This window comes from Streptomyces albipurpureus (assembly GCF_023701525.1).
Classification (GTDB): Bacteria; Actinomycetota; Actinomycetes; order Streptomycetales; family Streptomycetaceae; genus Streptomyces; species Streptomyces albipurpureus.
On sequence record NZ_JAMQAW010000017.1, the window covers coordinates 1 to 93,947 of the forward strand.

General features: G+C 68.4%; 77 protein-coding genes, 1 tRNA gene and 2 pseudogenes. 37 read left to right on the forward strand and 43 right to left on the reverse strand.

Annotated features, from left to right (window positions below; all coding sequences use genetic code 11):
* The first annotated feature begins 86 nt into the window (after positions 1-86).
* The 5 genes from glmU (at position 87) to NBG84_RS16970 (ending at position 4,888) form a co-directional block, all read left to right on the forward strand.
* Positions 87-1,535, forward strand: a complete 1,449-nt coding sequence (glmU, locus tag NBG84_RS16950) for a bifunctional UDP-N-acetylglucosamine diphosphorylase/glucosamine-1-phosphate N-acetyltransferase GlmU (RefSeq protein ID WP_250920305.1) — start codon at positions 87-89, stop codon at positions 1,533-1,535.
* Positions 1,536-1,648: 113 nt separating this feature from the next.
* Positions 1,649-2,626: a ribose-phosphate diphosphokinase gene (locus NBG84_RS16955; RefSeq protein ID WP_250920306.1), complete on the forward strand. Its 978-nt coding sequence runs from the start codon at positions 1,649-1,651 to the stop codon at positions 2,624-2,626.
* Between the two features lie 460 nt (positions 2,627-3,086).
* Complete coding sequence (locus NBG84_RS16960) at positions 3,087-3,680, forward strand: 50S ribosomal protein L25/general stress protein Ctc (RefSeq protein ID WP_250920307.1); 594 nt, start codon at positions 3,087-3,089, stop codon at positions 3,678-3,680.
* Positions 3,681-3,760: 80 nt separating this feature from the next.
* A complete protein-coding gene (gene pth, locus NBG84_RS16965; RefSeq protein ID WP_250920308.1) occupies positions 3,761-4,351 on the forward strand; it encodes an aminoacyl-tRNA hydrolase in 591 nt (196 codons plus the stop codon).
* A gap of 66 nt (positions 4,352-4,417) precedes the next feature.
* Positions 4,418-4,888, forward strand: a complete 471-nt coding sequence (locus NBG84_RS16970; protein ID WP_250920309.1) for a hypothetical protein — start codon at positions 4,418-4,420, stop codon at positions 4,886-4,888.
* A 138-nt stretch (positions 4,889-5,026) separates the two neighbouring features.
* Here NBG84_RS16970 and ppc read toward each other — a convergent pair whose 3' ends face one another.
* On the reverse strand, positions 5,027-7,756 hold the full coding sequence (gene ppc / locus NBG84_RS16975) for a phosphoenolpyruvate carboxylase (protein WP_250920310.1): 2,730 nt from the start codon (positions 7,754-7,756) through the stop codon (positions 5,027-5,029).
* A gap of 217 nt (positions 7,757-7,973) precedes the next feature.
* Between ppc and NBG84_RS16980 the strand changes: the two genes are divergently transcribed.
* Together NBG84_RS16980 and NBG84_RS16985 are read left to right on the forward strand one after the other, a co-directional pair.
* Positions 7,974-8,963 (forward strand): acyl-CoA desaturase, encoded by a 990-nt coding sequence (locus NBG84_RS16980; RefSeq protein WP_250920311.1) that lies wholly within the window; start codon positions 7,974-7,976, stop codon positions 8,961-8,963.
* The gene (locus NBG84_RS16985; RefSeq protein WP_250920376.1) at positions 8,963-9,646 is read left to right on the forward strand and encodes a TetR family transcriptional regulator; all 684 of its coding nucleotides are present in this window, start codon (positions 8,963-8,965) and stop codon (positions 9,644-9,646) included. The genes NBG84_RS16980 and NBG84_RS16985 overlap by 1 nt, the downstream gene beginning before the upstream one ends.
* A 76-nt stretch (positions 9,647-9,722) precedes the next feature.
* Here the strand turns inward: NBG84_RS16985 and NBG84_RS16990 are convergent, their stop codons facing one another.
* Both NBG84_RS16990 and NBG84_RS16995 read right to left on the reverse strand, forming a co-directional pair.
* On the reverse strand, positions 9,723-10,106 hold the full coding sequence (locus NBG84_RS16990) for a VOC family protein (RefSeq protein WP_250920312.1): 384 nt from the start codon (positions 10,104-10,106) through the stop codon (positions 9,723-9,725).
* Positions 10,103-10,981 (reverse strand): trans-aconitate 2-methyltransferase, encoded by an 879-nt coding sequence (locus NBG84_RS16995; RefSeq protein ID WP_250920313.1) that lies wholly within the window; start codon positions 10,979-10,981, stop codon positions 10,103-10,105. The genes NBG84_RS16990 and NBG84_RS16995 overlap by 4 nt, the downstream gene beginning before the upstream one ends.
* A gap of 136 nt (positions 10,982-11,117) precedes the next feature.
* Between NBG84_RS16995 and NBG84_RS17000 the strand changes: the two genes are divergently transcribed.
* Entirely contained in the window at positions 11,118-11,615 is a 498-nt protein-coding gene (locus NBG84_RS17000) for a MarR family winged helix-turn-helix transcriptional regulator (RefSeq protein WP_250920314.1), read from the forward strand.
* Here NBG84_RS17000 and NBG84_RS17005 read toward each other — a convergent pair.
* The 15 genes from NBG84_RS17005 to rsmI form a co-directional block, all read right to left on the reverse strand.
* Entirely contained in the window at positions 11,574-12,350 is a 777-nt protein-coding gene (locus NBG84_RS17005; protein ID WP_250920315.1) for a LuxR C-terminal-related transcriptional regulator, read from the reverse strand. The two genes, NBG84_RS17000 and NBG84_RS17005, sit on opposite strands and share 42 nt — an antisense overlap.
* A 499-nt stretch (positions 12,351-12,849) precedes the next feature.
* Positions 12,850-13,956, reverse strand: coding sequence for a galactokinase (gene galK / locus NBG84_RS17010; protein WP_250920316.1), 1,107 nt, complete (start codon positions 13,954-13,956; stop codon positions 12,850-12,852).
* Positions 13,953-14,912 (reverse strand): UDP-glucose 4-epimerase GalE, encoded by a 960-nt coding sequence (galE, locus tag NBG84_RS17015; RefSeq protein ID WP_250920317.1) that lies wholly within the window; start codon positions 14,910-14,912, stop codon positions 13,953-13,955. Before galE ends, galK begins: the two co-directional genes overlap by 4 nt.
* Entirely contained in the window at positions 14,909-15,952 is a 1,044-nt protein-coding gene (galT, locus tag NBG84_RS17020; protein WP_250920318.1) for a galactose-1-phosphate uridylyltransferase, read from the reverse strand. Before galT ends, galE begins: the two co-directional genes overlap by 4 nt.
* Positions 15,953-16,228: 276 nt before the next feature.
* The gene (locus NBG84_RS17025) at positions 16,229-16,963 is read right to left on the reverse strand and encodes a helix-turn-helix transcriptional regulator (protein WP_250920319.1); all 735 of its coding nucleotides are present in this window, start codon (positions 16,961-16,963) and stop codon (positions 16,229-16,231) included.
* Positions 16,964-17,210: 247 nt separating this feature from the next.
* A complete protein-coding gene (locus NBG84_RS17030; RefSeq protein ID WP_250920320.1) occupies positions 17,211-19,001 on the reverse strand; it encodes an outer membrane protein assembly factor BamB family protein in 1,791 nt (596 codons plus the stop codon).
* 208 nt (positions 19,002-19,209) lie between these two features.
* On the reverse strand, positions 19,210-21,240 hold the full coding sequence (locus tag NBG84_RS17035; RefSeq protein ID WP_250920321.1) for an outer membrane protein assembly factor BamB family protein: 2,031 nt from the start codon (positions 21,238-21,240) through the stop codon (positions 19,210-19,212).
* Positions 21,241-21,518: 278 nt separating this feature from the next.
* Positions 21,519-23,318, reverse strand: coding sequence for an ABC-F family ATP-binding cassette domain-containing protein (locus NBG84_RS17040; protein WP_250920322.1), 1,800 nt, complete (start codon positions 23,316-23,318; stop codon positions 21,519-21,521).
* A 129-nt stretch (positions 23,319-23,447) separates the two neighbouring features.
* Positions 23,448-24,764, reverse strand: a complete 1,317-nt coding sequence (locus NBG84_RS17045; RefSeq protein WP_250920323.1) for an acyltransferase family protein — start codon at positions 24,762-24,764, stop codon at positions 23,448-23,450.
* Between the two features lie 145 nt (positions 24,765-24,909).
* A complete protein-coding gene (locus NBG84_RS17050; RefSeq protein WP_250920377.1) occupies positions 24,910-25,869 on the reverse strand; it encodes a 4-(cytidine 5'-diphospho)-2-C-methyl-D-erythritol kinase in 960 nt (319 codons plus the stop codon).
* Between the two features lie 14 nt (positions 25,870-25,883).
* Positions 25,884-26,741, reverse strand: coding sequence for a 16S rRNA (adenine(1518)-N(6)/adenine(1519)-N(6))-dimethyltransferase RsmA (gene rsmA, locus NBG84_RS17055; protein ID WP_250920324.1), 858 nt, complete (start codon positions 26,739-26,741; stop codon positions 25,884-25,886).
* Positions 26,738-28,045 (reverse strand): resuscitation-promoting factor, encoded by a 1,308-nt coding sequence (locus NBG84_RS41560; protein WP_425608653.1) that lies wholly within the window; start codon positions 28,043-28,045, stop codon positions 26,738-26,740. Before NBG84_RS41560 ends, rsmA begins: the two co-directional genes overlap by 4 nt.
* A gap of 1,321 nt (positions 28,046-29,366) precedes the next feature.
* Positions 29,367-30,239, reverse strand: a complete 873-nt coding sequence (locus tag NBG84_RS17065) for a TatD family hydrolase (protein WP_250920326.1) — start codon at positions 30,237-30,239, stop codon at positions 29,367-29,369.
* Positions 30,240-30,272: 33 nt separating this feature from the next.
* A complete protein-coding gene (locus NBG84_RS17070; RefSeq protein WP_250920327.1) occupies positions 30,273-30,743 on the reverse strand; it encodes a hypothetical protein in 471 nt (156 codons plus the stop codon).
* A 129-nt stretch (positions 30,744-30,872) separates the two neighbouring features.
* Complete coding sequence (gene rsmI, locus NBG84_RS17075) at positions 30,873-31,805, reverse strand: 16S rRNA (cytidine(1402)-2'-O)-methyltransferase (protein WP_425608652.1); 933 nt, start codon at positions 31,803-31,805, stop codon at positions 30,873-30,875.
* A 346-nt stretch (positions 31,806-32,151) separates the two neighbouring features.
* Here rsmI and NBG84_RS17080 point away from each other — a divergent pair, with 346 nt between their 5' ends.
* Positions 32,152-33,876, forward strand: a complete 1,725-nt coding sequence (locus tag NBG84_RS17080) for a dolichyl-phosphate-mannose--protein mannosyltransferase (RefSeq protein ID WP_250920328.1) — start codon at positions 32,152-32,154, stop codon at positions 33,874-33,876.
* Between the two features lie 259 nt (positions 33,877-34,135).
* Positions 34,136-34,492: a DUF805 domain-containing protein gene (locus tag NBG84_RS17085; protein ID WP_250920329.1), complete on the forward strand. Its 357-nt coding sequence runs from the start codon at positions 34,136-34,138 to the stop codon at positions 34,490-34,492.
* A 101-nt stretch (positions 34,493-34,593) separates the two neighbouring features.
* Here the strand turns inward: NBG84_RS17085 and NBG84_RS17090 are convergent, their stop codons facing one another.
* Positions 34,594-35,022, reverse strand: coding sequence for a PPOX class F420-dependent oxidoreductase (locus tag NBG84_RS17090; protein WP_250920330.1), 429 nt, complete (start codon positions 35,020-35,022; stop codon positions 34,594-34,596).
* A 209-nt stretch (positions 35,023-35,231) separates the two neighbouring features.
* Between NBG84_RS17090 and NBG84_RS17095 the strand changes: the two genes are divergently transcribed.
* The 3 genes from NBG84_RS17095 to NBG84_RS17105 all read left to right on the forward strand — a co-directional run bounded on the left by NBG84_RS17095 (position 35,232) and on the right by NBG84_RS17105 (position 38,295).
* The gene (locus NBG84_RS17095; RefSeq protein ID WP_250920331.1) at positions 35,232-36,866 is read left to right on the forward strand and encodes a penicillin-binding transpeptidase domain-containing protein; all 1,635 of its coding nucleotides are present in this window, start codon (positions 35,232-35,234) and stop codon (positions 36,864-36,866) included.
* 92 nt (positions 36,867-36,958) lie between these two features.
* A complete protein-coding gene (locus NBG84_RS17100; protein ID WP_250920332.1) occupies positions 36,959-37,447 on the forward strand; it encodes a YbaK/EbsC family protein in 489 nt (162 codons plus the stop codon).
* Positions 37,444-38,295: an EamA family transporter gene (locus NBG84_RS17105; RefSeq protein WP_250920333.1), complete on the forward strand. Its 852-nt coding sequence runs from the start codon at positions 37,444-37,446 to the stop codon at positions 38,293-38,295. The genes NBG84_RS17100 and NBG84_RS17105 overlap by 4 nt, the downstream gene beginning before the upstream one ends.
* Positions 38,296-38,839: 544 nt before the next feature.
* Here NBG84_RS17105 and NBG84_RS17110 read toward each other — a convergent pair.
* Positions 38,840-39,167, reverse strand: a pseudogene (locus NBG84_RS17110) (hypothetical protein).
* Between the two features lie 183 nt (positions 39,168-39,350).
* On the opposite strand from NBG84_RS17110, the gene NBG84_RS17115 reads away from it, so the two are divergent.
* Complete coding sequence (locus NBG84_RS17115) at positions 39,351-39,761, forward strand: nuclear transport factor 2 family protein (RefSeq protein ID WP_250920334.1); 411 nt, start codon at positions 39,351-39,353, stop codon at positions 39,759-39,761.
* A 131-nt stretch (positions 39,762-39,892) separates the two neighbouring features.
* On the opposite strand, the gene NBG84_RS17120 is transcribed toward NBG84_RS17115, so the two are convergent.
* Entirely contained in the window at positions 39,893-40,693 is an 801-nt protein-coding gene (locus NBG84_RS17120) for an SDR family NAD(P)-dependent oxidoreductase (RefSeq protein ID WP_250920335.1), read from the reverse strand.
* Entirely contained in the window at positions 40,690-41,853 is a 1,164-nt protein-coding gene (locus NBG84_RS17125; protein WP_250920336.1) for a serine hydrolase domain-containing protein, read from the reverse strand. The genes NBG84_RS17120 and NBG84_RS17125 overlap by 4 nt, the downstream gene beginning before the upstream one ends.
* A gap of 231 nt (positions 41,854-42,084) precedes the next feature.
* Here NBG84_RS17125 and NBG84_RS17130 point away from each other — a divergent pair, with 231 nt between their 5' ends.
* The 4 genes from NBG84_RS17130 to NBG84_RS17145 all read left to right on the forward strand — a co-directional run bounded on the left by NBG84_RS17130 (position 42,085) and on the right by NBG84_RS17145 (position 45,487).
* A complete protein-coding gene (locus NBG84_RS17130) occupies positions 42,085-42,696 on the forward strand; it encodes a DinB family protein (protein ID WP_250920337.1) in 612 nt (203 codons plus the stop codon).
* Positions 42,697-42,885: 189 nt separating this feature from the next.
* On the forward strand, positions 42,886-43,179 hold the full coding sequence (locus NBG84_RS17135) for a hypothetical protein (RefSeq protein WP_250920338.1): 294 nt from the start codon (positions 42,886-42,888) through the stop codon (positions 43,177-43,179).
* 377 nt (positions 43,180-43,556) lie between these two features.
* Positions 43,557-44,327 carry a methyltransferase domain-containing protein gene (locus NBG84_RS17140; RefSeq protein WP_250920339.1) on the forward strand — a complete coding sequence of 257 codons (771 nt, stop codon included), beginning with the start codon at positions 43,557-43,559 and terminating at the stop codon, positions 44,325-44,327.
* Positions 44,328-44,677: 350 nt separating this feature from the next.
* Complete coding sequence (locus NBG84_RS17145) at positions 44,678-45,487, forward strand: DUF4241 domain-containing protein (RefSeq protein ID WP_250920340.1); 810 nt, start codon at positions 44,678-44,680, stop codon at positions 45,485-45,487.
* 180 nt (positions 45,488-45,667) lie between these two features.
* On the opposite strand, the gene NBG84_RS17150 is transcribed toward NBG84_RS17145, so the two are convergent.
* From NBG84_RS17150 to NBG84_RS17165, 4 genes and pseudogenes are all read right to left on the reverse strand, one after another.
* On the reverse strand, positions 45,668-46,099 hold the full coding sequence (locus NBG84_RS17150; protein WP_250920341.1) for a nuclear transport factor 2 family protein: 432 nt from the start codon (positions 46,097-46,099) through the stop codon (positions 45,668-45,670).
* 90 nt (positions 46,100-46,189) lie between these two features.
* Positions 46,190-46,981 carry an energy-coupling factor ABC transporter ATP-binding protein gene (locus NBG84_RS17155; RefSeq protein ID WP_250920342.1) on the reverse strand — a complete coding sequence of 264 codons (792 nt, stop codon included), beginning with the start codon at positions 46,979-46,981 and terminating at the stop codon, positions 46,190-46,192.
* Positions 46,969-47,730, reverse strand: coding sequence for a cobalt ECF transporter T component CbiQ (cbiQ, locus tag NBG84_RS17160; RefSeq protein WP_250920343.1), 762 nt, complete (start codon positions 47,728-47,730; stop codon positions 46,969-46,971). The genes NBG84_RS17155 and cbiQ overlap by 13 nt, the downstream gene beginning before the upstream one ends.
* A gap of 313 nt (positions 47,731-48,043) precedes the next feature.
* Positions 48,044-49,117, reverse strand: a pseudogene (locus NBG84_RS17165) (energy-coupling factor ABC transporter permease); the annotation flags it as partial.
* A gap of 174 nt (positions 49,118-49,291) precedes the next feature.
* Between NBG84_RS17165 and NBG84_RS17170 the strand changes: the two are divergent.
* On the forward strand, positions 49,292-49,639 hold the full coding sequence (locus NBG84_RS17170; RefSeq protein WP_250920344.1) for an SsgA family sporulation/cell division regulator: 348 nt from the start codon (positions 49,292-49,294) through the stop codon (positions 49,637-49,639).
* Between the two features lie 370 nt (positions 49,640-50,009).
* Here NBG84_RS17170 and NBG84_RS17175 read toward each other — a convergent pair whose 3' ends face one another.
* Both NBG84_RS17175 and NBG84_RS17180 read right to left on the reverse strand, forming a co-directional pair.
* Positions 50,010-52,253, reverse strand: coding sequence for an MMPL family transporter (locus NBG84_RS17175; protein WP_250920345.1), 2,244 nt, complete (start codon positions 52,251-52,253; stop codon positions 50,010-50,012).
* A 514-nt stretch (positions 52,254-52,767) separates the two neighbouring features.
* The gene (locus NBG84_RS17180; protein WP_250920346.1) at positions 52,768-53,340 is read right to left on the reverse strand and encodes a TetR/AcrR family transcriptional regulator; all 573 of its coding nucleotides are present in this window, start codon (positions 53,338-53,340) and stop codon (positions 52,768-52,770) included.
* A gap of 479 nt (positions 53,341-53,819) precedes the next feature.
* Between NBG84_RS17180 and NBG84_RS17185 the strand changes: the two genes are divergently transcribed.
* Positions 53,820-57,257: a S41 family peptidase gene (locus NBG84_RS17185; RefSeq protein ID WP_250920347.1), complete on the forward strand. Its 3,438-nt coding sequence runs from the start codon at positions 53,820-53,822 to the stop codon at positions 57,255-57,257.
* 356 nt (positions 57,258-57,613) lie between these two features.
* On the opposite strand, the gene NBG84_RS17190 is transcribed toward NBG84_RS17185, so the two are convergent.
* From NBG84_RS17190 to NBG84_RS17200, 3 genes are all read right to left on the reverse strand, one after another.
* Entirely contained in the window at positions 57,614-57,820 is a 207-nt protein-coding gene (locus NBG84_RS17190; RefSeq protein WP_250920348.1) for a hypothetical protein, read from the reverse strand.
* A 108-nt stretch (positions 57,821-57,928) separates the two neighbouring features.
* Entirely contained in the window at positions 57,929-58,810 is an 882-nt protein-coding gene (locus tag NBG84_RS17195; protein ID WP_250920379.1) for an SDR family oxidoreductase, read from the reverse strand.
* On the reverse strand, positions 58,810-60,450 hold the full coding sequence (locus NBG84_RS17200) for a flavin-containing monooxygenase (protein ID WP_250920349.1): 1,641 nt from the start codon (positions 60,448-60,450) through the stop codon (positions 58,810-58,812). The genes NBG84_RS17195 and NBG84_RS17200 overlap by 1 nt, the downstream gene beginning before the upstream one ends.
* Before the next feature lie 173 nt (positions 60,451-60,623).
* Here NBG84_RS17200 and NBG84_RS17205 point away from each other — a divergent pair, with 173 nt between their 5' ends.
* Positions 60,624-61,295: a MerR family transcriptional regulator gene (locus NBG84_RS17205; protein ID WP_250920380.1), complete on the forward strand. Its 672-nt coding sequence runs from the start codon at positions 60,624-60,626 to the stop codon at positions 61,293-61,295.
* A gap of 32 nt (positions 61,296-61,327) precedes the next feature.
* Here the strand turns inward: NBG84_RS17205 and NBG84_RS17210 are convergent, their stop codons facing one another.
* Together NBG84_RS17210 and NBG84_RS17215 are read right to left on the reverse strand one after the other, a co-directional pair.
* Positions 61,328-62,515, reverse strand: a complete 1,188-nt coding sequence (locus NBG84_RS17210; protein WP_250920350.1) for a barstar family protein — start codon at positions 62,513-62,515, stop codon at positions 61,328-61,330.
* A gap of 84 nt (positions 62,516-62,599) precedes the next feature.
* Positions 62,600-63,400 carry an exodeoxyribonuclease III gene (locus NBG84_RS17215; protein WP_250920351.1) on the reverse strand — a complete coding sequence of 267 codons (801 nt, stop codon included), beginning with the start codon at positions 63,398-63,400 and terminating at the stop codon, positions 62,600-62,602.
* A 131-nt stretch (positions 63,401-63,531) separates the two neighbouring features.
* On the opposite strand from NBG84_RS17215, the gene NBG84_RS17220 reads away from it, so the two are divergent.
* The 5 genes from NBG84_RS17220 (at position 63,532) to NBG84_RS17240 (ending at position 70,099) form a co-directional block, all read left to right on the forward strand.
* On the forward strand, positions 63,532-64,017 hold the full coding sequence (locus NBG84_RS17220) for a GNAT family N-acetyltransferase (RefSeq protein ID WP_250920352.1): 486 nt from the start codon (positions 63,532-63,534) through the stop codon (positions 64,015-64,017).
* Positions 64,018-64,371: 354 nt separating this feature from the next.
* Positions 64,372-65,940: an RNase A-like domain-containing protein gene (locus NBG84_RS17225; RefSeq protein ID WP_250920353.1), complete on the forward strand. Its 1,569-nt coding sequence runs from the start codon at positions 64,372-64,374 to the stop codon at positions 65,938-65,940.
* Positions 65,885-66,538 carry a hypothetical protein gene (locus NBG84_RS17230; protein ID WP_250920354.1) on the forward strand — a complete coding sequence of 218 codons (654 nt, stop codon included), beginning with the start codon at positions 65,885-65,887 and terminating at the stop codon, positions 66,536-66,538. The genes NBG84_RS17225 and NBG84_RS17230 overlap by 56 nt, the downstream gene beginning before the upstream one ends.
* A gap of 194 nt (positions 66,539-66,732) precedes the next feature.
* Positions 66,733-67,428: a hypothetical protein gene (locus NBG84_RS17235; protein ID WP_250920355.1), complete on the forward strand. Its 696-nt coding sequence runs from the start codon at positions 66,733-66,735 to the stop codon at positions 67,426-67,428.
* Between the two features lie 259 nt (positions 67,429-67,687).
* Positions 67,688-70,099, forward strand: a complete 2,412-nt coding sequence (locus NBG84_RS17240; protein ID WP_250920356.1) for a penicillin acylase family protein — start codon at positions 67,688-67,690, stop codon at positions 70,097-70,099.
* Between the two features lie 159 nt (positions 70,100-70,258).
* Here the strand turns inward: NBG84_RS17240 and NBG84_RS17245 are convergent.
* From NBG84_RS17245 to galU, 7 genes are all read right to left on the reverse strand, one after another.
* A tRNA-Ala gene (locus NBG84_RS17245) sits at positions 70,259-70,332 on the reverse strand.
* 80 nt (positions 70,333-70,412) lie between these two features.
* Positions 70,413-71,459, reverse strand: a complete 1,047-nt coding sequence (gene sepX, locus NBG84_RS17250; protein ID WP_250920357.1) for a divisome protein SepX/GlpR — start codon at positions 71,457-71,459, stop codon at positions 70,413-70,415.
* A gap of 143 nt (positions 71,460-71,602) precedes the next feature.
* Positions 71,603-72,205 (reverse strand): GNAT family N-acetyltransferase, encoded by a 603-nt coding sequence (locus NBG84_RS17255; RefSeq protein WP_250920358.1) that lies wholly within the window; start codon positions 72,203-72,205, stop codon positions 71,603-71,605.
* Positions 72,206-72,219: 14 nt separating this feature from the next.
* A complete protein-coding gene (locus NBG84_RS17260; protein WP_250920359.1) occupies positions 72,220-72,801 on the reverse strand; it encodes a MogA/MoaB family molybdenum cofactor biosynthesis protein in 582 nt (193 codons plus the stop codon).
* Positions 72,798-73,277, reverse strand: coding sequence for a cyclic pyranopterin monophosphate synthase MoaC (gene moaC / locus NBG84_RS17265; protein ID WP_250920360.1), 480 nt, complete (start codon positions 73,275-73,277; stop codon positions 72,798-72,800). The genes NBG84_RS17260 and moaC overlap by 4 nt, the downstream gene beginning before the upstream one ends.
* Positions 73,278-73,369: 92 nt before the next feature.
* Positions 73,370-74,671 (reverse strand): molybdotransferase-like divisome protein Glp, encoded by a 1,302-nt coding sequence (gene glp, locus NBG84_RS17270; RefSeq protein WP_250920361.1) that lies wholly within the window; start codon positions 74,669-74,671, stop codon positions 73,370-73,372.
* A gap of 5 nt (positions 74,672-74,676) precedes the next feature.
* Positions 74,677-75,579 carry a UTP--glucose-1-phosphate uridylyltransferase GalU gene (gene galU, locus NBG84_RS17275; RefSeq protein ID WP_250920362.1) on the reverse strand — a complete coding sequence of 301 codons (903 nt, stop codon included), beginning with the start codon at positions 75,577-75,579 and terminating at the stop codon, positions 74,677-74,679.
* A gap of 106 nt (positions 75,580-75,685) precedes the next feature.
* Here galU and NBG84_RS17280 point away from each other — a divergent pair, with 106 nt between their 5' ends.
* On the forward strand, positions 75,686-76,363 hold the full coding sequence (locus NBG84_RS17280; protein WP_250920363.1) for a 5-formyltetrahydrofolate cyclo-ligase: 678 nt from the start codon (positions 75,686-75,688) through the stop codon (positions 76,361-76,363).
* On the opposite strand, the gene NBG84_RS17285 is transcribed toward NBG84_RS17280, so the two are convergent.
* On the reverse strand, positions 76,341-79,337 hold the full coding sequence (locus NBG84_RS17285) for a penicillin acylase family protein (protein ID WP_250920364.1): 2,997 nt from the start codon (positions 79,335-79,337) through the stop codon (positions 76,341-76,343). The genes NBG84_RS17280 and NBG84_RS17285 overlap by 23 nt on opposite strands.
* Before the next feature lie 289 nt (positions 79,338-79,626).
* Between NBG84_RS17285 and NBG84_RS17290 the strand changes: the two genes are divergently transcribed.
* From NBG84_RS17290 to mscL, 6 genes are all read left to right on the forward strand, one after another.
* On the forward strand, positions 79,627-81,066 hold the full coding sequence (locus NBG84_RS17290) for a potassium/proton antiporter (RefSeq protein WP_250920365.1): 1,440 nt from the start codon (positions 79,627-79,629) through the stop codon (positions 81,064-81,066).
* Positions 81,067-81,688: 622 nt separating this feature from the next.
* Complete coding sequence (locus NBG84_RS17295; protein WP_250920366.1) at positions 81,689-82,987, forward strand: MFS transporter; 1,299 nt, start codon at positions 81,689-81,691, stop codon at positions 82,985-82,987.
* Positions 82,988-83,056: 69 nt separating this feature from the next.
* Positions 83,057-83,410, forward strand: coding sequence for an FmdB family zinc ribbon protein (locus tag NBG84_RS17300; protein WP_250920367.1), 354 nt, complete (start codon positions 83,057-83,059; stop codon positions 83,408-83,410).
* Between the two features lie 197 nt (positions 83,411-83,607).
* Complete coding sequence (locus NBG84_RS17305; RefSeq protein ID WP_250920368.1) at positions 83,608-84,447, forward strand: S-methyl-5'-thioadenosine phosphorylase; 840 nt, start codon at positions 83,608-83,610, stop codon at positions 84,445-84,447.
* Between the two features lie 850 nt (positions 84,448-85,297).
* Positions 85,298-85,579 carry a hypothetical protein gene (locus NBG84_RS17310; RefSeq protein WP_250920369.1) on the forward strand — a complete coding sequence of 94 codons (282 nt, stop codon included), beginning with the start codon at positions 85,298-85,300 and terminating at the stop codon, positions 85,577-85,579.
* A 180-nt stretch (positions 85,580-85,759) separates the two neighbouring features.
* Positions 85,760-86,278, forward strand: a complete 519-nt coding sequence (gene mscL / locus NBG84_RS17315) for a large conductance mechanosensitive channel protein MscL (RefSeq protein WP_250920370.1) — start codon at positions 85,760-85,762, stop codon at positions 86,276-86,278.
* A 22-nt stretch (positions 86,279-86,300) separates the two neighbouring features.
* On the opposite strand, the gene NBG84_RS17320 is transcribed toward mscL, so the two are convergent.
* Entirely contained in the window at positions 86,301-86,507 is a 207-nt protein-coding gene (locus NBG84_RS17320) for a hypothetical protein (protein WP_250920371.1), read from the reverse strand.
* Between the two features lie 951 nt (positions 86,508-87,458).
* Between NBG84_RS17320 and NBG84_RS17325 the strand changes: the two genes are divergently transcribed.
* The 3 genes from NBG84_RS17325 (at position 87,459) to NBG84_RS17335 (ending at position 90,734) form a co-directional block, all read left to right on the forward strand.
* Positions 87,459-88,610, forward strand: coding sequence for a low temperature requirement protein A (locus tag NBG84_RS17325; RefSeq protein ID WP_250920381.1), 1,152 nt, complete (start codon positions 87,459-87,461; stop codon positions 88,608-88,610).
* Positions 88,611-88,615: 5 nt separating this feature from the next.
* On the forward strand, positions 88,616-89,689 hold the full coding sequence (locus tag NBG84_RS17330; RefSeq protein WP_250920372.1) for a P1 family peptidase: 1,074 nt from the start codon (positions 88,616-88,618) through the stop codon (positions 89,687-89,689).
* 142 nt (positions 89,690-89,831) lie between these two features.
* Positions 89,832-90,734 carry a DUF6227 family protein gene (locus NBG84_RS17335; protein ID WP_250920373.1) on the forward strand — a complete coding sequence of 301 codons (903 nt, stop codon included), beginning with the start codon at positions 89,832-89,834 and terminating at the stop codon, positions 90,732-90,734.
* 352 nt (positions 90,735-91,086) lie between these two features.
* Here the strand turns inward: NBG84_RS17335 and NBG84_RS17340 are convergent, their stop codons facing one another.
* A complete protein-coding gene (locus NBG84_RS17340; RefSeq protein ID WP_250920374.1) occupies positions 91,087-92,676 on the reverse strand; it encodes an MFS transporter in 1,590 nt (529 codons plus the stop codon).
* A 62-nt stretch (positions 92,677-92,738) separates the two neighbouring features.
* Between NBG84_RS17340 and NBG84_RS17345 the strand changes: the two genes are divergently transcribed.
* Entirely contained in the window at positions 92,739-93,695 is a 957-nt protein-coding gene (locus NBG84_RS17345) for a helix-turn-helix transcriptional regulator (protein ID WP_250920375.1), read from the forward strand.
* The last annotated feature ends 252 nt before the right edge of the window (positions 93,696-93,947 follow it).

Consider the following 93,947-nt stretch of genomic DNA (forward strand, 5'->3'; position numbering starts at 1 on the left):
TGAGGCCAGGACCCGCCGCTTATTTTCTTACCGAAACCCCCCGGTATCCTGCGGATGTCCACCACCCGAAGCCGAAGGGCATTTCCGTGAGCGTCAACCGCCCGGCAGCCGTCGTCGTCCTCGCAGCGGGTGAAGGCACCCGCATGAAGTCGAAGACACCCAAGGTCCTGCACGAAATCTGCGGGCGATCACTCGTCGGCCATGTTGTCTGTGCCGCCCGCGAGCTGGCGCCCGAGCACCTCGTTGTGGTCGTCGGCCATGCGAGCGAGCAGGTCACCGGGCATCTCACCGAGCGGTACGCCGGTACTCGTACCGCGTTCCAGGCCGAACAGAACGGCACCGGACACGCCGTCCGGATGGCCCTCGAAGAGTTGGGTCCGGAGCTGACCGGCACCGTCGTGGTCGTCTGCGGCGACACCCCCCTGCTCTCCGGAGCGACGCTCACGGCCCTGACCGCCACCCACCAGGCCGACGGAAACGCCGTGACGGTCCTCACCGCCGAGGTCCCGGACTCGACCGGCTACGGCCGTATCGTGCGCGACGCCGCGAGTGGCGCGGTCACCACGATCGTCGAACACAAGGACGCCACCGCGGCACAGCGGGCGATCCTGGAGATCAATTCCGGGGTCTTCGCCTTCGACGGGCAGCTCCTCACGGATGCCCTCGGCAAGGTGCGCACGGACAACAGCCAGGGCGAGGAGTACCTCACCGATGTGCTCGGCATCCTGCGCGCCGATGGGCACCGGGTCGGTGCCTCGGTGGCCACGGATCACCGCGAGATCCTCGGCATCAACAACCGGGTCCAGCTCTCCGAGGCCCGCAGGCTGCTCAACGAGCGGCTGTTGGAGCAGGCGATGCTGGCCGGGGTCACGATGATGGACCCGGCTTCCGTACTGCTGGATGTCAGCGTCACTTTCGAGCCAGACGCCATCGTGCACCCCGGGACGCAGTTGCTGGGCGCCACCCACCTCGGCGAAGGCTCCGAGGTCGGCCCCAACACCCGGCTCAAGGACACCAGGGTCGGCAGCCGCGCCCGGGTGGACAACACCGTCGCCGACTCGGCGGACGTGGGCGACGGCGCCACGGTGGGCCCGTTCGCCTATCTGCGCCCGGGGACTCGGCTGGGTGTGAATTCCAAGGCCGGCACTTACGTGGAAATGAAGAGTGCCGTCATCGGCGAGGGCACCAAAGTCCCCCATCTCTCCTACGTGGGCGATGCGACCATCGGTGATTTCACCAACATCGGCGCCGCAAGCGTTTTCGTTAACTACGACGGCGAGGCCAAACACCACACCACTATCGGCTCACACTGCAAGACGGGGTCAGACAACATGTTTGTGGCTCCCGTCACTGTCGGGGATGGCGCCTACACCGCCGCCGGCTCGGTCATCACCAAGGACGTACCGGCCGGTTCGCTGGCCGTCGCCCGCGGCCAGCAGCGGAATATCGAGGGTTGGGTGGCCCGCAAGCGCCCTGGCAGTGCGGCTGCGCAGGCCGCCGCGGCGGCCTCAGATCGAGCCACTGACGAGAACTGACCGGAAACAGCTGCGCCGAACTCGGCGTACCGTGATACGTGCACACAAATTCGGCTGGCTCGCGACTGGCGAAATCACCGCGGCCAGAGAACACCCTCTGAGGAGACAGTGCTGTGACCGGGATCAAGACGACCGGCGAGAAGAAACTGATGCTCTTCTCCGGCCGCGCCCACCCCGAGCTGGCCGAGGAAGTCGCACATCAACTGGGTGTCAGCCTGGTGCCGACCAAGGCCTTCGATTTCGCGAACGGTGAGATCTACGTTCGCTTCCAGGAGTCGGCCCGTGGGGCCGACTGCTTTTTGATGCAGAGCCACACGGCCCCCATCAACAAGTGGATCATGGAACAGCTGATCATGATCGATGCGCTCAAGCGGGCCTCTGCCCGGAGCATCACCGTGATCGTGCCGTTCTACGGGTACGCCCGGCAGGACAAGAAGCACCGTGGCCGCGAGCCCATCTCCGCCCGTCTGGTCGCCGATCTGATGAAGACGGCCGGCGCTGACCGCATTCTCACCGTGGACCTCCACACCGACCAGATCCAGGGCTTCTTCGACGGCCCGGTCGACCACCTCTTCGCGCTGCCGCTCCTCGCGGACTACGTGGCCGCCAAGGTGGACCCGACCAAGCTCACCGTCGTCTCCCCGGACGCCGGCCGGGTCCGGGTCGCCGACCGCTGGTGTGACCGTCTCGGCGCACCGCTGGCGATCGTCCACAAGCGCCGTGACAAGGATGTCGCCAACCAGGTGACCGTCCACGAGGTCGTCGGCAACGTCAAGGGCCGGGTCTGCATCCTGGTCGACGACATGATCGACACCGGTGGCACGATCTGCGCCGCCGCCGACGCCCTCTTCGCCAATGGCGCGGAGGACGTGATCGTGACGGCGACCCACGGTGTGCTCTCCGGCCCGGCCGCGGACCGGCTGAAGAACTCCAAGGTCAGCGAGTTCGTCTTCACCAACACCCTGCCCGACCCGCTGGATCTGGAGCTGGACAAGATCACCGTCCTCTCCATGGCCCCGACCATCGCTCGCGCGGTGCGTGAGGTCTTCGAGGACGGCTCGGTGACCAGCCTCTTCGACGAGCAGGCCTAGTCGATACGGCGAAGGGCCCGTACCCCACCGGCGGTTTCCACCACTCGCCAGGGGTACGGGCCCTTCGCCATGCCCGCCCCCCACGACCACGCGCCCGAGCTCACGGCCACTTCCCCAACCCTGCACCCACCAGCCCGACCCCGTGGCCACCGGCGGGTTCCAGCGCCCTCAGGAGACCCGGCCCGTCGTCCTGCCCGACCCCACGACCAGCACCGAGGAAGCTCACCGGCCCCGGCCCGCCGAAGACCCCCGACCCGCCGGGATTCACGCGCCCAACAGCCGCCAGCGGATCGATGCCGGGTGATCGATTGGGTGCAGGGGGCGGCTTTGCGTAGACTGTCGAAGTTGCTCGGCGAGGGAGGCCGCATCCTTGATGCGGCGGTCCGTTATCGACGCGCTCTTCGTAGCAGGCCAGTCGTGGCCGGGTGACCGCCAGTTCTCTCACCTACGAGGAGTGCATATGTCTGAGGTAAAGCTCGCCGCTGAGATCCGCACCGAGTTCGGCAAGGGCGCCGCCCGCCGTACCCGCCGCGCCAGCAAGGTGCCCGGCGTTCTCTACGGTCGCGGTTCCAACCCGGTCCACATCTCGCTGCCGGGCCACGAGCTGCTGCTCGCCCTGCGCACCCCGAACGTTCTGCTCGCCCTGGACATCGAGGGCCGCACTGAGCTGGCCATCCCGAAGGCCATCCAGCGCGACCCGCTGAAGGGCTTCCTGGAGCACGTCGACCTCCAGCTCGTCCAGCGCGGCGAGAAGGTCACCGTCGAGATCCCCGTCAACGCCACCGGTGAGCTGGCCCCCGGCAACTTCCTGCTGGAGCACGTGCTCAACACGCTGCCGGTCGAGGCCGAGGCCACCCACATCCCCGAGTCGGTCACCGTCTCGGTCGAGGGCCTTGAGGCCGGTGCCTCCATCCTCGCCAAGGACATCACCCTGCCCAAGGGCAGCACGCTGGCCGTCGACGGCGACACCGTCGTCCTCCAGATCCTGTCCGCGCAGGCCGAGGAGCCCGCCGCCGAGTCCGACTCCGCAGAGGGCGACTCCGCCCAGGCGTGATCCTGCGCCGCTCTTTCTTCAGCCGCCGCCCGGGCCTCTTGGCTCGGGCGGCGGCTGGTTGTCCAGATGGAGACAGACAGATGACGACGGACGCACCCTGGCTGATCGTGGGTCTCGGCAACCCCGGCCCCGGCTACGCGGCCAACCGGCACAACATCGGCTTCATGGTCGCCGACCTCCTCGCGGACCGCATCGGAGGGAACTTCAAGCGCGCCCAGAAGGCCCAGGCTCAGGTGATCGAAGGCCGTATCGGCCCGCCCGGACCCACGGGACGCCGCGTCGTGCTCGCGAAGCCCCTGTCGTACATGAACCTCTCCGGGGGCCCGGTCACCGTGCTGCGCGACTTCTACAAGGTGCCGACCGAGCAGATCATCGCCATCCACGATGAGTTGGACATCGACTACGGCACCTTGCGACTCAAGCTCGGTGGCGGGGACAACGGCCACAACGGTCTGAAGTCCATGACCAAGGCCATGGGCCCCGACTACCACCGCGTACGGTTCGGGATCGGTCGGCCGCCCGGCCGGATGCAGGTCGCCGACTTCGTGTTGAAGGACTTCTCCACCGCCGAGCGCAAGGAGTTGGACTACTTCGCGGACCGCGCGGCGGACTCGGTGGAGTCTTTGGTCACCGAGGGCCTGGAGCGGGCGCAGAGTACGTACAACTCCTGAAAAGTCACCCACCAGTTCAGGCCAAAGGTTGACCGAGCGCGGTCATATGGCCAAGGATCGCGCCCCATGAAGCGGAGTTCCTCGCGCCGCGCGCTGACCCATGGCCGTCATCTCCTGATGGCCCTGGTCGCGCTCGTGCTGCTGGTGGCTGGAGTCTGGTCGTCCTGGGGGACGGCACAGCACGTCATCCTCTCCAAGGGGCGGGAGCACGGCACGATCACCATCGCCGGCTGCGGCGAGGAGATGTGCACCGGACCGTACGACCCCGATGGCACCGCGACGCCTCGTACGGGCATGACGATCGAGAAGTCCGTCGCCGTGGAGAAGGGCAAGACCCTGTCGGTGGTGGTGAAGCCCGGTACGGCCGAGGTGGTACGCGCCGGGACGGGCGGCCTCTTCCACGCCTGGCTGCCGCTCGGCGGAGCGCTGGTGCTCGCCGCCCTGGTCATCGGCGGGGGCCTTGGCCTGACCCGGTGCGCCTGGGCCGCCGCGGCCGTCGGCAGTGCGGTGCTGGCCGGTACCTTCTTCACGATGTGAGCCCCGGCTGACGCCCGATGCGGAAGCGGCAGGCCAGCCCGCGAGTACCGATCGAACCAGCCCGCGACACCCGACCCGCGGACACCGCTGCCCGGTGCGCCGACAGCGCACCGGGCAGCGGCGTTACCGCCGAAAGCGTCAGCCGGTGTTCCGCAGCCCCGCCGCGACTCCGTTCACCGTCAGCAGGAGCGCACGAGCCAGCAGCGGGTCCGGCTCCTCGCCCCGCTCCACGGCACCCCGCTGGCGGGCCAGCAGCGAGACCTGGAGGTAGGAGATCGGGTCCAGATAGGCGTCCCGGATCGCGAACGTCTGCTGGAGCACCGGGTTGGAGTCGAGCAGGCGCTCCCCGCCCGTCACCTTCAGCACCTCGCTGAGGGTCAACTCATGCTCCGCCACGATGGTGTCGAAGACATGCTTCAGCTCATCCGGCACCAGGGTGTCCACATAGTGCCGGGCGATCCGCAGATCGGTCTTGGTGAGCGTCATCTCCACATTGGAGATGAAGTTGCGGAAGAAGTGCCAGCGCTCGTGCATCTCGGACAGGACCGTGTCGAGCCCGGCCTCCCGTACCGCCTTGAGGCCCGATCCGACGCCGAACCAGCCCGGCACGATCTGCCGGGACTGGGTCCAGCCGAAGACCCAGGGAATCGCCCGCAGCCCGTCGAGGCCGGCGCCCGAGTCGGGCCGACGGGACGGCCGGGAGCCCAGATGCAGATCCGCGAGCTGGTCCACGGGGGTGGCGGCGAAGAAGTACGCGGGCAGATCCGGGTCGTCCACCAGGCGCCGGTAGGCGGTGTGCGCGGCCTCCGAGACGGTGTCCATCGCCGCGTCCCAGCGCGCCAGTGCCTCATCGGACTGGCGCGGTGCGGTGTGCAGTGCGGATGCCTGGAGCGTGGCGGCCACCGTCAGTTCCAGGTTCTCCCTGGCCAGCGATGGGATCAGATACTTGTCGGAGATGACCTCACCCTGCTCGGTCACCTTGATCTCGCCCTCCAGCGTGCCCCACGGCTGGGAGAGGATCGCCTCGTGCGAGGGGCCGCCACCGCGGCCGACGGTGCCACCGCGGCCGTGGAAGAGCCGCAGCCGCACCCCATGGCGGTGCGCGACGTCGCGCAGTCGTCGCTGCGCCCGGTGGATCTCCCACTGCGAGGTGGTGATGCCGCCGAACTTCGACGAGTCGGAGTATCCGAGCATGACCTCCTGCACATCGCCGCGCAGCGAGACCAGCCGCCGGTACGAGGGGTCGGCGAGCATCCCGTCGAGGATGACATCGGCCGCCCGCAGCTCGTCCGTGGTCTCAAGGAGCGGCACGATGCCGATCTTCGCCCAGCCGCCGTGCAGATCGATCAGTCCGGCCTCACGGGCGAGTACGGCCGCCGCGAAGACATCGTCCGCGCCCTGGCACATCGAGATGATGTAGGACTCGATGACCTCGGGTCCGAACCGCTCGAAGGCCTCCTTGACGGTGAGGAAGACCCCGAGGGTCTTCTCCCCCGCCGCGTCCAGCGGTGCGGGCGACGGCGCCAGCGGTCGGCGCGAGCGCAGCTCCTTGGCCAGCAGCTTCTCGCGGTACTCGCGGGGCATGTCCGCGTACCGCCAGGACTCCTCGCCGAGTCGGTCGAAGAGCTGTCCCAGCGCGTGGTGGTGGGCGTCCGCGTGTTCCCGCACGTCCATGGTGGCGAGCTGGAGCCCGAAGGCCGAGAGCGTACGGATCGTACGGTCCAGATGGCCTTCGGCGAACAGTCCGCCGCGGTGTTCGCGCAGGGAGGTCTGGATCAGCTTGAGGTCGCCGATGAGCTCGGCGGTGCCCAGGTAGTCACGGCCGGGCTCGTGCGGGATGCCCTTGGCCAGGCGCTCACGGGTGTTGACCAGCTTCTGCTGGATGCAGGTGGCCTTGAGGCGGTACGGCTCCTCGGCGTTGAGGCGCTTGTAGCGGGGGCTGATCTCGGGCAGCCGCTCCAGATCGCTCTGGAGCGAGGTGAGCAGTTCCTCGGTGGCGCCGGTGTAGCGGATGGAGTTGGAGAGCAGTCCGCGCAGGGAGTCGATCAGTTCCAGGGCGTCGGTGATGCCGTGTTCGTGCTGGAGGATCAGCACCTCGCGGGTGACGGCCGGGGTGACGTTGGGGTTGCCGTCGCGGTCGCCGCCGATCCAGGTGCCGAAGGTCAGCGGACGGGTGTCGGCGGGCAGCTCGACGCCGATGCGCTCCAGTTCGGCGGCGAGGTCCTCAAGGACGTCACCGACGGCGTTGGCGTGCAGTTCGTCGAGGTAGTAGATGGCGTTGCGGGCCTCGTCGGCGGGCTCGGGCCGCACCACCCGCAGCTCATCGGTCTGCCAGATGAGGTCGATGTTCTCGGCGAGACGCAGATCGGAGCGGCGCCGGTCGGTCGAGCCGGCCCGGCTCTCCAGCAGCTCGGCGATGCGGCGCAGCTTGTTGAGCACCGAGCGGCGCGCGGCCTCGGTGGGGTGTGCGGTGAAGACTGGCCGCACATTGAGGTTCTTGACCGCCTCGCGGAGATGGTCGGGGTCGGCGTCCTTGAGCCGGTCCGCGGTACGGGCCAGCAGCCCGCCCTCGGCGGCGCGCCGCTCGCGCATCTCATGGCCTCGGTGCACCTGCTCGGTGACGTTGGCCAGGTGGAAGTACGTGGAGAACGCGCGCACCAGCTTGGCCGCGGTCTCTAGATCGGTCTCGCCCAGCAGCTGCGCCGCCGCCTCGCCGTCGCTTCGGGTCAGGGCGCGCACTTGCTCGACGAGGTCGAGAAGCTCACGACCCTCTTGGCGGACGATGGTCTCGCCGAGGAGGTCGCCCAGTCGGCGGATATCGGCACGGAGTTCGGCACTGGCCGTTGGTGTCTGGTCGGCACTGCTCACAGGTGCGGCTCCTTGCAGTGTTTAAGCACGTCTGGAGGGGTACTGGAGGCTGCGGACCGCGCTGTCCGACGAGACCCAGGATAGGTGTCCACCCTCCGACGTTATCCACAGGGGCTCTTGCCGCGGAGCTACGCACTGACATACTTACGTTGCCGTAGGTTACGGACCCGTAGCCACGACCCCCGTCTCCACCTCTCTCACCCCCCAGGGGACCTTCATGTCGACAAGCCCCGATCTGCTCGGTGACGCCAAAAAACAGGACGTCGAGGGCCTTCCGTCCGCCACCCTCGGTGGCGACAGCAAGCGCTCTATCGAGCAGATCACCTTGGTGCTGTTCATTACGGTGCCTTTCCTCGCCCTGCTCGCAGCGGTGCCGCTGGCCTGGGGCTGGGGAGTGAGCCTGCTGGATCTGGGCCTGATGACGGGGATGTACTTCCTCGGCTGCCACGGCATCACGATCGGGTTCCACCGGTATTTCACCCATGGCTCCTTCAAGGCGAAGCGCCCGCTGCGGATCGCGCTCGCCATCGCGGGGTCCATGGCGGTCGAGGGCCCGCTGGTGCGCTGGGTGGCCGACCACCGCAAGCACCACAAGTTCTCGGACGCCGAGGGTGACCCGCACTCCCCCTGGCGCTTCGGGGAAACGGTTCCGGCCCTCCTCAAGGGCCTGTGGTGGGCGCACATTGGCTGGATGTTCGACGAGGAACAGACCCCTCAGCACAAGTACGCGCCGGACCTGATCAAGGACCCGGCGATCCGTCGTATCTCGCGGGACTTCATCTGGTGGACCATCCTCTCGCTGGCGATTCCGCCGATCGTGGGCGGTCTGGTGACGATGTCCTGGTGGGGCGCGTTCACGGCGTTCTTCTGGGGCTCCTTGGTTCGGGTGGCGCTGCTCCACCATGTGACCTGGTCGATCAACTCGATCTGCCACGCGGTCGGCAAGCGCCCGTTCAAGTCGCGGGACCGATCGGGCAATGTGTGGTGGCTCGCGGTGCTGTCGTGCGGTGAGTCCTGGCACAACCTGCACCATGCGGACCCCACGAGCGCTCGGCACGGTGTGCTGAAGGGCCAGGTGGACTCCAGCGCCCGGCTGATCCGCTGGTTCGAGAAGTTCGGTTGGGCCTATGCCGTTCGCTGGCCCAGTGCGTCCCGCATCGATGCCCGACGCAACAGCGATCCCGTTCAGAGCACTGACACGGCATGATGGAGGACGTGGCGACCGACGGCAGCAGCAGTAGTGGTACGGACAAGGCTCGCGCTGGGCGACGGGTGCGCCGGGTACGGATGACCGGCGCCGAGCGGCGTGAGCAGCTGCTGGACATCGGGCGCACCCTGTTCGCCGACAAGGGCTTCGAAGGCACTTCGGTGGAGGAGATCGCCGCGAAGGCGGGCGTCTCCAAGCCGGTGGTGTACGAGCACTTCGGCGGCAAGGAGGGGCTGTACGCGGTGGTGGTGGACCGTGAGATGCGCCAGTTGCTGGAGGGGGTGACGGGCGCGCTGACGGCCGGCCATCCGCGCGAGCTGCTGGAACAGGCCGCGTTCGCCCTCCTTGACTACATCGAGCGCTATACGGACGGCTTCCGGATTCTGGTCCGGGACTCACCGGTGGCCCAGTCGACGGGCACCTTCGCCTCGCTGATCAGCGATATCGCGACCCAGGTCGAGGACATCCTCGGAATGGAGTTCAAGAACCGCGGCTTCGATCCCAAGCTGGCCCCGCTGTACGCGCAGGCGCTGGTGGGGATGGTGGCGCTGACCGGCCAGTGGTGGTTGGACGCCCGCCGTCCGAAGAAGGCCGAGGTCGCGGCGCATCTGGTCAATCTGGCGTGGCACGGTCTCGACGGTCTGGAGCAGAAGCCCCGGCTGATAGGGCATCGCAAGAACTGACGGACGCCTGACACGCACTGCCCCGGTTGCTCGCCGTATGTGAGCGACCGGGGCGGTGTCGCGTGGTGTGGGGGCGCTACGGCGCCCCTACAGCGGACCCCTCGACGGCTTCCAGGAACTCCAGTCGATTGCCGACCGGGTCATCGCTGTGGAAGCGGCGGTGGCCCGGGAGGTCGCCGTCCCGGACAACGGTGGCACCGCGGCTCTCCAGCCGCGCCGCACAGGCCTCGATGCCTCCTACGCGAAGCCCGGGGTGGGCCTTGCGGGCCGGGCGGAAGCCGGACTCGATGGCCAGATGGAGCTGGACGGCACCGGCCTGGAACCAGCAGCCGCCACGGACCGCCAGTGCGGGCGGCCCGGGCAGCTCCACCATCCCGAGGACATCGGTGTAGTACGTCCGCAGGGCATCCTCACACCTGGGCGGTGCGGCCAGGAGCACATGGTCGAAGGCGCCGATCACGGGTGGCTCCTCCCGGCCGGCCAGGGCGTCTTGTGAGCGATGGCGAAGAGGCGACGGAAGGGGTAGACGGTCCCGTGCGATCCCCTCGGGTAGGCGGCGCGCAGCAGTTCGCGGTACTCGTCGAGGAACTCCTCCAGCGCCGCGCTGTCATCGGCCAGCGCGGTCAGGGCGGGCCGCAGTGTGGTGCCCTTGAGCCAGTCCAGTACGGGGTCGTCGCCGGGGAGCAGTTGGGCGTAGGTGGTCTCCCAGACGTCCGCGGTGCAGCGCAGGTCGACGAGGTGGGCCAGATAGTCGGTGGGCTCCAGTACGGCGGCCCGCTCGCGCGCTCCCGCCAGACGATCGTGCCAGCGGGGCGAGGCGCAGAGCTCGGCGAGCAGGGTGTGGCTGGGGGCGCCGAAGTTCCCGGGAGCCTGGAAGGCGAAGGTGCCTCCCGGGATGAGGCCGTCGATCCAGCGGGGGAAGGCGGCGGCGTGGTCGGGCACCCAGTGCAGCAGCGCGTTGGAGACGATCAGATCGTAGGAAGCGGGTGCCGGGGTCCAGTCCCGGGCGTCGCCGAGGTGGAAGTCGATCGCTCCGCCGCCGGGGGTGGGTCCCGCGTGCTCGCGCCGGGCCGTGGCGAGCATCTCGGGGGAGTTGTCGAAGCCGGTGATCCGGGCGGTGGGCCAGCGGTCGGCGAGCAGGGCGGTGACATTGCCCGCGCCACATCCCAGATCGGCGATCCGTATCGCCTTGTCCGTCTCGGCGTTCTCGCCCGGAAGCTCCCGGATACGGGCGAGGAGGTCGAGAAAGGGCCGGGTGCGGTGTCCGGCGTGGCGCAGATACTGCTGTGGGTCCCAGGTCGCCGGTGTCGGGGCGGCCGATGGTTCGGTGGGCATGGTCGGTTCCCTTGCTGGCGCGTGCGGGGGCATACGGACGGGGGAAAGGGCTTTCCCGCCATCGAGGCCATCGTCCAACAGGGAATATCTTGACGTCAAGAGACTTCACGTCGAGGGACCCTCTACACTGATCGTCATGGAGGACGAGGTCGATCGACTGGTCGCAGCATGGCGCCGGGAGCGCCCTGACCTCGACGTGGAACCGCTGGAGGTGCTGAGCCGGGTCTCCAGGCTCGCCCGTCACCTCGACCGCGCACGGCGGCTCGCGTTCTCCGAGCACCAACTCGAACCGTGGGAGTTCGATGTGCTGACCTCGCTGCGCCGCGCTGGGGCGCCCTATCAGCTCTCCCCCGGTCAACTGCTGACCCAGACCCTGGTGACCTCGGGCACGATGACCAACCGCATCGACCGATTGGCGAAAAAGGGCCTGGTCGAGCGGCTGCCCGACCCCAACGACCGACGCGGAGTGCTGGTGCGTCTCACCGCTGAGGGCCAGGACCGCGCGGACCAGGCGTTGGCGGGACTGCTCGACCAGGAACGGGCGATCCTCGGCGAGCTGTCCCGAGCCCAGCGGGCACAGCTGGCAGCGCTGCTACGCCAACTGACCGCCCCGTTCGACAACATCCCCAGCTAGATCGACCGGCCCCACACCCGCCCGCCGAGCGAGCGCCACCGCGGCGAGCGTGGAGTGCACCCCCAGCTTGCCCAGGACGTTCTGCATATGGGTGCGGACGGTGTGCGGAGAGAGAAAGAGCCGCTCGGCCACGGCCTTACGGCCGAGCCCCGCCACCATGCACCGCAGGACCTCCCGCTCGCGCGGGGTGAGCGACTCCACGAGTCGCTCGCTCTCCGTACGGTGCTTGCGCGCTGCCGTGAGCTCCCGAAGCACCCCGGTGAGCAGCGCGGGCGGCAAGTGCGTCTCATCCCGCAGCACTCCGCGGATCACCGCCAGCAGCCGCTGGAGTGAGCAGTCCTTGGCGACCCAGCCGGAGGCCCCGGCCTGAAGCGCCAGGGCGGCTCGCCGCGGATCGTCCTTCTCGGCGAGCACGACCGTACGAACGGACGGCTGACCGGAGCGGACCCCCTCAACCAGGGTGATTCCATCGACCAGACTGTCGTCGCCTTCATCAGAAACGGCACGGGCAACGGGCGCACGGGCGAAACCGCCGTGCGCGGCGCCGAGATCGGCGTCGACGAGCATGACGTCAAAGCCACGGCCTTCGCTCGCTGCCCGTTCCAGACATCGCAGCGCGGCAGGTCCACTGCCGGCAGCAGCGACGTCGACGTCGGGCTCGGCCGCAAGGGCGGCTGCGAGCGACTCGGCGAAGATTCGGTGGTCATCCACCACCAGGACCCGGATACGGATCACAGACACCCCCTGACTCGGAGGACGATCGACACAAGGATCGCACCCGGGACATGGTTGCAGCACTGGGCCCGGCTATCGCCGCGCTCTGACTGCTACCCCACCCCGGGTGTCGTACCCGACTGTCTCGCCCCCTGATCAACACCGGCCCCCACCGGCGCTGAGGATCAGACTACGGGCGGGGGGACCCAGCGGAAGGGCATTTGCAGAACTGATTGCCTGAACTGTGCACCGTGGGCCGAATGTTTGGTATTGGGGCGGAAGTCGACAGAGATCGACGGGATGGCGATCAGTAGCGGGCACACTTCCCCCACCCCGCGCTTTCTCGAACCGGCTCGCGCACCGAATGCCCTCCCGGGCCGCGATCGAAGCCGTCCGGGCCCGCCGGACGCCTGCGGACCACCGCCGGAGCGGATGCGGTCGCGAACCGGAGCGGGAAGCGAAAACCAGCCATCGAACCGGCCGATTCGGAGGCCTCAAGGACTCCTGTGGAGCACGGTTGTCAGACCACCCGGCGCGCGCCGCTCGACGGCACGGCGCTCACCACCCCCGGCGGATCGTAGGAAGCCCTTGCGAAGGCCGACTCCACGGCCGCTTTCACCGCCGAAGCCAGCCGTTCCTCCGTCAGAACGATCGCGGACCCGCCGAATCCACCCCCCGTCATCCGTGCCCCCAGCGCCCCCGCGCCCAGGGAGGTCTCCACCACCAGGTCCAATTCCGGACAGGAGACCCGAAAGTCATCCCGTAGCGAGGCATGGCCCTCGGTGAGGATCGGGCCCAGGGCCCTGGGCCGCCCCGCGGTGAGATGGGCCGCCGCACGCTCCACCCGGACGTTCTCGGTCACCACGTGGCGGACCAGTGGTCGAAGCTCCGCATCGGGCAGCCGCGCCAAGGCCGTCGTCAGCCGCTCAGGCGGAATGTCCCGCAGCGCGCCGATCCCCAGCAGCCGGGCCGCCGACTCGCAGGCCGACCGGCGCTGCCCGTAAGCCCCCTCGCTGTGCGCGTGCTGGACGCGGGTGTCGACGACCAGCAGGGCCAGCCCCTCGGCGGGGAGGTCCAGCGGGATGTGCCGTAGGGCGAGGTCCCGGGTGTCCAGCAGCAGCGCATGGCCATCGAGCGAGCACGCGGACGCCATCTGGTCCATGATCCCGGTGGGGGCGCCGGCATAGGCGTTCTCGGCCCGCCGGCAGAGCAGGGCCAGCTCGGTTCGGCTGAGACCGAGTTCGTAGAGATCGTTGACGGCCAGCGCGGTGACGACCTCCAGGGCCGCGGACGAGGAGAGTCCGGCGCCGGTCGGCAGGGTCGACTCAAAGCGCAGTTCCACTCCTCGCGGCCGGTGACCCGCCTCCCGCAGGGCCCACAGCACACCCGCGGGGTAGTCCGTCCAACGGTGCGGGCCGCGCCCCGGAGCGAGGGCGTCGACCGTGAACTCGACCGTCCCGCCGCAGGCGTTCGCCGAGGAGAGCCGCAGTAGACCGTCCCCGCGCCGGGAGGCGGTCGCCTCGATGGTCTGGGGCAGGGCGAAGGGCATCACCAGGCCGTCGTTGTAGTCGGTGTGCTCCCCGATGAGATTCACCCGCCCGGGAGCGGCCCACACACCGTCGCTCATCCGGTCCGCCTTCGGGCGAACTCCCAGGCGTCCGCGATGATCTCGCCGAGGTCGGTCCGCCGGGGGGCCCAGCCGAGCCGCTTTCGAGCGAGGGCCGCCGACGCCACCAGCTCGGCGGGATCACCGGGGCGCCGCGAGGCGGGAACCACCGGCACCGGGTGCCCGGTGATCCTTCGCACGGTCTCGATGACCTCGCGCACCGAAAAGCCGAGGCCATTGCCGAGGTTGCAGATCAGATGCTCCCCCGCGCTCGCCGCGCCCAGGGCCAGCAGATGGGCTTCGGCGAGATCGGCGACATGGATGTAGTCCCGCACACAGGTGCCGTCCGGGGTCGGGTAGTCGTCCCCGTACACGGCGACTGAGGGCCGGGTGCCGAGGGCGACTTCCAGAACGAGCGGGATGAGGTGCGATTCGGGTTGATGGCGCTCGCCGCAGCCGCGGTAGGCACCGGCGACGTTGAAGTACCGCAGGGACACCGCGGCCAGCCCATGGGCGGTTGCCTCGCCCGAGATCATATGGTCGACGGCCAGCTTGGAGGCTCCGTACGGGCTGGTCGGCGCGGTCGGATCGGTCTCCGTGACGGGGGTGCGGCTCGGTTCTCCGTAGACCGCCGCCGTGGAGGAGAAGACCAGGGTGCGGACGCCCGCGGCACGCATCGCCGCGAGCAGGGCCATGGTGCCGCCGGTGTTGTTCTCCCAGTACTTCTCCGGGTGCGCGACGGACTCCCCGACCTGGGAGAAGGCGGCGAAGTGCAGAACCCCCGCGTAGCTGGGGTCCAGCCAGTCGGCTGCCTGGTGCACACCGCCCTCGACGAAGTCGGCTCCCTCGGGGACCGCCGCCCGGAATCCGGTGGAGAGATCGTCCAGCACGGTCACCTCATGGCCTGCCGCCAGCAGATGGAGCGTCACCACACTGCCGACGTAGCCGGCACCGCCCGTCACCAGGTACCTGCTCATTCAGTTGCTGCCTCTCGCAGTCGCCGGGCCGCGGACTCCGGCCGTACATCATTGATGAACACGCTCATACCGGACTCCGAGCCGGCCAGGTACTTCAGCTTGCCGGAAGTCCTGCGAATGGTGAAAAGCTCAAGATGGAGTGCGAAGTCAGCCCGTCCCGAAGCGTGGAACGGCGCTTGGTGCCAGGCCGAGATATAGGGCGTGGGCGAGCTGGAGATTCCGAACAATCGGTCGAATCTACGGAGTAGTTCCAGATAGATCCGAGGGAATTCGGCCCGGGCCGCGCCATCCAGCCCGCGGAGATCACCAACACGCCGGCGCGGATAGAGATGCACCTCGTACGGCCAGTGCGCGGCATAGGGCACAAACGCCACCCACTCCTCCCCCGTGAGCACCATCCGTTCACCCGAGGAGACTTCGCGCTCCACCACATCGTCGAAGAGGTTCCGCCCGGTGTGTCGGCGGTGCTCATCGGCCGAACGCAGCATCTGCGTGGTGCGCGGGGTGACGAAGGGGTAAGCGTAGATCTGGCCGTGCGGATGACCGAGCGTCACACCGATCTCCGCGCCCCGGTTCTCAAAGCAGAAGACCTGCTCGACCTGGGGCAGTGCGGCGAGTTCGACGGTGCGATCGGTCCAGGCCGCCAGGACGAGTCCGGTGTGTTCCTCATCGAGGTCGGCGAAACACGCGTCGTGGTCGGAGGTGAAGCAGACGACCTCACAACGGCCTGCGTCCCCGGCCAGGGAGGGAAAGCGGTTCTCGAACACCACCACGTCATAGTCAGCGGCGGGAATCTCACTGAGCCGGCCGTCCCGGGACGGGCAGAGCGGGCATTCGCCCGGGGGCGGCTGATAGGTGCGCTCCTGGCGATGTGAGGCGATGGCGACCGAGTCGCCGAGCAGGGGGTCGCGCCGGATCTCCGCGCCGGTGACCACCGGCGTGAGGGGCCGCCGATCGACCGTGTCGCGCACGGTGTCATCACGGCAGTCGTAGTAGAGCAGCTCCCGGCCGTCGGCCAGACGGGTCGCGGTCTTCTTCACCCACAGACTCCCTCCCACTCCAACAGAATCGCACATAAATAATCATAATCAAACATGACTGGCAAGGAAGACACTGGTCACGGGGGAGTATCGCTCCGTCCGGCCGCCCGCCGGGCGGGACACGCAGCACCGCGAGGTCACCTCGCAACAGCGTGGGGCCCCGCCGGGTGAACGGCGGGGCCCCACGGTCGTCGTATGTTCCGGCGCCAACGCGATCGGGCGACCCACAGGGGCGGCGGTGCGAGGCACCGCCGCCTAAGAACGTCGGTGCCAGCGTCAGCGCTCCATCGGCAGCGAAGGCCGCGGCACGGAGGGCGGCACGGCCGAGGGGAACGCGCCGGGCGATGCCACCGCCGCGCGGTCCAGCAGTCCGGTTCGAGCCGCCAGAGCGGCGGCCTCCAGCCGAGAGCCGACGCCCAGCTTCATCAGTACCCGCTGCACATGGGTACGGGCGGTGCTGGGCGCGATGCCCATGCCCGCGGCGATCAACCGGGTGTCCTCGCCCTCCGCGACCCGCACCAGCACCTCGACCTCGCGCGGGGTGAGCAGCTGGAGCAGCCGCTGCCCCTCGTCATCCGGTTGGGCCACCGGGTTGAGCAGTTCCGAGAAGGCGCCCTGGAGCAGCTGAGGGGCGACCACCGCCTCACCCGCCCGCGCCTTGACCATGGCCCGCTCCACGCCCTCTATGCGCTCGTCGTGGCGCACATAGCCGGACGCACCGGCTGCGAAGGCCGCCGCGATGCCACGGGGTGAGGGCACCGGGCCCAGAACCACCACGGCCACCTGGGGCCGCTCTCGCTTGATCTTGACGATCGGGTCGAAGGCGCCCGGCTCCGCCGGAGTCGCCGTGCCCAGCAGGCAGACCTCCGGGGCCCTGCTGACCACCAGATCGGCCGCCCCTGCGGCCGGCGCCGCCGCGGCGAGCACCCGATGCCCCCGCAGCTTCAGTGCCGAGGCGAGTGCCTCGGCGAGCAGTCGGTGATCGTCAACCACCATGAGCCGCACGCCCATCGAGCAACTCCTATCCCCCGCTGCTGCCGTGCCACCCCGGCCCTGCCCCGGCAAGTTACACGCTTGTTCGACTTTGCGCGGCGCTTACTTGGCAGAAGTCCCCCGTACTGCCGAATTCTTCGCTAAACAGGGCTACTTATGACCTTCTCATGACCAAAGCATGACCTTGGCCCGGCTTTTCGGTTGACCGATCGGCCGGGCCAAGGGAAGGGCCGCGGAAGCCATCCGGCTTCACCCCACGCGCGTATCAGTCGGCCGTACTGAAGGCGACCGCCAGATACTTCTTTCCGTAAGACGACTTGCTCATCAACGAGGCACCGACATAGAGCCGGCCATTGGCGAACCGGTACTCCGCGGAGTCCGAAGAGAAGGCGGTCTCCGACTCCCGCACGGATCGGTCGCCCGGGTTCTCCATCAGCACGGTCTGCTTGAAGGTGGCGCCGTCGATGCTGACGACCTGGCCGCCCTTGTCGTAGGGGGGCCACTTGTAGGCGATCAGGTTTCCGCCGTCCATGCGCAGCGGGAACATCGTGTACCGGTCGCCTGCGTCCGCGCGGTCGCTGGTGGGCTTCCCGGTGGCGAGATCGTAGGAGACGATCTCGTTGGTCTCGCCGTACTCGCCGGTGCCGTCGTGGTCGGCGGTCGGCATATAGACCCGGTCGTTCCCGACCGCGATCTTGGTGCAGTTCTCGACCTCGGTGGTACGGCAACGGGACTGGAACTTGTCCCCCGTGGCCGAGATCTTGGCCCGCAGGGTGCCCTTGTCATCCAGCGAGAAGAGATCGGAGAAGCCCGAAGCACCGGCCGTGTCGCCGACATCGGCCGCGACCACCAGGGGCTTGGCGGAGACGACACTGGCGTACTCCACACCGGCCGGCAGCTTGTACGAGAACAGGGGAGTCCCGTTGTCCGGGTTGATGGACTGCACGATGACCTGCGGGTTGTCGTAGCCACCGCACTTGCGGATCGCCACGAGCGCCGGGCCGCCGCCGTAGCCCATGTCATTGCACTGATCGGCGTTGACCGTGGGCTTCCAGCGGACCGCACCGCTGGTGAGGTCGAAGGCGGCTCCGCCGTCGAGGCCTCCGGCGGCGACCGTGTCGCCGCTCTGGGTGACCTCCGAGAAGGACACCTTGTCATCGCCCTTGGAAGCGCTGACGACGGACTTGCTCCACAGCAGCTTCCCGGTCGTCAGGTCGACGACACCGACCTCGGTGCACCGCTGGAAGTTGCGCGGCGGGGTGCGCTTGGCGGCCTCGAAGACGATCGCGGCCTTGTTGTCGGTGGGCTGCTGACGGGATGCGGCGCAGATCTGCCCCGGCAGCGGCAGCGTCCACAGCCGGGTTCCCTTGGCCGCGTCATACCCCGTGATCGACAGGACTCCCGGCTTGACGTACGCCTTGTCCGTGACCCAGGAGCCACCGACGTCCGTGAGGTCGGTACGGACCGGTTCCGGCAGTTGGAAGGCGACCTTGGAGTTGGTGTTGGCCGGTGCCTTCTCCCTGCCTGGGCCATCGCTCGCCTTGCCGTCGCCGGCCCCCTTCGAACCACCCTCGGTGGAGGGGTCCTTGCCCGGGGAGGCCGAGGTGTCCTTCGCCTTGCTCTTCTTGCCGCCGTCGTCGTCGGTGGCGGAGAAGTAGACGCCGGCTCCCACGATCAGAACCACGGCGACGGCCGCCGCGATGACGATCCGCATCTGGGTGCTGAGCTTCTTGGGGCCACCGGGGCCGCCATCGGGACCGCCCGGTCCCGGTGGCGTGTACTGCGGCTGCACGGGTGTCGTCGGATAGCCGTAGCCGGGCTGCTGGCCATACCCCGGCTGCGGCTGCTGCGGTTGTTGCGGCTGCTGGGGATAGCCGTACCCCGGCTGCTGCTGCGGGTAGCCGTAGCCGGGCTGGCCCTGCGGCGGGGTGACCGGGGCTCCGAAGCCACCGGGCGGGGGCTCTTGCGGTGCCCCGAAGCCACCGGCGGGCGGTTCCTGGGGCGCACCGAAACCGCCACCCTGCGGGGGCTGGTTCGGGGGAGGCGGCTGCGTCATGACGTACGTACCTCAAAGGGAGAGGGGACGAGCGGAAGGGTGGCCACCGGAGCGCTGTGCCCAAAGGAAAGAGCGGGCCTCGGGGCGGCCTGCCCGGCGGCGGGCGCAGCGCGCAGCGCTTCGGCCAGCGCTGGGGACCGGGGATCGATCCGGCGAGCGGCCGGGGGACCGGCGTGGACCGATCCCCCGGCAGCGAGCGGGAAGCCGCTCACTTACCGAACGCCATCATGGTCTTGACCTGCTTCTCCTCGGCGTCGTTGGACGCCGAGACCCGGCTGCTGGCCATGAAGAACCGACCGTCCGCGTAGACCATCCGCGGGGTCCAGATGGTTCCCTCGACCCGAGCGGTCGACTCCGGGTGCTGAAGCAGCACCTTGGGCGCTCCACCGGTCGGGGCGATCGTGGCGACCGCACCGCCCTTGTCGAAGGAGCTCGACTGGTAGACGAGGACGTTTCCGCCCTCCATCCGCAGCGGGATCATCTCCCGCTCCCCGATCGAAGCGGAACGCCACTTGGCCTTGCCGGTGTCGAGGTTGAAGGCGACGACCTCGTTGGGACCGCCGAGCCGCTTGCCCTCGGTGGACATATAGAGGCTGCTCGCGTCCGCGGCGACTCCGGTGCAGCCCTCCAGGTTCTCGCCGAAGACCACGAACGAGCCGCCGCAGCGGGGCCGGAACTTGTCCTTGCCACCGTCGATCTGCGAGCGCTGGGTACCGTCCGAGTTGAGCGCGAGGATGGCCCACTGCTTCGGCTCGCGCTGGATCAGGGAGACGACCGCCGGGCTGGTCGAGTAGACCTTGTCGACCTCCCAGCCGGTCTTGAGCTTGAAGGTCCAGCGGTTCTTGCCGGTGGCCGGGTCCACCTCGTGGATCTGCTGCTGGGGCTTGTTGTAGTCGGAGGTGGGGCAGGCCGAGGCGGACAGGAGCTTCTGACCGCCCGCGTAGGCGAACGGCTTGCAACCGGACGTCGGTCCCTTGAAGAGCTGGCTGCCGTCGGTGAGCGAGAAGCCGTAGGAGTTGCCCGTGCCCGCGGCGGTGAGGGTGTTTCCGCTGATCGACAGGGTGAACTCGCTGAGCCCGGAGAAGCCGGACCCTTCGGGAATGGACTTCTTCCAACCGACCTTGCCGGTCTTGAGGTCGATCATCTGGAGGTCGAGACACTTGGCCTTGTCGGTGATGCCGTTCTCGACTCCGACGACGATCTTTCCGTCGGCGGACGCCTGTGTCGGCGCCGAGCACACCTTGGTGGCGACCGGTACGGACCACTTCTTGCCGCCGTTGGTGACCGAATAGCCGGCTACCTCCCGGTACATGGCCTTGGCCACGATATCCCCGGATGTCCACGGACCGTAGACATCCGAGCCGTTGCGCGGCAGGTCCACGTCATTGGTGGTCAGAAAGAGGACCTTGGCCTCGCCCTTCTTGCGCCCGGCGTTGAGGTCGTCGTCCCCCTTCTCACCGCCGGTGCCGTCGCCCTGGTCAACCGATTCGGACGTGGAGGGCTTGGGGTCCTCGCTCTTGCTGACGTTCTTCTTCTTGCTCTTGCCCTCGTCATCGCCACCGACCAGGAGATAGGTGCCGCCACCGATCACCAGCAGGGCGGCGACGGCCGCGCCGATGATCGCGCCCGGCTTGCCCTTGAAGAAGCCGCCACCACCGCCATTGCTCGGCGGGGCGGGCGGAACGGGTCCACCCGGGTACTGCGGCTGCTGCCCCGGATACCCGTAGGCGCCGGGCGCCTGCGGATAGGTCCCCGGCTGCTGCGGGTAGGGGCCGGGAGCCCCCGCGCCATAGGGCCCGGGCGGCTGCTGGGGGTACTGCCCGGGCGGCTGCTGGTACGGCTGCTGAGGTTGCTGCTGGTACGGCGGCTGGTCGTACGGCTGCTGAGATTGCTGCTGGTACGGCGGCTGCTGGTCGTACGGCGGCTGAGATTGCTGCTGGTACGGCGGCTGCTGGTAGGGCTGGGACGGCTGCTGCTCATACGGCCCTGGCTGCTGATAAGGACCGGGCTGCTGGCCGTAGGGACCTGGCTGCTGGTAGGCGCCCGGCTGCCCGGGTGGCTGCTGCGGATAGCCGTAGCCGGGCGCACCGGCCGGTGGCTGGGCCGGAGCCTGCGGCGGTACGGCGGGCGGCTGCGCCGGCGGCGCAGGTGGTTCAGCGGGCGGCTGAGGAGCCGGCTGCTGTGGATCATGGGGAGCTCCGAAGCCTCCCTGCGGTTCATGGCTGGGCGGCTGAGACATCAGCGCATCCCCCTTCGTACGGTCCCCGGTCCGAGCTGCCTCCCCCGCTGCCCCGGTGGCCCAGTGGGTAGTGGACCGTTCTCCGGGACGGAGCGTTTTCGGACAGGGGTCCCGCGTTCTCACTGCATCTGAGCGGGACTTCTTTCTATCACCCGAGTCAGTTCAGATGCTTGTCACGTCCACCCTGTACCCAAGGGCAGACCGGCCTGTAATGCTGTTGTTACGACAACTGCACGCGGCCTCTACGGTGCTGGCGGAATACGCACATCACCCTGCGCTTAGGCGTCTTCGGCCAGTTCCAGCCAACGCATCTCCAACTCTTCGCGCTCATTCATCAGCGCCCGGAGCTCTGCGTCCAGCTTTCCGACCTTCTCGAAATCAGTCGCGTTTTCGGCAATTTGAGCGTGCAGTCTCCGCTCGCTGTCGGAAACCTTGTCGAGTCGACGCTCAATGCGCTGCAATTCCTTCTGCGTGGCACGGGCTTCGCCAGCCGACTTCAGCTTGGCGACCGCGGACTCGGTCGGCGCTGGCACGGCGGCCTCGATCATCGCCTGCCGCCGCTCCAGATACTCATCGATCCCACGCGGCAGCATCCGCAGGCTCGCGTCACCGAGGAGGGCGAAGGTGCGGTCCGTGGTGCGCTCGATGAAGAACCGGTCGTGGGAGATGACCACCATCGAACCGGGCCAGCCGTCGAGAAGGTCTTCCAACTGGGTCAGGGTCTCGATGTCCAGGTCATTGGTCGGCTCATCGAGGAAGAGCACATTCGGCTCGTCCATCAGCAGCCGCAGCAGTTGGAGTCGTCGACGCTCACCACCGGAGAGGTCACCGACGGGTGTCCACTGCTTCTCCTTGCCGAAGCCGAACTGCTCGCACAGCTGCCCCGCGGTCATCTCCCGGCCCTTGCCGAGGTCGACCCGGTCACGGATCTGCTGGACCGCCTCCAGCACCCGCAGGGCCGGCGGTAGTTCGGTGACGTCCTGGGAGAGATACGCCAGCCGTACGGTCTTACCGGCCGTGATCTGGCCGGCCAGGGGCTGGATCTCACCGTCGCTGCTCTGGGCGTCAGCGAGCGCCCGCAGCAGTGAGGTCTTGCCCGCGCCGTTCACCCCGACCAGACCGATCCGGTCGCCGGGCCCCAACTGCCAGGTCAGATGCTTGAGCAGCACCTTGGGTCCGGCCTGGATGGAGACGTCCTTCAGATCGAAGACGGTCTTGCCCAGTCGGGCGCTGGCGAACTTCATCAGCTCACTGGTGTCCCGCAGCGGGGGCACGTCCGCGATCAGCTCATTGGCGGCTTCGATGCGGTAGCGGGGCTTGGACGTGCGGGCGGGGGCACCGCGCCGCAGCCAGGCCAGCTCCTTGCGCATCAGGTTCTGCCGCTTGCTCTCCTCGGTGGCCGCGATCCGCTCGCGCTCCGCCCGGGCGAAGACATAGTCGCTGTAGCCACCCTCGTACTCGTAGACCGCACCGCGCTGGACGTCCCACATCCGGGTGCAGACCTGGTCGAGGAACCAGCGGTCGTGGGTGACGACGACCAGTGCCGAGCGGCGCGCCTGGAGATGGCGGGCGAGCCAGGCGATGCCCTCCACATCGAGGTGGTTGGTGGGCTCGTCGAGTACCAGCAGGTCCTGATCGGCGATCAGGAGCTGGGCCAGCGCGATCCGGCGCCGCTCGCCACCGGAGAGCGGGGCGATGACGGTGTCCAGGCCCTGGGGGAACCCCGGCAGGTCGAGCCCGCCGAAGAGCCCGGTGAGCACATCGCGGATCTTGGCGTTTCCGGCCCACTCATGGTCGGCGAGATCACCGATGACCTCGTGCCGAACGGTCGCTGTCGGGTCCAGGGAGTCGTGCTGGGTGAGCACTCCGAGCTGTAGTCCGCCGCTCTGGGTGACCCGACCGGTGTCGGGCTCCTCCAGTTTGGCGAGCATCCGGATCAAGGTGGTCTTGCCGTCGCCATTGCGCCCGACGACACCGATGCGCTCCCCTTCGGAGACGCCGAGGGAAATGGAGTCAAGCAGCGCACGGGTCCCGTACACCTTGCTGACAGCCTCGACATTGACCAGATTGACGGCCATTACTCTCCTGTACGGGGGGACACGGATCGGTCTCCAGAGTAGTCGCCGCCGGGACCGCCCAGAATCGGGCGCGGAGGCGGGCACCGGCAGTGCTCGGAGACCGGTGCCAAGGCGTTGTCGGGTGGCCTGCTAGCGAGGGCGCCGTCCGCCGCCCGACCGCTCCACCAGCAGCCATCCGATGAGTGCCATCGCCACCGTGACGGGTGCGGTGACCCGTACCGCTATCAGCGTCGCCGACTTGCCCTCCAGCAACCCGCCGAAGCCGACCATGGACAGTCCCAGCACACCCAGCAGGCAGAGGGTGATCCCCAGGGCGGCCGCCGGGCCCGAGCCGCCTGCCGCGACCGCGGTGGGGACGGGCCGCTCAAAACTCCGAAAGGCGGCGACCAGGAGCGCGGTCAGTCCCGCGGCCACCGCGACGCGGATCGGGGTCTGCACCCACCAGCCGGCGGATGCGGGCTCGGGCAGCGGGACATCGAGCGCGAGCATCGTGCCGTACACACCGAGCATCGCGGTCAGATGCCAGAGGAAGGCGGTCATGGCGATCCCGTTCGCGGCGATGACCGCCTGCCAGACCCGGGCGCGCCGCACCAGGCGAGTGCCCGGGCTCTTCAGTGACTCGACCGCGCCGACGAGCCAGAGGCCGTGGCAGAGGAGGGCCAGGGTGGGCGGCGCCATATTGGACACCTTCTCGCCGGGCATCCCCACCATGGAGAGCGGATAGGGCCCGAACGCCACCAGCGCCACGGCGCCGACAAGACCGGCGCAGGCGAGGGCTGCGGGCAGTCGGATAGCGCCGTCGGCCCGGAGGAAGCCCAGCTGATGGACGGCCAGCCAGACGAAGACGAAGTTCAGGAACTCGACGTACGGCACCGCGAGGGCGAAGCGCGCGAGATCGACCGCGACGGCTGCCGCGACCAGTGCGCCGAAGGCCCCCCAGCCGTACCGCTCGTGCAACCTCAGCAGCGGCGGGGTGAAGGCGACCATCGCGAGATAGATCCCGATGAACCACAGCGGCTGGGTGACCAGCCGCAGCGCCACCCCGGTCAGTCCCCCGTCCCCACCGAGCAGCTGCACGATCAGCGCCGCGGCACCCCAGACCAGGATGAACACCATGGTCGGCCGCAGCAGGCGCTGCAACCGGGCCCGGAGGAAGGCCGGGTAGAGAGCGGCGCCCTCGGGGTGCTTGCGGCGCAGGGAACGGTAGGAGAGCGCATGCGAGAACCCCCCGACGAAGAAGAAGACCGGCATCACCTGGAGCGCCCAGGTCAGCAACTGCAACTCGGGCACCACGGCCAGGAGATTGCCCACTCCCTCGTCGGTGACGGCCGCCATGAGCCAGTGTCCGAGCACCACGGCACCCAGGGACAGGACCCTCAGCAAGTCGACATAGCGGTCCCGGCTGTCCGGTGTTGCGGCGGCGAGGTCACAGACGCGTGCATCCATGGGGATACGTTCGCCGCTGGCCATCGCACAGGGTCAGGGCTGCCGTACTCATGTCCGGATCTGAGTATCCGCGGTGGCAGGGGGCACCGCCCGCCCCGACACCCCTTGAGTGCCCTGGAGCCTCAGCGGCCCCAGGGGACGGCCCTCAGTGACGCGGTTGGACCTGATGTGCGCCCGGCGCGGGTGAGGAGGCGACCCGGGCCGCCCGGCAGGTCCCGGAGGCCAGGAGCGCTTCGGCGACGACCGCTGCTTCCCGCGGGTCCTTCACCAGGAAGGCCGTGGTCGGGCCTGAGCCTGAGACCAGCGCCGCGAGGGCGCCCGCCGCAAGCCCCCCCTCCAGGGTCGACCGGAGCGAGGGCCGCAGCGAGAGGGCCGCCGGCTGAAGGTCATTGGACAGGGCGCCGGCGAGGGCTGCGGCATCTCCGGTGCGCAGGGCCTCCAGCAGATGAGCCGATGCCCGCGGCTCCGGAACCCGCACCAGGGCGTTGAGTCGGTCGAACTCCCCGTACACCTTGGGGGTCGACAGACCGCCGTCCGCCACCGCGAACACCCAGTGGAAGTCCCCTCCCACCGGTAGTTCGGTCAGCCGCTCACCACGGCCCGTGCCCAGGGCTGCCCCGCCCACCAGGCTGAAGGGCACATCGCTGCCGAGTTCGGCACAGATGTCCAGCAGTTCGGCGCGGGTCGAATCCAGTCCCCACAGGGCGTCACAGGCGAGCAGCGCACCGGCGCCGTCCGCACTGCCGCCCGCCATACCGCCGGCGACGGGAATGTCCTTGGCGATATCGATATGGACGTTCGGCGCGAGGCCATGGCGCTCGGCGAGCAGTACGGCGGCTCGCGCCGCGAGATTGGTGGCATCCAGCGGGACCTGATGGGCGTCGGGTCCCGTACAGGTGACCGTCAGTTCCGCTGCCGGAGCCACCGTCACCTCATCGAAGAGGGAGACCGCGAGAAAGACGTTCGCCAGGTCGTGGAAGCCGTCGGCGCGCGCACCGCCCACCGCGAGTTGCACATTGACCTTGGCGGGCACCCGTACCGTCACCCGCTCGCCCGTGCCCGATGCGAGTCGCCCGCCCGGCCGCTGGCCCTCGTGCCCGGTCATGCCACCGCTCACGGTCATGCCCTGGCCTCCGCGATCCGGGCGAACTCCGCCACCGTGAGGGACTCGCCCCGTGCCTGCGGTGAGATCCCCGCGGCCACCAACGCCTGCTCGGCCGCGGCCGGCGACCCGGCCCAGCCCGCGAGCGCGGCCCGCAGGGTCTTGCGGCGCTGGGCGAACGCCGCGTCCACCACGGCGAAGACCTCCGCCTTGGTCGCGGTCGTCTCCGGCGGATCGCGGCGGACCAGCGAGACCAGACCCGAATCCACATTGGGCGCGGGCCAGAACACATTGCGCCCGATCGAGCCCGCCCGCTTCACATCGGCGTACCAGTTCGCCTTCACGGACGGCACTCCGTACACCTTGTTCCCCGGGCTTGCCGCCAGCCGGTCCGCGACCTCGGCCTGCACCATCACCAGCGTCCGCTCGATGCTCGGGAAGCGGTCCAGCATATGGAGCAGTACGGGCACGGCGACGTTGTACGGAAGGTTGGCGACCAGCGCGGTCGGCGGCGGTCCCGGTAGTTCCTCGACGGTCATGGCGTCCGAGTGGACCAGCGAGAAGTGCAGGGCGCGCCGCGGCAACCGCGCCACGATCGTCGCCGGCAGAGCCGAGGCGAGCACATCGTCGATCTCCACGGCCACCACCTGCTCGGCCGCCTCCAGCAGCGCCAACGTCAGCGAGCCGAGCCCCGGGCCGACCTCGACGACCACATCGTCCGGGCGCACTCCGGCGGTGCGGACGATACGGCGGACGGTGTTCGCGTCGATGACGAAGTTCTGGCCGCGCTGCTTGGTCGGGCGTACGCCCAGCGCTGCGGCCAGTTCACGGACATCGGCGGGGCTCAGAAGCGCGTCGGGCTCAGTGGTGCTCACCGATACAGCCTACGGCCGCAGTGCGGCCATGGAGTCGCCCCCCTTTGCACATAGAGCTTCTTCGCCCGGTAGGTCTGCTCCGCCGCCGGGGCGTCCTGAGGGCGCCCGCTGCCGCCCAGGGCACGCCAGGTCCCGGTGTCGAACTGATAGAGCCCGCCGTAGTTCCCCGACGCGTCCACGGCGGTCGGCCGCCCACCGGACTCGCACTGGGCCAGGGCCGGCCAGTTCAGCCCGTCCGCTCCTTCGACGGAGTTGTCGGGCATCGGCTGGGTGCCGACCTTGATCTGCTGGGTCACCGGCTCGCGCACCACCTCGTCCGCGATCTTCTTGGGCTTCTGCTGGACACCGTTGACGGTCCGCAGTTCATAGGTGACCCGCCGGGCACCGGGCCGCCCCTGCTGGGTGACGATCTCGGTGCCCTTGAACAGCTCGGGGTCATCGGTCCTGACCGTGTCGTAGGGGATCGATTCCTCGCGCACCTCGCGCGACCCGGAGATCCGCATCACGGTGACCGTCTGCCCATCGCGGGGAAAGCTCTCGGGCGCCACGGAGGTGGTGTCCAGGCTGCCGAGGGTGATGCCCGCCTCGGTCAGCGCCGCGGCGACGGTGGCCGCGTTGGTCCTGATGGTCCGGGCGCGGCCATCGGCCATGAAGGTGACCGCCCGTTCGGTGCGCACATCGAGTACGAGGCCCCTGCGGGAGATCGCCAGGGAGCGGGAGGCGGAGAGATAGGCGCCGTCGGCCCGTACCCCGAGCTGCCGAAGCGCGCCGTCCACCGTGCGGGCGGTGGTCCACACCTGACGGCGCTCACCGTCCAGGGTGAGGGCGACGGGCCGGCCAAAACGCACAACGACCTCATCGCCGCTGGTGAGGTCCTGGCCAGGGGCGGGAGCGACGATGTCATGGCGGCCGACGGAGACGCCTTCATCGTGGAGGAGCTCCTCCACGTCGTCGGCGAAGGTGTGCATCGTGCGGGGAACGCCGTCGACCGTGAGCCGGACGGCCTTGTCGCTGGCGACGAAGGCGGAGGTGCCACCGGCGAGGAAGGCGACGACCAGGGCCTGTGGGACGAGCCGGCGCAGGGAGTCGGGCCGCTCGGGGGTCCGCCGGCGGTGTGTGGACTTGGGTGGCTCGTCGCGGTCGGGGTGATGGGCGTCGTGCGCGTCGAAGGTCACGGTGGGCCTAGCCGGTGGGGGTGCCTGGGGTTGGCGTGCGGCGGTGGGGCGGCGATGGTGGGCGCCGGGGTTTCGCTGACGGTCGGGCGGCACCGCTGCGCTCCCGCATGCGTCGGGGCCCAGGTCCACATCGAGGGCGGGGTCGTACCCACTCAGCCGTGGGGAGGTGGCCGCGGGGTCGAGCCAGGCGTTGGGTTCAGCCGCGTAACCGGCGGCCGGTTGGTCGTGCTGGCCGGCCGGGGGGCGAAAGGCGAGGGTCGGCCCCGGGGCGAACCGAGGGTCCTGGCCGGGGCCGGAGTCGACGTGCGGCGGATCGAAGCCGAGGGCCGGTTCGTAGACGATGTGCGGATCGAAACCGAGATACGGGTGGAACGGCGGGTGCTGCGCGCCGGGGCCGGCGTCGAAGGAGCCAGCCAGCCCCGGCCCACGATCGAAACCGTGGAGTTGCCGCCCCGGTTCAGAACCGTCGGAACCGGGATCGAAGCCCGACGGGAAACCGGAACCGGAACCGAACTCCGGCGGGAAACCGGGACCGGGACCGTACTGTCGGCCTGGGCCGTCCTCCCCGCCGAGCCCGGTGGCCGAACCCGGTGCCGCTCCCCACCCAGGATCCGCACCGGGCTCACCGTAGGGGAGGAAGCCACCCGCCCAGTCGTGGCCCTGCCGGCCGGGCTCACCGCCCGCCCCGGGTTCGGGCCCGTAGTCCGTGGCGAAACCGGGGGCGAACCCGTGCCCCGACACCGGCCGAAGCCCCAGCACTCCGTCCAAGGGGTCATACGAGCCGAACGCGAACATCTCCGTCGCATCCGCGGCTCCCCCGGTCCCGGCGGCTCCCGAGGCGGGGCCCAGCCCGTCCGGGCCGATCGGGCCGGGCCCCGGTTCGCGTTCCGAGTGCCCGAGATAGGGGCCGGCCGAGGCGGCCCCGGGCATCCCCGACGACCACCCGGCCCCATCCCAGCCCGATCCGGCCCACGCTCCGGCCTCGGGCACGAACTCAGGGTCGTACTCGGCGCCGAACCCCGGGACGAAACCCGGGCCGTAGCCGAGCTGATCACCGGGCGTGAAAGAGCCCTCATAGCCGGGGTGCTGGGAGCCGGGGGCGGATGGAGAGGCGGCGGGTGGAGGGGCGTAGCCGTGCTCGGATGTGTCGTCAGCCGCAGGGACGCCCGAGCCGTGGTGAGCCGCATGGCCGGGCTCGGGGCCGGGCGGCAAACCGGTTCGGGGCCCGGGGCCTCTGACGCCCGTGTCGCTGGTGCCGCTCGTCGTGTGGTGTCTGCCCTGCGCACTGCTCACATCGCTCACGACACTCCGTAGGGTCCGGGTCCGGTCCGCTCGATGGCATTGCGGCCGGGACGCTATCGGAGGAACAGTCACTCTCCAAAGCGATTCGACTACACAGTGTCGCAACGATACGCTTCGCCGCCCCCGAGGGCGCCACCCTTGTTATCTGTCAGTAATCGAACGCGGTAGCCGTGTTCGCCGCCACCGCCGCGGCCAGCGTGTCCTCGTCCAGCCCCATCACCACCGCCATGGCACGCAGCGTGACCGGAATGAGATACGGGGCGTTAGGCCGTCCGCGGTACGGCATGGGCGTGAGAAACGGCGCGTCCGTCTCCACGAGGACCAGTTCACGCGGGGCGATGGCGAGCGCGTCCCGCAGCGGCTGAGCGTTCTTGAAGGTCACATTGCCCGCGAACGACAGGTAGTAGCCGGCGGCGGCACAGATCTCCGCCATCTCGGCATCACCCGAGTAGCAGTGGAAAATCGTCCGTTCCGGTGCACCCTCTTCGGTGAGAATGCGCAGCACATCGGCATGGGCGTCACGATCGTGGATCACCAGGGCTTTCCCATGCCGTTTGGCGATCTCGATGTGCGCCCGAAACGATCGCTCCTGCGCGGCGATGCCCTCCGGGCCGGTCCGGAAGTAGTCGAGGCCGGTCTCGCCCACCGCACGGACGTGCGGCAGTGCGGCCAGCGCGTCGATCTCGGAGAGCGCGTCATCGAGGGCGCTGTCACCGCCCGCTTCCCGCGCGATCTGGCGCGGTCCTTCGCCACCGGGCTCCCCCAGCACGATCCGCGGTGCCTCATTGGGGTGAAGTGCCACGGCCGCGTGCACCGCGTCGTGGTCGGCTGCCGTCTGGGCAGCCCACCGGGCCCCTTTGATGTCGCAGCCGACCTGCACCACGGTGGTCACCCCAACGGCCGCGGCCCGGGCGAGCGCCTCCTCCACCGTGCCCTCCTGCATGTCCAGGTGGGTGTGGGAGTCGGCGACCGGAACCCTCAAGGGCTCGGGCAGCGGCGGCGGGGCGGACTTGGCACTCATGGGCGCGATCCTACGAGGCCCACGCCCTCGGGCTCATCTGCGGTGGAAGGGGTGCAGCAGGTCGGAGAGGTGCCAGTGGTGCTGCTTGGCCGGTGGGCCCTGCTGCCTGGCCTGCTCGGGCTCCGCGGCCGGCCCGGAGTCGATCTCGTCTTCGCTCTTGTCTCCCGTGCCCAGTGGGCCGGCTGGCCGCGAGGACCTCAAGGACTTCTTCTGGCGAATGGGACGCGTCGGGGTGGTGCCCATGGACCGGGCCATCAGATCCAGGACCGAGGAGACCTGTCCGGCCCTCATGATCCTGACGACATGCCCTCCGCAGTTCATGCACGTGGGGCTGGAAAGCGGGGACGGCACCCGCTCGCCCGCCGCCTTGTACACGACGTACTCCTGCCCCTGGCTGTCCATGTGATGCTCGATGTCGTAGGCCTGCTCCCAGCCGTGCCCGCAGCGCATACAAGCGAAGGCGTATGCCTCATGGACCCTGGCGGTGCCCGCGATCTCACTCATGCCTGCTCCTTTCCACTGCCCCAGTGGACGCCCATTCCGGCGGGAGCGCATCAGCGCCTGTCGAATCATGGTGTGCTCTTTGGCCTTCCCATGCCTAGAGGGCTCTGGACACGGTCTGGGCTTTGCTTTCTACCGTAGTCCTTTACCGTCTGCGGGGGCTGATCGAGCCGTGTTCTTTGCCGCCACCACCGCATCAAAGACCTCGCGCTTGGGAATTCCCGCCGCTGCCGCGACCGCGGCGATCGCCTCCTTGCGCCGCTCCCCCGCCTCCTCGCGCACCAGCACCCTGCGCACCAACTCATCGGGATCAAGCTCTCCGGGGGGCGCGTCCGGAGCGCCTTCGACGACGACGGTGATCTCACCGCGCACCCCCTGAGCCGCCCACTCGGCCAGCTCACCCAGACCGCCGCGCTTGATCTCCTCGTAGGTCTTGGTCAGCTCCCGGCAGACGGCGGCCCGGCGATCGGCCCCAAACACCTCGGCCATGGCGGCGAGGGTGTCATCGAGCCGGTGCGGCGCCTCGAAGTAGACGAGGGTGCGGCGCTCGTTCACGTTCTCCCGCAGTCGGGCCAGGCGCTCTCCGGCCTTGCGGGGCAGGAATCCCTCAAAGCAGAAACGGTCGACCGGAAGACCGGAGAGGGCCAGCGCGGTGAGCACGGCGGACGGACCGGGGACCGCGGTGACCCGGATGTCCTGGGCCACGGCGGCGGCGACCAGGCGGTAGCCGGGGTCGGAGACGGAGGGCATGCCGGCGTCGGTGACCAGCAGGACACGGGCTCCGCCGGTGAGGGCCTCGACCAGTTCCGGGGTGCGGGCGGACTCATTGCCCTCGAAGTAGGAGAGGACCCGGCCCTTGATCTGGATACCGAGGGCTCCGGTGAGCCGGCGCAGCCGTCGGGTGTCCTCGGCGGCGACGACATCGGCGCCGGCCAGTTCGGCGGCCAGCCGGGGCGGGGCGTCCGCCATATCGCCGATGGGTGTCCCGGCGAGGATCAGCAGACCGGCGGAGGGGTCCCCCGACAGCGGTCCGAGGGGATTTTCAGGGGGCGGCTCAGTCGTCACATCGGCCATTGTCCCAGCGCGCCCGGCCGCCGCCGGCCATCCGGCCCGGTCCGCGGTGGCCCGGGCCCGTTTCCCGGTCTCCCCAGGAACCCGCGAACTGTGGGGACCATCACGCGCATCCCGTTCCCAGAAGCGGTTCCCTCTTCGGTGCGGACGTCTTCCGGAACCCTGGCGCGACGTTGGACTCCGGGCTCTCGGGGCGCTGAGCCGGCGCCCGGGGCGGGGACTTGGGGCGCGGGTGCGCCGGTCGAGGGAGGCGGAAAAACCCGGGTGCGACACGGGTGCCGGACCAGGCCAGTGGGGGCGGACGCACACTTGGACCGGCGAGGTTCCCTACGATGGCGCGGTGACCAGTACCGCGCCACAGACCGTCCAGGGCAGGGACGCCGACGAACAGCCGCCCAGTTGGCAGCAGCGGCTGCGTAGATTCGGCTACTCGCCCCGGCCCGTGATCGGGCTGCGCGAACGCCTGGTCCCGCCGTACACCCGCCCGTCCGAACGGATCTGGCCGGTGTTCGGCATCCGTCCGGCATGGGTGAACCCACTGCTGCGGGCTTCCGCCTGGGGCGGTCCGCTGCTCGTGGCGCTGATCGCGGGCGTACTGCGGTTTTGGAACCTGGGCAAACCACACGCGGTGATATTCGATGAGACGTACTACGCGAAGGACGCGTGGGCGCTGATCAACCAGGGGTACGAGGGTGCCTGGCCCAAGGAGATCGACAAGAAGATCCTGAGGGACCCCTCGTCCATCGAGATCCCCATCGATCCCGGGTATGTGGTCCATCCCCCGGTCGGAAAATGGATCATCGGCATCGGGGAGAAGCTCTTCGACTTCACCCCGTTCGGCTGGCGCTTCATGCTCGCCGTGCTGGGCACCCTGTCGGTGCTGATGATCTGCCGCATCGGGCGTCGCTTGTTCCGCTCGACGTTCCTCGGCTGCCTCGCGGGACTGCTGCTGGCCGTGGACGGGCTGCACTTCGTGATGAGCCGTACGGCTCTGCTCGACCTGGTGCTGATGTTCTTCGTGGTGGCCGCTTTCGGCTGTCTGATCATCGATCGGGACTGGGCGCGGGCCAGACTCGCGGCCGCGCTGCCGATGGACGAGACCGGGGTGCTACGGCCGAACGAGCGGATCGCCGCGACCCTGAGGCTCGGCTGGCGGCCGTGGCGGATCGCGGCGGGTGTGATGCTCGGGCTGGCCGCCGGCACCAAGTGGAACGGCCTCTATGTGATGGTCGCCTTCTGTGTGATGGCCGTGGTGTGGGATGTGGGAGCACGGCGCACGGCGGGCGCGAAGCGCCCCTATCGCGCGGTGCTCACCAGGGACCTGGCCCCCGCGTTCCTCTCCACCGTGCCGGTGGCGATCACCACCTACATGCTCTCCTGGTCGGGCTGGATCTTCACGGACAAGGGCTACTTCCGCGACTGGGCGGAGACCGACGGCAAGGACTCCTCCTGGAGTTGGCTCCTGCCGGACTGGCTGCGCAGCTTCTGGCACTACGAGAACGAGGTCTTCGACTTCCATGTCAGCCTGACCTCGGGTCACACCTACCAGTCGAACCCGTGGAGCTGGATCGTCCTGGGCCGGCCGGTCTCCTACTACTACGAGGACCCGAAGGCGGGCCAGGACGGCTGTCCGGCCGACACCGCCGACAAGTGCGCGAGCGAGGTGCTGGCGCTGGGCACTCCGCTGCTGTGGTGGGCGGCCTGTTTCGCGATCTGCTACATCCTGTGGCGCTGGTTCTTCCGCCGCGACTGGCGCGCGGGCGCCATCGCCTGCGCCATCGCCGCCGGTTGGGTGCCGTGGTTCCTCTACCAGGAACGCACGATCTTCCTCTTCTACGCGGTCGTCTTCGTGCCGTTCCTCTGTCTGGCCGTGACGATGATGATCGGCGCGATCCTCGGGCCACCGGGTTCCAACGAGCGACGGCGGGCGATCGGAGCGATCGGCGCCGGGGTCCTGGTGCTGCTGATCATTTGGAACTTCATCTACTTCCATCCGCTGTACACCGGAGCACCGATCCCGGTGGACGACTGGCGCGACCGGATGTGGCTGGATACCTGGGTCTAGCCGACCCGCGCAGGGACGCCCAGGGGAAGTCGGCAACCCTGGGCGTACCCCGTTCGGCCCCTCTCCTCACCACGAACGACCAGGGCAAACGTGAGGATCAGTCAGGGAATCCAGCCCGGAACAGGTCACGAAAAACGCTATTGGGTCACGGGTCAGTAGCGACTGGACAAATGACTTGACCCGCACACTTCAAGCCCCTAGGTTTCGCTGGCCTAGTCCGTCGGGACAGGCTTCCGTCGCAGTCCTATGGGGGGACGCTTTGAACTGGTACCTGGATGTCGTCAAGAAGTACGCGGAGTTCAGCGGCCGTGCGCGCCGCAAGGAATACTGGATGTTCTTCCTGTTCAACGCCATCATCAGCCTTGTGCTGGTGCTTGTCGACCTCGCCCTCAGCACTTACCCGATCATCACCGGGATCTATGTGCTCGCCCTCTTCCTGCCCAACCTGGGCCTGGTGGTGCGGCGGCTGCACGACACCGACCGGTCGGGCTGGTGGATTCTGATCGGTCTGGTCCCGATCGTGGGCGGCATCGCGATGTTCGTGTTCTCCGTCCTGGAGGGTCAGCCGCACGACAACAAGTACGGCCCGAACCCCAAGGCGATCCAGTCCTACTGACGCCGTGCGCTGGCCGGCCGGGACCGCTCCCCGGCCGGCCAGCCCTTTTTCGCCTGCGGCCCACCCGTCCTACGGACCGGTGGGCCCTCGCCATCCGAAGCTCACTCGGTGAGCTCCGCGACCGCGGTGACCTTGGCGACGCGGACCCTGACGGTCAGTGCGCCCGGACCGCTGTTGCGTTCCCCCACGCTCTGTGCGACGTCCTCACCCATATAGCGGGCCGCGATCTGCGTCGCCCAGTGAAGCGCCTGTTCAGGGTCCTCACTCACTTCGGCCTGCCCCTGGAGAAGCGCGAAGGCAAACGGCGGATCATCGTCCTCCACACAGATCGCCACCCTGCCGTCCCGGCGCAGACTGCGCCCCTTGACCGACTCCTTGTCGGTGTTGAACACCAGCTCGTCCCCGTCCAGGAGGAACCACACGGGAGCGACATGGGGGCTGCCGTCGGCCCGTACGGTGGAGAGCTTCGCGGTGCGGGTGCCCTCTGAGACGAACTTCCGCCACTCGTGCTTCGTCATCGTCTTCGCCATTGCCCCATCCTCGGACAGGGGCGGCGGGGCGAGCGGTTCGGCACGCCGGGCACCCACCGAGGGGTCTGCCGAGGAGCCGTCCGGGCGCCCCGACCCATCTGTCGCGGTCCCGTAACAGTCCCCGGACACTTCGGCGACGTCCCGTAGGGTGCAAGCGACACCTTCTTCTTGAACGTGTTCAAGAGAATTCCGGGGAGGAACTGCACACCATGCGCAGTGGAGTGAAGGTCGCCGTGATCGGCGGTGCGTTCGTGCTAGTGGCCACGGGGGTGGGATACGGCGGCTACACCGTGCTGTTCGACGGGGAGGACGGTGAATCCACCTCAACCGCATCGGCCAAGCGCAAGACGGGACCCCCCGACGCCACCGAGATCGACGAGGCGTCCAAGGCCTTCCTCGCCGCCTGGGCCTCGGGTGATGCCGCGGCCGCGGCACAACTGACCAACAACCCGGTCGAAGCCCAGCCCCTGCTCGGTGAGTTCCGCTCGGCGGCCAAGGTGTCCAAGGCCGTGATCACCCCTCAGGCGCCGACCGGCGCCAGGGTGCCGTTCACGGTGCGGGCGACCGTGCGGCACGGGAAGGTGACCAAGCCCTGGTCCTACTCCTCCTACCTCCAGGTCGTCCGCGGGCTGACCACCGGGAAGCCCCTGGTCGAGTGGGCACCGACCCTGGTGCACCCCGCACTGACCAAGGGCAGGACATTGCGGACCGGACCGGTGACGGCCCCGCCGGTGACTGCGGTGGACCACCAGGGACGCGAACTCATCCGGGAGAAGTTCCCCTCGCTGGGGCCGATGCTGGACGCCCTGCGAAAGAAGTACGGCAAACTCGCGGGCGGCACCCCGGGCGTTGAGTTGGTCATCACCTCCACTGACCCCAACGCGGCCGATCAGACCCTGCTGGCCCTGAGCAAGGGCACCCCGGGCAAGCTCCGCACCGCGCTGGACGCGGATGTGCAGGCAGCGGCCGAAGCGGCGGTCAAACAACACGGTTCGGCGGCGCTGGTGGCGATCAAACCCAGTACGGGAGAGATCCGGGCGGTCGCCAACAGCCCCGCCGGCGGCTACAACACGGCGATGCTGGGCGCCCAGGCGCCCGGCTCCACGATGAAGATCGTCACCGCCGCGATGATGCTGGACAAGGGCATCGTCGAAGGCCCGGGCTCCAAGGTGGAGTGCCCCTCGACCGTGCAGTGGATGGGCCGGACGTTTGAGAACCTCGAAGGCTTCTCCCTCACCGACAGCACCTTCAAGGACAGCTTCCTGCGCTCCTGCAACACCACCTTCATCAAGGCGGTGAAGCCGCTCGACGAGCGCGATGAGTCCGGTACGGCGCTGGGTGCGACCGCTCGCAAGTACTTCGGCATCGGGCTGGAGTGGAAGACGGGCGTGGCCAGCTTCGACGGCAAGGTGCCCGAGTCGACGGGCACCGAGACGGCCGCCTCGTACATCGGGCAGGGCAGGATCACCATGAACGCCCTCACCATGGCTTCGGTGTCCGCCACCGTGCAGAACGGCGGCTTCCGCCAGCCCGTCCTGGTCCCTGCCTCGCTCGACGACCGGCAACTGGCCACCGCCCAGCGGATGCCCGGCGGCATGTCGAGCGCCCTACGGGAGATGATGGCGGCCACCGCGCAGCACGGCACCGGCCAGGCCTCGATGGCGTCGGTGCCGGGGAGCAAGGGCGCGAAGACCGGTTCGGCGGAAGTGGACGGACAGGGCAAGTCCAACAGCTGGTTCACCGCGTACGCCGGCGATCTGGCCGTCGCGGCGGTGGTCCAGTCAGGTGGCCGGGGCGGGGAAGCGGCGGGCCCGGCAGTGGCCCGGGTACTGAACGCACGCTGACCCGCCATCACCCCGTGATACCAGGCGCCGTCGGGGCTCTCCACCGGGAATTTCCTTCCCATACCCTGCGCGACTACCGCTAACGTGCGGTTATGACCTCTCCCCATACCGAAGCCCACCCCCGTTTCGCCGAGGCCCTGCGCACGCTGGGACTCGAAGTCGAGGTCCGCCGCTTCCCGGACGCCACCCGTACGGCGGCCCAGGCAGCGGCGGCGATCGGCTGCGGGGTGAGCGAGATCGTCAAGTCGCTGATCTTCGCGGCGGACGGACAGCCGGTGCTCGTCCTGATGGACGGCTCGTCCCGGGTGGATGTGGAGCGGGTACGCGAGGAGTTGGGCGCCCTCTCCGTGGGTCGCGCGGACGCCGATCTGGTCCGCGCGACCACGGGGTACGCCATCGGCGGCGTACCTCCGTTCGGCCACGCCACCGAGACCCGGGTGCTGGCCGATCGCGCCCTGCTCAACCACGATGTGGTCTGGGCGGCGGCGGGGACCCCGCACACCGTGTTCGCCATGGACCCCAAGGCCCTGATCGCCCACGCGGGCGGCGCACTGGTGGACGTACGCGAGCACAGCGCATGACACCTCTGGTGACCGCCGCGGTCCTCCTGGCGGCGATCACCCATGCCACCTGGAACGCCATGGCCCACGCGGTGAAGGATCGATTCGCCGCCTTCACCCTGCTCGTCGGCGGTTCGGCACTGGTCGGTGCGGTCATGGTCTGCTTCACCCCGCTGCCCCAGGCGGAAGCCTGGCCCTACCTCATCGCGTCGGCCCTGCTGCACCTCGGCTACCAGGCGTTGCTGTTCAAGTCCTTCAGCCTCGGTGACTTCGGCCAGATGTATCCCATCGCCCGCGGCACGGCACCCCTGGTGGTGTTCCTCCTCGCCGCCGCCTTCCTGGACGAGCAGCTGTCCGGCTGGCAACTGGCGGGCATGGTCACGGCGACGGCCGGCCTGCTGGGCATCGCGCTGTGGGGCATCAAGGGCTCCACCACCCGACCCGACTGGCCCGCCCTACTGGCCGCACTGGCGACCGGCCTGTCCATCGCGGCCTACACCGTGGTGGACGGCGCCGGAGTCCGGGCCTCGGGATCGACGCTCAGCTACATCGCCTGGCTGACCCTGCTCCAGGGCGCCCTGATCCCGTTCTACGCCTTCGCCGCCCACGGCCGACAGCTCCTGCCCCGACTGCGCCCCTACGCGGCCCGCGGCCTCCTCGGCGCGGTCCTGTCGATGATCGCGTACGCCCTGGTCCTGTGGGCCCAGACAAGAGCCCCGCTGGCGACGGTCGCGGCCCTACGGGAGTCCTCGATCATCGCGGGCGCGGCGATAGGGGCACTGTTCTTCAAGGAGCGCTTCGGTGGGCCACGACTGGTGGCGGCGGGGCTGATGGTGGTGGGGATCGGGTTGATGCTGCGGGCGGGGTGAGGGGTGGTTGGCGCCGCGGAGCCCCAGGGGCTGTTCCGGTAAGTCGTCGGCCTACACAGCAACAACGCCTGCATGGGTCGGAGATCCAGCGGCTGAGAAGTACGCGCGGGAAGTCATCGCGCGACTCACCCCCGCTGAGGACATTGAAAAATGGCCACGTCGGGTCGCCTCCGCAAATATCGATCTGGCATTGGCCTTGCTCGGTGGTGACCGGCTGGATGAGGCGTGCAACTCAGCACAGCGGGCCATATTGTCCGGCCGTATCGTCCCATCAAATCACTGGCGTGCACTGGAAGTCGTCAAGGCCGTTGAGGCCCGGAAACTCCCGGAAGCCCCAGACCTTCGTGAGGTATACCAAGGGCTGAAGGCCTTCGAGACCAAGGCCTAGATACGCACTGCAAGAACGTATCCGACCCCATACTGATGCTTCACGCCGATGATTGGGTAGGGCTGGTCGCACTCGCCCCGGTCCAGCGAGCAGTAGGACCGCACACACAACAGCCCCGCTTCCCCTGACCCGAGGAAGCGGGGCTGTCTGCTGGCGTCACGACGACGAAGGAGCCGCCTCCACCGGGGGCGGCGCGGGGACCACGGCCGGAGTCGCCATGCCGTTCTCATCCAGAGCGATCCAGTCCAGTTCCACACTGCGAACCAAGACCCCTGGGAAATCCTCGAAGAGGTTCAACGCCTCCGCGATCGCCTCAGTCAGGGTTTCAGCCTCGAAGAGGCAACTGAACCTCGTGTGTCCCGGATTCTCCACACGGCTGATGCGCCCGTCGCAAAAGCGATCGAGCCCGTCAAGCGTGTCTGCCCTGCTCCGGTGTCAGCTTCTTCTGGAGGTGCAGGGTGAAGTACCAATCACGCGTGCCCACTGTGCCTCTTGATGAAGGAGTCAATCTTCTTCGCCTCTGTTCCTGCGTTCTGAGGGGTGCAGAACACCACGTGAGCATCGTTGCAGGGACAGCACACCACCCATCCCCACCGATGGCGGTTCCTGTCGCGGGTCACCTTGAGATTGCTGGGGGCGCATGCCCCGCCCTGCTGGCAGGAGCCGCGTGAAGCCTCTTGAAACACAGTCTCCCGAGCAGTTCATCGCCGATTTCCTCACCACTTTCACCGAGGCCGTGGTTCAGGGTGCGCAGGAGCCCGTGGATGTGATGTCCAGGTACCACACCCGCGATGTCGTCCAGTACGCCGACGGGGTGCGGCTCGACTGGGACCGGCTGCTCGCACATCTCCGGCCGGTTCGAAGGAACGTGGTCGAGTTCCGCTTCGAGGTGCACGAAGCGATCGCGGACGGCACCCGGATCGCGGCCCGTTTCACGATTCACGCCCGGATGCGCAAGAGCGGCCCTGTCTCGACACAGGTGCACCTCTTCGCCGAGTTCACCGAGGACGGCCTGATGCGACGGTCCGAACAACTCACACGCACACTGCCATCCGCCGAAGTCCCCGCATCGCGGTAGTCCAGACCGACAACCGGCCCGGAGAAGGCAGGTTGCTCCCGCGGGGGTGCTGTCACCAGGGGCGCTCCGGCCGGATCTGGGGCGATTGCGGCCGACGGAGCGCCTCCGTGCGGCCGCATCCGTCCGATCCGCTACCCGACTTCGGCCGCCTCTGCCTCTGCCTCCAGAATCGCCCTGTTGAACGTGGTGTTCACCGCCAGCACTCCCCCGTCCACCCGCAGCGTCGTCCCCGTGATCCACGATGCGTCCCGGGAGGCCAGGAACGCCACCGCGGAGGCGACATCCTCCGGCTCGCCCACCCTGCCCAGGGGGTAGATGTCCGCGAGTGCCGCGATGACCTTCTCGCGGCCCTCCCAGTTGCGGGTGCGGATGGTGCCCGGGTTGATCTGGTTGACGCGGACGCCCTGGGGGCCCGCCTCACCGGCCAGGGTGCGGGTGAGCGAGGCCAGGCCGGCCTTGGCGGCGCTGTAGGCGTGGCCGCCGAAGGATTGTTCGGCGTTGATAGAGCCGATGTTGACGATCGCTCCACGCCCCGACGCGGCCAGGCTCGGCAGTGCGGCCCGAGCGCAGCGGAACGCACCGGTCAGGGTGATGTCGAGGTCGCGGTTCCAGTCCTCGTCGGACAAGCGGTCCACTCCCAGGTCGTGCGAGGCCGCGAAGGCGTTGTTGACCAACACGTCCAGGGTGCCGAAGCGTTCGACGGCGGATGCCACCGCCGCTTCCACCTGGGCGCGGTCGCCCACATCGCAGCGCTGGTACTCCGCGCCGGGAATCCGCTCCGCGGTCTGCCTCGCCGCTTCCTCGTCCAGATCCGCGATCAGTACCCGCGCGCCTTCCGACGCGAACCGGCGCACGGTGGCCTCGCCGATGCCTCGGGCCCCGCCCGTGATCAGTACGCCATACCCCTCGAAACGTTTCAGCGCAGTGTTCATAGCACCGAACGTACCGCTCTGATCAGCGCTTGAGCACGCGGGTCCGCGGTAACTCCCTTGCGTAGTCCGTTGGTCACATAGCCGAAGGCGATGCCCGACGCCGGGTCGGCGAAGCCCAGTGAGCCGCCGCGTCCGGGATGGCCGAAGGAAGCAGGGCCCAGAAGTGGGGCCGCCGCGCCGTGGAGCATAAAGCCGAGGCTGAGCCGGGTGGGCACGATCAGGACTCGGTCCGGACCGGCCGATTCCTCGGTACGGGCGAGAGTCAGGGTGGCCGGCGCGAACAGCCTTCGGCCGCCGTCGACTTCGCCGATGGTCGCCGCGTAGAAGCGGGCGAGCGCGCGGGCCGTGGAGATACCGCCCGATGCGGGCAGTTCGGCGGCCCGATAGTCGGGATCGTTCTCGTCGGGGAGGGGGTGGATCGCACCGAAGGCACGGCGGGTGAGGGAGTCCGGGTCTCGGTAGGCCTCGGACACCGAGCGCTTGGGGCGCAGATTGAGCCCGCCACCGGCGGCGGCAGGCGGTTCGGGTACGGGGCCGATGCGCCCGACCCGGTGGGCCTCCTCCGCCGGTAGCCCGATCCAGAAGTCCAGGTCGAGTGGGCGGGCGATCTCCTCGGCGACCCAGCGGCCGATGGTGCGACCGGTGACGCGGCGGACCAGTTCGGCGATCAGCCAACTGAAGGTCTGGGGGTGGTAACCATGGTCGGTGCCCGGCTCCCACGCGGGTCGCTGTGCGGCCATCGCCGCAGGGCCGCTGATGCCGTCGATCGCCTCGGCCGGGGTGAGTGGGCGGTCGATCGCCGCCAGCCCGGCGCGGTGCGCGAGCAGATGCCGTACGAGCACCCTCTCCTTGCCGGCGGCCTTGAACTCCGGCCAGTAGGTGCCGACCGGCGCGTCCAGGTCGATCTGTCCTCGTTGATGCAGCAGCAGAACCACCGCGGCCGCGACGCCCTTGGTCACCGAGCGGACGGTTTGGGCGGTGTCCACCGCCCAGGGCTCGTCGCCGTCCACATCGCGGGTACCGGCCCAGAGGTCGACGACCTTGTGCCCGTCCCGGTAGACGGTGATGGCCGCCCCGCGCTCTCCGCGCTGCTCGAAGTTGCGTTGGAACGCATCCTCGACCGCCTGAAATCCCTCCGCCACCGTGCCCCGGACGTCCACTGTGCCCACTCTCCCGCGTCTGTTGATCTCCCACCATGGTGCAACGGCCGCGGGGGAACGCCGCTCGCGGGCTGGATCGAGACGGTGGCCGGGAGCCCGACCGCCTCGACCCGCGTTCGAGGTGGGAAAGCACGGGCCGACTCCGTGCAGGGGCGGCGGACGGGCCGCTCGCTGACGCGGATGCGCCAAAAATCGGTGGCGGACCGTGCCGACGCTCGTGACGATGCCCGCATGGACTGGGGAGAGCACAGCGAGGAACCGGCGGCGGATCGATGGACCCGGTCCACCGTCCACCGCGACATGTGGGTCGATCCGGACGACGACCCGCGCGAGTCCGTTGTCGAGGCTGTCGATGAACGCGGCTTCCTCCTCGACCACCTGCGTCACTACCGCCTCACCCTGGAGATGAAGTGCGCGGGCCTTGATGCCGAACAGATGGCCATGCGCTCCGTACCGCCGTCCACGATGTCCCTGCTCGGGCTGGTGCGGCACCTGACCGAGGAGGAACGACACTTTCGCCGGGTGATGGCCGGTGAGGACGCGCCGAAGCTGTACCGCACCGACGATGACCGCGACGGCGACTTCAACGGCGCGATCGCCGATCCGGCGGTCGTGGAGGATGCCTGGCGGCAGTGGCGGACAGAGGTGGAACTCACCGACCGGTATCTGTCCGGCGTCACCGACCTCGGCAGCCAGAACGCCGGGCTCTCCGATCTCGGTGCCGACCCCGGTGGCCATGAGCAGCTTCGCAACGTCCTGATGGCGCAGATCGCGGAGTACGCGCGGCACTGCGGCCACGCCGACCTGCTGCGGGAGCGTATCGACGGCCGAGTGGGCCAATGACCACTACACCCTGAGACTCCGCGGTGGGTGCGCGGGCGGTGAAGGGCCCGGCGTTGGCGTTCGAGTGGGCCGGGTGGCGGGGGTCCGCGGCCCGGTCGGGTGACCGCCGTGCCGGGCGGACGGCCGGTTGACTTTTCCGGTCGGGAACATGGGACAGCAGTCTCATCGCCGAGGGATGGCGGAGTCGTGGTGGAGGTTTCCGGGCCGCGAGCCCTGGTGCGGAAGGTGGGGGTGGTCAACCGGCCGCTGGTCGCCGTCGGGGCCATCTCGGGCCTGATCACCGTGGCCGCTCCGGTAGGGCTGGCCGTGGACCCGCGGGAGATCACCGGGCAGGCCCACCGCGCCCAGCCCCTCACCTCCCCGGACACCGCGACCGTCACCGCGCTGACCGCGCTGGCCATCGCCGCTGCCGCGGCCACCGCCGCCGTGTTCCTCCACGCCCGCACCACCCGGCACCCACCCATGCCCCGGCAGCCCGCCTGAGAAGTCCGCCTTCCGAAAGTGATCCGTTTGCTCGTACTCGCCGGTGGAGATGGCTGGTGCCATCGGTGCGGGGGCTGGGACACGGTCGGCGAGGAAGTCGCTCGGGTGCGGGTCGTGCCGGTCGCGGCGCAGAGTGCGTTGGCGCGGTCCAGGGGTCGGGCGAGAGTGATCGAGGTGCTGGCCGGGACTTCCGCGCCAGCCGCCGAGCATCGACAACCAGCCTTACCTGAAGAGCACATATCAGGCGGGCGACCCCCGTGTCGTGGACCGGGCTCCGACGGCCGCGTTGCGAATTCGCCGTCTCGCTGCGCGCCCGTGTCCTTGTCCGCGATCCTGGGCTGACACCGAGGGTGCAGACGACCTGGAGGGCATGCCTCATGAGGGCAGCAGGCAGGAGCACGTCAGTCTTGAAGTCGGGGGCCAAACGGCTCTTGGGACGGGCTGGATTCGACATCGTGCGCAGCACCAACAACTTGGGGGGCGTCGACGACTTCATCCCGTTCGAGGCGACGATGCGGGCCGCACGGGCGGCCGGTCTGTCGGTCGGTGACCATATCGACCAGGTCATGAACGGGACGCCTGGCGCCACCCAGTCCACCATCGACGAGCTGAGCGCTCTCGGCGTCTTCGCCGCGAAGCCGGACACGGTGCTGGAGATCGGCCCCGGGTCCGGACGGTATCTGGAGAAGACGCTGAAGGAGTGCTCACCAGGCCGCTACGAGATCTACGAGACGGCGGCGCCCTGGGCAAACTACCTGGTGGAGACATTCGGCGTGGTCGCCCAACCGACCGCGGGAAGCAGTCTGGCTCCGACACCTGACGGCAGCGTCGACCTCGTTCAGGCCCATAAGGTCTTCAACACCGTGACCTTCCTCTGCGCCTCCCGCTACTTCTTCGAGATGGCACGTGTCACGCGACCCGGTGGTCGGATCGTCTTCGACGTCATGACGGAGACCTGCCTGGACCCGGCCGCGGTACGCACCTGGGCGACGCAGGGCGGCGCGGGGCACGGCTCCTACCCAGCCGCCATGCCGCGCCGGACATGCGTTGACCTCTTCGCGACCCTCGGCTGCACCCTGGAGGCCAGCTTCCTGGCGCCCATGGGCATCGCCTCCACGGAGGTGCTTGTCTTCGGAAAGGGGGCCTGACCCCCAGCGCGCTCCCGCTGACCGATCGGCGAGGCCATCGGGTCGACCAGGGGCCCTGGCCGGGTTCCGCCGTGTCCGCACGGGGAAACAGGGCCCCTGGGTGGCTCGTCGGTACTCCTACGAGGAGCTTCAGGAGGTCCTGCCTGCTGCGGACTTCCGTGCGTACGGCCGTGGAACCCAACGCCTCGGCGTGGTCGTGTCACCGTCCCGTGCGCCGGTACGGCAACACAGCGGACCCCGCCCCCCACTCCGTTGGGCAACACAGCGGACCCGCCCGCCCGCTCGCCGCCCGGGCATGGAACCGAGGTCACTGATGTGCGCCAGCGCTGACAGCCGACTCATCGCGAGGGTTGGCGGCGGCTGAACGCACCACCTGGACGAGATGGCACCCGTTCACCGCCGAGCGCCAGGGGTTGAGCGGACCGCTGGTCTTTCAGGACCGGGAGGCCCCGGACGCGGATGAAGAGGGCGACCAGATGGCCGAGCCGACGCAGGAGTGGCTCCCACCACGTTCCACACCACCGGACCATCTGGACGCCCTCTTCCGCCCGGGCACCCGACTGTCGACGAGCTACGAACCGATGACCGTACTGGAGGTACGCGAGGTGGGGACGGTCCGCGTGCCCAGCGTGCGCCTTGTCGTCGACTGCCCCGCCACCGGTTCGGGGCGCGAGCTGACGGTGCGGATCCCTCCGGGCAGCTATGCCGTGGAAAGCGCTTGGGTCGGCTATGAGTACGACTTCATGGGTGAGCATGTGGAGACGGAGGATTCGACCGCGGTCAGGCTGCGGGTCCGTGATGAGCCGGTGACCCGCTGGGAGATGGGGCTGGCCGCGGGTGAGGACACCAGGATTCTGCGCGATGGCCACGCCTACGGGTTCGCCACGGATGTCGCCGGGGGTGGTTTCGCCGACGGCGTCGCTTGGCCGGCCCTCTGTGAACCCTTCCGTGAGGAGCAGAGGGGAAGGGGACTCCATGGCGTCGAGCGGCTCTCGGATGGGTTTGCGCGGACGACCGTTGAAGCGTCAGCCGCGGACCTGGTGTCCTTTGCCACCAGCGGCGACGGTGGTTACCCCGTCTGGCTCGGGCGCGGCCGATCCGGCGAGCTCGCGGCGGTTGTGGTGGAGATCGGCTATCTCCCCGACGTCGAAGTGCTGTGAGCCGCCGGCGTCCCAGAAGGGGGCCTGAGCGGTCGGCGACCCCGGGCGAGGCGCCTTCGTCCCCAAGGGCGATTGCCGCCCGTCCCCGGAGCGCGTCCGCGCCGAGGACGGCCCACCGCTGGCCCCTTGGGCGAGGGGCCGGCGCGGTCAGCCATCGGTGCGGCCCCGAGGGTCCGGAAGCTACAGGTTGTCCCCCCAGCCGCCCTGGATCATCGTCTGAAACGCCCACACACCATCCCGCCTCAGCAGGATGTCCGCGTACCGCAGCTGCTGGGTCTGGCCCTGTGCCGTCATCGTGGAGTCGGTGAACACCACGGCCATCGCGGCGGAGAGAAAGACGGGCGTGCGTACCGACTCAAAGGCGATGTCCTCATCGCCCTCGCCCATCACCGCGGTCATGGTCTCCACGAACCGCTGCCGATCCCACTGCGCCGACCGGGCGTTTCCCGCTGAGTCATCGCTCACCAGATTGAGCGGGAAGACCGCCATGTCGGCCATGCGCTCGATGGCCCGCTTGGCGCTCCGGGCGTCGTACTCCGCGAACCAGGCGGCCAGGCTCTCCCGGTCCTCAGCCGTGGGCGTGTATCCGGTGTCAGGCAGAACAACAGGCATGGGTCACTCCATCCGCGGGAGCCACCCGCTTTAGTCAAGTTTGATTACAAGGTCGAAGGTAACCCACCACCTGATAGTAGTCAAGCTTTACTAGATGCGCTTCTGTGGCGAACTTCTCTGCGCCACGGGGACGAACCGGGGATCAAAGCCGAACGGCAACTCCAACCGGTGCCCCCGCATCAGCTCCTCATCGACGAGCAACTCCCGGGTCGGCCCATCCGCCGCGATCACACCCTCGCTGAGGACGACCGAACGCGGGCAGAGCTCCAGCGCATACGGCAGATCGTGGGTCACCATCAGCACGGTGACGTCCAAGGACCGCAGAATGTCGGCGAGTTCGCGTCGGGACGCCGGGTCAAGGTTGGACGACGGCTCGTCGAGCACCAGGATCTCGGGCTCCATCGCCAGCACGGTGGCGACCGCGACCCTCCGCCGCTGCCCATACGAAAGGTGGTGCGGCGGACGGTCCGCGTAGGCGGCCATACCCACCCGCTCCAGGGCGGCGGCCACCCGTTTCTCCAGGTCAGTGCCGCGCAGTCCGGAAGCGGCGGGCCCAAAGGCCACATCCTCGCGGACCGTGGGCATGAACAGCTGGTCGTCCGGGTCCTGAAACACGATGCCGACCTGGCGACGGATCTGTGCCAGATGCTCCCGGCAGACCGGGAGACCGGCCACCGACACGGTGCCGACCCCGCCGCCGAGGATGCCATTGAGATGGAGGACAAGGGTCGTCTTACCCGCCCCGTTGGGGCCGAGGACCGCGACCCGTTCGCCGCGTTCAACGGTGAGATCGACACCGAAGAGCGCCTGATGGCCGTCGGGATAGGCGTAGGCGAGTCCTCGCACATCGAGGGAAGGAGCAGGGGCGGTCAAAGGGTCCATCCCATCAGGCAGACGCCGAGGGCGGCGAGGGGAAGGGTCGCGGCGTGCGCCCACTGGGTACGGGAGGCCCGCACCTCGTCGATCACGGGCATCACCCCCGTGTATCCACGGCTGACCATGGCCAGATGCACCCGCTCACCCCGTTCGTAGGAGCGGATGAAGAGCGCGCCCGCCGATTTGGCGAGCACACCCCACTGCCGCACTCCTCTCGCCTCAAAGCCGCGTGAGCGGCGGGCGATCGACATCCGCCGCATCTCATCGGCGATCACATCGCCGTACCGGATCATGAAGGAGGCGATCTGTACGAGCAGCGGCGGCAGCCTCAGCCACTGGAGACCCAGCAGCAGGGACCGTAGCTCGGTGGTGGACGCCAGGATCACCGAGGTCGCCACGCCCAGAGTCCCCTTGGCGAGGATGTTCCAGGCGCCCCACAGTCCGGGCACGCTCACCGACAGCCCAAGGACGGTTGTCCGCTCGCCGGGCACCACGAACGGCATCAGCAGGGCGAACGCCACAAACGGGATCTCGATGACCAGTCGGCTCAGCAGAAAGCCGGGCGGGATGCGGGCCACCGCGGCGACCACGGCGAGCAGCGCGGCGTATCCGGCGAAGGCCCACATCGCTTCGCGCGGGGTGCAGACCACCGCGAGGACGAAGCAGAAGGCCGCGATGAGTTTGCAGTGCGCGGGCAGCGAGTGCACGGGTGAGTGACCCCGCCGATAGAGCTTGTGGCTGTGTCCGGCACCCACTGGCCTACTCCCGTCCGCCATCCGGCTGACGGTTCGGCTGCCCCGGGCTCAGAGTGCCGCTCTGCGCACCGCCACCACTCGGCGCACTGCTCGATCCCACACCACCGGACTCCCCACCGCCCGAACCAGTGCCGCCCGAACCAGTGCCGCCCGATCCAGTGCCACTCGATCCGGTACTGCTGATCTTGGCCTCACCGCTCCCCGTAACGCTGCTCCCCGTAACACTGGTCCCGGTACCGCTGGCCTGTGGCTGTGCACCGCTCCATGGCGGGGACTGCGTCGGATCGCCCTCCGCCGCTCCTGTTGGCGACGGTGTGCCGAGAGCTGCGTCCGAACTCTGCTGGGTGCTTCGACGGCGGGCCGCGAGATAGAAGACACCGCTACCGACGGCAACGGTCCCGCCAACGCCGATCACACCGGCGAGCCCACCGGAGATTCGCGCATTGGTGATGTCCTCGATGCCGTAGTCGGCCAGCGGCGAGTCGGCGGCGGCATGCTCCTCGATCTTCCTGTCGATGCCGTTGTCCGATGCGACCTTCTCCAGACCGTCCGGGTGGGCCGAGGCGTAGAAGGAAGCGAAGCCGGCGAGGACGAGCGCGGAGACCAGCCCGGCCAGCCAGATCCTGCGCGGCGAGCGGGCCGGCGCCGGCGCACTGTCGGTCGGAGCGTCGACCAGCTTTCCGTCGACCCTGAGTTTCAGCGGCTGACGCAGTCCCCTGACCCCGTAGACCAGATCCGGGCGCACGGCGATGACCGCGCCGACCGTCAGCATGGTGATCACGGCTTCGCCGATGCCGATGAGCACATGGACACCCACCATGGCCGCCAGCACCTTGCCGATCGGCACCTCAGTGGTGCCTCCGATCGCGTACAGCAGGGTGAAAGCGGCGGCGGACGCCGGTACGGAGACCAGGGCGGCCGCAAAAGTGGCGGCGGCGATCGATCTCCGGCCGCCGGGCAGCACCGCGAGCAGCCCGCGGAACAGCGCATAGGCGAGGGCCGCGGTGACCACGCCCATGATCGTGACGTTGACGCCCAGAGCGGTCAGCCCGCCGTCCGCGAAGAGGATGCCCTGCATCAGAAGGACGACGGCTATGCAGAGCACCCCGGTGTAGGGGCCCACAAGGATCGCGGCGAGCGCACCACCGAGCAGATGTCCGCTGGTCCCGGCCGCTACGGGAAAGTTCAACATCTGTACGGCGAAGATGAACGCGGCGACCAGACCGGCGAGCGGCGCCGTGCGTTCGGCGCCGACGACACCGCCGGCGTGAGCAGGCCCTGCCAGTTCACGGCGGGCACCGCGGAGGCTGACGGCAACGGCTCCAGCCGCCACCACACCTGCCGCCACCGATACAGGAGCATTGATGAATCCGTCGGGCACATGCATGGCTGGCTCCGCATCGGACAGACGAGAAGGGCTGCCCGTCGATAGTGGGCCTACTGCACATGGCTTGCAAGAGCGCATGTATGACCAAAAGGGTGCGGGCCCCGCAATAGGTCGAGCATTGAGCGGAAATATGCAACATTGGTTAATAAAGAGGACGAATGCGAGGAGCGCGCCATGTCCGCCGCCGCAGTCGAAGACCACGCGTGGGCCAGAATCGTCACCGATGCTCCTCAGCACCGGCCTGTGCGCATCGCGCTCTGCTACGAACCGGGCGATGAGCCCGCCACGGTCCGGTTCTCCTTCCCCGGCGGGCGCGACTGGACGTTTCCCCGGGAAGTGCTGGAGACGGGCCTGACCTCGCCCATCCGCGATGGCGACGTCGAGGTCTGGCCAGCGGGTCGGGCGCAGTCGGTGGTGGAGTTCCACAGCGCGGATGGGGTGGCGGTCCTTCAGTTCGACACCACCGCCCTGAGTCGATTTCTGACCCACACCTATGAGGCAGTGCCCACCACCACTCGTTGACACTGCGACACTGCCCGCACCCCGCTCGCACCGGTGGCCGCGTCCCCGCCTCAGGGGCGGTGAACGCGGCCACCGGGTGACAGGCCCTGGTCGGGCGCGATGCCAGTTGCTGCCGTGAACCGCGACGGACCTGCGACGGAGCTGCGACGGAGCTGCGACGGACCTGCTCTGACACGGTCAAGCCAAGGCTCGCCGCCGCTTCAGCCCAGCCGGGGTTGAGTACGTACAGCTGTCGTTCCAGCACAGCCGGGGTTCGGTACATCCATGAGTGGTGCTGCTCCGAACTGCCCTGGGATACGGGCCGGATCACCCATCCAGGAGGTGAGCCGGCCCGTATCCGCCGTGCCGGTGCGGGAGGTCCGCCGGTGCGTCAGACGCGCGCCAGCTCGCGGTCCTCATCGCCACCCGTCGAGGAGGCCGACAGTTGCTTGTGCAGCTTCTCGCCCTCGACATCGACGTTGGGCAGCGCCTTGTCCAGCCAGCGCGGCAACCACCACGCCTTGTGGCCGAGCAGCGCCAGCACCGCGGGCACGATCGCCATCCGGACCACGAAGGCGTCGAAGAACACCGCGATCGCCAGGCCGAAGCCGATCATCGTGACCATCTGCTCGCCGGAGCCGATGAAGCCCGCGAAGACCGCGATCATGATCACCGCGGCTGCGGAGACCACCCTGGCGCCATGCTTGAAGCCGGTGACCACGGCTTCGGCGGGCCGCTCGCCATGGACATAGGCCTCACGCATCCGGGTGACCAGGAAGACCTCGTAGTCCATCGCCAGACCGAAGACCACGCCGACCATGAAGATCGGCATCATCGACATGATCGGGCCGGGCTGTTCCACACCGAACAGATCGGCGAGCCAGCCCCACTGGAAGACCGCGACGACCGCGCCGAGCGCTGCGACGACGGAGAGCAGGAAGCCGAGGGCCGCCTTCAGTGGCACCAGGATCGATCGGAAGACCAGCACCAGCAGCAGGAAGGCGAGTCCGACGACCAGGGCGAGATACGGCATCAGCGCGTCGTTCATCCGCTGGGAGAAGTCGATGTTCATCGCGGTCGCACCGGTGACCAGCACCTCGGCGCCCGTGTCGGACCTCAACTCGCCGCGGGAGTCCCGGATCTCATGGACCAGATCCTCGGTCTGCACCGAGCTGGGTCGGTCCTTGGGGACGACCGTGATCAGCCCGGTGTCGCCCGCCTTGTTCAGCGGCCCCGGTACGACGGCTTCGACGCCCTTCAGCTTCTCGACCGTGTCGGCGACCTCGTCGACCGCGGCCTTCGGGTCCTCGCTGCCCTTCGCGTTCACGACCAGGGTCAGCGGGCCGTTGAAACCGGGACCGAAGCCCTCGGAGAGCAGGTCATAGGCGCGGCGCGGGCTGGACTCGGTGGATCCAGAACCCTCGTCGGGCAGACCGACCTTCAGCGACCCCACCGGAATGGCGATCACCCCCAGCCCGATCACACCCGCAAGGAGCACGGCGACCGGGCGGCGCAGTACGAAGCGCGCCCAGCGGACGCCTGCGTTCGGCTTCTCGGCGGCCCGGTTGGGGCTGCCGCCCTCGGCCAGGATCTTCTTGTCGGCCCTGGCCGTCTTGCGGGCCTTGCGACCCAGCACCTTGTCACCGGCGAAGCCGAGCAGGGCGGGGATCAGGGTGATGGCGATGATCACGGCGATCACGACCGTGCCCGCCGCGGCGAAGCCCATCTTGCTGAGCATCGGGATGTTGACGACCGCGAGGCCCACCAGGGCGATGACCACGGTCAGACCGGCGAAGACCACCGCGGAACCCGCGGTTCCCACCGCGCGTCCCGCCGCTTCCTCCCGGTCTCGGCCCTCGGCGAGTTCGGCTCGGTAGCGGGAGACGATGAAGAGTGCGTAGTCGATGCCGACGGCAAGGCCGATCATCATCGCCAGGGTGGAGGTGGTGGTGCCGAGGTCGAGCGTCTTGGCGAGCGCGGTGATCGACGAGATGCCGATACCGACGCCGATGAGCGCGGTGATCAGCGGCAGACCGGCGGCTATGAGTGAGCCGAAGGTGATGACCAGGACGACCGCGGCGACCGCGATACCGATCATCTCGGCGGAACCGGTCTCCGGCTCCGCCATGGAGGCGTCACCGCCGATCTCCACGGTCAGACCGGCGGTCTTCGCCTCCTCGCCGGTCTTCTCCAGCGCGTCACGGGTGTCATCGGTCAACTCCATGGAGTTGACCTTGTAGCTGACCGAGATGTACGCGGTCGAGCCGTCCTCGGAGACCGCGTCGGCCTGGTACGGGTCGGTGACGGATGTGACCTGGGGGGAGCCGGCCTTCAGCTCCGCGACCGCCTCATTGACCTGCGTCTTGTGGTTGGCGTCGGTCATCTTCTGACCGGCCGGGGCCTTGAAGACCACTCGCGCTGTGGCGCCGTCCGCGCTTCCGCCGGGGAAGCGCTCCTCAAGGAGGTCAAAGGCCTTCTGGGCCTCGGTACCCGGCATGGCGAAGGAGCCGTCGGTCGGCTTGGGCGCGGCGGACGCGCCGACCCCTGCGAGCACCAACAGGGCTACCCACAGCAGGGCGACTATGCGGCGACGCCGAAAGGCGAGCCGTCCGAGTTTGTAGAGGAACGTGGCCACGAGGGCTTACTCCCATTGAGTGAGATGGCAAAGGGCATGGGGAGCCGGCCCGACGACGAGAGCGGCGCGCGTCAGGTGATACGGGTAGTGCCTGAGCGGAGGGTGGGGTTCCCGGGGAAGGGGTGGGGGTCGGGAAGGCGTCCTGGGGAGGGACTCCGGACTCGTTCAGTAGCGGTTCAGCTACGAGACCGGGGGGCTGGGGAGCACGGTGAGAATCGACAGGACTCACCAGAGCGGCAGCGCTGACATCGCTGGCAGCGCAGCCGGGCGGGAGAGTGCCAGCGCACCGACCGCCAGGTGGAGTCAGGCCCTGTGGGGCAGGGCTCAACGGAATCCGGCCGCGGGGAACACGGCTGGGAAGCGCGGGGCAGCACGGAACCGGACCGAGCCGCCGGGGCGGCCAGTGCGCCCGGGGAAGGACGCGGAGCCGTGCTGGATGTCGGAGAACCAACCGGTGCGGGACGAACCCCTACCGAAGCTTTTCCAACGGGCAGGCAGAGCGCGGGGAGCATCATCAGACCCCCAGCGCCGGAAGTACCACGGCATCGATATACCGCAGGGTGTAGGCCTTGTCCGGCAGTTGATCATCGATGATCTGCCGGGCGAAGAACGCTCCGAGCAGCATATGAGCAACGAACTCGACCGCGGGATTGCCGGCGCGGATCTCTCCCCGCTCCACGGCCCGACGCACGATGGCGTCAAGCTCACATTTCTCGGGCTCGATCAGCTGCTTGCGCAGGGTCGCGTGAAGATCGGGGTTGTCATGGACGGCCTGGAGCAGACCCCGCATCAACGCGGCATCCCGCTCCAACTGGCAATCGTCTGAACGCGCCAGGATCTCTTCGAAGTCGCCCCGCAGGGAACCGGTGTCGATCTCATCGAGTCCCGGCGGCTTGGTCTGCTGAAGGGCCCTGGCCACCAGCTCGGGCTTGCTGTGCCACTGACGGTAGAGGGTGGCCTTGCTCGATCGGGTCCGGGCGGCGATGGCGTCCATCGTCAGCGAGTCGTAGCCCACCTCGCGGAGCAGATCGAGCACGGCGTCGTACAGCTCTGCCTCGCGCTCGGGGGTCAACCGGCTACGCGACATGACGGACCTCCCCCCACCAGCCGAACGAAACGGTTTCGTACAGCAGCAAATTTACCCCAGCCAGCCGCGCGAAACGAAACCGTTTCGCTTGTGTTCTGAGTCACGCGCGTTTTCCAGCCGCTGCCACCGAACAAGCCAGGTGCCGACGAGGAGGAGCATCCGCCCGAACTCGCCCCCTTGAGCGAACCCCATGGACCTTGCGCATCGCTTGAGCAGATCGCGTGGAGCCGGCGCATCGCCTGAGCAGATCGCGTGGAGCCGAGCGCGTCGCCTGAGTGGACCGCGTGGAGCCGACGCTCCCGCACAGCGCATCGCACCCGGGCAGCGCATCGCACCCGTACACCGATCAGCGATGGTGGGCCCCGCGAGCGCATCAGCGAACCCGACGGGTGGGGGCCGCCCACCAGGATGGTCACCGTGCATCAGTTCCCCATCGCCACGAGTTGCCGCTGCCCCGGCATCCGGAAAGCATGGGGGGAGTGAGCGATGATGTGGCGTACCTCCGGTTCCCCCATATCCATGACGATCTCCTCTGCTTCGCCGCCGAGGACGATCTCTGGATCGCCCCCTTGGTCCCGGAAGGCCAGCAGCCCGGGCGGGCCTGGCGGATCACCGTGGACCGGACCAGGATCGGGCACCCCCGCTTCTCCCCCGACGGCCGCCATATCGCCTACACCAACTGGCGCAGCCTCGATCCCGAGATCCAACTCGCCCCGGTCGAAGGCGGCCCCGCGCGACGGCTCAGCCACTGGGGCTCATCCGATACCCGGGTCTGCGGCTGGGCACCCCCCGATCAGGACGGGCAGTGCCAGATCCTGGCCGTCTCCTCACACAGTCAGCCCTTCTCGTACTTCTCCTGGGCCTACAGCGTGCCCGTCGACGGTGCTCCGGGGGCGAAGCTGCCGTGGGGGCCGGTCGCGGACATCGCCATCAGCGGGACCAACGGCGACCGCCGCACCCTGCTGCTCACGGGCAAGCCGCCGCATGAGCCCGCCTCCTGGAAGCGCTATCGGGGCGGCGCGACGGGCCGGCTCTGGTTGCACGGCGAACGGCTGCTGCCCGAACTGAACGGCCATCTGGACAGCCCGATGTTCGTCGCCGGCCGGATCGCCTTCCTCTCCGACCACGAGGGCATCGGCAATCTCTACTCCTGTCTGCCCGACGGCACCGATCTACGGCGACACACCGACCATGACGCCTTCTACGCCCGCCACGCTTCGAGCGATGGCCAGCGGGTGGTGTACCAGTGCGCGGGTGAGTTGTGGATCGCCGACGATCTGACCGCGCCGGACGCGGTGCCGCGCAGACTGGCCGTACGGCTCGGGGGCACCCGCGCCGGTCGGCGTCCCTACCAGGTGCCCGCCGCCAACCATGTGGACGCGATCTCGGTGGACACCACGGGCCGGGCCAGTGCCGTGTCCGTACGCGGCAGTCTGTACTGGCTGACCCATCGCGACGGCCCCGCCCGCACGATCGTCGACACCCCCGGCGTACGGGTGCGGCTGCCCGTCATGCTGGGTACGGGTGGGCAGGTCGCCTATGTCACCGACGCCGCGGGCGAGGATGCGATCGAGGTCGCCTATCTGCCGCGGGCCAGCGGGGATCGGGCGCCGCGGCGGCTGGCTTCAGGGGCGCTCGGGCGCGTGCTGGAACTGGTCTCGGACCCGGAGGGCGAGCGGCTGGCGATCGCCTCGCACGACGGTCGGCTGCTGCTGCTCGACGCTACGGAGGAGGCCCCCGATGAGGCCACGCCAGGCGGAGAGGCGGGAGGAGCGGGAGGAGGGGAGCCAGGAGGCGGCTCCGGGTCCGCCTCGGGTGCGGTCTCCGGGTCGAAGCCGGGCACGGACTCCCGATCCGCCTCGGGCGCGGTCATCGAGTCTGAATCGGGCGCGGTCATCGAGTTGATCCGGTCTGACAACGGCCCGGTCAGGGATCTCGCCTTCTCCCCCGACGGTTCCTGGCTCGCCTGGGCGCAGCCCGGCATCGGCCGCTCACTGCGGCAGATCAAGCTGGCCCGCATCAAGGACCGGACGATCGTCGATGTCACCCATGGCCGCTTCGAGGATGAGAACCCGGTCTTCACCAGCGACGGCCGCTATCTCGCCTTTCTCTCCTGGCGCGGTTTCGACCCGGTCTACGACGTCCACACCGGTGACCTCTCCTTCCCTCTCGGGTGCCGCCCCTATCTCGTACCGCTGTCGTCAGCGACTCCGTCGCCGTTCGCCTTCTCCCCTGATGGGCGACCAGCGGCGGGAGGGCTGGACCCGCTGGATGATCTGCCGTCCGGGGCCGATGAGACGGCGGGCGCGGTCACCGTGGAGATCGAGGGCCTGGAGAGTCGGGTGACCCCGTTCCCGGTGTCAGCATCCAAGTACTCGGGGTTGCACCCCGTCAGCGGTGGCGGTCTGGTCTGGCTGCGCTGGCCCATCTCGGGCGCTCTGGGTGAGACGTTCGCCAACCCGGCCGACACCTCGGGCCGGCCCACTCTGGAGCACTTCGACATCTCCAAGGCGCGCCGGATCGAACTGGTCGACCATCTGGACTGGTTCGCGGTGAGCGGGGACGGCACCCGGCTGGTGGTGGTGGACGAGGACGAGTTGCGCGCGGTGCCGACCACCGAGGCCGGTGACAGTGACTCGACGGTGTATCTGGATCTGCGCCGGATTCTGCATGAGGTGGACCCGGCATCCGAGTGGCAGCAGGCCTACGGGGAGGCGGGGCGGCTGATCCGGGCGTACTTCTGGGAGCCCGCGATGGGCGGGGTGGACTGGGACGCGGTGCTGGAGCAGTACCGACCGCTGGTGGAACGGGTCGCCTCCCCGGACGAGTTCGCCGATCTCCTGCGGGAGGTCCTCGGGGAACTGGGCACATCCCACGCCTATGTCTCCCCCGCCCGACGCAATGAGGGGCCGCCGCACTACCAGCAGCCCATGGGTCTGCTGGGCGCCAATCTGGTCTGCCGGGACGGCCAGTGGGTGGTGGGGCGCATCCTGCCGGGTGAGTCGTCCGACTCCAAGGCCCGCTCCCCGCTGGCTGGCACCGGTATCCGTGAGGGCGCGGTCATCACCCATGTGGACGGACGCCCGGTGGATGCGGTGGCCGGACCGTTCCCGATGCTGTCGGCCGCGGGCGGGACCACGGTGGAGCTGACGTTCCGCCCCGCTGAGGGCGGATCGCGGCGGGTTGCCGTCGTCCCGCTCGTCGATGAACGGCCGCTGCGCTACCAGGACTGGGTGGCCAAGAGACGCGAGGTCGTACGCGAGTTGAGCGATGGCGCCTGCGGCTATCTCCACATCCCGGACATGGGCGGTTCTGGCTGGGCCCAGTTCAACCGGGATCTACGCCTGGAAGTGGCCCGCCCCGCGCTGATCGTGGATGTACGGGGGAACGCGGGCGGCCACATCAGCGAGCTCGTGGTGGAGAAACTGACCCGAAGGATCCTGGGCTGGGACCTCACCCGTGATGCCCAACCGGTCTCCTACGCCTCCCACGCCCCGCGCGGTCCGGTGGTGGCATTGGCGGACGAGGCGACATCATCGGATGGCGACATGATCACCGCGGCGTTCAAACTGCTGCGGCTGGGGCCGGTGGTGGGGAGCAGGACCTGGGGCGGGGTGGTCGGGATCACGGGTCGCCACCAGCTGGGTGACGGCACGGTGATCACCGTGCCCATGAACGCGGCCTGGTTCGAGCAGTACGGCTGGTCCGTCGAGAACCATGGCGTGGAGCCGGACCTGGAGGCCCTACGCACCCCGCTGGACTGGGCGGAAGGCCGGCATGTGGGGCTGGACGACGCGGTACGGCTGGCGCTGCACATGCTGGCGGAGCAGCCCGCCGCCACCCCGCCCGGGTACGACCACGTACCGGACCGCAGCCGGCCCCCGCTACCGCCACGATCACCTCACTCCAGCGGCTGAACCACGTCCGGAGTAGGTGGTGCTGGCCCGCCCGACGGGCCGGGGCGGAGGGTCGGGGCGGAGGGTCGGGGCGGAGGGTCGGGGCGGAGGGTCGGGTACAGGCCCGGATTGGGGCCCGGATTGGGGCCCGGGGAGCATTCCACCGGCCGGTCCGCTGGGCTATGGCACCGCCCCGCCCGCCCGGGTGCCGGACCTCCTGGGGCTCCCGCCCACGCCAGGCGGCCGGGGGCGGAGGTCCCAGAGCGGGCGCAAGCCGTGTGGGCGTCATCCCCCGCCACTCTTCGGGACTCCTCCGCGGGCACGGCGAAGGCGCACCCGTCCGTGTGGGGACGGGTGCGCCTTGGGCGCGTTAAAGGTCAGGCAGCCGGGTTGGGACGCCGGTTGGGCGGCTCCTGGCGGGCCGGGTTCTGGTGTGCCGGGTCCTGACGGGCCGGGTCCTGGTCACGGCGCTCCTGGCCTTGACGGCCACGCTCCGGAGACTCGTCCTTCGCCCTGCCCGCAGCCTGCTTCGCCTGCTGCGCGAGCTCCTGCGCCTTGTCCTGGAACTGGTCCTTGATGCCCATGTGAGTCACTCCTGAAAGGGGTGTGGAGAGTGCGGGGCGTTGCCGCCCGCGGGGCCGGGGTGGCCCCGGCTCAGACTCTTCCACGACCGGACAACCCTCGCATTTCGATCAGTTACGCTGTGTGCGCGAAGCCTCGTCCGCGGCTCCACCAGCGCCCACGAGCCCCCTGCTCACCGCCGCCAACCGTGGCTCGAAGCGCTTCATCTCCCGCCGCCCCACCACCCCGATCAGGCTCGGCAGATATCCCCGTACCGGCTGCATGCCCCGCAGCCACCACTGCCCGTACACATGCGCCGAGCGACGCTCGATCCCGGCCACGATGCGATCCACCGCGGGCCCCGGTGGATAGGTGCGGTTCGCCGGCCAGGGCAGCCGCCGCCGCAGCTCTCGCATCACCTCGTCCTGGTCAGCTCCCCGAACCATGTCGGTGTCGGTCCAGGACAGATACGCCACTCCCACCCGCACCCCGAGATGGCCGACTTCGGCCCGCAGGCTGTGCGCGAACGCCTCGACCCCGGACTTCGAGGCGCAGTACGCCGTCATCAGGGGCGCCGGCGCGATCGCCGCGAGGGACGCGATCTGGAGGAAGTAGCCGCGGCTCTCGCGCAGCACGGGGAGAAATGCCCGCCCGGTCACGGCACTTCCGATGAGATTGACCTCGATCACCCGCCGCCAGGCCATGGGGTCGGATTCACCGAACGGCCCACCGGCCGCCACCCCTGCGTTGGCGACGACGATATCGACCTTGCCGAACCGCGCCTTGACCTCCTGGGCGACCCGTTCCATCGCCTGATGGTCCGTGATATCCACTTCCCACCAGTCACTTTCGGCGGTAAGACGGCCCGATACGCCCTTCAGCCCGTCCGGCTCCAGCCCCACGAGCGCCACCTTGGCACCGCGCGCCGAGAGCCTGTGGGCCAGGAGTTCACCCACTCCCCTGGCAGCTCCGGTGACCACGGCGACCTGGCCCTCCAGATCCATCCTGGTGATCATGCGCCACCCTCCTTGGCCATCGGCTCAGCCACCGACTCAGCCGCGGGCTCGACCACGGGCTCGGTCACCGAATCGCCCGCCGACGGGCTCGCTCCCACGGCCCCCGACGCCCCTGTTGGCACCTTGGCCGCCGGCGCTCCGTCGGCGCCCGTGGGCCTGCGGACGATCTCGTACTCCGCCAGATCCACTTCGCGTGTCACACGCCGGAACTCCCCGGTGGTCCCGGGCCAGAGAGTGGTGTTGCGTCCACTGGGGTCCAGATACCAACTGCTGCATCCGCCCGTGTTCCAGATGGTGCGCTCCATCCGGGCCTGCACCTTGCCGTTCCACGCGGTCACCGCGGACGGTTTGGGGGTGAGCGCGGTACGGCCGCCGAGGACGGTGAGCTGCCGGAGGTAGTCGGCCAGGTAGTTCAACTGGGACTCGATCATCAGGATCATCGAGGAGTTACCGAGCCCGGTGTTGGGGCCGATGAGGGTCATCCAGTTGGGGAATCCGGCCGCGGTGGCACCGCGCAGCGACCGCATCCCCTCCTTCCATGACTCGGCGAGGGTGATGCCGTCCGCACCGACCACCCGATCGGCGATCGGCATGTCGGTGACATGGAATCCGGTGCCGAAGATGACCACATCGGCCTCGGCCTCGGTGCCATCGGCCGCGACCAGGGTCGACCCCCGCACCTCCACCAGCCCCGACGCGACCACCTCCGCATTCGGCTGGACGAGCGCCGGGTAGTACTCGCTCGACAGCACCACCCGCTTGCAGCCGATGCGGTAGTCGGGGGTGAGCTTCGCCCGCAGCGCCGGGTCCTTGACGGTCCTGGCGAGATGCCCCTTGGCGATGGACTCGACGAGTGTGAGCTGCTGGGGCCGCTTGGTGAAGGCCGAGACCTGCAACTCCCGTACACCCCACAGCAGTCCACGGCGCAGCGACCTGGTCAGGGGCACCTGCCGGTGCAGCCAGCGCTCCGCGGGGGTGATCTCCCGGTCGACCTTCGGCAGCACCCACGGCGGGGTGCGCTGGAAGAGCGTGAGCCGGTCCACCTGGGGCTGGATGGCGGGGACGATCTGGGCCGCCGATGCCCCGGTGCCCACCATCGCCACGCGCTTGCCGCGCAGTTCGATGTCGTGATCCCAACGCGCGGAGTGGAAGACCGCGCCGGGGAAGTCGGCGAGGCCGGGGATGTCGGGGATCTTCGGATCGGAGAGCGGCCCGGTGGCGGAGACCACGACATCGGCGGTGTAGGTGCCCTGGGAAGTCTCGATGGTCCAGCGCAACTCCTGGTCGTCCCAGACCATCTTCAGCACCTCATGGTGGAAGCGGAGATGGTGGCGCAGATGGAAGGCGTCGGTCACCTGCTCCAGATAGGCGCGGATGTGCCGCTGCCCGGAGAACGTACGCGGCCAGTCGGGGTTGGGTGCGAACGAGAAGGAGTAGAGGTGCGAGGGCACATCGCAGCAGCATCCCGGATAGTCGTTGTCCCGCCAGGTGCCGCCGACCGATCCGGCCCGCTCCAACACGACGAAGTCGGTGATCCCCTCACGACGCAGTCGAACGGCGGCGCCAAGGCCGGCGAACCCCGATCCAATGACCGCCACCCGTACATGTTGCTGCTGCTCCTGCTTCTGCCGGCCCATGCCCGCCTCCCACTGAACGCCACAACCGAACACACACCATGAACCTTGCCAGCGATTACTGGCACAGTCGGGAGCGTAGAGCAGCTCACCTACTGGGCGGTAGGGGTCGGGCCAAACGAGTTACCGGCCGTAGGACATAGGGTTCCCCCGTGGCAGAAGGACGCGAATACCGCATGGAGGAACTGGCCGAAAAGGCCGGTATCACGGTGCGCACCCTGCGCTTCTACCGAGAGCGCGGCCTGATTCCACCACCGCGCCGTGCAGGCCGCGTCGCCTGGTACGGAGACCGGCATCTGGCCCGGCTGCGCACCATCACGGCGCTTCTGGAACGCGGCCACACCCTGAATGGGATCGCCGATCTGGCCAAGGCGTTCGAGAGTGGCCGGGATGTGGCCGAGGTGCTGGGCCTCGGCGAGCCGACCGAGGAAACACCGGTGCGCCTCACCCCGGAGGAGTTGGCCGACCACTTCCAGGGCGAGGTCACCCCGGAGAACCTGGCGAGCGCGCTGGAGTTGGGTTACCTGGCCGTGGACGGCGGCGCACTCGTCCACATCAGCCGCCGACTCCTCGATGTCTCCGCCGCTCTCGTGCGCGAAGGGGTACCGCTGTCGGCGGTGCTGGAATCCGGACGGCGGGTGCGCGAACACGCGGACGCGTTGGCGGAGCTGTTCGTGGGGATGCTGCGCGATCACCCGGTGCCGGGGGACGCGGGAAAACTGCGCCCACTGGCGAAGAGCGTGGTGGAGGCGGAGCTCTCCATGGCGCTGGACCGCAAGCTGCGCCAGGAGGGCATAGCGAGGACCGGGCGACCAGCCTCAGCGGAGGACCCGCCCGGGACGGCGTAGCAACCCTGCCACCAGGACTGAACCGGTGCGGCTCACTCCAGCACCACGTCCATCCGGCCGTCCCGCAGGATGTCCAGGATCATCTCGAAGTAGGAGAACGGCTGCCCGTCCCAGGCCAGCACCCGCCCCAGAGACTCCCGGGCAATCTGATGCCCGCGCCAGATGAGCGTGGCCGGGGCCCTCGCCCCGAAGCCGCCGCGCAGACAGTCATCGAGGCCCCCGGTCGAGCTACCGAAGTATCCTCCCGGCCCGTTGATGGCCTCCCCCAGCGCGCAGTACAGCCCCGGCTCATCCGTGGCATGGCGACCATCCAGCTCATAGACGCGCCCCGCGGGCTGGTCGGCGGGCCGGGTGCGGCCGGCCCTGGAACCCTCGGCCTGCCGGGTGCGGGCAGCCCTGGAGCAGACGAGATCGAGCCACACTCCACGCTCACGGCGGTCATACGCACTCCAGAGTCCGGGCTCGGTCGGCGGCGACGTGCGCCAGCGCTCCCAGACCTCCCGAGCGTAGAGCGGCACCGGGTCCCAGAACCGGCCGTCAAGATCGAGATCGAGCAGCCCGGGTCCGTGCGCGGAGGGCCGCCAATCTCTCACCTCGCCCTGCAGACGGCACTCGGCCACTACAGCGCCGTCGCGACCCAGGACCTCCAGCACGACCGGTCCCAGTCGTAGCGACCGCCGGGTCCCGGAGGCAAGAGCGGCCTTGAGCACCGGGCCGGGGGCGCACCCCAGCAGCGTCAACGACGGGGCCGGCTCAGCGTCATCGGGCAGCAGCACATCGGAGAAGTCCGCGCCGCGGCCGCATTCCCCGCGGTCGGTGTGGAGCACCACGGCCGTCTGGGGTCCGAGGTCCCGTGGCGGTCCCAGATGCCCGTCCACGCCCTGGAGGGAGACATCCCAACAGGTGGGGTCAGCGGGGTGTCTTCGCGCCCCCGTGACCATCACACCGCTCAGCAGCCAGGCCGGGTGCTCGCTGTCTTCGCCCAGGTCGGACGGCTGAGCCGCATTCAGGTCCGCGCTAGCTCCCAGCGGCCGTATCCAGAGGTCGTCGAGACGCGCGCTGATCGGAGCGCTCCCCTTGTCCAGGAGCTCCTTCAGCGGCCCGGAAGGTACGCATCCGAGCAGTTGGTACGCGGTGCGGAGCGGCTCGGCGTAAAGTCCCGACACCTCGGCGCAGAGCGCGAGCCCAGCGTCGTCCTCGTCCCTGACAAGCGCGAACACCGGTCGGTCCGCACAAGCCGTACCCGCCCCTTGAGCTACCAGCGCTCCCCCTCGTTCTCCCTGGTCAGCACCGCTTCCCAACGATTAGCCAAGATCGTACACAACGGTCACCGGAGCATGATCCGACCAACGCTGCTCATGGCTCTCGGCCCGCTCCACCAACGCCTTGACCGCGAGCCCGGCCAGCCGCTCGGTCGCCACCTGGAGGTCGATGCGCCAGCCGGTGTCGTTGTCGAAGGCCCGACCGCGGTAGGACCACCAGGTGTACGGCCCCTCCTGATCCGGGTGGAATGCGCGCATGACATCCACGTACTCCGCCTCCTCGTAGACGCGGGACAGCCATTCCCGCTCCTCGGGGAGGAATCCGGAGTTCTTCTTGTTCCCGCGCCAGTTCTTGAGGTCCACCTCATGGTGGGCGATGTTCCAGTCGCCGCAGACGACGACCTCGCGCCCATCGCGCGCCGACCGGGCTTTGAGCTCCCGCAGATACGGCAGGAACTCCGCCATGAACCGCATCTTCTCGTCCTGGCGTTCCGTACCCACCTCACCCGACGGCAGATAGAGACTGGCCACGGTGACTCCCGGCAGATCCGCCTCGATATATCGTCCACTGCCGTCGAACTCCCGCGACCCGAATCCGGTCCGCACCGCGTCCGGTTCACGCCGGGTGTAGAGCGAGACACCGGCCCGCCCCTTGGCCGCGGCGGGTGCGTGGGCCGTGTGCCAGCCGTCAGGCCTTCGCACCCCCTCCGGCATCTGCTCAGGCTCCGCCCGCACCTCCTGGAGGCAGACCACATCGGCCTCGGTGGCCGCCAGCCACTGAACGAAACCCTTCTTCACTGCGGCACGGAGGCCATTCACATTCACTGATGTCACGGTGAGCAAGACATGCTCCTCAGGTCCAAGAGCGGCGGGAGGCGGCTACCGCGTCGTCGAACACCACGGTGAGCACCCCAGGCACCCTACCCAGCCCGCCGCGCTCCGTCCGCATCCCCTCAAGACGTACGATCACCTGCATGTATGTACGTTCGGTCCGGTATGACCACCCCGATGCGGTCAAGCTCAACGCTGATGTCCAGTTGGAATACATCGAGCGATACGGCGATGGAGATGGGGACGAGACCCCCCTGGACGCGTCGATGTTCGATCCGCCGCGTGGGCTTTATCTCATCGCCTACGACGACGACGGCCGCCCACTGGCCTCCGGCGGCTGGCGTACCCAGGATCACCACGAGGACGGGTACGAGGACGGCGACGCCGAGCTGAAGCGGATGTACGTCATAGCCGAGGCACGGGGCCAGGGTCTCGCCCGACGCCTACTCACCGCCCTGGAAGAGAACGCACGGGCCGCGGGCCGCACCCAGATGGTGTTGGAGACGGGCGACCAGCAGCCGGAGGCGATAGCCCTCTACGCCTCCAGCGGCTACACCGTGTCACCGCGAAAGTTCGGCCACTACCGCGACTACGCGGGCAGCCGCTGCTTTATCAAGCCGCTGGGCTGAGTGTCCGCAAGGCCTCGTGGGTAGGCCGACCGGGCGGGCGCTGTCCCGCGAGCCCACGGCTGACGGGCCGCGGCCCAAGAAGCGCTCGACGGCGTACGAAACCGGCTTCCGCGATCCGAAACCCCCACCGGGGACGGCTGTCGCTCCTGCGGTGGCCCGTCGATGGTGGAGCGCACCCCGCGGGTGACTCCGAAGCGCGCACGCAACCAACGGCCCGGCCCGCGGTGGCCCCGAAGTGTTGGCCCGATGACCAGGTGTCGATCACTCGGTAGACAGGGGGTCTCCACCCCGCCGGGACTGCGGCCGGCGCGCCCATGGTGCGAGACCCTTCGGCGAACGCAACTCCCCCGCACGATGAGTCAACCAGCAGGGACTCCTGCGCGCGGGACCGGTATTGATGTCGAGCCGTCAGAACTGAACGGTGTCGCAGAGGGCGTGGTGCTCCAGCAGGGCATGTTGCATAAGGCTGCCACCAACCTGATCTACGACCTGGTGGAGTTCATGGACTGCGGAGGGTACGGGACGACAGCGCAGATGGTGTCGTCCGCCTACGTCAAAGTGGGAAATCGCTTCCTGGATGTCTGGGCCAAGAGTGTCACGAGCGTCGGCGGTGTCGCCGTAGGGTTCGTCACCACTGCCAACAACTACTCCAAGGCAGAGGCCGCCAGCCACCCCTCCGGCACAGCCAGGCCCGTCCAGTTCCCCGTCCCCAAGGTCATCGACTCACCCCCGAACTATCAGCGGATTCCAGATCCCCAATGGGGCGACCTGGACGACTACAGTTCAGGGCTCATCTCATGGCTCCTGGAGGGCGTCCCCGACTGGGCGATGGACATCATTCGTGACCTGCTGGGCACCGTGTACAGATGGGGCAGGGCAGGCGAGATTCTGCCACTGCCCAACCATTTGGAACTCGACAAAATAGCCCTGGCCTGGCTGAAGCCGGGCTTCGCCGTGTCGCAAATCGATAGCGCGCTGACCGGTGCGATCGCATCCATATCCGATCCCGACAACGGTGAATGGCAGTCGGCGATGCGACAGTTCACGAGTTCCCTGTGGGGCACCACGGCATGGGGAACGTCGACGGCGGGCTACGAGTGGAAGCACGACAGCGCCGGGGGACAAGGCACCGGAAGTCACCCGGTCATGTCCGTGCTGTGGGACACGACTCAGGAAGTAAGCCAGATCATGCGGGCCTATGCCGAAGCGGCTTCGGAGATGCGCGAGGAGGTGGCCCGCATCTACCGCAAGGCGGTCTGGGACGCGTTGCCTCGTGTCAAAGACGGTCTCGATATGAGCGATGTGAAGAAGATAGGCAAGGGAATTCTGAGCATGGGGCGCGGCCTGGGCATCGGCATCACCCTTGAGATCGACACAGGAGCGATCAACCGTGCGGTGTCTGCATACGAGGGGAAGCTACTCGGCCTTGTAGGACGCCTAAACCAATTGTTGCCGGCTCTTGAGGAAGCCTATCGAAGCGCGCCCACCTATCAGGCCGAGGAGGCCCGAGCACAAGCATTTGGAGCTCGTTCGCTAAACGAGTTCAAGCCGGAACATCGTTTCACCGTCCCGAACGAAGACCCAGACAACATCTACTATCCGATGGACCTGGCGAACCAGGAAGGCCTTTTCGGCAGCCACCCCATCGACAAGCACGTCGGTCTGACCGATGACCAAATGAGGATGCGACTGCGAGATCAATCGAGCGCACCTGCCGCCTCATCCTTCATTGATCTCGCCTCAGCGCAGCGCTTCACCCAGCAAGCAGCTGGGTCCAGGTACGCCTCATCTACAAGCAGGGCTTGGAGCCGCCCTTCATCGTACTTACGGCTATGCCACACAGAGGTCCATAAGAAAGGTCAGATCGATGCAGCTATTTCCCACTTCGCTATTCTCGGACGGCCCCGTACTGAGGGTTCTTGATCTCGCCATTGCAGCCCAGGAATCAGGCGGGAAGCTCTCCCTGGACGACGAACTGCAACGCTATATCCGCTTGGTCCGCGGCAACTGGGTCGCGAACTGGAACTGCTCCGTCTATGCCTCGTCCGGAGTTTTGGACTACGCATCCGATTCAGTCGCACAACAGGGCGGGCTGGATTCATTCCCGCCAGAGTTCAAAGAGAAAGCAGCGCGGGCTGCTGGTGATATGGACCCCGCAGACTACCTACGCACACTTGCGGAATTGCTGCGTATCGCTGATCGACAGGGCGTGCCCGAGTACAGGGAACTTCCACTGAGTGGGTGGGAATTCCTCCAAACCTTCCCCCACTTGTTCGGTTTCGATGTAGTCCTGGCAGACGAAGGGGACCTTCCCTTCGCCGGCCTGGTGGAGAGGTTCGCGACCGCAGAGCACCCGTTCTGCCATGAGCGGTCCGCAGCCCTCGCCACCGAAGCGCAACGTGCCCTCGTTCTCTTTCCCGGCGGGCAGTGCCTCAAAGAGCGTCTTTCCTGGGCCACCCATGACGGCCTTACCGAGCTGATCGACACGATCAACAACCATATGCAGCGGGAGCATTCATGACCGCAGCGTTTCCTGATCCGCACCCCGGCAGAGGCCACCGCCGCAGCTATCCCTGTGAGATGGGAGCGCGGGCCACCGTGGACGCAGGCGGGTGAGTGCCTCCAGTGGGATCCCGGGGCGCCCCAAGATCACGCCTGACTGTCTACTGATGATCGTTCCCTCGCCATGCAGTCCATATCTACACTGCGGTCCAGTTGAGCACCGAGGGGGATCTGATACACCGGAAGCGGTTGGCCAGGGGTAGATGGCTCTCGGTAGCAGCCGCTGTGACCCTGCTGGTCGCCGGATGCGGCGGTGCGGACACAGGTGGCACGGGTTCCTCGGAGAACAAGTCCCCCAGCACTTCGTCGGCCCCTCCCCTGGTGACGGCCCTCGACTACTCCCGGCTCCAGGGGGCACTGCCCGATCTCCAGTCCATGCCCACCGGCTGGAAGGTGGGTGCGACACGGCTTCAAGGCGGCGACACCGGTGAGGATGCGCCGTGTCGCAAGCCCCAGGGCGCCTGCGTGGGCCAGAAGAGCCATACACGGGTTCAGTACGACAACCCCGAGAGCACGGGCAGTGTGCATATCGAGGCCGTGGCATATGAGGACACCGGGACCGCGCAGACCGGATATGAGCGACGCAAAATTTCGTACGCCGATGCGCGGGACCGAGAGATCTCCATGCCCAAGGTCGGCGATGAGAGCATCGCGCGAACCGGGCTCCACCGGTCCAGCGGGCATCCGCTCGTCGCGATGGTGATGCGGGTCGACACCGTGGTGGTCGCGATGGCCTACGCGCACGAAGGGCAGGCCAATTCAGAGGCCTTGCTGTCCCTGGCACGTATGCAGGCCGCACGGTTGCGGCAGGCCCAGCGCGGCCAGACACCCACCGCCAGCGCTGACTGACAACACGGAGCGGGCCCACAGCCGTAAGGGCACGTCCATCAAGTGTTTCTGCGTGGAAGGCAGCTGTCGCATGAGGTCTCCGGTGTCCAGAGCGCAACGGACAGCGAGCCGGACAGCCAATGGCCCCCACAGGTGTACACCCGCAGAGTGACGCATCTCGCGGAAATACGCCTGAGGCTCGATGCCGCCCTTCGGCTCAGCCTGAAGGGTGGCAGCCATGCGTGAACCCACACCATTGACCACGCGTCATAGATCGTCCTTGACAAGCCGTTTAACAACTGTCGCAGCCGCTCTCTGTCTCACCTCGGCCACCGTGGCCCTGCTGCCCGCACCCTCGTCCGCCGCGACGGGACCGGACCGCGAAACGGTAGCCGAGGGCGGGCACACGGCACGGATCAGCCGGACCGAGTACGGCATCCCGCACATCCTGGCCCGGGACTTCGACGGGCTCGGATACGGCTACGGCTACGCGTTCGCGCAGGACAACGCGTGCGGACTCGCCGACCAGGTGGTGACCTTACGCGGTGAGCGATCTCGGTTCTTCGGGCCTGACGGAGAGCAAGGCAAGGGCTCCAACCTCGCGAGCGACACGTACTACAAAGGGCAACTGCGCGCGGGCACCGTACAACAGCTGCTCAACCGGAAGGCACCGCTCGGCCCGACGGCGGAGCTGCGCCGGATGGTCGAGGGGTACGCCGCCGGATACAACCGCTATCTGCGGGACACGGGCGTCGGCAAGCTGCCGGACCCTCGCTGCAAGGGCAAGCCCTGGGCTCGGCCGATCACCCCGCTCGACCTGTGGAGCGTCGTGTACGACGTCAACGGGGTGACGGGGGTGACGCCGCTGGCGCCGGACATCGGCAACGCGAAGCCTCCGACGCCAGGCGTCGACGACCCGATGACCTCCGGGACCTCAAACGGCAAGAGCACCACGGCCACCAAGGCCACCGCCGCAGCGTCCGTCGCTCCCAGCAGGCCGGGACCCAAAGCGGCCGGCGTCGGCAGCAACGGCTGGGCACTCGGCCGGGATGCCACCCGCTCCGGCAACGCGATGGTCCTCGCCAACCCACACCTTCCCTGGACCCGCGGCAACCTGCGGTTCTACCAGGTGCAGTTGACGATCCCCGGCACCCTGAACGTGTCCGGCGCGGGCCTGTACGGCACCCCCCTGATCCAGATCGGCCACAATCGGAACCTCGCCTGGACCCACACCGCGAGCGACGCCCAACACGCCTCCCTCTACGCCTTGAAGCTGGTGCCCGGCGACCCCACCAGCTACGTCTTCGACGGCAAGGCCGAGCAGATGAGACGCCAAACCGTCCCGGTCACCGTCCGCGACAGCCACGGCAAGCTGTCGAGTGTCAACCGGACCCTGTACACCTCACGCTTCGGGCCCGTCCTGTCCTCCAACTGGACCGCCAAGACCGCCTACACCATCCGCGACGCCAACGCCGACAACCTGCGTTCCATGAACACCTGGCTGGCCATGGGCAAGGCCCAGAACCTGAGCCAACTACGCGCTGCCCAGGACACCTACCAGGGCATTCCCTGGACCTACACCCTCGCGGCCGACACCAGCGGCGGCACCTACTTCACCGATTCCTCGGTGGTCCCACACCTCACCGACGAACAGCTGAGGCGTTGCGCCAGCCCGGACGGCGAGGAGAGGTCCGCCGCCCTCGACGGTTCGACGTCGGCCTGTGTCTGGGGCAGTGACTCCGACGCGCTCGTGCCGGGCGTCTACGGCCCGTCGAACCAGCCGAAGCTGAGCCGCGAGGACTACGTCGCCAACTCCAACAACGGACCCCACTACACCAACCCCGAGGCCCCGCTCACCGGCTTCCCCGGCACCTATGACAGTGATCCCCGCCTCGGCCAGCGCGCCCAACTCGGACTCCGCATGATCGACCAGCGCGCGGACGGCACGGACGGACTCGGCGCCCCGGGCTTCACCGGGGCCACCCTGCGCGCGTCGATGCTCGGCAACCGCGTCCTGTCGGCCGAGACGGGCCGCGACGACGTGGTCGGCATGTGCCGCGCCCACCCGCGCATGACCACCACGGACGGCAAGGAGGTCGACGTACGGCAGGCCTGCACGATCCTCGCCCGTTGGGACACCCGCGCCGACACCGGCAGCCGGGGCGCCGCGCTCTGGGCCGCCTTCCTCGACCGGCTCCTCAGGAGCGGCGGGCCAGACACCTGGCACCGTGTCCCCTACGACCCGGCCGAGCCCCTCACCACCCCGCGCGGCATCAAGGGCGACGACGCCCGCGTCCAGCGCGCCCTGGCCGACACCGTCCAGGACTTCGCCGCTCGCGGCCTCCCGGCCGACACCAGGCTCGGCGCCGTACAGAAGTGGGCCGGCATACCGCTGCCCGGCTGCACCGGTCGCAGGGGGTGCTTCAACATCGTGGACGCAGGCCCCGGCTCGGGATCCGGCACCCCGCCCGCCGGTGCCTTCGGCACCAGCTTCCTGATGGCCGTCGAACTGACCCCCAGCGGCCCCCGCGCCCACACCCTCCTCACCTACGGCCAGTCAGCCAACCCGGCCTCACCCCACTACTCGGACCAGACCCGCCTCTTCACCCGCAAGCGGTGGGTCACCGAACGCTTCACCGCAGCCGAGATCGCCAGCGACCCGACCCTGAGGGTGACGACCCTGCACCGATGACACAGCCCCCGTAGGGCGGGCCGGTTCGGGGGCTGTGACCACCAACACCCGAACCGGTCCGACGGCTCGCACAAGACCAGAAGCAGCTGCTGCACTTCGCTGCTGTACAACGCCGAAGAGCCCCTGCCGGATCTCTCCGACAGGGGCTCTGAGCTGCGGTGGACCTGTGGGGATTTGAACCCCAGACCCCCTCGATGCGAACGAGGTGCGCTACCAGACTGCGCCACAGGCCCTTGCAACGAAGGAAACTCTAGCATCCCGATCAGCGTGCTTGGAAATCCGTTCCCGCGCTGGTCACGACGGCCGGTCCGGGTCACTCATTGGCCGCGCGGGGGCGGTCGTCGTCCGCGTACTGGTCGAAGAGGGGGGTGCGGCCGCGGTCGCGGGTGGTGCGGCGGGGGGCGGGGGTGGTGCGGGCTGCGGGGTCGTCCGGAGCAGGGGTTGGGTCGGCGGTGGAGGAGCGGGCCGAGCTCCAGGTCTCCGGGTCGCTCAGGTCGACTCCGGAGGTTGCCCGCGGGGCCACGGGTGCCGTCACATAGGTCGGCAGGGGAACCGGGACCGGGTCCCAGCTGTCGCCCGTCGCCGGGCCGCGATCGCGCTGCTGGTCGACCCATTCCGCATGGTCCGTCTGCTCCACCAGCGCACGACGACCGGCCTCCTGGGGGGAGACCGGTGCGGGCTCGGGGCGAGGGGCGGGTTGCTCGTCCTGGCGAGGTGGGGGCGGTGAGGGTTGCTGACGGCGGGGGCGGTTCTCCCGCAGCCGCTGCGCCGCCACTTCGGCCTGGCGGCGGTCCATCACCACCATGAAACGCCGTCGCTCCTGAGCGCGCAGATACATGATGTACACACTCAGCAGCACCGCCGGCAGAGCCGGAGCCCAGAGCAGGCCGAGTCCGCCTACCGCGGCGACGACCGCCCCCACGGTGAAGCCGATGAAGAGCATCACCGTGGTGCGCCGCCGACGGGCCAGAACCTTGCTGCGGCGGGCGCGCTCGGTGGCCGCGCGGTTGGGGCGCGGGCGGCGGGGCTGGGCCGGGGCCGGGGTGGCGGTGGCTGCCGGGGTGGGAACCCTGACCTCCGTGCGGGGCGCGGCAAAAGCCCGGACGTCCACGGAACTCAAAGGGTCCGTGGCTGCATCCGGGTCGACGTCGGAATCGGGCGGCGCCTCGGTGCGCTCCCGTAGCTCCTTGGCGTACCGGCGCTCCATCGCACCGCGTCCGGACAGCAGCCGGATGGCGGTGGAGAAGCGTTCCGTCGGACGAGCTTCGTTCAACTCGTCCTGCCTGCGGAGCCACATCGGCACCAGGTAGGCGGCCCAGGCCCCGACGATGACTGCGTAGATGAGGCCGCTGCTGCTCACGGTCACACCGTAGAGGGATTCTTGCAAGGGCATCCGCCAATTGGCCCGGTGTGTCGCCCGATCCCGCTGATATCACGGACTTTTTTGCGAATGTTCAGATCACAACATGGTCACTCCGGAAACTAATCGAATATACATTCTATTTATCGGGGTGTTCCTGGTCTCGCCCGCTGCCACCGGCGCAGCAACCCGTCGGGGATCTCCTCGGCGGTGAGTGCGAAGACCAAATGATCTCGCCATGCCCCGTCGATATGGAGATAGCGGGGGCGCAGTCCCTCTTCACGGAATCCGAGTTTCTCCACGACGCGGCGGCTCGGGCCGTTCTCGGGGCGGATGCAGACTTCCATCCGGTGCAGTCCGATACCGCGGAAGCAGTGGTCGACGGCGAGCGCGACCGCGGTCGGCATCACCCCGCGGCCCGCCACATCGCGATCCACCCAGTAGCCCACATGGCCGGAGCACATCGAGCCCCAGGTGATCCCGGCGACGGTCAACTGGCCTACCAGTCGTCCCCGGTACTCGATGACGAAGGGCAGCATGCGGCCCGCGTTCGCCTCGGCGCGCAGATGGCGGACCATCTGGCGGTAGGTGGGGCGTTGGGCGGTCGGAGCGCCGGGGACGGGGGGCGGGATGGTCGCCTCCCATGGGCGCAGCCAGTCGCGGTTGCGGCGGTTCACCTCGCGCCAGCTGCGCTGGTCGCGCAGTTTTATCGGACGCAGGACCACATCGCCGGACGCCAGTACCACCGGCCAGGACGCGTTCAGCTCGGGCTCCCGGCGGCTCTGGGGTGGTCGCCGCCGTGGATCTGGTCCACGGCGTGCGACAGCAGCCGCTCCAGTACGGCCAGGCCATCGCGTACGCCACCGGTCGAGCCGGGGAGATTGACGACCAGGGTGCGGCCCGCGACTCCGGCGAGGCCTCGGGAGAGGGCCGCGGTGGGCACTTTGGCCAGGCCGTGGGCGCGGATGGCCTCGGGGATTCCGGGGATCTCGTAGTCGAGGACGGTGCGGGTGGCCTCGGGGGTGCGGTCGGTGGGTGAGATGCCGGTGCCCCCGGTGGTGAGGATGACGTCGTATCCCTGCGCCACCCCGGAGCGCAGGGCCCGCCCGACAGGGTCTCCGTCGGGCACGATCCGGGGTCCGTCCACGGTGAAGCCGAGCGCGGTGAGTCCTTGGGCGAGGATCGGGCCCGTGGTGTCCTCGTAGACGCCTTCGGCGGCCCGGTTGGAGGCGGTGATCACCAGCGCTCGGCGGGAGGTGTCAGGCGCGCTGCCGGGTGTGGGGGTGGCGGCCGGGCCGTGGCTGTGGCTGTGTACCTCGCCGGCGCGCGGCGGGCGGCTCATGTCCTGCTCCAGTCTCCGGACTTGCCGCCCGTCTTCTCCTCCACCCGCACATCGGTGATCACGGCCGCCTTGTCGACGGCCTTCACCATGTCCACGACGGTGAGGGCGGCCACCGAGACGGCGGTCAGCGCCTCCATCTCGACGCCCGTGCGGTCGGTGGTCCTGACGGTGGCGGTGATCTCCACGGCGTCATCGGCGACCGAGAGTTCGACCTTGACTCCGGATACGGCCAGCGGATGACAGAGCGGAATCAGATCGGGGGTGCGTTTGGCGCCCATGATGCCGGCGATACGGGCGGTGGCCAGCGCATCGCCCTTGGGAACACCTTCGCCCCGCAGCAACTCCACGACGCGTGGCGACACCAGCACCCTGCCGCTCGCGCGTGCGGTACGCGCGGTGATCTCCTTCGCGGAGACATCGACCATCCGGGCCGCACCCGCCTCGTCGATGTGTGTGAGCCTGCCTTGGCTACTCATGTCGGTGCTGTCGCTCCCGGTCGGGGTCATCGGGGCCAGAAGGGGCCGCTCAGGCCCATGTGCGCAGACACGGTACTCCCCCAAGGCGAGAGTCAGCTGAGCAGGACCACCTCCACCTCCGTGCCGGGCTCGGCCGTGGTCTGGGCCTCTGCCAGCACGATCAGGCAGTCGGCGTGGGCGAGGGCGGCGACCAGATGGGAGCCGGAACCGCCCACCGGGGTGACGGCGCCCTCGACCGGGTCGTACGCACCGCGGAGGAACTGCCGGCGACCGGACGGGGAGCTCAGCGCCCTCTCGGCCCGGAGGGTGGCGCGCACCCGTGGCCGATGGAGGTCTTCGAGGCCCATCAAGGCACGGATCGCGGGCCGTACGAACAGCTCGAAAGAGACATAGGACGAGACGGGGTTGCCCGGAAGCGCAAGCAGCGGGGTGTGCTCGGGGCCGATGGTGCCGAACCCCTGCGGCTTGCCCGGCTGCATCGCGAGCGTACGGAAGTCGATGCCGCTGCCCGGCTCGTCGGCATCGCCTACGGAGGCGAGGGCCTCCTTGACCACGTCATACGCGCCGACGCTGACACCGCCCGTGGTGACCAGCAGATCCGCGCGGATCAGTTGGTCCTCGATGGTGGAGCGCAACTCGTCGGCGTCGTCGGTGACCGCGCCGACGCGGTAGGAGAGCGCGCCCGCGTCCCGGGCGGCGGCAGCCAGCGAGTAGCTGTTGGAGTCGTAGATCTGACCCTCGCTCAGGCTCTCTCCCGGCTGCACCAACTCGCTCCCGGTGGAGAGCACCACCACCCGCGGTCGCGGCCGCACCCGTACGGTGCCACGGCCGATCGCGGCCAACAGCCCGATCTGCGGGGGGCCCAGGACCGTGCCCCGGGCGAGGGCGAGATCACCGGCCCGGACATCGCTGCCGCGGATACGGATGTGGGCTCCGGCGGTGACCGACCGGTGGATGCGCACCTCGCCGCCGGCCCCTTCGGGTGAGCTGCCGGCCGGAAGCATGGTGGTGGCCGCCCCCTGGCCGGTGCCGCCGTCGGTCCACTCCACCGGGATCACCGCCTCGGCGCCGGCTGGCAGGGGCGCCCCGGTCATGATCCGAGCGGCTTGACCGGGGCCCACCTCCAGAAGCGCTCCGCCGCCGGCCGCCACATCGCCGATGACGGTGAGAACGGCGGGAAACTCCTCGGTGGCCTGCTCGACATCGGCCGTGCGCACCGCATAGCCGTCCATCGAGCTGTTGTCGAAGGGGGGCAGCGCCACGGGGACGGTGATGTCCTCCACGAGGACGCATCCCTGAGCCTCCAACAGATGCAGCTCGATCGGTTCGAGCGGGCGGATCGCCGCGAGGACGTCCTCCAGGTGGTCGTCCACCGACCAGATCGTGCTGCTCACTGTTGTTACATCTCCTCGGTCACATAGCTGCGCAACCAACTCCGGAACTCGGGTCCCAGGTCTTCACGTTCGCATGCGAGTCTGACAATCGCTCGCAGATAGTCGCCGCGGTCCCCGGTGTCGTAACGCCTTCCGGTGAAGATGACACCGTGCACCGGCCCTCCGACCGTCTCGTCCGCGGCCAGCTTTTCCAGCGCGTCGGTGAGCTGGATCTCGTTGCTGCGACCTGGCTGGGTCTCACGGAGTATGGCGAAGATGGCGGGGGTGAGAACGTAGCGCCCGATGATGGCCAAGCTGCTGGGGGCCTCGGACGGTTCGGGCTTCTCGACCAGTTCGGTCACCCTGACGACGTCCGGCTCGGCGGTGGCTTCCACGCCGGCGCAGCCGTAGAGGTGGATCTGCTCCGGGTCGACCTCCATCAGGGCGATGACGCTGCCTCCCTCGCGCTCCTGAATCTCGACCATGCGGGAGAGCAGGGGGTCGCGGGGGTCGATCAGGTCATCGCCGAGGAGAACGGCGAACGGCTGGTCACCGACGTGCGGAGCGGCGCAGAGGACCGCGTGCCCAAGGCCGCGCGGGTCACCCTGGCGCACATAGTGCATGGTGGCGAGGTCGCTGGACTCCTGAACCTTCTTGAGGCGGTTCTCGTCACCCTTGCGGGTGAGCGCCTCCTCCAGTTCGTAGTTGCGGTCGAAGTGGTCCTCCAGGGGACGCTTGTTTCGGCCGGTGACCATGAGTACGTCGGAGAGTCCGGCTGCGACCGCTTCTTCGACGACGTACTGAATCGCGGGCTTGTCGACCACAGGCAGCATCTCTTTGGGAGTGGCCTTGGTTGCGGGAAGAAAGCGCGTGCCGAGACCGGCGGCTGGGATGACCGCCTTGCTGATCCTGGGGTTCGACTGAGTCATGTTTGGCACACTATCTGGTGAGTCTGGGCACAAGATAAGGCTTTGCTTAACTTCCATACGATAAAGGGCCGAAAGGCGAGTTTGCGGGGGTCTGATGGGTAGCGGAATGTCCGAGAACGATAAGAAGGCGGAGATCGATCCGCAGTCGACGGCTGTCACCTGGCCGACGGCTACCAAGGCGACGACGAAGAAGGCGCTGCGGGGCGAACTCCTCGCGGCCCGTGCCGCGCTGTCCCCTGACGACGTCCGGGCCGCGGCGGAGCCGCTGGCCCGGCAGGCGCTGCGACTGCCCGAGCTGGCCGGGGCGGCCACGGTCGCCGCCTATGTCTCCATCGGGCGGGAACCAGGCACCCGGGTTCTGCTCGACTCGCTGCGCGAGCGGAACGTACGCGTTCTGCTGCCGGTCCTGATGGCCGACAACGATCTGGAGTGGGGGGAGTACGAAGGCGCCGATGCGCTGGTGCGCGCCGGGCGCGGACTGCTGGAACCCGCCGGACCCGGGCTCGGCGCAGACGCCGTACTGGAGGCCGATGCCGTACTCCTTCCCGGGCTGGCGGTAGACGCACACGGTATGCGACTGGGCCGCGGGGGCGGCTCGTACGACCGGGTGCTCGCTCGACTCGGTGCGGCCGGTGCCCGCCCTGCGTTGGTGGTGTTGCTCTACACGCACGAGGTGGTCGGGCAGGTTCCCACGGAACCGCACGACCACCGCGTGGACGCCGCCGTCACGCCGACCGGAGTACGGCGCTTCGAGGAATCGGTCAGGGACCGGCCTTGGGGGTGAGGGTGAGGGTGTCGACGGTGTTCTTCTCCACCGCGTCCGCGTTGAAGGACCAGTCGAGCAGTTCGCCGTTGGCCCACTTGTCGGTCTGATCGGTGTAGTGCGCGCTGTAGGCGTGACCGGAAGCGCCGGAGAGATTGATCCAGCGGGACTTGTCCCAGTCGCCGACGTTGACGACCATCCGCATCGACGGCACCCAGACGACCTCATAGCCCGCCGCCGCGTTCCAGCCGGTGGCGTTGACGGTCGCCTCACCACCGCCCAGGTTCCACGGGCCGCGGTTGAGCAGGTACTGGAGGAAGCCGGGGCCCTCCGTACCCAAGGTCTGGTTCTTCAGCGTCAGCTGGTGCAGCCGGCCCCAGCTCCAGCTGGAGATGTCCTTGCCCAACTCGGCGGTGAGCTCCCAGCGGGCGTCCTCCATCGCACGGGCGAACAGCTCGTCACGGGTGTCCGTGGCCTTGTCGTTACGGCTCGCGGGCGAGCGCCACCAGTCGTTCTTCTCGTCCTTGACGAGTTTGCGCACTATCTCGATCCAACGGTCGCCACCGTCCGGCTGCGCCGAGTCGGCATCGCGCTGGCCGCACTCGATGACCCGCTCCAACTCGTCCAGCGGGACGGTGCTGTCCGCCGGACGGACGCTGAGGCAGTCGCCCTCGACCCGCATCTCCTTGGGCAGTTTGTTGCCGAAGGCGAGCTTGAGGATATGGCGCCACACCGCGTTGAAGTAGGCGGCGGCGGCGGAGTCCGGCTCCTGGTTGTTGTTCCAGGTCTCCAGCAGCTTCTGCGCCTCACGCACATAGGGATCGGAAATGTCGATCTTCAGCAGCAGGGGCTTGAGGATCTCGGCGATCTCACTGGTGTTGTCCATCTGCATGGTGCGCATGTCTTCGGTCGAGATCTTGCCGTTGTCCTGGATCTTCGACTCGATCAGATCGTTGATCCGCTGGCTCCGGGCACCGTGGCCGTAGTCCTTGGTCAGCAGATGCGGGTACTTCTTCGGATCGATGACCGCCTGGTTGGCGGTGACGATGTAGCCGCGCTCGGGGTTCTCCTCGTACGGCATCTCGTCGAAGGGGACGAAGTCCTTCTTCCACTTGTAGTCGGGGTCCCAACCGGGCGCGGGGACCGAGCCGTCGCCCTTGCCGCGGACCGGGATCTTCCCCGGGGCCTGGTAGCCGATGTTGCCCTTGCTGTCCGCGTAGATCATGTTCTGCGAGGGCACTTCGAACTTCTTGGCGGCGTCGCGGAAGCTCCTGAAGTCGGTCGCCCGGTTCAGCTCGAAGACCGCGTCCATCGACTTACCCGGGTCCAGCGCGGTCCACCGCAGCGCCACCCCGTATCCGGTGGCGCGGTCCGGGGCGTTGTTGGCGACCGGGGCCTTCTGGCCGACCTTCTCCAACTCGGTGCTGCGGTCGGACACCAGTGGACCGTTACCGGTCTCACGGACGGTGATGGTCTTGCTCTCGCCACCGGCGACCTTGATCACTTCCTTGCGGGTGACCAGGTCCTTCTGCTCGCCACCGACCTGGTAGGTGCTCCCGGTCAGCTTCTCCAGATACAGGTCGGTGACATCGGCGCCGAGGTTGGTGAAGCCCCAGGCGATGTCCTTGTTGTGCCCGATGATCACACCCGGCATTCCGGAGAACGTGTAGCCGGAGGTCTGGGAGCTGCAGGAGGCCGAGACCTTACGGCAGTGCAGACCCATCTGGTACCAGAGCGAGGGTAGCTGGGGTGCGAGGTGCGGGTCGTTGGCCAGCAGGGGCTTGCCCGTCGTCGTGTGCGTACCGGAGACGACCCAGGAGTTGGAGCCGATGCCACTGCCGCTGGGACCGAGCAGGGCGGGGATCGCGTCAAGGGTCTCCGAGAGCGCGGAGAGCTGGGAGGACAGACCGTTGGTCGCCCCTTCGGCATCGGCGGGGGCACCGTCCTCGCCCTCGGCCGGAGTGCCTCCGGTGTCCTGGCTGAGCGTGCCCTCGGCATTGCCCGAACCGTCGGTGCTGCCTGGCCCCTCGGAACCGCCCGAACCTCCAGTGCTGCCCGAACCCTCGGTGCTGCCGTCTGGAGTGCTGCCGCTGTCACCCGTCCCGTCTCCGGAGCTGTTGCCGTCTCCAGAGCCGTTGCTGTTGCTGTTGCCGTTGCTGTTTCCGTTGCTGTTGCTGTTGCTGTTGCCGTTCTCGCTCTGGCCGCCGAGCTCGCCCGACGGCTTTGCCTTCGGGTCGAACTTCTCGGTGACCGGATCGATCCCACCGGTCTCCATGATCGGCTTGTTCTCGATGCGATATGGCGGATACAGATCCTTGATCTGCTTCTTGTCCAGCCGGCTCGTCAGCAGCGAACGGTCGATCTCCTCCTGCATATTGCCGCGCAGGTCCCATGCCATGGCCTTGAGCCAGGCGACGGAGTCCACCGGAGTCCAGGGCTCCGGCTTGTAGTCATTGGTGAGGGCGAGCGCCGCGTACTCAAAGGAGAGTTCCTTGCCCGCCTTGCCCTGGAGATAGGCGTTCACACCGTCCGCGTACGACTGGAGGAACTTCTTTGTCTTGGCCGAGAGCTTGGTGTCGAACTCCTGTTGCGCCACCTTGCGCCAGCCCAGCGTGCGCAGGAAGGAATCCGTTTCCACCTGCCCGGACCCGAACATCTCGGAGAGACGTCCCGCCGTCATATGACGGCGTACGTCCATCTCCCAGAAGCGGTCCTGGGCATGGACAAAGCCCTGGGCGCGGTAGAGGTCCTCATCACTGTCCGCGTAGATCTGCGGAATGCCGTAGTCGTCTCGCTTGACCTCGACCTGGCCGAGCAGGCCCGGGATCTCGATCGTGCCGGTCGTCTGGGGGAAGGAAGCGCGAACCGCGCTCACACCCCAATACCCGCCATACCCGATCCCGCCCAGCAACGCCAGCACCAAGAGGATCACGAGCAGGCGGGCGCGTCGCCCCTTCTTCTTCTTGGGGGAAGAGGCGGTTGTGTTGGCGGGCATCGCTGTCCTTCGAGGCGCAGGCTGGTCCAGGGGTGCTGGGAGCAACCATAGGCGCAGCACCGCGGCGCCCCTGACGCGGTATCCGAAATGTAGACCCCCTGACTGGGTGTTTGCCGTGGCTACAGCGTTGTTGGCCGCGATGATCCACGCGTCAAGGAAACGTTAAAGATTAGGTAAGGTAACGAAGTGTCGCCGCCCGGAGTAACGATCCGGCATGTAGAGGCGCGAGGGGAAGGATCGGCCACTGACTGTCCACGATCTCAATGAACTCCTGCTCGTCTGCTCGCTCGTGCTGCTCATCGCCGTAGCGGCAGTGCGGATCTCGTCACGCAGCGGACTCCCAAGCCTGCTGCTGTATCTCGGGATCGGCATCGCCATAGGGCAGGACGGCTTCTTTGACGTCAAGTTCAACAACGCCGAACTCACGCAGGTCATCGGCTATGCGGCGCTTGTGGTCATCCTCGCCGAAGGTGGTCTGGGGACCAAGTGGCAGGAGGTCAGACCCGCGCTGCCCATAGCGGTCGCGCTGTCGACCGTCGGTGTCGCGGTGAGCGTGGGCATCACGGCCACGGCCGCGCACTATCTGGTCGGTCTGGACTGGCGCCAGGCTCTGATCATCGGCGCGGTGGTGTCATCGACGGATGCGGCCGCGGTCTTCTCCGTACTGCGCAAAGTGCCCCTGCCATCGCGGATCACCGGTGTGCTGGAGGCCGAATCGGGCTTCAATGACGCCCCTGTGGTGATCTTGGTGGTGGCCTTCTCCGCCGCGGGCCCGGTGGATGACTGGTACGTACTGGTCGGCACGATCGCCCTGGAGTTGGCGATCGGCGCGAGCATCGGCCTCGCGGCCGGCTTCCTCGGTGCCTTCGCGCTCCGGCATGTGGCACTGCCGGCCTCGGGCCTCTATCCGATCGCCGTGATGGCGATCGCGGTGGTCGCCTACGCGGCGGGAGCCATGGCGCACGGCAGCGGGTTCCTCGCCGTCTATCTGGCCGCGATGGTCCTCGGCAACTCCAAGCTTCCGCACGCCCCGGCCAACCGAGGCTTCGCGGAAGGGCTTGGCTGGCTGGCACAGATCGGGATGTTCGTCCTGCTCGGTCTGCTGGTGACCCCGCATGAACTGGTCGATGACTTCTGGCCCGCGGTGACCGTGGGGCTGGTGCTGACGGTGGTGGCGCGCCCGCTCTCCGTCTTCTTCAGCCTGCTGCCGTTCCGCTTGCCACGTCGTGAACAGATCCTGCTGTCCTGGGCCGGGCTGCGTGGCGCGGTGCCCATCATTCTCGCCACCATCCCCATGGTGAGCGGAGTGGCCGGCTCCACCCGGATCTTCAACATCGTCTTTGTGCTGGTCGTCGTCTACACGCTGGTCCAGGGACCGACGCTGCCCTGGCTCGCCAGGGCGCTGCGGATCGGCCCTGGCGCGCCTTCCGACCTGGGTGTCGAATCGGCGCCGCTGGAGCGGCTGCGTGGGCATCTGCTCTCGGTGGCGATTCCGGACGAGTCTCGGATGCATGGTGTCGAGGTCGCGGAACTGCGGCTTCCGGCCGGGGCGGCGGTCACTCTGGTCGTCCGTGAGGACGAGAGCTTCGTACCGATGCCGACGACCGTGCTGCGGCGCGGGGACGAGCTGCTCGTGGTGGCGACGGACCCGGTGCGAGACGCGACGGAACGACGTCTACGGGCGGTGGGGCAGGGCGGCAAGCTGGCGGGGTGGCTGGGGACGGGGTAGCGGTGCGCTGGGGCTTTGGCGACAGCCCAGAACCGGGCCCGGCTTCAGGCCCGGCTGGGCTGGCCAGACGCCGTCCTGCACTGCCACTCAGGACCGCGGGCTTACGGACCTACGGGCTTACGGATCTTGGGCGGCACGGGGTTCGGGGACCGCGCGTTCGGGCTGAGGCCTTGGCAGTCGGTCAGCAGCCGGTCAGAGGTCATCAGGTGCGGGGCCTGCGACCTCTGGGCCGGTCCCCGAGGTCGCGCTCCCCTGGTCCTGGTTCACCTGGTCTTGGTCCTAGCCGTCTGGTCCTGGGGCGTTCTGGTCCTGGGGCGTTCTGGCCGCTCCCCGTGGCTGCGGGCCCTGCGGCTCCCCGTGGGGGTTCTCGCTGCTCACAGCCCCGCTCGTCGACACCAACAAGAAATCGACATCTTCCACCGCCCCTGTACGATGAGTGCACATCTGATCGACCACCTCTGCCTGACGCAGAGCTGGCGCGACCGTATGGCGGCCGAGAAGCCCTCCGCAGTTCGCAGTGGGGACCCGGTATCTACCGCAGCCCCGCGCGCAAAGAGGACAGCTCTCGGTCGCTCCCGTAACGCCATGGGAGCGCCCACCAGGCGGCAGAAAGGCACGGACCGTGGCATCCACGGTCACCACCAGCAAGCGGCCGGGCTACGGACAGCTGCTGCGCACCCCCGGAGCCTGGACCTTCCTGCTTCCTGGATTCGCGGCACGACAGCCCTTCGCCATGCTGACCATCGGCATTGTGCTGCTGGTCCAACACACCACCGGCTCCTACGGCAGCGCGGGTGCGGTCGCGGCCGTCACCGGTGTTTCGATGGCCCTCTTCGCACCGCAGAGCGGCAAACTCGCGGACCGTTTTGGACAGCGTGCGGTACTGCTGCCGGGCGTTCTGGTGCACACCGCGTCCGTTTCCGTCCTCACGGCACTGGCCCTCGCCGACGCCCCCCTGTGGGTGCTGTTCGCCGCCGCGGTGCCGGCGGGTGCCTCCGTACCGCAGGTCGGCCCCATGGTGCGTGCCCGCTGGGCCGCGAAACTGGACGGGTCGCCGCTCATGAAGACGGCAGCGGCCTTTGAGTCAGTGACCGACGAATTCACCTTCGTCGTTGGCCCGGTGCTCGCGACCGCCCTGTGTACCGGGGTCCACCCGGCCGCCGGGCTGATCGCCGAGGCAACGTTGACGCTGGTCGGCGGCCTGTTCTTCGCAGCTCAGAAGCGTACGCAGCCGGCCGTAGGACATCTCAGCGGCGACTTGGGCGGCCAGCGCAGAGTCTCCGCCATCTCCCTTCCGGGCGTACGCGTCCTGGTGGTGGCCTTCCTCGGCATCGGCTCGGTCTTCGGCGGAATGCAGGTCTCGCTGACCGCGTTCACCGAGGAAATCGGCAATCCGGGTGCCAATGGAGTGCTGTACGGGATCTTCGCAGCGGGCAACATGCTGGCGGGCATCGTCTGCGGTGCGGTCGCTTGGAAGAGCGGCCCACGGCGACAGATGGTGATCGGATATGTCGGTCTCACGCTCGCCGCCTCAGCGCTCTGGGCAGTGGACTCACCGGCCCTGCTCGCAGTGCTAGGGCTGCTGGTGGGTCTGTGCATCGCCCCCGCTCTGATCAGCGGCTACACCCTGGTCGAACCGCTGGTACCCGCTACGGCACGGACCGAGGCGTTCACCTGGCTGACCGGCGCGGTGGCACTCGGGCAGGCAGCGGCGGTCACCACGGCCGGTCAGCTGGCCGATGCCCACGGCTCGGCTGCCGGCTTCGCAGTGCCGCTGGTGGGCACCGCACTCGCGCTGATCACCCTTCTCGCCCTAGGGTCGCGACTGACTCCGGCAAGTGCCGGCGCCACCGGCGCTGGACTCATAGCCGCTCGTGGGGCGAGTGGGAAGGATCACCGCGCGCGAGTGACGGTGGACTGATTCAACGGAATACGTCACTATGGACCGTCGTTTAGCACTCATTGAGTGAGAGTGCCAGGAGGAAGACCAGTGCCGACCTACCAGTACCAGTGCACCGAATGCGGCGAGGGCCTTGAGGCGGTGCAGAAGTTCACCGATGACGCCCTGACCGTGTGCCCGAGCTGTGATGGACGCCTCAAGAAGGTGTTCTCGGCGGTCGGCATCGTCTTCAAGGGCTCCGGCTTCTACCGCAATGACAGCCGTGGCTCGTCGTCGAGCAGCTCGCCAGCTGCCGGCGGGGCTTCGGGTTCGGGGAAGACGTCCGATGCGAAGTCATCGGACTCGAAGGCCTCGGAGACCAAGGCGGGCGCATCGTCTTCATCGTCGTCGACCAGTTCGTCGGCGTCTTCGTCTTCGTCGTCCTCATCTACGTCCGCGGCTTAGCCAGAGGTCGTCTACATCCGCGGCTTAGCCAGAGGTCAGAGTCAGGCATCGGTGGAAAGCGACCACTGCCTGTCCTCTTCTTCCCTGTCTGTCTCGCGACCGTCTGTGTCTTACGCGAAGGGCCCCGCTGACTTTCAGCGGGGCCCTTCGCGCATCGGCGTATCGGGTGCCGCCGGAGCGTCGATAGTGTGACCGGCATGGCGAACACGAACGCGGAGATCGGCGTGATCGGCGGATCCGGCCTCTACTCCTTCCTGGAGGACGTGACCGAGATCCAGGTGGACACCCCCTACGGCAGCCCCAGCGACTCCCTCTTCCTGGGCGAGGTGGCAGGGCGAAGAGTCGCCTTCCTCCCCCGGCACGGCCGGGAACACCACCTCCCACCGCACCGCATCAACTACCGCGCCAATCTGTGGGCCCTTCGCTCGGTGGGCGTGCGACAGGTACTGGCACCCTGCGCGGTGGGCGGACTACGGCCCGAGTACGGACCCGGGACACTGCTCGTGCCTGACCAACTGGTGGACCGTACGAAGTCACGTGTGGAGACGTACTTCGATGGCGTTCCACGGCCGGACGGAGCTGTTCCGAATGTGGTGCACACCACCTTCGCCGACCCTTACTGCCCAGCCGGACGCGCTGTTGCCCTGAAATCAGCCCGCGCGCGGGACTGGGAGGCAGTGGACGGCGGAACGCTGGTGGTCATAGAGGGCCCACGATTCTCCACCCGGGCCGAGTCCCGATGGTTCTCGTCGGAGGGCTGGTCCGTGGTGGGTATGACCGGGCATCCGGAAGCGGTACTCGCCCGGGAACTCGCCCTCTGTTACACCGCACTGGCACTCGTCACCGACTTGGACGCCGGTACGGAGACGGGCGAAGGCGTCTCCCACACGGAGGTGATGCGGGTGTTCGGCGAGAAGGTGGGGCACTTGCGTGAGGTGCTCTTCGACGCGGTGGGGGCGCTTCCGGAGAACGACGAACGGAGCTGTCTGTGCGTGGATGCGCACGCGGGGTGGAAGCTGGGGTTCGAGCTGCCCTGATGCCCCATGCCGCATGCCGCATGCCCCATGTCTGATGTCTGATGTCTGAGTCTGATGTCCCACCGCTGTGGTCCCGCTGATGTTGAGCCCGGTGAGGGGCAGGTTCGCTTCCGGTGGAGCGGAATCCCGTGGGTCAGATTCCGGTGGAGCGGACTCCGGTGGGCCGGGAGCTGGTGGGCCGGGAGCTGGTGGGCCGGGAGCTGAAGCTGTTGAGGGGCATGGGTCTCACTGGGAGCGGAAGCCCTCTCCAGCGGGGGTCTCCCGGCTGCGTCGCCCATGAGTCACCGGGGCGCTTTACGGTGTTTTGAGGGGCCCTGGCGTATCTCTGGCCAGGGCCCCGACCGTTGCCGGGCAGGGTTTGGCATGGGGCCTTCACCCTCGCGGGCGAGGGGCTTCTCCACAACCGGGTGACTGTCCACAGGCCACGGCGGGATCGTGACGAAGGGTGGATCGTGAGGGGCGAATGGTCCTGGGTGACCGGGTCAGCTCCCTCAACGACGGGCGGTACGCAGTCATGATCTCCTCCTCACCCCTCCTTCCGGAGCCTCCTTACTCGACTCCAGACCCCACTCCACAGCCCACTCCAAGAAGGGCTGCGGATTCCATGTCGGTGCTTGCCGTCTCAGCCGTCCCTGGGACACGGCAGGTTCCCCACTTCGCTCCGCTTCGGGTGACCGGTCGAGCACACCGGCTGCGGCGGACCTTGGGGCGACGGCGACGGCATGGACTGACAGCCGGTCTGGCTTTGGTGGCGGCAGCCATCGCGGCTACCAGCGCCCGTGGAGACGACGGCGGCGCGAGAAGCACCGCCGCTTCTCCACCGCGCCAAAAGCCCCGTGCCGCCGTTGAGATGGTCTCCGCTCCCATCCGTATCGCCGATGGGGAGACCGTTCGATTGCTCCGGCCAGGAGACCGGGTCGATGTGATCGCGGCGCCGGCTTCCACAACACCGGGGGGCGCGCTGCCCGACGCCACGGTGGTGGCCGCAGGCGCCCGGGTAACCGAGGTGCCCAAGGCAGTCGATGGGGCTCACGAGGGCGGGGCGCTGGTGGTGGTGTCGGTTCCCCGAACCATCGCCGCTGAACTGGCCGGCGCCAGCGCGACCTCCAGGCTGGCGGTGACCGTGTGCTGAGCGCGGCTCTCGCTCCCACCCCGGCGCCGCGGCCAAGTCGTACTGGAGTGTCCTCGGGTCGTACTGGAGTACCGACAATTCACCTCCCCCTACACCTGAAGTGGACAGGGCGACTCTGCGTTGGTTTAGGTTGCGGGGGGTTTGACCCCGTTCCCTGCACATGCGAAGAAAGGCTCAGTGGTGAGCGAGCAGAAGGTCAGCGTCCTGGATGGCTTCAAAGCCTTCCTGATGCGCGGCAATGTGATCGATCTGGCTGTCGCCGTGGTGATCGGCGCAGCATTCACCCAGATCGTGAACGCCGTGGTGAAGGGCGTTATCAACCCCTTGGTGGGCGCGTTGGGCACCAAGGATCTGGACTCCTACAGCTCCTGCATCAAGGGCACCTGCAAGGTGGTGAACGGCCAGGTCGACGGCATCCAGATTCTCTGGGGTTCCGTCCTCGGCGCGACCTTGAGCTTCCTGATCACCGCGGCTGTCGTCTACTTCCTGATGGTGCTTCCCATGGCGAAGTACCTGGCGCGGAAGGCCGCGCGCGACGCTGCGAAGGAAGGCACGAAGGAGGTCATCGAGCTGTCCGAGCTGGAGGTCCTGAAGGAGATCCGCGACACCCTCGTCGCTCAGTCCGGGCGTGGCTCCGCGTCTGGCACAACCGGCTCCGGTACGGGAACGGACCCGGGTACGGGAACGAGCCGGCCCTAGCGAACGGGAGAGCCGCCGAGGTTCACAGGTGGTGGGGCGGCTTCTCATCGAGGAAGCGCGATAGGTCATCGGTGCTGTCGCCCCTGGAGGAAGGCCGCTCACCCCACCCTCGGTCCGTATCGTCCGAGGATTGCTGGTCCAGCGGATCGTCGAAGTCGATCCTCGGCTGGGGAGAATCCTTCCGAGGGGGCTTCGCGTCTCGCGATCCGGGGGCGGGGGCGGTACTCATAACTCCAGGGTACGGCGACGATCGCCGCGCCCGCCAAGATCGCTCCAAGCCCGGGCTCGCGGAGTCGGAAGCGTCCAGCGGCAAGCACTCGAAATCGCCGCCGCCACCGTCGCGGTGCACTGGACGAATGCCCCGGCTCTTGCACACCCCCAGCGCTCGGCCCCGGACCGGTCTGCCCAGCCCGCGGATCTCCATGGCCGCTTGTGGGACGGAGCTGGGGACAGCGCTCCAGGGCAGGCCGGGGCGATGGCGTATCAGCCACGGCGGTGGACCGCCTGGCCGACAGGGAGGAGCCGAGGACGTTCCGTTCGCTCCCGGGGTCCGTTCCAGTGGGGTTTCGTTCCGGTGGGGGTTTCGTCTCGGTGGGGGGTCGTTCCGGTCGTGCGATCACCGTCTTCAAGCGGCCCATGACGAGATCCAGCGGCCCGATGCCCAGGAGGCTCGCCATAAGGAGGCTGGGCATCGGTCATCCCGTTATGTGACGGATAGTCAGCTCTCGGGCCGATGGCTTAGCCCACTCGGCCGGATCCAACGCAACCGGACGGTGGCAGTGGGTGTGCGCGTCTCAGGGTCCGGAGCAATTGCTCTGCTGTTCTGGCCCCATGACGCCTCCAGCCGCCTGGCACTCGGACATCTCGCACATCCCCCGCGACCCGCACACCGCGGGCGCCCTGGGTGCGCCCGGGTCGGCGGCGGATCCCATGAAAGACACCGCGGGCGCCAGCACCACCGGGGGCACAAGAGCAGGCGCCAGCACCGCCGGCGATACACGCAACACCAGCAGAGGCAACGAGCCCCACCCGTCTGGCACGGACCGCCCGCCCACGGAAGCAGCTGAACGATCGAGCAGGGCCGGCCGGACCAGTGGGACCGGCGATACCCGTGCCAGCTGAGACGCACGGCACCGATGCCCTGGATGAGACGGGCGAGGAGTTCGCGCCACTGCGTCCGATGGCGCCGCGCCGACGCGACGAACCGCATCGCTCAGCCACCCCGCTGGAACTCTTCTTCGACCTCTGTTTTGTCGTAGCCGTCGCCCAGGCGGGTCTCCAACTGGTCCACTCCCTCGCCGAAGGTCACCCCGGCACCGGCGTTGTCGGCTATGCCTTTGTTTTCGCGGGCGTTTGGTGGGCCTGGATGAACTTCACCTGGTTCGCCTCCGCTTATGACTGCGACGACGTTCCCTACCGGATCGCCACCCTCATCCAGATCGCTGGCGTCCTCGTCTACGCGGCGGGGGTTCCCCGCGCCTTCAACGACAACGACTGGACGATCGCAGTCGGCGGCTATCTGATCATGCGGCTGGCGCTGATGACCCAGTGGCTACGCGCGGCTGGCGCAGAGCGAGGCCAGGCGCGGGCGACGGCACTCACCTACGCCGTGGGCATCGCCATCTGCCAGGCCGCCTGGGTCGGTCTGCTCCTCGCGCCGCAAGCGGCTCGGCACTGGCTGTTCCTCCCGGTGCTCGCGGCCGAACTCCTCGTCCCGCTCATCGCCGAACGGCATCAGGAGACCCCTTGGCACGCTCATCACATCGTGGAGCGCTACGGTCTGTTCACCCTGATCGTCCTGGGCGAGACGATGGCCGCAAGCACCGTCGCCGTGCAGTCGGCGCTGGATGAGCACAAGGCCGTCGCCGAGCTCCTGCCCATCGCGGCCGGTGGACTACTGATCATCTTCTCCGCATGGTGGATCTACTTCGACGTCCCGGCGCATGAGCGGTTGATCTCCAACCGACAGGCCCTTCCCTGGGGCTACGGCCATGTGTTGATCTTCGGTTCGGCGGCAGCGATCGGAGCGGGATTGGAGGTGGCGATCGAACACGCGGTGGGCGTGGCACATATTTCGGAACTCGCGGCGGGAGCCGCTGTCACCATCCCGGCCGCTGTCTTCCTGCTGACCGTCTGGCTGCTCCACGCGCGCCATTTCAAGCGCGGTATCGGGGAACAGCTGCTCCTGCCCCTGGCTGCCCTCGCGGTCCTCGGGGTCACCTCTGCCGGCGGCTGGGCGGTCCTGGCGGCCGGTGTGGTGATGGCGGCGACAGTCGCGGTGGGCGTCACGATCACCTACCGCTCTCGTACCCCGTACCCGCGTGATACGTAAGGCCCATGAGCGATACGACCAGGAATGATGCCCTCACCGATGTGGCGGGCCTGCGCGTGGGCCATGCGCGGGTGCCCGGCGCTCTGGCACTCAGCGGGACCACCGTGGTGCTCGCCGCTGAGGGGGGCGCGATCGCCGCCGTCGACGTACGCGGCGGAGGCCCGGGAACCCGCGAGACCGACGCTCTCGACCCGCGCAATCTGGTCCAGCGAATTGAGGCCGTGGTGCTCACCGGCGGCAGCGCCTACGGCCTGGACGCGGCATCCGGCGTGATGGCCTGGCTGGAGGAGCAGGGACGAGGTGTTCCGGTGGGCGGACCCGGTCAGGTCGTGCCCGTGGTGCCCGCGGCCTGTGTCTTCGATCTGGGCCGTGGTGGCGACTGGCGGGCGCGGCCTGACGCGTCCACCGGCCGGGCGGCGGTGGTGAACGCCGCGAATTCAGCCGTCGGCGCACCGGTGGCGATGGGCGGCGTCGGGGCGGGCACGGGGGCGGTGGCGGGTGGCCTCAAGGGCGGAATCGGTACGGCGAGCATGCTGGTGGACGCTCCGGCGGTCGGCGGGCGCAGGATCACCGTGGCCGCGCTGGTGGTGGTGAACGCCGTGGGATCAGTGATCGACCCGCTGACGGGGGTGCTCTACGGCCAGCACTTCACCGGCGCGGACGGGACTGGTGAGCCGGTGAAGCGCCCCTCCCCCGGCGTACACGCGACGGCGCTGCGCCGGCTGGAAGAGGCTCAGGCGGCCAGCGGTCCCGCACCGCTGAACACGACGCTCGCGGTGGTCGCCACGGATGCCGTCATCACCCGTGCTCAGGCGCAAAAGCTTGCAGGTACGGCGCACGACGGTATTGCGCGCGCCGTCCGTCCGGTGCATCTTCTGAGCGATGGGGACACGGTCTTCGCGCTCGCCACCGAGGAGGTACCGCTACCGCAGGAAAACCCTCTCGCTTTCAACAACGTGCTGGCTGCGGGCGCGGACGTCGTGACAGAAGCGATCGTGAAGGCCATTCTGGCAGCAGACGGGGTGACAGCCGCAGGTGGGACCTTCCCCTCGTACCGGGAGCTTTACGACATCAACTGATCTACGCACTATGCCGGTTGGTTCGGTACTGGGAACTTCCCAAAGAGTTTCTTCGTTTTTCCGAACGCCGGACGCACTGTCAGAACCAGGGGCTACTTTTAGCAATCAACGAGTTACTTGTGGCGACGGCCAGGAGACCCCATTGAACGATCCGTATGAGACAACCGAGTCGCACATCACGCGACTCCTGGGTCGGGCACTCAACTCCTTCGAACTGCCCGATGCCACAGTCGAGAGGCTCGACTCGGCTCTGGCACACGCAAGCTCGCTCCACTCATCGCACCACAGCGGCACGCTTGACCGGGCGACCTACCGTCACGCCTATCTCCTCAGTGACGGCAGTGACCTCGTCCTCTGGGAGCTGGTTCACAGCTCTGGTCCCGCGGGCACCGAGCAGCACGAGTTGTACGAGGACGAGGCCGAGGTGAGACTCGCGGCATCCCGACTGCCCGCGGGCTTCCCGGGTTTCGCCACCCCCAGTGGCGCCACCGAGTCCTTGAGTCCCCTGATGGAGCCCGAACAGGAGGGAGCGGCGTCCTATCCGGCCGGACCGGGCGTCTGGGAGGCGACAGGCATCGGGGAAGCCATCGCTGACGCCACCCATTTCGGTGGTCCGGTCACCACCGGCGGGGACTGGCTCGACCATGTCGGTATCGACGCAGATTTCGCCCTGCTAGCCCGACTGATGGCCACTCCCGCCGCCCCCCTTCCCAGAATGTATGTCCCAGACAATTCGGCGGACCACGCGCGCCGTGTGCTGCGGCGCGCGGAGAACGCCGACCGACCGGGAGAGGAGACAGCCCGGGTGCTGCGGGCCTCCTTCGCGCACCACATCACCCAAGTCTTCGGACAGCAGTGCCTGGTGGCGGGCAAGGACGCCGGATTCACCCTGTACGAGCACGCGTTCCTGTTGCTCGACGGCACCGAGTTGAGCCTGTGGGAGGTGGAGCACACCATCACCCCGGACGGCCGCCATATGTGCGAGGTGTACGGCTCCGAGCTCAGTGCCCGCGAGGCAATGGAACACCGGTCCCGAGTGCGCTGACCGTCCATCCGGGTGTGCCGCTCCGCACGGCCGTCACCCCCGAGGACACCAGAACATCTCGGTAACCCCCCACGCTCAACCTTTCACGCCCAAAATCAGCTTTGCCGCTCCGATGGCCCTGCGGTCAACGGAACGCCAACACCGCCCAGTCTTCTGACATCCAGGCCCGCCGCGTTCGTTGTGCCAACGACCTGCCGTCCAGGCGACTGCCGGTTAGCAGGCCTGCCTGCCTTCGGCCGCGTTCCTGCCGCCGCTCTTGTTCCAGCGAGAAAGACCCGACCAGGGCCAAGCCCCAAGTCGAGCCTCTGGAGCACTCGTTCACGCTGTACTCAGCACCGCCTTCACGGATTGCTCAGCGCGTCAGCACAGGCTCCTTCTTCGAATCGGCTCCGCCCTGCCCATCAGGGTCCGCCAGGGCTTCAGCGCCCTGGGCGCCCACCCCGGCCGCGCCACCGTCGCCGTCCGCGCCTTCATCGTCCGGCGCGCCTTCCAGATGCTGTTTGGGCCGCGCGGGCAGCGCGAACATCACCACGAAGATCAGGGCCAGCACGGCTACCACCCACCACAGTGACTGCTGGAACGCCTCACCGAACGCCTTCCCGACAGCCCCCGGAGCCATCTCGCTCTCATCGATGGAACCGAAGAAGACCACCGACACCAGAGCCAGGCCAAGCGCATTGCCCATCTGCTGGGTCGTACTGATCAGACCGGACGCAGAGCCCGCATGCCCGCGAGGCACATCAGAGAGCACGGCGTCCGTCAGCGGAGCCACAATCAGGCCCATCCCCAAGCCCATCACCACCAGCGGAGCCACCATCTGCCAGGAAGTGATTCCCATGCCGTACCGATCGGCCTCCCAGATGTAGATCAGCATCCCAGCGGCCATCGTCAACGCTCCGGCCTGGAGCACCTTGCGGCCAAACCGCGGCACGAGCTTCTGGACCGACAGTCCGGCTGCCAACGACACAGCGAGGGAGAAGGGAACCCCGGTCGACCCAGCCCTCAGCGGGCTCCAGCCCAACCCGATCTGCATATAGAGCGTCCAGACCAGGAAGAAGATCCCGCAAACGACGCCGAAGACAAGCTGTACGGCGATACCGGCGGCGAAGCTCTTCACCCGGAACAGGGAAAGCTCGATCAGGGGCGACCCGTCCTTGCGTGCCTTGTACCGCTCGAACGCCAGCAGAGCGGTGAAGACAAGGACACTGCCCGCCATGCACAGATGCCCCCACAGCGGCCAGCCCAGCTCCCGCCCACGGGTCAACGGATAGACGAGCATCAGCAAAGCGACCGTGACCAGGGCGACTCCGACCAGGTCCAGACGGAGAGCCTTCGGGGCGCGCGACTCGGTGATGAACCTTCGCCCCAAGATCAGCCCCGCGATACCCACCGGCAGATTGATCAGGAAGATCGGTCGCCATTCGAGGCCAAAGAGGTTCCACTGGGTCAAGAGCGCCCCGAACAGCGGCCCGGAGACTGCGCCGAGCCCCACAATCGCGCCAAACAACCCAAAGACCTTGCCGCGCTCATGTGCGGGGAAGGTGGCATGCACGATCGCCAGCACCTGCGGAACCATCAGCGCCGCGGTCATCCCCTGAAGCAGACGCGACGCGACCAACATCTCGGCGCTCACCGCGAATCCGCAGAGCGCGGACGCGAGCGTAAAGCCGGTGATGCCGATGAGAAAGATCCGTTTGCGGCCGTAGATGTCGCCGAGCCGTCCGCCGGTGATCAGACCCGCGGCAAACGCCAACGCGTATCCCGCGGTGATCCACTGGATAGCTCCGAACGAAGCGCCGAGACCCCTCTCGATGCTCGGGATCGCGATGTTGACGATGGTGACGTCGACCAGATCCATGAAGGCGGCGGTCATGACGATGGCGAGCGCGATCCAGCGACGGCGGTCTGATGCCGCATCGGGTGCGGCGGGCTGAGAACTCATGAGAAGAAACTAGGGCCGATATAGGCCAGATTACGTCCTAGTGAGCGGGCATCCTGGGGCTCATGACCGACACCCCGGCACGGCTGCTGACTCTGCTCTCCCTCCTTCAGACCCCCCGCGAATGGCCGGGCAGCGAGCTTGCCCAGCGCCTCGAAGTGAGTCCGCGCACGATCCGCCGCGATATCGACCGGCTCAGGGAGCTTGGGTATCCCGTCGAAGCGACCAAGGGCGCGGTCGGCGGATACCGGCTGGTGGCGGGGAGCGCAATGCCTCCGCTACTCCTCGACGACGAGGAGGCCGTCGCCATCGCCGTAGGGCTGCGGGCAGGCGCGGGCCATGCCATCGAAGGGATCGACGAGGCCTCGGTACGCGCACTGGCGAAACTGGAGCAGGTCCTACCGGCACGGCTACGACATCGGGTAACGGCACTTCAATCAGCCACAGTCGCCCTGACCCGAGGAGATGGGGCAACCATCGACCCTCGAACGCTGACCGTGATCGCGGGCGCGGCAAGTGGTCAGGAGCGACTGCGCTTCGAGTACCAAGCCAAGGACGGGACGGAGACCAAACGCCTCGTCGAGCCCTACCGCCTGGTGTCAACCGGCCGCCGCTGGTACCTGGTCGCCTACGACCTCGATCGGGACGACTGGCGAACCTTCCGGGTGGACCGCGTATCCGAACCTCTGGCTACGGGGGCACGCTTCACGGCACGAGAGCTGCCGGGAGGCGGAGCGGAGGAACTCCTGGGGCACTCCATGTCACCCCAGCCGGAGCATGAGGTGGATGTGGAGTTCCAGGTCTCAGCGGGGGAAGCGACGGCGAAGCTCGCCAATGCGCTGGGGGTGCCGGTCGCGACCGGCGAGACGAGTTGCCGGGTACGCGGGCGGTCGACGGAACCGGTGGAGTGGCTGGCGGTGCGTCTGGCGATGGTGGGGGGCGAGTTTAGGGTGCATGGGCCTTCGCACCTGGTGTCGTATGTGGCGGAGTTGGGGGAGAGGTTGGGGCGGGCATCGGGGTGAGGTCCCCTCTTGGGGCGCACCGTGTCCAGGGGCTCACGCCCGGGGCCCCGGGGGTTCAGGGGCTCACGCCTGGGGCCCCGGGCGCCCGGCCTGGGCGCCCCTGCACCGGTTGTCCTCACCCGGGGTGAAGGGTTCCGTCCTCAAACGCCGGACGGGCTGAGGCGGGTCCCCGGCGGGGGCCTGGGCTGAGGTTCCCCCGGGATGCGGGGGGTGGTGATAGCAGGTCAGATGGGTTTTATGAGAGGAACCCAG

Coding starts and splice junctions, on each gene's coding strand:
- NBG84_RS17330 (WP_250920372.1), top strand. CDS start 88,616: ATGAGCGATACGACCAGGAATGATGCCCTCACCGATGTGGCGGGCCTG.
- NBG84_RS17305 (WP_250920368.1), top strand. CDS start 83,608: ATGGCGAACACGAACGCGGAGATCGGCGTGATCGGCGGATCCGGCCTC.
- NBG84_RS17000 (WP_250920314.1), top strand. CDS start 11,118: ATGGAGGACGAGGTCGATCGACTGGTCGCAGCATGGCGCCGGGAGCGC.
- NBG84_RS17065 (WP_250920326.1), bottom strand. CDS start 30,239: ATGAGTGCCAAGTCCGCCCCGCCGCCGCTGCCCGAGCCCTTGAGGGTT.
- NBG84_RS17025 (WP_250920319.1), bottom strand. CDS start 16,963: ATGGGCGTGCGGCTCATGGTGGTTGACGATCACCGACTGCTCGCCGAG.
- NBG84_RS17190 (WP_250920348.1), bottom strand. CDS start 57,820: ATGGGCATCAAGGACCAGTTCCAGGACAAGGCGCAGGAGCTCGCGCAG.
- NBG84_RS17105 (WP_250920333.1), top strand. CDS start 37,444: ATGACACCTCTGGTGACCGCCGCGGTCCTCCTGGCGGCGATCACCCAT.
- NBG84_RS17120 (WP_250920335.1), bottom strand. CDS start 40,693: ATGAACACTGCGCTGAAACGTTTCGAGGGGTATGGCGTACTGATCACG.
- NBG84_RS17230 (WP_250920354.1), top strand. CDS start 65,885: ATGCAGCTATTTCCCACTTCGCTATTCTCGGACGGCCCCGTACTGAGG.
- NBG84_RS17285 (WP_250920364.1), bottom strand. CDS start 79,337: ATGCCCGCCAACACAACCGCCTCTTCCCCCAAGAAGAAGAAGGGGCGA.
- NBG84_RS17070 (WP_250920327.1), bottom strand. CDS start 30,743: ATGAGTGAGATCGCGGGCACCGCCAGGGTCCATGAGGCATACGCCTTC.
- NBG84_RS17050 (WP_250920377.1), bottom strand. CDS start 25,869: ATGACCGGGCACGAGGGCCAGCGGCCGGGCGGGCGACTCGCATCGGGC.
- NBG84_RS17260 (WP_250920359.1), bottom strand. CDS start 72,801: ATGAGCCGCCCGCCGCGCGCCGGCGAGGTACACAGCCACAGCCACGGC.
- NBG84_RS17150 (WP_250920341.1), bottom strand. CDS start 46,099: ATGCCTGTTGTTCTGCCTGACACCGGATACACGCCCACGGCTGAGGAC.
- NBG84_RS17340 (WP_250920374.1), bottom strand. CDS start 92,676: ATGAGTTCTCAGCCCGCCGCACCCGATGCGGCATCAGACCGCCGTCGC.
- NBG84_RS17310 (WP_250920369.1), top strand. CDS start 85,298: ATGGTCTCCGCTCCCATCCGTATCGCCGATGGGGAGACCGTTCGATTG.
- moaC (WP_250920360.1), bottom strand. CDS start 73,277: ATGAGTAGCCAAGGCAGGCTCACACACATCGACGAGGCGGGTGCGGCC.
- NBG84_RS17140 (WP_250920339.1), top strand. CDS start 43,557: ATGAGGGCAGCAGGCAGGAGCACGTCAGTCTTGAAGTCGGGGGCCAAA.
- NBG84_RS17045 (WP_250920323.1), bottom strand. CDS start 24,764: ATGGATGCACGCGTCTGTGACCTCGCCGCCGCAACACCGGACAGCCGG.
- NBG84_RS17100 (WP_250920332.1), top strand. CDS start 36,959: ATGACCTCTCCCCATACCGAAGCCCACCCCCGTTTCGCCGAGGCCCTG.
- galU (WP_250920362.1), bottom strand. CDS start 75,579: ATGACTCAGTCGAACCCCAGGATCAGCAAGGCGGTCATCCCAGCCGCC.
- NBG84_RS17035 (WP_250920321.1), bottom strand. CDS start 21,240: ATGTCTCAGCCGCCCAGCCATGAACCGCAGGGAGGCTTCGGAGCTCCC.
- NBG84_RS17030 (WP_250920320.1), bottom strand. CDS start 19,001: ATGACGCAGCCGCCTCCCCCGAACCAGCCCCCGCAGGGTGGCGGTTTC.
- NBG84_RS16960 (WP_250920307.1), top strand. CDS start 3,087: ATGTCTGAGGTAAAGCTCGCCGCTGAGATCCGCACCGAGTTCGGCAAG.
- NBG84_RS17280 (WP_250920363.1), top strand. CDS start 75,686: ATGTCCGAGAACGATAAGAAGGCGGAGATCGATCCGCAGTCGACGGCT.
- NBG84_RS17040 (WP_250920322.1), bottom strand. CDS start 23,318: ATGGCCGTCAATCTGGTCAATGTCGAGGCTGTCAGCAAGGTGTACGGG.
- NBG84_RS17170 (WP_250920344.1), top strand. CDS start 49,292: ATGTCCGCCGCCGCAGTCGAAGACCACGCGTGGGCCAGAATCGTCACC.
- NBG84_RS17325 (WP_250920381.1), top strand. CDS start 87,459: ATGGCGCCGCGCCGACGCGACGAACCGCATCGCTCAGCCACCCCGCTG.
- NBG84_RS17200 (WP_250920349.1), bottom strand. CDS start 60,450: ATGGGCCGGCAGAAGCAGGAGCAGCAGCAACATGTACGGGTGGCGGTC.
- NBG84_RS17225 (WP_250920353.1), top strand. CDS start 64,372: ATGAGTCAACCAGCAGGGACTCCTGCGCGCGGGACCGGTATTGATGTC.
- NBG84_RS17130 (WP_250920337.1), top strand. CDS start 42,085: ATGGACTGGGGAGAGCACAGCGAGGAACCGGCGGCGGATCGATGGACC.
- NBG84_RS16980 (WP_250920311.1), top strand. CDS start 7,974: ATGTCGACAAGCCCCGATCTGCTCGGTGACGCCAAAAAACAGGACGTC.
- galE (WP_250920317.1), bottom strand. CDS start 14,912: ATGAGCAGGTACCTGGTGACGGGCGGTGCCGGCTACGTCGGCAGTGTG.
- galK (WP_250920316.1), bottom strand. CDS start 13,956: ATGAGCGACGGTGTGTGGGCCGCTCCCGGGCGGGTGAATCTCATCGGG.
- NBG84_RS17095 (WP_250920331.1), top strand. CDS start 35,232: ATGCGCAGTGGAGTGAAGGTCGCCGTGATCGGCGGTGCGTTCGTGCTA.
- pth (WP_250920308.1), top strand. CDS start 3,761: ATGACGACGGACGCACCCTGGCTGATCGTGGGTCTCGGCAACCCCGGC.
- NBG84_RS16985 (WP_250920376.1), top strand. CDS start 8,963: ATGGAGGACGTGGCGACCGACGGCAGCAGCAGTAGTGGTACGGACAAG.
- NBG84_RS17090 (WP_250920330.1), bottom strand. CDS start 35,022: ATGGCGAAGACGATGACGAAGCACGAGTGGCGGAAGTTCGTCTCAGAG.
- NBG84_RS17220 (WP_250920352.1), top strand. CDS start 63,532: ATGTATGTACGTTCGGTCCGGTATGACCACCCCGATGCGGTCAAGCTC.
- NBG84_RS17180 (WP_250920346.1), bottom strand. CDS start 53,340: ATGTCGCGTAGCCGGTTGACCCCCGAGCGCGAGGCAGAGCTGTACGAC.
- NBG84_RS16970 (WP_250920309.1), top strand. CDS start 4,418: ATGAAGCGGAGTTCCTCGCGCCGCGCGCTGACCCATGGCCGTCATCTC.
- NBG84_RS16995 (WP_250920313.1), bottom strand. CDS start 10,981: ATGCCCACCGAACCATCGGCCGCCCCGACACCGGCGACCTGGGACCCA.
- NBG84_RS17205 (WP_250920380.1), top strand. CDS start 60,624: ATGGAGGAACTGGCCGAAAAGGCCGGTATCACGGTGCGCACCCTGCGC.
- NBG84_RS17320 (WP_250920371.1), bottom strand. CDS start 86,507: ATGAGTACCGCCCCCGCCCCCGGATCGCGAGACGCGAAGCCCCCTCGG.
- NBG84_RS17345 (WP_250920375.1), top strand. CDS start 92,739: ATGACCGACACCCCGGCACGGCTGCTGACTCTGCTCTCCCTCCTTCAG.
- NBG84_RS17155 (WP_250920342.1), bottom strand. CDS start 46,981: ATGGACCCTTTGACCGCCCCTGCTCCTTCCCTCGATGTGCGAGGACTC.